Here is a 115,343-nt window from a genome sequence, read left to right as displayed (position 1 = left end):
CTTGGAAAGCCCGTAGGGGTCAGAGGGTGCAGGTAAATCGTCCGCGGAAAAAGGCCGACCTCCGTCAGTACACTCACCATTTACTTTGACAGAGCTGATAAATACAAAGCGCCTGACCCCCGCTTCGGCAGCTTGCCGAGCAAGCCGGATGGTACCCGCTACATTGACTTTCCTGAACTCAGCCAACGCATCCGAAGCTGTTTCGTTCATTACATGAACGCGAGCAGCAGCATGGATGACCAGGGCACACCCTTTTAAAGCACCGCTCCAGTCAGTCGTAGAGGATAAATCCGCAATATAAACAGTCGGTGCATTATGCATGGCGGCCCGTATCTTGGAGCGCATCACTGCAATGGGCAGGTAACGTAAGTCATCAGACAGGGACTTCACCAATGCCCCGCCTACAAAGCCCGTTGCTCCAGTAATCAGAACACGCTGAGGCACAGAGTTTGCTTCAATAGTCAATTAAAAAACCTCTTGTACTCTTCGATCAGCAACTCTGAATAGGCTTTCGACCCAAAATCGCGAATGGCACGATCTCGCGCAGCAACACCCATTGCGGAAAGTCGCTCGGGGTCGTCTAACACAGCAAGGATACTTGCCTTGAGTGATGCAGTGTCTCTCACAGGCACCAAGACACCTGTTTCACCATTCACAATTGCATCAGACAAACCATAAATATCGGTACCAATCGCAGGTGTTCCCATCGCAGCAGCCTCAATGACTACAGTACCGAACCCTTCGCGATAACTGGGCAGACAAAGCACATCTGCAAGGGCCATGTACTTTTCCGGTTCGCTTGAGAAACCAACCGTTTTAATTTTGCTGAGAACGCCGGGGCCGACCTGGTTGACAACAGACTCACCATCAGATTCAAAGGGACCAACCAGAACCAGAAACACTTCATCATTAGTTTTTACAATGTCACTGAATGCTGAAATCAGTTCACAGATACCCTTATCAGGTGTAATTCGACCCACAAACAAAAGTATTTTTGCGGTGCTGGGAATGTTCAAATCATGCCGCAATGCCTGTAGCTCACTGGCACTGTATCGGCGCGGATTGAAGCGCTCAAGATCAATACCTGCCAAGGAACCTGCACCGATGACTGATATTTTTTCAGCCTTGATTATCCCACTAGAAATCAAAAAATCTCTCTGACTCGCACTGTCCGCATAGCAATGTGTATTCAGCCGGGCAATCACTCTGTCGCAGAACATCAAGATAGAGCGCTTGATCCCTGTTGTTGTTACCCAGGTTTGGCCAGTAAAGGTGTGCAGTCTGACAGGCGTACCTGCGATAAAGCCGGCTATTGCACTGAGCAGCCCGGCCTTGGGCGTTGTAGAGTGAACAATATCAAATTTAAGCTTGTTGAAAGCTAAGCTCAATGCCACCAGGCTGAAGAAATCTCTTACCGGACTGATTGCTCGCTCAATATTAATCGGCAAAAAGGTGAAGATCGTTTCCGACGCCAATTTTTCGCTCATTTCATCATCACTGGTAATAACAGTCACTGACATACCAGACGAACTCAGCGCATTGATTTGTGCTTTCAACTGAGTCAACACAAAAAAAGGAACCGTCGAAATCCGAGCAACTTTCAACTTGTCGATCTGCAACCTGCATCTCCCTATATCAATTCAGCAACACTATATCCACATCAGCATCGGCCGCTAGGGTGTTACTTGCACGGACTGCTTATTCCTGTCAGAAGCATAAAAGCAGAGCACAAAGGCGAATATTGATATCACTTGCAAACCTTTAAAATTTACAATAATAAAAAGACAAGCAAGCGCAACAGCAAATGCCTTTGTATCGTAACTACCCGTACAAGTGCGCGCCCCTAAGACACTCACTAGGCCTGACACATTGAGCAGCACAAAAAGAAGTACCGAGCCCACGCCAGAGTAAAACAACACCCTCAAGTAACCGACATCAGTGCCCATATAAAATTTCAGTCCCGACGAATCAGAATCAAAATACTTGCCCACACCCAGCATATAGGTTTCAAGGTTATCAGGCAGCACATACATGTTCGCCAATGCGCTAACGCTATCACTGCGTAACTCCCCCTGATTCAGAAAATTCCTGAAAATTTCTGTTGCCTCATACAAAGGGCCCTGACTGACAATAAGAGAAAGCATAGTCATCATCAGAACCGCGGCACACAGACAGAGCTTGGCGATAATCCCGCGCCTCAGCATGCTAAAAATTACATATGCCACAATTGCACTTCGTGCTACAGCCATAGATATAGGCAGCATGACCACAAGCAACAGCGTTTTAGGCAGTGACGGTTTAGCGATGAGAAGATAGTAATACGTTGCGATCACAAGCGTCAGAGCACCATCGACATGGTACAGCCCAAAACCTAACGCTCTTAGCCCAAATATATGTTGAAAGACACTCGCTGAACGCGGCGATATAAAACCCAGAAGAAACTGATAAAATTCGTGACTCATCATTGAGACACATACAACTAACACCTGAATCAGCAACCATATAAGAAGCGCCGCATTATTCTCTTTTACTGTTGTGTAAATCACATAACCGAAAAAGACATTTAACCACAACTTGGAAGATACGATCAAATGAAAACTTATATCCATTGTCGTACCATCCCCCATCAGGAATGCCGCTACGCCTACAAGCAACCAACAAACAAACAACATTGAAAACATCAATAAAAAGTAGCAGTTTTTCGCTTGAAACCGAAGAAAACCCACAAAATAGAAAGGCACAAGCAGTAACGCCATAGGAAGTTCTGTCGCATAGATGCGTGGAAATCCTATAACAACAAGCAACACTAAAGCAGCCCATATTACTGTGCAATAATTTCTAGACCTATCGGAGGTCGCAGAATATACCTCAGCGCCATTTCCGTTCAATCTGATTACCTTATGCTTTCCTTAGGACCTACCTTCATTCTGACCTTAAAGGTCTCAATAAAAATCGACGGTCTAAAGTATTTAATATTTTTAAGAAAAAAGCCAACACCACTCATTGGAAACATGCGCACAGACTTGCACATTGCCAAGGCTGTAACTAAAAAATTGGCATACAAATCCAATCGCAAATTTTTGTGACTGCCGAAATATTCGTAAAGGTCAGCAAAATATAGATTATAGGCTTTAATTTTGCCATTTCTACTTGAGAGATACGATGAACTTGTCACATTGCATCTGTACTTGATATAGGCTCTATTTATAAAAGCCCCTTTACCACCATTGATCAGAGAGTCCATCGCGAAAAACCATTCCATAAACTCCCGATCAATAACTGCCGTACGAGAAGAACGTCGGTAGGCGTACGAACCATGAACTGCAATGGTTCCCCACCGTGCAAGTTCTGAGACACTAAAAAAAAACAACTCGCCTGCAGAATGATCGGGGAACTGTGTTTCTGAACAATATTGCCCGTCATCCGAAAAATAAATTGCCTTATGCATCACTATATTGACATCAGGATGCTCCATAAAAACATCAAATTGTTCCTGCAACTTACCAGGCAACATGACATCATCACCGTCAAAGTGAAAAACAAAGTCACCCCTGGCCATACCATGAAGGCCATGATAGTTAGCTGCAGCGCCGACATTCTTTTCTCGAAGCAAAAGATTAATTCTGGAATCATCGATAAGCCGATAATTCAACAGCACTTCTTGCGTTCCATCAGTCGAACAATCATCCGACACAATTAACTCATAAGGAAAACTCACATCTTGAGACAAGATACTGTCCAAACATGCTTCAATATAGCCCCTTTGGTTATAGCACGAGACAACCACACTCACTAACTGCACTTTTTACTCCCCGCATAAAATCTTAAATACACACAAAAACCTATCATGGACGCAACGAAATACACAACATTCATTATTATATTTGCGAACAGCACCCCCTTCAAAGACATTCCCTGACTTAAGAATAGGCAACTCAACCCCATAAACAGCAACCCCTGTGCAATCTCAGAACACAAATATATTTTCAGCGAGGATTTTGCAATAACAACAAACCCAACAACATAAGAAGAAACCCTGAAAAAATCGCTCACAAGCTGATATTGTATCAAGTCTTCTAGCGCCACAAAGCGAGGGGACAATAACAGAGGAATAAATGTTGCGCGAAAGACATAAAGGCATAAAGCCCCAGCCAAAAAAACCGCCATAACAAGCATCACAAATCGAATCACCGCAACCGATATTTCTTTTTTATCCTCCAGCCTAACTACCAACGGCATAAAATAGACAGCCAGAAATACTGTAAAAAATCCCATGTAAGCACTGGATAATTTAATAGACCCCTGCCAAAGCCCTGCTGCATCGAGCCCTGCGCTGTCTATCAACTGCGCCCTGACAACAATCTCAACCAAAGGAACACTGACAGCCCCAACACACGCCATTAGAGTATATACAGAAAGTCGGTTTGCATTATACCGTAGCGAACTGAGTATAAGCACTCTGTTAAAAAATGCGGATCGGCGGTAAAAATAATAAGCGGGCAACGAATAGGACAAATAAAATAATACAACTGATAAGGCGGCACCTACAAAATAGAAATTTGACACCAGCAGCCAGGCTATCGGAAGCACTAATAAATTCCCGATTATCTGTATACGTGCATACGTCCTGGTATCCATCAAACCATTAGAAACTCCCGTCACCAGATTTGTAAACCCAAATCCCATTTGAGCAAGAGACAACACAACAATCAACCAGTACCTGGACGAGTCTCCAAGGATATAAAGCGCTATCTTTTCCGATGAAAGACAACCTACAATCGCAATAACAAAACTGAAGACAAACGAATACACTTTAGCCGAGGACACAAACACAAGTAATGATTTCTTATCATCCTTAAACGCAGCAACATATTTTATAATACCATTTACAATTCCTCCCCCTGCCACCAAAGAAAGAATTGTAACCATACTCATGAAATTTCCGATCTGTCCCATTCCTTCAGGACCTAAATACACTGCAATCAATTTTAAAAGTAAAAAACCACCACCTATCTTCGATAACTGCGCAGCGGTTGTAAGTACCGCACCATGCAATATATTACGTCCAGAAACGCTAGCCACACGCTCAATCCTTTTTGCGAGGGGTTTCACTTATAGCTGCACGAACACAGTCTATAACACGCTGAACCTCATCTCTCGACATGCCAAACCAAATTGGAAGCCTAATCAATCGCTCACTGTCTGTCGTCGTAAATACATCTGCACCATTAAAGCGACCTAGATTTTTACCCGCTGGAGATGAATGCAAAGGAATATAGTGGAATACGGCGCCTACTTCAGCTGCACGAAGATAATCGAGCACCGTCGTTCGTACCTTTATATCGATCAACTTCAAGTAAAACATATGGACGTTACCGACACAACACTCCGGAACAAACGGAAGATCAATGAAACCCGGAGCAAGATCCTTGAGCGCTTCGTAATAGGCATTCCAAATTTCATTTCTCGCTACGTTAATATCATCTACTTTTTGAAGCTGTCCATATAAATAGGCCGCTTGAAGCTCACTCGGCAAATAGCTGCTGCCAATGTCGACCCACGTATACTTATCAATCATGCCGCGGAAAAATTGACTTCTATTAGTACCTTTTTCTCTGATAATTTCTGCCCGACTGACAAATTGCGGATCATTTATAATTAACAGCCCACCCTCGCCCCCACTTGTGTAGTTTTTGGTTTCATGGAAGCTATAGGCCGCCAGATGCCCTATAGAACCCAATGGCCGTCCTTTATAATACGACAACATACCTTGAGCGGCATCTTCGATGACGAAGATGTTTCTACGCTGCGCAATATCCATTATCGTGTCCATTTCGCAGGAAATACCTGCATAGTGAACCACCACAATAGCGACGGTCTTATCCGTTATTGCAGCCTCAATAAGCGCCTCATTTACGTTCATTGTATCGGGACGTATGTCGACAAAAACAATTTTCGCCCCTCTCAACACAAACGCATTAGCGGTGCTTACAAATGTAAAGCTGGGCATTATTACTTCATCACCCTCCTTCACATCTAAAAGAATCGCCGCCATCTCCAAAGCCTGCGTACACGAGGGTGTCAGCAATGCTTTCGCACATGAAAGCCTGCTCTCGAACCATGCCTGACACTTTAGTGTATACTCGCCATCGCCCGACATTTTATGGCTGCGCATAGCTGCCATGACGTATTGGTCTTCATTACCGGTATAAGGTGGTTTATTAAATGGAATGATCATTTTAGCTCACTTAAAAATTCTGCTTCCAATACCAGAAGATCTTTTTTCCTATCTTTAATACGCTTTGCAGGGACCCCTACATATATTCCCCACGGGTCTGTACTCGCCATAACCAGTGTCATGGCGCCAACCGAACAACCTTCTGAAACTGTCACGCCAGGAAAAATAACGGAGTTGGCGCCCACAATTACATGGCGTTCAAGACTGACAGCGGAAAATTTTTCTTTTTTGAATTTCTTGGGAACTAAAGAATTAGCTAATGTTTCGCCTGAATAATCATCTGATTGCGAAAACACCTTAACACCATAAGCAAGTGTACAAAAATCCCCAAAAACAATACCTGGCTGACCTCCTGCCACTAAACACATAGGGGTAATATGGTTGAACTTACCAAATACTACCTTCCCTGAAACAACACAAAAATCATCGATCCTAGAATAATCACCTATTTCAATTTTTGCAGCATCATATATGCTAGCCTTGTCACTAATTTTTACGCCTTTGCCAAGCTTTTTAAAACCCATACCCTGAAGCTCAGCATCTGTTAAATACGACATTATGACTCCACTAAAATAATAACATCCACTTTCGCAGGTTCCATCATCTTATATTCGCCATTCAGCCCCTAGAGAGCTTCGCCTATAGACTCAACACTGCTGACCACGAGCAACTTACACTGAGTTAAGCTTTGCAATTTACTGCATGCGTCACCGCAAGCTAGTCATCACTTAAACCATCTGAAAATCCTGGTGCAGTAAGATCTTTATCACTGATTAAGTACCCATCAATATGTGGCCACTCAACCCCAATTACCGGATCATTCCAAAGCAAACTACGCTCTGAATCCTTATTATAGTAACTCGTAGTTTTATAACTGAACAAGGTCATGTCTTCCAGCGCAAGGAAACCATGCGCAAAACCCGCTGGAATCCACAGCATTTTCTTATTGGCAGCGCTTAACTCGGTTCCGAACCACTTGCCAAATGTAGGCGAACCGGCACGAATATCGACCGCGACATCAAAAGCCGCGCCTTGAGCCACACTGACAAGCTTACCTTGTGCGAATGGATCCAGTTGATAGTGCAACCCGCGGAGTACTCCTTTTTTAGAGCACGAGTGGTTGTCTTGTACAAACAAGTCAGGAACGGGCTGCCCCAGGCTCAGCAAACCCTCTTCAAAGCGTCGCTGATTGAAGCTTTCCATAAACCAGCCGCGCTCATCTTTATGAACGTCTGGCTCAATAATTACGACATCTGGAAGCTCTGCAGAGGTAAATTTCATGGCCCGACTCGCTCAGACGACAATAATTTGGCCAAGTATTGCCCATACCCTGTCTTCTTGAGTTTTTCAGCTTGTACCGCCAAGATCTTGGTGGTGATCCAGCCATTATTGAAGGCAATTTCTTCCAGACAGGCCACTTTCAAACCTTGGCGTTGCTCAATGGTATGTACAAAGTGACTGGCTTCCAGCAACGACTCATGGGTGCCGGTGTCAAGCCAGGCAAAGCCGCGGCCGAGAATTTCAACAGTCAGACTTTTCTGCGCCAGGTAAGCACTGTTTACATCTGTAATTTCAAGCTCGCCTCGAGAGGATGGCTTGATTTTTTTTGCTATTTGCACAACCTCATTGTCGTAGAAGTACAGACCTGTGACTGCATAGTTGGATTTGGGCTTTACCGGTTTTTCTTCAATACTCAGCGCACGCCCAGTACCGTCGAATTCAACAACACCAAAACGCTCAGGGTCCGAAACGTGATAGCCGAATACCGTAGCACCCGTTGTTTGTGCCATGGCGGAGCGAAGATTGCCGGAAAAATTCTGACCGTAGAAAATATTGTCACCCAGGATCAGGCAGACTGGGTCCTGGCCAATAAACTCCTCGCCGATGATGAAGGCTTGCGCCAACCCATCAGGGCTAGGCTGTTCGGCGTAGCTTAGTTCAATGCCGTACTGGCTACCGTCGCCCAAAAGCTTCTTGAAGCACGGCAAGTCTTCTGGGGTGGAAATAATCAAGATTTCGCGCATGCCCGCCAGCATCAACACTGACAACGGGTAAAAGATCATGGGCTTGTCGTAGATCGGCAACATCTGCTTGGACACACCCAATGTCAGCGGATGCAAGCGCGTGCCCGAACCGCCGGCGAGGATAATGCCTTTACGTTTTACGGTGGTCATGTTTCAAGCACTTCCTTAACTATTCGGCGTAGCACCCGCCGTACAGGCAGGCGCTTACTAAACTCTTTTTTTGATAAAACACGCTACCGCCCCAGGATTCATCGTCAATTCCCTGAGAACGCGCTTTATGTTGATTGACTCGACAGCGTCAGCACTCTGATTAGCGGTTGGCAATACTCGCCAACGGTAAACTGATCTGTTGCTGGCGGTTCATTAAATTGATAAGCAAGATCACCCGTTCTTCGCCGTCCATCGCCATGAAAATGGACTCAATACCTGCAAAGCCTTGATCGAGGATGGTGACTTTGTCACCGGGGTTAAAAGTGGTGATGATGTGAGTCTCTGCACGACTCTGAAGCTGGAAAACCAGTTCGCTGCTGACGGCAAGGGGACGCCCGCCAAAGGCGACAATCCGCGCTACGCCACGTGTGGAGCGCAATGGAGCCCAATTGGCGCCTTGTGGCATATGGATAAACAGATAACCCGGGAACAAGGACTCTTGTACGTATTGCCGCTGACCGCGCAGCAGCCGCTCTCGGCGGCATGCCGGGCGTGAGCATTCATAGCCCTGGCGCTGGAGGTTTTCCTCGGCGCGCTCGTCTTGTCTAGGCTTGCACTGCACCAGATACCAATCACCAGTTCTGGATTCAGCGGCTTCCTGAGTAACGGTGTTACTTGTTATGCGCATGAGAAATTCATAAATAGGTTCTTCCGTGTTTTACCATTGTGCAGTGCATGTGCCAATGGCAAGCAGTTGTTTCTTGCCTGGCCGTGATATTTAAACGCACAACAGCATCCGTTCATAGGGGCCAGTACATCGCCAGCTTCATTATGTGATTGATGCAAGTCCAACCGCTTTTTTTGATACTTGCTTGCCATTATTTCGCCATACACCAAAGATAAAAGGTCATATCGGGACGGTCTACTCCAATTGAACCTGCATCTGCAGACAATTGAGGGCACGAACCCGAGGTACCATCAACAGAGCCGCAGTGCGTGGCGTGGTGCGCGGGCGGTACAACACCATGAAGAGCCATGCCCCTAAAGAAGGGCGGGAAACCACGCTCCCCATGGAGGGATCAGTGACAATCCTTTTCCAAGGCCTTTGCGCTGCCGACCAAGCCAGTCAATACTCCGTCGGCACTGGATCATGTGTTTGCGCTCGACGCAGCAGCACAAAGTGCCTCAGCAGAGCAATGAGTAAGCCTGCCAGACCACCGAGCAGTACACCCAACGCCACAATCAAAGTCTTCCTGGGCTTGACTTGGTCCAGAGGCTCCACGGCCTCACGATCAACAGAGACCAGCTTCAAATTACTGAAATCGAGATTACCAACACCACCCAAGCGTACTATTTCAGCACGCAAAGGCTCGACCCCACTCAAAAACAGGTCTTCATTCTGACGCTGCTCAAGCACTTCAACTTCACGGTTACTTTGCAGCAACTGTAATTCACGGGCAATTTGAGCAATGCGCTTTTCGCCAAAATCATCAGTTTTGCGCTGCTGCAAGGCTGCACGCTCGGCCTCAAGCGCTTCGACCCCGAGAAAGTACAAGGGGGTCTGCTGATTATTGATCTCGGTGCGCATGATATGAGCGTTACCAGCGCGCGCTGCATCCCCCAAAGCTGAAGGTGTTGTAGGCTTTTGAATACCTAAAGACCTGGCAATACCAATAGCCTCACTCAGTTGCGCCATGCGATCCAAACGCTCAGCCTTGAGTTGCTGGCGGAGTGCCTTGAGCTCGTCCTGCAATTGCGCGCGTTTGAGGTTATCAGCCTCGAGCAGCGTGGCTATACGCGCTTGTTTTTCGGTTTCAGAGTTGGAGCGTACTGCGTTGATCTTCCCTTTCAGCTCGGTCAGGCGGTTACTGATAATGGCCTTGAGATCTGCAGCAATTTTCTCACGCTCAGCCGTAATGGCGTAATCAACAAAGCCATTGAGTATGCGTACACCATCAACGCCCTTGGGATAGTTCAGCTCTAACCCAATGGAATCATTCAATGTAGCCGCTTTCTTGGGATCCGGAAGAATCAGCTTCAGAGAACTGCGATTGAAGTCCTCAAAGCTCTGCTCCAGGGTACGACCCGGGCGCTTGAATTGAGTGAACAGTTCCTGGTTGGCCCTGAAAAAACTCAGTCGCGTCTCATAAGACTCCAGCGACAAGCCCACTTTCAATAAAGCTTCACTGGGTGGCAGGGTATACACACCAGAGCGGTTCAGGGCATCCAGTTCATTGATTGCGGCGGGACGCAGCACGCTGCTCACCTGATACTCAGGTGTAGCGAAGTAGGCATAGCCCATTGCAGTCAGGCCGCACAGTACACTCACAGCCAGAATGATTCTTTTTTGCTGCCAAATAGCCTGAAACAAGGCAAATAAATCCGCCTCATTAGACACTGGCCCAATGGGAATAGATGAATTGCTACTCACAACCAAGGCCTGCCTTCAAGAAGAAACTGCGGGCTCGTTATGCAGCGATTTTTATATACATAATCGTGGCTTGATCATCAGGCTCAGCGTCACTGCACACCTGATGAAGCATAAAAATAGCTGTCAATCGAGAACAGCCCGCATTTTGCCAGCATTACACAACAATACAAGCCATGGCCTCGTAGGAATTATCTCAATTAAATCCCCACATATTGCTCACAGTGCCTCGGCCCAAGTTTCCTCAGGCTTGCGCCAGCAGCCGACGCTTTAGCCTGCCCGCCTTTCGCTTGTAAGCGATATAGCCCAGCAAGGGCCCTACCGCCATACCGACCAGCAGAGCACCTATAAAGAACAATGCCTGCGGCAGCTCAGGAGTGCGCCAACCCAAAAATATCAATGCGGTAGGTTGCTGATTTTCGAGGGTGAAAATCACGACCGCGAAAATGACGATCAGGGCAAACACCACTAGCACTGCACGTTTGACGTTACGCATCGGTAACTCCTGTTTCCCGAAGGATTAATTGTCGTCTTCCTCTTCCTCATTCACTCGATCCCGCAGCTCTTTGCCCGGCTTGAAATGAGGTACAAATTTTCCGTCCAGACTCACTGATTGTCCGGTCTTGGGATTACGACCCACCCGCGGCGCGCGGTAGTGCAGCGAGAAGCTGCCAAAACCACGGATCTCGATACGATCTCCAGTCGCCAGGCACTGGGACATTTGTTCAAGCATGGTCTTGATGGCCAGCTCTACATCCTTGGATGAGAGCAGCCCTTGATGGGTGACAATTCGTTCGATCAACTCCGACTTCGTCATATTTTTCCCTTCTTTTTCAAGCAGCTAGAGCAGCGCTTCAAAGGTTTTAGCATGATCGCAAGTATTTGAACAGCCCAGGGATTGACTTATCTTTGCAAATATTTATGTCATCCAAAATGCCATCAACCTCAGGCTAACCCTAGTCGATAACGAGCCGCTGCGAAGGTCGCCCTGAGCCCGCACAAGAGCAATTTGTACCTTTGGTGAACCAGCGGACGAATATGCCAGCACAGCCACCATAAGGGCCAGTGCACCGCACTCAAATCGCAGGCACAAAAAAGGGCGACCTAAGTCGCCCTTTTTCTATGGTCAATCAGAACTTAGTTCTGTTTTTCCATTTGTGCACGCAGCAGGTCGCCCAAAGTGGTCGGACCAGCAGCAATGTCAGAGGTAGCTGGCTTGTCGCGCAGGCTCTGGATTGCTTCTTTCTCTTCAGCATCATCTTTCGACTTGATGGAGAGTTGGATTACGCGGCTCTTGCGATCAACGCTGATGATCTTGGCTTCTACTTCTTCGCCTTCTTTCAGAACGTTGCGCGCGTCTTCAACGCGGTCACGGCTGATTTCGGAGGCTTTCAGAGTCGCTTCGATATCGTTGGCCAGAGTGATGATGGCGCCTTTAGCGTCAACTTCTTTCACGATGCCCTTAACGATTGCGCCTTTGTCGTTCTCTTGTACGTACTCGGAGAACGGATCGCTTTCCAGCTGCTTGATACCCAGGGAGATGCGCTCACGCTCTGGATCAACAGACAGGATAACGGTGTCAAGCTCGTCGCCCTTCTTGAAACGACGTACGGCTTCTTCGCCAACTTCGTTCCAGGAGATGTCGGACAGGTGAACCAGGCCGTCGATGCCGCCGTCCAGACCAATGAAGATACCGAAATCGGTGATCGACTTGATGGTGCCGGAGATTTTATCGCCCTTGTTGAACTGGCCAGAGAAATCTTCCCATGGGTTAGATTTGCACTGCTTGATGCCCAGGGAGATACGACGACGCTCTTCGTCGATGTCCAGAACCATAACTTCCACTTCGTCGCCGACTTGTACGACTTTCGAAGGGTGGATGTTCTTGTTGGTCCAGTCCATTTCCGAAACGTGTACCAGACCTTCAACGCCTTCTTCCAGCTCAGCGAAGCAGCCGTAGTCAGTCAGGTTGGTTACACGCGCGGTAACGCGAGTGCTTTCTGGGTAACGGGCTTTGATAGCAACCCATGGATCTTCACCCAGTTGCTTCAGGCCCAGGGAAACACGATTGCGTTCGCGATCGTACTTCAGAACCTTGACATCGATCTCGTCGCCAACGTTGACGATTTCGGAAGGATGCTTGATACGCTTCCAGGCCATGTCAGTGATGTGCAGCAGGCCATCAACGCCACCCAGATCGACGAATGCGCCGTAATCGGTGAGGTTTTTAACGATACCTTTAACTTGCTGACCTTCTTGCAGCGATTCCAGCAGAGCTTCACGCTCAGCGGAGTTTTCTGCTTCAAGCACGCTACGACGCGAAACAACAACGTTGTTGCGCTTCTGGTCCAGCTTGATGACCTTGAATTCCAGCTCTTTGCCTTCCAGGTGCGTAGTATCGCGCACTGGACGAACATCAACCAGAGAACCTGGCAGGAACGCACGGATGCCGTTAACGTCGACAGTGAAGCCGCCTTTAACCTTACCGTTGATAACGCCCTTGACCACTTCTTCTGCTGCGAAGGCTGCTTCCAGAACGATCCAGCATTCAGCGCGCTTGGCTTTTTCACGGGACAGCTTGGTTTCGCCAAAGCCGTCTTCGACCGCGTCCAGCGCAACGTGAACTTCATCACCGATGTTGATGTTCAGTTCGCCAGCGTCGTTGTGGAACTGCTCCAGCGGGATGAGGCCTTCCGACTTCAAACCAGCGTGAACGGTAACCCAACCAGCTTGGTAATCGATATCAACGATGATAGCGGTGATGATCGAGCCAGCCTGAAGATTCAGGGTTTTTAGGCTTTCTTCAAAGAGTTCTGCAAAGCTTTCGCTCATTTTAATTCCTGTTAATCAAGGGCGAAGGAATACGCCCATCTGCCACATTCCAGACAATGTGGGTTACGTTTATATAAAAGAAGGCATGCAGGACTATTTCTGGTCTCCTGCACGCTTTCTTGGTCATCAGGCGATATCGCGGAGTGCGATTTCGCTCATGATGCGTTCCAGCACCTGCTCGATGGATAACTCCGTAGAGTCCAGCTGTATGGCATCAGCCGCCGGTTTGAGCGGGGCTATTGCACGCTGCGTATCACGCTCGTCGCGGGCACGAATCTCATCTAGCAGACCCGAGAGACTAACATCATCGCCCTTGGCCTTCAACTGCAAGTAACGGCGGCGGGCCCGCTCCTCGGCGCTGGCGGTCAGAAAAACCTTCAACGGAGCGTCAGGAAAGACCACTGTCCCCATGTCCCGACCGTCAGCAACCAGGCCCGGAAACTCCAGAAATGCACGCTGGCGCTGCAGCAGTGCGTCGCGCACAGCCGGCAAAGCCGCGACTTTGGAGGCTCCGGCAGCAACCGTCTCACTGCGGATGGCGTGAGTCACCTCGTCGCCTTCCAGAATGATGCGAGCAGGTTTACCGTCTGTCGCGCCGATAAACTGGACATCAAGATGCGCAGCCAGTTTTTCCAGCAACGCCTCATTATCCAGCGCAACACCGTGATTGCCTGCCGCAAAAGCCAGCAAGCGGTACAAGGCACCGGAGTCGAGCAAGTTCCACCCAAGGCGCTTGGCCAGGATGCCAGCAACGGTGCCTTTGCCCGAACCGCTTGGGCCGTCGATGGTGATAACCGGTGCCGAAACCATCACGAATTCGCCTCTTCAGCGACACGCATGCCAACCTGCTTGCACAGAGCAAGGAAGTTAGGGAACGAAGTCGCCACGTTGGCACAATCATGGATGCGGATTGGAGCAGTCGCACGCAACGACGCAACGCTGAAGGCCATCGCGATACGGTGATCACCGTGACCATGAACCTCGCCACCACCGATGGTACCACCATCAATAATAATGCCGTCCGGTGTCGGCTCGCATTTCACGCCCAGCGCCAGCAAGCCGTCCGCCATCACCTGAATGCGGTCAGATTCCTTGACCCGCAGCTCTTCAGCGCCACGCAGGATGGTTCGACCCTCAGCCACGGCAGCCGCAACAAACAATACCGGGAATTCATCGATAGCCAGCGGCACCAGCTCTTCGGGAATCTCGATACCCTTGAGCCTGGCAGCTCGCACGCGCAAGTCAGCAACCGGCTCGCCACCCACTTCACGCTGGTTTTCGAGGGTGATATCAGCCCCCATCAGACGCAAGATGTCGATAACCCCGGTACGGGTCGGATTGATGCCCACATGCTCAAGTAACAGGTCCGAGCCTTCAGCGATAGAAGCGGCAACCAGGAAGAACGCCGACGAAGAAATATCGCCTGGCACTTCGATATGAGTTGCGGTCAGCTTGTGGCCCGACTCAACCGAAGCTGTAGGGCCATTAACCGTAACCGGGTAACCGAAGCCCTGCAGCATGCGCTCGGTATGGTCGCGGGTCGGTGCAGGTTCGGTTACCGAAGTCTTGCCTTCTGCATACAGGCCCGCCAGCAACAGACAGGATTTAACCTGGGCACTGGCCATCGGCAAGGTGTAGTCCATGCCTTTGAGTGCATGACCACCGCGAATGGTCATCGGTGGGCGGCCTTCAGCGGCGGTTTCAATCACTGCGCCCATTTCACGCAATGGATTGGCCACGCGATTCATCGGACGCTTGGTCAGGGAGGCATCGCCGGTCAGGGTGGTATCGAAGCTCTGCGCGGCCAGCAGGCCGGACAACAGGCGCATCGAGGTACCCGAGTTACCCAGGTAGATCGGACCAGGAGGCGCTTTCAAACCATGCAGGCCAACACCATGAATGGTCACGCGACCATGATGCGGACCTTCGATAACCACACCCATATCACGGAATGCTTGCAGGGTTGCCAGGGCATCTTCGCCCTCAAGGAAACCCTCAACTTCGGTCGTGCCTTCGGCCAGAGAGCCGAGCATAATCGAGCGGTGAGAAATGGATTTGTCGCCTGGTACGCGGATCCGGCCAGTTACTTGACCACCAGGATTTGCCAAAAAAATCAGATCGTTGGAATTCATAGCGTCCACATATGCCCGGCGGGCCAGGATTTTACTGAAATGCTCGCGGGCAACCCGGGCGCGAGTGAAAACGCCCAGCAATTGATGCCCATCCCCTGCATCGACCGCGTCGCGCAAGGCGTCGAGATCACTGCGAAATGTATCCAATGTGCGCAGCACCGCCTCGCGATTCGCAAGGAAGATGTCATGCCACATTACCGGGTCGCTGCCGGCGATTCTTGTGAAATCACGGAAGCCACCCGCTGCGTAACGGAAGATATCCAGATTCTCGTTGCGCTTGGCAAGAGAGTCCACCAACCCAAAGGCCAGCAAATGAGGCAAATGGCTGGTTGCAGCCAACACCTCGTCATGCCGCTCGACCTGCATATGCTCGACGTCAGCCCCCAGGGCGCGCCACATTGCGTCGACCAGGGCCAACGCGTCAGCGTCGGTTTGGGCCACAGGCGTCAAAATCACCTTGTGCCGCTCAAACAGACTGGCGTTCGAGGCTTCTACACCACTTTGCTCAGACCCGGCGATGGGATGACCGGGGACAAAACGCCCGGGCATGCTGCCAAAAGCCTGCGCCGCAGCGCGTACGACATTACCCTTGGCGCTGCCCACATCAGTGATCACTGCCCGCCCCAGATTCATGCGCGCCAACAGGCCGAGCATTTTTTCCATGGCCAGAATCGGCACCGCCAACTGAATGACATCTGCACCCACGCAGGCAGTGGCCAGATCTGCTTCACAGCGATCGACCACACCCAGATCAACGGCCAACACACAGGACTCGGGATCAAGATCAACACCGACTACTTCCGAGCACAGACCGCTTTCACGCATGCCCTTGGCGAAAGATCCGCCAATCAGGCCCAACCCGACAACGACCAAGCGCCCTATTACAGGCTTTACAGATTGCACAGACATTACATCAACCACGAGCAAGAACCTTGGCCAGCGCCTCAAGCAGACGGGTATTTTCCGCCGGCAAACCAATAGTGATACGCAAATGGTTCGGCATCCCGTAGTTGGCTACCGGGCGCACGATCACACCTTCACGCAACAACCCCTGATAAACCGGGGCTGCTACTTGACCGAGGTCCAGCGCAACAAAGTTGCCCTTCGATGGAATCCAGCCCAGACCCAACTCACGAAAGCCATCCTGCAACTGCTGCATGCCGGCTTCGTTGAGGCGACGACTCTGAGCCAGGTAATCGCTATCTTTCAGCGCCGCGCAAGCCGCAGCCAGGGCCAGGCTGTTGACGTTGAACGGTTGGCGAACGCGGTTCAGCACATCGGCAACCACTGCTGTCGACAGGCCATAACCCACGCGCAGGGCGGCCAGACCATAAGCCTTGGAGAAGGTACGGGAAACCAGCAGATTGGGATAAGCCGACAGAAACTCCAGACCATCAGGCAGATCACCGCCTTCTGCGTACTCGATATAGGCCTCGTCCAGAACCACGAGCACATGCTCCGGCACATCCTGCAAGAACTCGTTCAGCGCATCGACGCCAAACCAGGTGCCGGTCGGGTTGTTCGGGTTGGCAATAAAGACCACCCGCGTATCGCTGTCGATGGCGGCAAGCATGGCAGGCAGGTCATGCCCCCAGTCCTTGGCCGGGACGACCCGTGCCTGCGCACCCACTGCCTGGGTCACAATCGGATACACGGCAAATGCGTGCTCGCTGAACACGGCGTTCAGGCCTGGCGCCAGATAGGCACGGGCCACCAGCTCGAGGATATCGTTCGAGCCGTTACCCAGGGTGACCTGATCTAGCTGCACGCCACACTGCTCAGCCAGCAGGCTTTTAAGGGCAAAACCATTGCCATCGGGGTAGCGCGTCAATTCGGCCAGCTCGGCACGAATGGCTTCCAGCGCCTTGGGGCTCGCACCCAAAGGGTTTTCGTTGCTGGCCAGCTTGACGATGGTGGCCGGATCCAGATCCAGCTCACGCGCCAGCTCGTCCACAGGCTTGCCCGGGACGTAAGGCGAAAGTTGTTGCACGCCCGGCTGCGCCAGGGCGAGGAAATCACCGCTCATGTTTTATCGCCTCAGAGAACCGCTTTCGGGTAGGAACCCAATACTTTAAGTGCTACGGCTTCTTGACTGATTTGCTCCAGAACACTTTTGACCAACGGGTCGCGGTGATGGCCAGCAAAGTCGATGAAAAACACATAGGTCCACTTACCGCTACGCGAAGGGCGCGTCTCGATGCGTGTCAGGTCGATACCGTTTTCATGGAACGGCACCAGCAGCTCATGCAGAGCACCTGGACGGTTGCTCATCGACACAATGATCGAAGTCTTGTCATCGCCAGTAGGCGGTACTTCCTGACTGCCAATCATCAAGAACCGCGTGGAGTTGTCCGGGCGGTCTTCGATTTTTTCGGCCAGTCGGGTCAAGCCATACAGACCTGCCGCCATATCACCGGCAATCGCTGCCGAGTTCCACTCACCCTTGACCCGCTTGGCCGCCTCGGCATTGCTCGACACGGCAATACGCTCGACGTTCGGGTAATGCGCATCCAGCCACTTGCGGCACTGGGCCAGCGACTGTGCATGGGAATAGATACGGCTGATGCTGTCGGTCTTGGTGTTTTCACCCACCAGCAAGTGATGGTGGATACGCAGCTCAACTTCGCCACAGATCACCATGTCATGCTCAAGGAAGCTGTCGAGCGTGTGGTTGACGGCGCCTTCGGTGGAGTTTTCCACCGGTACCACGCCGAAATTCACCGCGCCCGCTGCCACTTCGCGGAACACTTCATCAATCGCAGCCATTGGCTTGCTGATAACCGCATGGCCAAAGTGTTTCATGGCTGCGGCCTGGGTAAAGGTGCCTTCAGGGCCAAGGTAAGCTACTTTCAGCGGCTGTTCCAGGGCCAGGCAGGAAGACATGATTTCGCGAAACAGTCGCGCCATCTCTTCGTTGCCCAACGGGCCTTTATTGCGTTCCATGACGCGCTTGAGCACCTGAGCCTCACGCTCAGGCCGGTAAAAGACCGGCACTTCACCTTCGGCCAGCGAAGCCATCTTGACTCGCGCCACTTCCTGGGCGCAGCGCGCCCGTTCGCTGATCAGTTCCAGGACTTTTTCGTCCAGGCTGTCGATACGCAGGCGCAGTGCCTTCAGTTCCTGTTCGGACATTAGCCGTGTTCCTTCTCGAACTCTGCCATGTAAGCCACCAACGCATTGACCGCATTGATATCCACAGCGTTATAGATCGAAGCCCGCATGCCGCCCACCGAACGATGCCCCTTGAGGTTCAGCAACCCGCGCGCTTCGGCGCCGGCCAGGAACGGCTTGTCGAGACGATCGTCCGCCAGACGGAAGGGTACGTTCATCCAGGAGCGGTCAGAAAGGTTGATCGGGTTGCTGTACAGGCCGCTGGCATCAATAAAGTCGTACAAGGTACGTTTTTTCACTTCATTGAGCTTGCCGATAGCCTCAACACCGCCCTGCTCTTTCAGCCATTCGAACACCAGACCGGACAGGTACCAGGCCAGTGTCGGCGGGGTGTTGTACATCGAGCCATTATCGGCCGCGACCTTGTAATCGAGCATGGTCGGGCAGATTGAGCGCGCACGACCCAGCAGGTCTTCACGAATGATATTGACCACGATGCCGCTCGGACCGATGTTTTTCTGCGCGCCGGCGTAGATCATGCCGAATCGGGACACATCAACCGGACGCGACAAAATGTCCGAAGACATGTCAGCAATCAGCGGCACATCGCCCGTTTGCGGAATCCAGTCGAACTCCAGACCACCGATAGTCTCGTTTGGCGCGTAATGAACGTAGGCCGCGTCTTTCGACAGGTTCCACTCATTCTGACCAGGAATCGCGAAGTAATCGTAAGGCTTGGCGGTAGCTGCCACGTTGACATGACCGAAACGCGAAGCTTCTTCAATGGCCTTCTGCGACCAGATACCGGTATCGATGTAATCCGCCTTGCCATTTTCAGGCAGCAGATTCAGCGGGATCTGGGCAAATTGCTGGCTTGCGCCGCCTTGCAGAAACAGGACTTTGTAGTTCGAGGGAATAGACAGCAGGTCACGCAGATCCTGCTCAGCCTTGGTCGCAATGGACACGAACTCATCGCTGCGATGGCTCATTTCCATGACCGAGAGGCCCTTGCCATGCCAGTCGAGCAACTCGGACTGGGCACGCAACAGGACAGCTTCAGGTAGCGCAGCAGGACCTGCGCAGAAGTTATAGGCTCGTTTGCTCACTTCCACTCTCACTCTGATTTGGTGGTCACGCAATAAATCAACTCTCGACACTTTGTTGCTTGTGGCAGCTGGCTCGCTCCCGCAGTGTCGCAAACTTTCATACCGGACATACAACAAGGGGGCGAATTCTCATCCGCCCCCTGTGTGTCCGCTTATTCCTGCGGTTCTTCGTCAGCGCCAGCCTCTAGCGGCTGCTCGTCGTCAACGCCATCGTGGATGACCTCACCGTCGAACTCTGCACCGCCTTCGCCCTCACCTTCAAGTTCTTCACCTTCGATTTCCGAAGGCTCCTGAACCCGCTCAAGCCCTACCAGCGTTTCGTCGCTGGCCAGCTTGATCAAGGTGACGCCCTGGGTATTACGACCCAGGCTCGACACTTCGTCGACACGGGTGCGCACCAGGGTGCCCTGATCGGAAATCAACATGATTTCTTCGCCGTCCTGCACCTGAACCGCACCGACCAGACGGCCGTTACGATCGTTGCTGACCATGGCGATAACGCCCTGACCGCCACGCTTGTACTCAGGGAACTCGCTGATTGCCGTGCGCTTGCCATAACCACGCGCCGAAGCGGTGAGAATCTGGCTGCCTTCCTCAGGAATCAGCATCGAAATCAGCTTCTGCCCTTCTGGCAAACGCATACCGCGAACACCGCGGGCCGTACGACCCATGGCACGGACATCGGACTCCTTGAAGCGAGTCACCTTGCCGCCATCGGAGAACAGCATGACTTCACGCTCGCCATCGGTGATCGCGGCGCTGATCAGTACGTCGCCTTCGTCCAGCTCCAGCGCGATCAGACCCACGCTGCGCTGACGGCTGAAGGATTCCAGCGGAGTCTTCTTCACGGTGCCGTTGGCGGTCGCCATAAAGATGAAGTGACCTTCGGTGTAATCCTCGACCGGCAGCATGGTGGTGATGTACTCACCCTCACCCAGCGGCAACAGGTTCACCAGCGGACGACCACGGGCCGCGCGGGACGCTTCAGGGATTTCATAGGTCTTGAGCCAGTACACCTTGCCTTTGCTGGAGAACAGCAGCAGCGTGGTGTGGCTGTTGGCAACCAGCAGGTGAGCGATGTAGTCCTCATCCTTGACGCCAGTAGCCGATTTACCTTTACCGCCACGACGCTGGGCCTGGTACGCAGCCAATGGCTGGGTCTTGGCATAGCCACCGTGGGAAATGGTTACAACGCGCTCTTCTTCCGGAATCATGTCGCCCAGGGTCAGGTCGAGACGGTGATCCAGGATCTCGGTACGGCGCACATCACCGTATTCGGCACGAATGACTTCCAGCTCCTCGCGGATCACTTCCATCAAGCGCTCGGCGCTGTTGAGGATGCGGATCAGCTCACCGATCTGGTTGAGGATTTCCTGGTACTCGGCCAGCAGCTTCTCGTGCTCAAGGCCGGTCAAGCGGTGCAGGCGCAATTCAAGAATGGCCTGGGCCTGTTCTGGCGACAGGAAGTACTTGCCGTCACGCAGACCGTATTGCGGATCAAGGTTTTCCGGGCGGCACGAGTCGGCACCGGCACGCTCAACCATGGCCACTACCGCAGTCGACTCCCAAGGCGTGCTGATCAGCGCTTCCTTGGCTTCGGACGGGGTTGGCGAGGCCTTGATCAGCGCGATAACCGGGTCGATGTTGGACAGGGCAACCGCCTGGCCTTCAAGGATATGGCCACGCTCACGGGCTTTGCGCAGCTCGAAAACGGTACGACGGGTCACCACTTCACGACGGTGACGAACGAAGGCTTCCAGCAGATCCTTGAGGTTGAGGATGCGTGGGCGACCGTCGATCAGGGCAACGATGTTGATACCGAACACCGCTTGCAACTGAGTCTGGGCATAAAGGTTATTAAGGATAACCTCTGGCACTTCACCACGACGCAGCTCGATCACAACGCGCATGCCGTCCTTGTCGGACTCGTCACGCAGCTCGGTGATGCCTTCAAGCTTCTTCTCTTTTACCAGCTCGGCGATCTTTTCGATCAAACGCGCCTTGTTCAGCTGGTACGGCAGCTCAGTGATCACGATCTGCTGACGACCACCGACCTTGTCGATGTCTTCGATCATCGAGCGGGCGCGCATATATATGCGGCCACGACCGGTACGGTAGGCTTCGATGATACCGGCACGGCCGTTGATGATTGCGGCGGTCGGGAAGTCCGGGCCCGGGATGAATTGCATCAGTTCATCGATGCTCAGCTCCGGGTTGTCGATCAGCGCCAGGCAGCCGTCGATGACTTCACCGAGGTTGTGTGGCGGGATATTGGTGGCCATGCCCACAGCGATACCGCTGGAACCGTTGACCAGCAAGTTGGGAATTCGTGTCGGCATGACGGCCGGGATCATTTCCGTGCCGTCGTAGTTCGGCACCCAGTCCACGGTCTCTTTGTGCAAGTCGGCCAGCAGCTCGTGGGCCAGCTTGGTCATGCGCACTTCGGTGTATCGCATCGCTGCGGCGTTGTCGCCGTCGACCGAACCGAAGTTGCCCTGACCGTCTACCAGCAGGTAGCGCAGAGAGAATGGCTGAGCCATTCGAACGATGGTGTCGTAAACAGCCGTATCACCGTGCGGGTGATACTTACCGATAACGTCACCGACCACACGGGCAGATTTCTTGTACGGCTTGTTCCAGTCGTTGTTCAGTTCGCTCATCGCAAACAGCACACGCCGGTGCACGGGCTTCAAGCCATCGCGTGCATCAGGCAGTGCCCGCCCGACAATTACGCTCATCGCGTAGTCGAGGTAGGACTGTTTCAGCTCGTCTTCGATATTGACCGGGAGGATTTCTTTGGCCAGTTCGCCCATGAGAAGCCTGATTCCTTTTTCGGGTGAAACTTCGCCACATCCATTCGGGACGAACGAAGCTCGCCGCCGCTGGCCACGTGCCACGCAACGACTTACGACAAATCAACAAGTTATGTCACGGATTTGCGCAGTAAGGGCAACCCTTGCGGGCGACCCTGGAAACCGCCGAATGTTATCACAATCGCCGCCACGCACCTATCCCCCAGATGCGCATGGAGCGTAGTAATTGCGACGTTTATCGGCGTGAAGGGCCTCAGAGGGACTCTGAAGGCGATTTGAAGGCTGCGCGACCCGATCCACAATGCCTCGTAGCAGTTGACGAGCAGTGCGAGGCTACGTCCGGCTGCGCAGCAGTCGTAAAGCCGAAAACTGCGGTGGATCAGGTAAAGCCGGGATTCAGGATTTGCGGTCGCTTCGCAACCGAACGCAGCCTCGTTCCTTCGGCAACTGCTACAGGTCCATATTTCAATGCAGCCGCTTGCGACACATTAATTGAGCCATTTTCGCCGCATCCGGACGCTCGATCACGCCTTTCTCAGTAACGATCACGTCAATCAGGTCAGCCGGAGTCACATCAAACACCGGGTTAAAGGCCTGTACATCGGCACCCACGCGCTTGCCGCCAACTTCCAGCAGTTCACTGCCGTCACGTTCTTCTATAGGAATGTCATCGCCCGAGGCCAGATCCATATCAATGGTCGAACTCGGTGCCACCACCATAAAGCGCACGCCGTGGTGCATGGCATTGACCGCCAGTTGGTAGGTGCCGATCTTGTTGGCCACATCACCATTGGCGGTTATCCGGTCAGCGCCCACGATCACCCAGGTAACGCCCTTGGTTTTCATGATATGCGCGGCGGCCGAGTCAACATTGAGCACCACCGGGATGCCTTCATTGGCCAGTTCCCACGCCGTCAAGCGCGAACCCTGCAGCCAGGGCCGGGTTTCATCGGCATAGACCTGTTCGATCATGCCTTCGAGCCAGGCAGCCCGAATCACCCCCAAGGCCGTGCCAAAGCCGCCTGTGGCCAGGGCTCCGGTGTTGCAGTGGGTCAGCACCGCCTGGGCATTGCCCTGATGGCGGCGAATGACGTCGACACCCAACTGCGCCATGGTCAGATTGGCCTCGCGGTCACTCTCATGGATGGCTACAGCCTCGGCCTCAAGCACCTGCAACACATCCGCGCGGTTCTGGCTTCGGGCCAGACGGTCGCGCATGCGGTTCAAGGCCCAGAACAGGTTCACCGCTGTTGGGCGCGAGTCCGCCAGCAGGGTGAAATCCTCTTCCAGCGCAGCCAGCCAGTCGCCACCAGCGGCCTTGCGCACGCGTGCAGCCAGCACCACGCCATAGGCGGCAGCGATACCGATCGCCGGGGCACCGCGCACAACCATGTCGCGAATCGCCTGGGCCACACCTTCTACACCGGTGTACGCCAACCAGTTCTCTTCAAAGGGCAGGATGCGTTGATCCAGCAAATACAGGGCGTCGTCCCGCCAATCGATGGCCTTAACCTTTTCCGCAGCCAACAGTCGATCGCGCATGCCTTCCCCCATCACCCAGTAACAAAGCCGCCGATTATAGCGAGCCCACCCTCAAGACGCTCGGGTATACTTCGCCTCCTTTTATAACGCACTGGAATCTGTTTTCGATGCCAACCCCGACCATGACCCTGGACTTACTGCTGCTGCCCACCTGGCTCGTGCCTGTTGAACCGGCCGGTGTCGTACTCAAGGATCACGGCGTTGGCATTCGCGACGGGCGCATTGTGTTTATTGGCCCACGCGAACAAGCTCTCAAGCACACCGCCACGCAAACCCGCGAACTGCCGGACATGCTGCTCAGCCCCGGGCTGATCAATGCCCACGGTCACGCGGCGATGACGTTGTTCCGCGGCATGGCCGATGACCTGCCCTTGATGACCTGGCTGGAGCAGCATATCTGGCCGGCCGAGGGCAAGTGGGTCGATGAGGAGTTCGTGCGCGACGGCACCAATCTCGCCATCGCCGAGCAACTCAAGGGCGGCATCACCTGCTTCAGTGATATGTATTTCTACCCCAAGGTCGCCAGTGAGTGCGTGCACAACAGCGGTATCCGGGCACAGATCGCCATCCCGATTCTCGACTTCCCGATTCCCGGCGCCAGCAGCGCTGACGAAGCTCTGCGTCAGGCCGTGGAAATGTTCGCCGACCTGAAGTTTCACCCGCGGATCAAGATTGCTTTCGGCCCCCACGCGCCTTACACAGTGGGCGACGAGAACCTGGAAAAGATCCGCGTCATCGCCGATGAACTGGACGCGGCCATTCATATGCACGTCCACGAAACCGCCTTTGAAGTGCACCAGGCCGTCGAGCAGCACGGCGAACGCCCCGTCGCCCGCCTCGCCCGCCTGGGTCTGCTGGGCCCGCGCTTCCAGGCCGTTCATATGACCCAGATCAGCGATGACGACCTGTCGATGCTGGTAGAAAGCAACTCCAGCGTGATTCACTGCCCGGAATCCAATCTGAAACTGGCCAGTGGCTTCTGCCCGGTGGAACGCTTGTGGCAAGCAGGCGTCAATGTGGCCGTCGGTACTGATGGTGCTGCGAGCAACAATGACCTCGACCTGCTCGGCGAAACCCGTACCGCCGCCTTGCTGGCCAAGGCCGTTGCGGGCTCGGCCACCGCACTGGACGCACATCGTGCACTGCGCATGGCCACGCTCAACGGCGCGCGCGCCCTGGGCATTGAAAGTGACACCGGCTCGATCGAAATCGGCAAGGCCGCCGATCTGGTTGCCTTCGACCTCAGCGGGCTGGCCCAGCAACCGGTCTACGACCCCGTGTCACAACTGATCTACGCCACTGGCCGCGATTGCGTGAAACACCTGTGGGTCGCAGGCAAGCAACTGCTGGATGATCGACGCCTGACGCGTCTGGACGAGCAACAACTTTGCGCAACAGCCAGAGCCTGGGGCGAGCGCATAAACAGCCATACTCATTGATTCAGTACCTTCGGGCCTGCGCCCGGAGCCTTACCAGATTATTCAGCTTTAGAGGATTTACCCATGAGCAACGTTGACCACGCCGAGATCGCCAAATTCGAAGCGCTAGCCCATCGCTGGTGGGACCGTGAAAGCGAGTTCAAGCCGCTGCACGACATCAACCCGCTGCGCGTCAACTGGATTGACGAGCGCGTGCAACTGGCCGGTAAAAAAATCCTCGACGTCGGTTGCGGCGGCGGCATTCTCAGCGAGTCCATGGCTCAGCGCGGCGCCACCGTGATGGGTATCGATATGGGTGAAGCTCCGCTGGCCGTGGCCCAACTGCATCAACTGGAATCCGGCGTGAGCGTTGAGTACCGCCAGATCACCGCCGAAGACCTGGCCGAAGAAATGCCCGGGCAGTTCGATGTGGTCACCTGCCTGGAAATGCTTGAGCACGTACCTGACCCGTCCTCGGTGATCCGCGCCTGCTACAAGATGGTCAAGCCCGGCGGCCAGGTGTTCTTCTCGACGATCAACCGCAACCCCAAGTCGTATCTGTTCGCGATTATCGGCGCCGAATACATCATGAAGCTGATCCCCCGCGGGACCCACGACTTCAAGAAGTTTATCCGCCCTTCCGAACTGGGCGCCTGGAGCCGTCAGGCCGGCCTGAGCGTCAAGGATATCGTCGGCATGACCTACAACCCGCTGACCAAGCACTACAAGCTGGGCAACGATGTTGACGTCAACTACATGATCCAGACCCTTCGCGAGGAGTAATACATGCGTTTAAGAGCAGTTCTTTTTGACATGGACGGCACCCTGCTCGACACCGCGCCGGATTTTATTGCCATCTGTCAGGCCATGCGCGCCGATCGCGATCTGCCGCCCGTCGCCGACAAACTGATCCGCGATGAAATTTCCGGCGGTGCCCGCGCCATGGTGGCCGCAACCTTTAGCATGGACCCGGACGCACCCGGCTTTGAAGAGCTGCGCCTGGAGTTCCTGGAGCGCTATCAGCGTGATTGCGCGGTACACACCAAGCTGTTTGACGGCATGGAAGAGTTGCTGGCCGATATCGAAAAAGCCCATCTGGTATGGGGCGTCGTCACCAACAAGCCGGTGCGCTTCGCACAGCCGATCATGGAGCGGCTGGGGCTGGCCGAACGTTCTGCGCTGCTGATTTGTCCTGACCATGTGACAAACAGCAAACCTGACCCCGAGCCGCTGATCCTGGCCTGCAAAATGCTCGACCTTGACCCGGCCAGCGTGCTGTTTGTCGGTGATGACCTGCGCGATATCGAGTCCGGGCGCGATGCCGGGACCAAAACCGCTGCCGTGCGCTTTGGCTATATCCACCCCGACGACAACCCGGATCACTGGGGTGCCGATGTGGTGGTCGACCACCCCGGCGAGTTGCGCAAGGTGCTGGATAACGCGATGTGCAGCTGCTAACGATGTTCGATTTTGTTGAGGTTTTCTATGTTTGATTATTCAGCCCGCCCCAACCTGCTCCAGGACCGGGTGATCCTGGTTACCGGCGCTGGCCGTGGCATCGGTGCAGCGGCGGCCAAAACTTATGCCGCACACGGCGCCACCGTGCTGCTGCTGGGCAAGACCGAGGCCAACCTGAGCCAGGTCTATGACGAGATCGAGGCCGCCGGTCATCCGCAACCGGTGGTCATTCCGTTCAATCTCGAAACCGCCCAGCCCCATCAATACGATGAACTGGCTGCCATGATCGAAACCGAGTTTGGCCACCTTGACGGGCTGCTGCACAACGCCTCGATCATTGGCCCGCGCACGCCTCTGGAGCAGCTTTCCGGCGAGAACTTCATGCGCGTGATGCATATCAACGTCAACGCCATGTTTATGCTCACCAGCACCCTGCTACCCCTGCTCAAGCTGTCGCAGGACGCCTCGGTGATCTTCACCTCCAGCAGTGTCGGGCGCAAAGGTCGCGCTTACTGGGGCGCCTATGGCGTCTCGAAGTTCGCCACAGAAGGCCTGATGCAAACCCTGGCCGACGAAGTCGAAAACGTCGCCCCGGTTCGCGCCAACAGCATCAACCCCGGCGCGACCCGCACCAGCATGCGCGCCCTGGCATACCCAGGGGAAAACCCGGAGAGCAACCCGGAGCCGCACGAAATCATGCCGGTTTACCTGTACCTGATGGGCCCGGACAGCACCGGGATCAACGGCCAGGCTTTCGACGCGCAGTAACACGGCCACAAACAAAAACCGCAGCCTGCATGTGAATGCAGCCTGCGGTTTTTTATGCGTTTAAATACCGGGCAACGCCCCTTCAGCTCTCAACCAACTCTCGCTGCTCACGTACAATGTGTGCCCTGTCGATTTGCAGGCAACTTTGCAAAAACAGATACATGTAGTCATAGCTTTTGCAGATTGCCTTGCGCAGTTCGCCAATCAGCTCCCGGGAGGGGTTCATTCCCGCCAGGGTGCAGACGATTTCCAGCGCCTCCCAAGGATGCTCGTCATCATACTGAGCGTGCATCTTCAGCCATTTCATTGCTCGCTTGCGCCCCTCCAGCGGGAACGACTCTTCATAGATGTCCCGCGAACATACCGTAGCAGCCCACTCACCCACCGCACCCTCGATGGCGTAGTTGGTCGCAGCCATGGACACGGCCAGTGAGTCAGCCGCGCAGGTATGCCAGCACCAGTCATTCAGCGCATTGAATTCGGCCGGAACATCCTGGGCGATCAACTCTTCAAGGCTTACGCCGTGGGCTTTGGCCCAGTTCACCCAGTAGTCGGCATGGTTGAGTTCGACGCGGATATTGCGAATCAGCCAGCGGCGCGCCATGTCTTCACCCGCATGCCGCCCATAACGGGTTTTGCCCAGGTTGCGCCCCATATACAACGAGAACTGCTCGACTACCGGCCAACCGCCAATTAGATAGGTGCGCATGGCCTTGGGGCTCAGGGTGTTATCGCGCATGCGCTTGTAGATCTCGTGCCCGACAACCCGGCGCTTGCTCTCACCACAGTCCCGAATCAACTGCTGGGCCCACTGAGGATAACTGGCTTCCTCCATAAGAGGCCCTGTTCGGTTGAATACTTCCATCACAATCCAAATCCTTTTTCAGAAGATACTCCAGAAAATGTAGAACAATTCAACGCAAAGTGCCCGGAGACTTTAACGTCACAGGTCTGGAACGCACAGGCCGCTGCAATAAACTGTCAAAGGTAAATGGCTGCGGGCGCTGAACAATATAGCCTTGCGCATAATCCACACCTATTTCCACCAGGGCCTGCTCTATTTGCGTACTTTCAACAAATTCGGCAATGGTGCGCTTACCCATGACATGGCCAATATGATTAATGACTTCAACCATGGCTCGATTGATCGGATCGTCCAGCATGTCCTTGACGAAACTGCCATCAATTTTCAAAAAGTCGACAGGCAGATGTTTCAAGTATGCAAATGAAGACATTCCGGCACAAAAGTCATCCAAAGAAAAGTGACAGCCCAAGGCCTTGAGATCATTAATAAACCGGATTGCATTACCCAAATTGGCAATCGCGCTGGTTTCGGTAATTTCAAAGCAGATAAGTTTTGGCGAAACACCATAACACTCGAATTGTTCATGCAGAAACGCCAGAAAATCATCATCGCCAATGGTAGAGCCGGACAAGTTGATAGCACACATGGCCATTGGCTTCCCAGCCGAATGAGTTGAGCATTCGGAAATGATCTTGAACACATTTTCCACCACCCAACGGTCTATCGAGCTCATTAAACCGTAGCGTTCAGCGGCCGGGATAAAGCTGTCAGGGAAAACAATGCGCCCGCCCTCATCTTGCAGTCGCAGTAAAATTTCGATATGCCCGGCGTTCTCCTGCGTACTCCCTAAGGGCGTGATTTCTTGTGCGTAAAGGCTGAAGCGGTTTTCTTCCAGCGCCACATGCAAACGCTGCACCCAGGCCATTTCACCAAAGCGCAATGACAGTTCCGTGTCATCTGCGTGATATACCTGCACCCGATTACGGCCCTTTTCCTTGGCCATATAGCAGGCCATGTCCGCAGCCCGCATCAATGACTCAAGGGTGGCAGGGGCGTGATGGATGTGCACCAGACCTATGCTGATGGTGCTCATAAATGGCCGCCCCTTCCAGGCGAAATGCAGGCTTTGCACTGCCTGGCGCAGGCCGCCGGCGATTTTTTCGGCCATTTCTACCGGGCAATTTTCGAGCAAGATGCCGAACTCGTCACCGCCCAGTCGCGCCAGCGTATCCCCTTCACGCAAGCCGGTTCGCAGCAATACACAGATATGGCGCAACAGCTCATCACCTGCGGCATGGCCACAGGTGTCATTGACCAGCTTGAACTGGTCCAGATCAAGAAACATCAGGGCATGCCGACCTTGTTGTCGACCCAGATTCTTCAGCACCAATTCCAGGCGGTATTCAAACTCCCGGCGATTGGCCAACCCGGTCAGTGCATCGTGGGTAGCCTGCCAGGACAGATTGGCAATGTACTGACGCTCCTGGGTCATATCATGCAGCACCAGCACCGCGCCGCTGACTTCCTCCCCGTGGAGGATCGGTGCCCCCACCAGGGTGACTGCAACCGTACTGCCATCCATGCGCTGAATCAGCCTGGAGTGCTCACGGCTATTCCCTAATTGACCACTGAGGATCCGGTCAATCAACGTGGAGCCATCTTCAAGATCATCATCGTCGAGCAACTTGAACAACGCCGCCAGGGTAACGCCTTGTGCTTGCTCGGACTTCCATTGGGTCAGTTGCTCGGCCGCCGGGTTCATGTAAGCAATTGAGCCATTTACGTCGGTCGTGATGACCCCGTCGCCAATGGACTCCAGGGTAATTTGCGCCCGCTCTTTTTCCAGTTGCAGCGCTTCGGCAAATACACGGCTCTGTGCCAAAACTTTATTGGTGCGCTTGAGCACAAGGAGAATAAGAGCCAGCGCAGTTGCTAGATTGATCACAACCAGCAAACGCCAGATAAAACGCGAGCCTTCGCCCAAGGCATCACTAAAAGCCTTGGCTGAAGGTGCGATACCTTCATTGATGGCAAAAATCCCGTCTTCCCAACGTTTGGAGTCGGCATCCGTACTTTGCCCGGCAAGCACTACCTGATGCATCTCTTTGGCCAGATCATCAAGTTGCACAAGGTAAGCATCGCCTATGGACCACTTCTCGATGGCCGTTTCCATATAGCTGACGTGACGAAAGTAGCGATAGAACCAGATGATGCTGGAGACATCTTGCGGGCTGTTGCCGCCCTGAAGAATACCTTCGCGGGCTGCGGCCTCATCAATGGGGGACTGATTCATCGCAAGCCGGAACTTGTGGTCGCCCTGAGGAACACTTATGGCCTGCTGGTATTTCTCGAAATAAATCGGCTGATGAGTATCGGAATACAGATAGAGGAAGTAGATGGCGTCTTTTTGGCCCTTGGACCACAAACTTTCACCGCCGACATAACTTCTTACCGCCGAGAGCATATACAGACTCACACACCCCAATAACGCCTGGAAAAGCACGACTGCAATAAAGGGCCAAACAATGCCCAACAAGCGTGGTGTCCCATGGGGGCGTTTTGATTTCATGAGTTCCCTTTGCTTCATGGAGTCATATGAAAACCAGAGAGAAAATCTCACTACAGCTCAGCCTAGGCCAAATTTCGAAAACTTGAACAGCAGGAGCCGATCTAAATCTTCAATAAGCCTGCCGCCGAGTCAATGCTGCTCACTTAGCCAAGCAATGCATCTGCGGGATGCGAACCGGCTCTCTAATAGAGCCCTTCGCGAGCAGGCTCGCTCCCACAGCCCTCAGATTTCACGTCTGCTGCAAGTGCCCATAGAGCTTGGCGTAGAGCCCGCCTTCTGCAATCAACTGCTGGTGATCGCCATCTTCAGCAATGCGCCCGCCATCAAATACCAGTACCCTGTCTGCCTGTTTTACCGCAGACAGGCGATGAGCAATGATTAATGTTGTGCGCCCGCTCAAGAATTTTCCCAAAGCGTGATGCAGGTTGTATTCCGTGGCGGCATCCAGGGCACTGGTAGCCTCGTCGAGGATCACCACCTTGGGCTCGGCCAGAACCATCCGCGCAATCGCCAGACGCTGACGCTGGCCACCCGACAGGCGCACGCCTGAACGCCCGACAATGCTGTCCAGGCCCTGGGGCAGCGCATGAATGGTGCCATCGAGCTGGGCGATCTCCAGGGCATGCCAGCACGCTTCGTCGGTGCGCTCACGACCCATGGTCAGGTTGGCACGCACAGTGTCGTTGAACAAGGCCGGGTGTTGCAGCACCACGGCAACATGCTCGCGAATGGTTTGCAGGCCGATCTCGGGCTGGCTCGCATCGGCAAAGTGGATACTGCCCGCCTGCGGTGTGTACAGCCCCAGCAACAGTTGCACCAGGGTGCTTTTGCCGCCGCCGCTGGTGCCGACGATGGCCACCTTTTCTCCCGGAGCAATAGTCAGGTTCAGATGATCGAGCACCTTCTCCTCACCGTAGCTGAAGCTCAGGTCACGCACTTCGATACCGACCGTTTGCCGCCCCACAAACGGGTTCGCACCGCCGGGGTACTGCGGCTCGTCACTGCGCGCCAGCAACTGGTTGATGCGGGTAACCGCGCCATCGGCCGCATAGTAGGCATATTGCAAGTTAAGCAATTGCTCGACAGGCCCGATCATAAACCACAGGTAACTGAACACCGCGAGCATCTGGCCGATCGACAGGTCCGAGAACAGCACGGTGAGCATTGCCGCTGCGCGAAAAATATCGATACCAAACTGGAACAACAAACCGCTGGCACGATTGGAAGCATCGCTCTTCCATTGCGAGGCCACGGCAAAGTCCCGGACTTCCCGCGCCCGCACCCCCAAGCGACCGAGGAAAAAGCCCTGGCGATTGCCAGCACGGACTTCCTGGATAGAATCCAGGGTCTCGGTCAGCGCCTGAGTGAAACGCGCCGTGCTGTCGTTTTCGAGTTTCTTCAGGTGCTTGACCCGTTTGCCCAGTTGCACCGTGGCGTAAATCACCAGCGGGTTGAACAGCAGGATCAGCAGCGCCAGCTGCCAGTGCATCCACAGCAGAATGGCCGAAGTGCCGACCAGGGTAAGCATCGCCACCAAGAACCGGCTCAGGGTTTCGCCAACGAATTTGTCCAGGGTATCGAGGTCGGTGACCAGATGCGTGGTCACCGTACCGCTGCCCAGGCTTTCGTACTCGGCCAGGGATATGCGCTTCAAGCGTTCAATCAGGCGCAGGCGGATACGAAACACGATGTCCTTGGCCAAACGCGAAAACAGTCGTGCCTGCAGCACGTTAAACAGCAACGCCCCACAACGCAGCACCAGGGTAATCACCAGCATCAGGCCTATATAGCCCGCAGCGCTCTGCCAGGCAGTCGGCAGCCAGTGATTCATGATTTTCAGTGCGCCATCACCATTGCCCAGCAGCACCTCGTCCACCAGCAAGGGCAGCAGCAAGGGGATGGGTACACTGCACAGCGTGGCAAGTACGGCCACGCCATTGGCAATCCACAGGGCTTTTTTATGCCGCAGTGCCAGGCGACGGATCTCGGCCCAGGTCAGGCGATCCGTCACCGGGGCTGAGTTCGGCACAGCCGCAGGATCAAACACGTGTGGCGCGTTCAAGCCAGCGTGCAAGCAAGTCTGACAAGGGTCCAAGCGGCTGATAGCCGTTGGTCAGCAGCGCCAGCTGGCCGTTGCGTTCGGCGAGCAAGGTCGGGAAACCGGCAATCCCCAAGTCTTGCACCCAGGTAAAGTCGGCAGCTGTTGCCGTGTGTTGCTCTGCAGAATCAAAGGCTGCGGCAAACTCGATACGCGGTACGCCTGCTGTTTCTGCCAGTTCAACCAGCACGCTGGCCTGGGTCACATCGCGACCTTGCACATAGAACGCCTGCTGAATCAGCTTGACCAGCTTCCAGGCGCAATCGGGCGCCAGGCTGCGTGCTGCGACCAGGGCACGGCAGGCGGGCTCGGTGTCATAGACAAAGCCGTCCGGTAAGGCACCCTCGAAGGCGAAGGGTTGCCCGGTGGCTTCTGTGACAGCCTGCCAATGCTCAAGAATATAGCGCCGCGTGGCAGGCTCAAGTGCCGAGCCACTGCCGGTGCGCAAACCGCCCACCACTAGATGCAACTCAACGCCTGCAGCCTGCGCCTGCTCAACCAGCGCCTCGGCGATGGGCGAGAAACCCCAGCACCAGGAGCACATCGGGTCCATCACATAGAGCAGGCGCGCTGTCATATCAGGCCTCGGCAGCTTTACGGTAGTTGTGGCCAATCGGGTGCGGCTGGTTACGCTCCTTGGCCAGGTCGATCTGCTTTTGCCGATCAATGGCGCTGCGACGGGTTTTTTCGCTCAGCGTGTCCCAGCAATGCGGGCAGCTGATGCCGGGCTGATAGTGCTCCGACTCACGATCCGCGATGCTGATCGGGGTGCGGCAGGCATGGCACTGGTCGTACTCACCGGCACTGAGGTCGTGACGCACAGTGACGCGGTTATCGAATACAAAGCAGTCGCCCTGCCATTTGGTCTCTTCCTGTGGCACCTCTTCGAGGTACTTGAGGATGCCGCCCTTGAGGTGATACACCTCGTCAAAACCCTGGCTGAGCATATAGCTCGAGGCCTTTTCACAACGAATGCCACCGGTGCAGAACATCGCGACTTTCTTGTGCTTGGTCGGGTCGAAATTGGCTTTGATGTAGTCAGGGAATTCGCGAAAGCTGGTGGTTTTCGGGTCAATGGCGCCCTCAAACGTACCGATCGAGACTTCGTAGTCGTTACGGGTGTCGATCAGCAACACCTCTGGATCGCTGATCAGCGCATTCCAGTTCTCGGGGTCGACATAGGTTCCGACTTTTTTGTTCGGATCTACGCCTTCTACGCCAAGGGTAACGATTTCTTTCTTGAGTTTGACCTTGGTCCGATAGAACGGCTGGTCTTCGCAGTAGGATTCTTTATGGTCGATATCAACCATGCGCGGATCGGTCTTGAGCCAGGCCATCAGCCCGTCAATACCCTCACGAGTACCGGATACGGTACCGTTTATGCCTTCTTCAGCGATCAGCAAGGTGCCCTTGATACCGTTGTCGACCATGGCCTTGAGCAGCGGCTCACGCAGTTCGACGTAATCTTCAAGGGTGACGAATTTGTACAGTGCAGCAACAACAATTGGCGCAGTCATCGTGTTTCTCCAGGTGGCTACCCTCGTAAAGGGTGAACCGGATGCAAAAAAAACGCGCCGACTAAGCGGCGCGTTGCGGATTCTAACAAAAAGCCGATGCTTTACACCAACTCAGTGCCCACCGCCAGCACAGGTCGGCGAAGCCGGAGCCGTGCCGATTTTCGCCCACTCTTCAGGCGTATAGGTGTGCAAGGCAAGCGCATGGAACTCGCCCATCAGGTCACCCAGGGTGGCGTAAACCTTCTGGTGCCGCTTGACGCTGTTGAGCCCGGCGAATTGCTCGCTGACTACCACAGCCTTGAAGTGGGTCTGCAACCCGCGACTGTGCATATGGCTTTCATCCAGCACGCTCAGGTGCTCGGGTTGCAACGCGCTCAGCGTCGATTCAATACGTTGTTGCATGTCCATTCAGGCTCCGCTTACTTCTTCTTGGCCGGGGCCGCTGCTGGCTCCAGCTCGGCAGTCATGTCGGCCAACAGTTTGTTGACGACCGGCACTGCGCTTTCCAGCTTGGCCTGGGTCATTTGTGCCGATTGCTGAGTCAGCTGCGGCATTTTTTCCAGGACTTTCTTGCCCAGTGGCGACTGGTAGAAGGCTACCAGATCCTTGAGCTCGGACTCAGTGAAGTTGGTGGTGTACAGCTTGACCATGTCCGGCTTGAGCTTGTTCCAGCCGATGGCCTGGTCCAGGGCAGTGTTGGCCTTGGCCTGGTAGGTTTCCAGCAGGGCTTTCTTCGAGGCTGGCGCTTTGGTTTGCTCAAAACGCTGGGCAAACATCTGCTGTACTTGCATATAAACCGGGGTGCCCAGCTTGTCGGCATGTGCCAGCTTGAGGAACGTTTCAGCACTGGCAGCGTGGCTGGCAGCATCAGCGAAAACCTGGCCGCTGGCGCAAACCAGAGCTACTGCTGTACAGATGGCGCGAAGACGGGTCATCGAGTTTCCTTTTCTAGCAAGCGAGGTTGAACCCCAAGGGCGGCCATTCTGCGCTTATTAAAGCGTGTCACTCAACCCCGGGGCTGATAGACGTTCTCATCATCTGACCAAAAGCATTAAAAAACATTGGATTGAACCCTGCACGCCAACCAGCGCCTAAGCTGTCTGTCAGACCTTAAGGAGAAAGAGCCGATGAGCCGTATCGAAACCGACAGCCTGGGTGAAGTCAGTGTGGCCGATGAGGCCTATTGGGGGGCGCAAACCCAACGATCCCTGATCAACTTCGCCATCGGCAACGAAAAGATGCCGCTGGCCGTGCTGCATGCCCTGGTACTGATCAAAAAGGCTGCGGCCCGGGTCAATGACCGCAATGGCGATCTGCCCGCCGATATCGCCCGCCTGATCGAACAGGCGGCCGATGAAGTGCTCGACGGCGAACACGATGACCAGTTCCCGCTGGTGGTGTGGCAAACCGGTAGTGGCACGCAAAGCAACATGAACGCCAACGAAGTCATCGCCGGTCGCGCCAACGAACTGGCTGGCAAAGGCCGCGGCGGCAAATCACCGGTTCACCCCAATGACCACGTCAACCGCTCGCAAAGCTCCAACGACTGCTTCCCCACGGCCATGCATATCGCTGCAGCCAAAGCGGTACATGAGCATTTGCTGCCAGCGATCAGTGAACTGTCAGGTGGCTTGGCCGAGTTGTCGGCCCGGCATATGAAACTGGTCAAGACCGGCCGCACCCATATGATGGACGCTACTCCCATTACCTTTGGCCAGGAGCTGTCGGCCTATATCGCCCAGCTTGATTACGCCGAAAAAGCCATCCGTTCTGCCATTCCGGCTGTGTGCGAACTGGCCCAGGGCGGCACTGCGGTGGGCACAGGTCTAAATGCCCCACACGGGTTTGCCGAAGCGATCGCGGCTGAAATTGCAGCGTTGTCGGGGTTGCCGTTTGTCACGGCGCCCAACAAATTTGCCGCATTGGCCGGGCACGAACCCCTGACCACCCTCTCGGGCGCGCTCAAGACCCTGGCCGTGACCCTGATGAAACTGGCCAACGACTTTCGTCTGCTGGGTTCCGGCCCCCGCGCCGGGCTGGCCGAAATCAAACTGCCAGCCAATGAGCCGGGCAGCTCGATCATGCCGGGCAAGGTTAACCCGACTCAATGCGAAGCCCTGTCCATGCTGGCCTGCCAGGTGATGGGCAATGATGTGGCCATCGGCTTTGCCGCCAGCCAGGGGCACCTGCAACTGAACGTTTATAAACCGGTGATCATTCACAACCTGCTGCAGTCAATCCAGTTGCTGGGTGACGGTTGCAGCAACTTCCAGAAGCACTGTGTGACCGGTCTTGAAGCCGACGCCGAAAAAATGGCTGAGCATCTGGAGCGCGGCCTGATGCTGGTGACGGCGCTCAACCCGCATATCGGTTATGACAAATCGGCTGAAATAGCCAAAAAGGCCTATGCCGAAGGCTTGACCTTGCGCGAGGCGGCGCTGGAGTTGGGCTATCTGACCGACGCCGAGTTTGATCAGTGGGTACGCCCGGAAAATATGCTGGGGCCCGGCAAGCATTAAGAGTCTCGCCATACCTGTGGGAGCGGGCTTGCTCGCGATGGCATCACTGCGGTTTGCCTGACAGACCGCAGCGCCGGCATCGTGAGCAAGCCCGCTCCCACAGGGGCATGGAAGCCTTTATTTCTTGTGCTTTTTGTCGCTTTTTTCGAAGGCGGCTTCCAGCGCTTCGTTGATGGTGCGCAGCACCTTGACCCGCGCCCAGCGCTTGTCATTGGCTTCTACCAGCGTCCAGGGGGAAATCTCGGTGCTGGTACGATCAACCATGTCGCACACGGCCTTGCGGTACAAATCCCATTTCTCGCGGTTGCGCCAGTCTTCTTCGGTGATTTTGAAACGCTTGAACGGGATCTCTTCGCGCTCATGGAATCGCTCAAGCTGCACATCCTTGTCAATCGCCAGCCAGAACTTGACGACAATCACCCCGGCATTACGCAATTGCTCCTCGAAGTCATTGATTTCACCATAGGCCCGCATCCAGTCGGCCGTAGTGCAAAAGCCTTCGATGCGCTCAACCAGCACCCGCCCGTACCATGAACGGTCAAAAATGGTGAATTTGCCGCGAGCCGGAATTTGCCGCCAAAAACGCCACAGATAAGGCTGCGCACGTTCATCCTCCGAAGGCGCAGCAATCGGCACGATGTTGTACTGGCGCGGATCGAGCGCCGCGGCCACACGCTTGATCGAACCACCCTTGCCTGCCGCATCATTGCCTTCAAATACTGCTACCAGGGCATGACGGCGCATGCGTTTGTCGCGCATCAGCCCCGACAGCCGCGCCTGCTCGGTAATCAGTTGCTCCTGATAATCGTCTTTATCCAGATGCTGGGTCATATCCAGGCAATCGAGCAGGCTCAGCCCGTCCTGGATTTCAGCCAGCGGCGCTACATGGGTGGCCTGCACCCTGGCCCTGGACTCACTCAATGCGGCTTGCAGGCCCTCGAGTAAAATCTTGCCCACGGTCAGGCTGCGGTAATAGGGGTCGACACCCTCCACGATATTCCACGGCGCGTAGTCACGGCTGGTACGACGTATCGCCCGCTCACCAAATCGAACAAAGCGATCATAAGTTTCGGACTGCTGCCAATCCAGGGGACTAATGCGCCAGCTGTGCAGCGGATCGTCCTTGAGGGCCTTGAGCCGGGCTTTCATTTGTTTCTTGGACAGGTGGAACCAGAACTTGAAAATCACCGCGCCTTCATTGCACAGCATCTTTTCCAGACGTTCGGCGCCATTGATCGCCTGATCGAGCACGGCGTCCTTGAAATGGCCGTGAACCCGGCCCTGGAGCATCTGGCTATACCAGTTACCGAAGAACACGCCCATGCGGCCCTTGGCCGGTAATTGCCGCCAGTAACGCCAGGCAGGAGGGTGTGCCAGTTCTTCATCGGTCTGGCTGTCAAAAGTACGCACCTCTATCAGTCGCGGGTCCATCCACTCGCTGAGCAGCTTGACCGTCTCGCCCTTGCCGGCGCCTTCAATGCCATTGATCAGCACGATAACGGCAGAACGCTTCTGCTGCTGCAGCTCGTATTGAGCCTCAAGCAAGGCTTCGCGCAGGGCGGGAACTTCCCGGTCGTAGGTTTCTTTATCGATGACATGACCGATTTCTGCGGATTCAAACATGGAAAGCTCCCTGGCAAGATGTCTCAAGCCTAGCGGAATGCGCCCAAAGGTGTAGCCACAACCCGCACAAAACTGTCATGGATCAAGCGTACGGCTACTGATCGGCTAGAATGGCCGCCTTGCCGTCGCCGAGCCGCACATGACTACTGAAATGCCCAATGCCCAGATTGACTGGGATGACCAAGGTCGCCCCCATTCGCGGGTGTTTGATGACGTGTATTTTTCGGACAAGTCAGGTCTCGAAGAAACCCGCTATGTCTTTATCGAACAGAACGCCCTCGCCGAGCGTTTCACCGCCCTGCCTGCCAATGGCCAACTGGTTATTGGCGAAACCGGGTTTGGTACCGGCCTGAACTTTCTCTGTGCCTGGCAGTTGCTCGAAGAGACGGCCCGGCCAGATGCGCGCCTGCACTTTATCAGCGTCGAAAAATACCCGCTGACCCGCGAAGACCTGCAACGCGCCCTGGCCCTGTGGCCTGAACTGGCCAGCTACAGCGAGCAACTGCTGGCAGCCTGGCATGCAATTCATCCGGGGTTCCAGACCCTGAGTCTGGCCAATGGCCGCGTAACCCTGACCCTGTTGATCGGAGACGCGCAGGAGCAACTAGCGCAGCTGGACGCGCAAATCGACGCCTGGTTTCTCGACGGCTTTGCCCCGGCGAAAAACCCGGACATGTGGACCCCTGAGTTGTTCGCGCAACTGGCACGACTGGCAGCGCCCGACGCCACCATCAGCACCTTCACCAGCACCGGCTGGGTGCGCCGGGCGTTGAATGACGCCGGCTTCAAGATGAAGCGCACACCGGGCATCGGTCACAAGTGGGAAATTTTACGCGGCGCCTTTATTGCCCTGCCTGAAAACGCCATCGCCAGCCCCGAGAGCAAACCCTGGTTTGCCCGCCCGCCCGTGCACAGCAGCGAGCGCAAGGCTATTGTGATTGGCGGCGGCCTCTCCGGTTGCGCCAGCGCCAACAGCCTGGCGCGCCGTGGCTGGCATGTGGTCTTGCTGGAGCGTCACGAAAAACTGGCCAAAGAAGCCTCCGGCAATCCGCAAGGCGTGCTGTACCTCAAACTGTCAGCCCACGGCACCACGTTGTCACAGTTGATCGTCAGCGGCTTCGGTTACACCCGTCGTCTACTGGAACAACTGCAACGAGGTCGCGACTGGGATGACTGCGGCGTCCTGCAATTGGGTTTCAACGCCAAGGAAACCGAGCGCCAGGCACAGCTTGCAGCGGCTTTCCCGCCGTCGCTGGTGCACCTGCTGGATCAACCTCAGGCCCAGAAGCTGGCCGGAATCGAACTGGCCCACGGCGGCCTGTTCTACCCCGAAGGCGGCTGGGTGCATCCGCCTGCGCTGTGCCATTACCAGGCCTTGCACGCCAATGTGCAGATCATGACTCATCATGATGTGCTGCAACTGAACCAGGTGGGCGAGCAATGGCAAGCCTGTCAGGACGATCAGCTGCTGGCCAGCGCCCCCGTGGTGATCCTCGCCGGTGCCGCCGAAGTCAAACGCTTCCCGGCCAGCAGCGGCTTGCCACTCAAGCGTATTCGCGGGCAAATCACCCAACTGGTCGAAACACCGGCCAGCTCAGTACTTAAAACCGTGGTCTGTGCCGAGGGCTACGTTGCACCCGGCCGACTGGGTGAACATACCCTGGGCGCCAGCTTCGACTTTCATAATGAAGATTTGACCACCACCCCTGAAGGGCATCAGGGCAACCTCGATTTGCTTGAGGAAATTTCCCCGGACTTTGCACAGCGCCTGGGCGATGAGCAACTCGATCCGCACTCCCTTCAAGGCTGGGCGGCATTCCGCTGCACCAGCCCGGATTACCTGCCGATTGTCGGGCCACTGTCAGACCCGGAGCAATTTGCTGACGCTTACGCGGTGCTGCGCAAGGACGCACGCCAGGTGCCGGACACCGAGTGCCCATGGCTTGATGGTTTGTACGTCAACAGCGGCCACGGTTCTCGTGGATTGATTACCGCACCTCTGTCGGGTGAGATTCTGGCCGCGTGGATAACCAACGAGCCATTACCTGTGCCCCGCTCCGTTGCCCAGGCTTGTCACCCTAACCGCTTCGGCTTGCGGGCACTGATCAAAGGGCTGTAGACCAGCCGCCGGGGCTTTGTTTCCCGATCAATGCCTGGGTTTTTCTCAAGCTCCAGGCATCCACGGCAGCATCCATCTTGTTGCGGACCTCAGAGACCTGACGCAAATAGCGCGCACTGTTCATTTCTGGCGACCTTCTCAACAAGTCATACAACAATTCGAAGTAAGGCTCTGTCAACGTGGCGTACTCCGTTTTGTGAGTATTGCTCAGATAGGCTTTCCAGAAATCCAGGGTGCTGATGTAGGTTGCCATTGCAGCGGTTTTCTCAGCGTTCTGCACCTCCACCCTGGCAATGTCCAGATCCTCCTGGGTGACTCCGGCCAAGCCTCTGAACGTCATGCTTGTAGGTTGACCGGGCAACTCAAGGGCCTGAGCCAGACCAATCCGGTACGCCAGATTCACCTCAAGTTCATCAACCCCTATCACGCCTCGCCTCAAGCGCTCTTCACAGTGCGCTGCGGCAAGGCTTGCCAGCTTGTCCAGGCGAAACAACCCCTTTGCCAGGCTCAGCATCTGCGTTTGCTGAAACAGGCTACTGCGTGAAACTTCGGCCAGCAGTACCTGGATTTCCATTGCGCTGAACGTGACCGCAACACTGTCACTGCAACTGCGCGGGGATGCGGCGAGATTCAGCAAGTCACTGCGTAATTGAGCATTTTCATTGGCCGCTTCAATCATTTCCCATACCCGCCGACTGAGATCCTGACGAACCGTATGGGCATCTGCCGTGCTGGTCAAACGGCTGATCACTGTAAAAAAGTCTTCAGATGCAGGGTTTGCCCGCAAGCTGTTCCACAACAACTCACGGCGGCTGAGCTCATTACTGGTGATGCCTGCTGACCAGAATTCGAATGCCAGCATCTCACTGAGCAACTCTTCACTGTTGATCCCCATACTGCTGCCGCCCTGCATCACATACCTGCCCAGCTGCAAACGGCTTGCGCTCGATAGCGGGTTATTGGACAAGGTGATATTGCGAATGATCTTGGGTGATGCCTGATACACCTGTTCAGGGATCTCGATAATCTGGTTTTCCCTCAGGTCGGCAGCTTCGAGCAGCGGTCTGGAAATCAACCCTTCAGGCCACACTTCGATCCAGGTACGACGTAAATACACGCGACGCAGATAAGCGTGATTATTAAAGCTCAGCAGCGGGCCAAGCAGGTTGTCATTGAGATTCAACACTTCCAGATTGCTCAGGGAGTTGAGCACCGAGGCGTTCTCGCGAGTCATGTACAGCAGGTTACGCGCCAGCGACAAACGCCGCAGTTCAGGCATGCGTCCAAGCTGCACAGGCAGACGAGCCATTTCATTGTTGTCCATTTCAAGTGAAGTCAGGCCGCTGAAATGCTCAAGAAATTCGCTAGCCATGTCCTTGCAATCCATATTGCTGAGCTTGAGCTCGCGCACATGGTTGAAGTCAGCTACAGCAGGCAGCTCGGGAAAATTACCGATACGTAATCCATCCAGGTTCAAGCTGTGTATTTCATCACTGCTGGCCCACGGAATATTATTGGGGCTTTTGCGCCAGATACGCTCGATCAAGCCCGCCGCCTGGTATCTGTTTTCAGGATAATCATGTATCCAGTCAGAAACATTCACCTCCGGCACGGCATCAATCCAGGCCTGCAAACTGGTGCGCAATGCTGTCCTTTCACGCTTGCGCTCGCGCAAAGCTTGCAAAGGCTCCTCCCCGCGCGCGATAAAACCGTCCAGATAATCCACAACCTGCTCCTGGTCGAACTCGGGGTAAAGCTCGCGCACCCGGCGCTGCAAGCCACTGGAATGCCTTCCAACCCTGAGACCGCACAAGGGATAGCCGATTCGACCATCTTCAAGCACAGCAGGTAACTTGTAGCCCGGTTTGATCGGTTGCAGGCCCAATACCCGAGCCGACTCGTCACGCGCCTGCCCCGCTTGCAGCCCCAGCGCAGCATTGAACTCAGAGGCCGTGCCAGGCACCTTGAAGCCCATTGCCAGGCGCTCGACCTCTGCCAGTGACTGGTAGAGAGCCGTGGCTAAGGGTGCTTCACCACCCGGCTGAAGGGCGAGCAATTGCCCCCGGGGCCTGTAGCACTGATAACCCTTGGCGGTTTTGACCAGCACCCGGGGCATGCTGGCTTGTTCCTGCCCCCAGCGCTTTGTCACGGGCCCCAGCAGTGAACCCTCACGGATTTGCAGCGGCGTATCCAACGCCCAGCCAGGCAACCGCTGAAAAAAATGCAGCGCCAATTTTTCAGTGTCCTCCCCCTGCCGGGACTTAAGGTAAAAACCCTCCAGTGCCCTGTTGATCCTGGCCTCACGCAACAGCAGGCGCACTTGCTCGGCGATCTCCAGCGGCACTTTGGAGGTGCGCAACAGTTCCTGCTGCCGAGGGCTGGCCGACTCGACAATGGCTTGACTCACCGTACGCGGCAATCCGGGAAATGCAGCTTCAATGGGCTTGGCTTGCGGCACGTTAGAGACATTGAAGGCCTCGTATAAATGCTCAAAAACCGTGCCTCTGTTTTCCTCCACATACACCGCCAGTTTGCGGGCAAGTGTTTGTGCGGGTGTAGCCGAAGAGCTCCGTTCAGCGCCCAACAGGGTCTTGCCCTCAACACCTGACAAGCCTGCCAGCACCGCATCCAACAGCCTGCCTTGCTCAATGACTGAAGAGGTCAGGTTGAGACTCGAAGTGCTGGGCCACTGGGTATTGCCATATCGCACCAGTGTCTGCCCAGTAGCGTCCACCACTGTCAGCCCCTTGCCCTCGGGCCAGTTCGGCAACATGGGTAATAGCTGCATTTGCAGATCAGCCCAGCGGGGGGCACGGTATTCATCGGCACCCATTTGCTCGATAAATTCGGTCAGTGCCTGATCAATTTCAAAGCGCTTGAGGCTGACTTTGAGCAACGGCGCAGGTGCCAGGTTTTCCAGATGCAGCCGACGCATCACCCCTTGCGGGGTATCGGTCAGTGCTCGCACTTGCTCCAGCCTTTGCTCACTCAGTGTTGCTGTCATCCCCCCCAAACGCCCCAGTAAGGTTTGGCTGCCCTGCCACTCCAGCGGCCGCTCATGCACATGCTGCCAGGCCCCTTCACGGTTATGCAGCAAGGCAGGCTGGTAGGCATTGGGCCGTGTCGGGTGGACAATCCGCCACTGCTTGAGCCTGCCATCCAGTTCGACCGAATAATGCCTGCTGTCCACTTCCACATGGGATTTGCCGTTATGGTTGATAAAGCCTTGTGCGTCAGCCCGGTGCCGGTGCTGCGCGATGCCCTCCAGCTCGTAATGCTCAAGATTTTTGTCCCAAAGCCTTACCGTGCCGTCATCGCGGCGGATGGGTTGCATGTCTGCAAAGTAAGACTTCGCGGCGTCGCTTAAACCCGTGGCCACCTTTTTTGCCGCTGCAGCTCCCACCACCACTGCCGCATTGATGGCGACATCCCTGGCGACATTCAGCAGATGCTCGCGGGCATGATCGACATCGCCCTGGTTCCAGTCTTCAACCCCTTCATACACTTCCTTCAACATATCGCCGATGGCAACGGCGAGCATCATGTAACCCAGGGCTGGCACAAAAAGAGCAGCGACATTCACCAGCAACAGCCCGACACCCTTGTATAGCTGCCAACGCTGCTCGCGTTCGCGCTCATCCAGCACTCCGGTCGGCACCGCCAGCATTTGCGCATCAGCAAACATGTTCCTGAGCTGTGCCGAACACAGGTAATGCGCCGCTGGCATATTCAGCAACTCTGCCGTCAAACCCAGGGCATCCGGCCTGGCACTGACCCGCTGGAGAAAAGCCGCCCTGGCACCCAACGCCACAAAGCCGGAGAAGAACTGCACATAGTCCGGGTCCAGCAGGCGCTGCTTCAACTCCTCGACAAACACCTGCAACGAACTGAATTCAAAAAAGGGCGATTTGGAGTCATTAGGGATATAGGCAATCAGGCGGTTGCCCGGGTGCAACAACAGCGTGTCCGCAGAAAACACCACAACGCCATCAATGACTGCATCGAGTATTGACAGTGAGCTCTGAACAACAGGCTTTGCGTCCAGCATCGGGGCAGCAGCATTTTCCAGCAGTGCAAGCAGGGCCTTGTAGGCAGTTTCGCTGATATTTTTTTTGAGAAATGCCACATGCGCGTCTACTTCCATGTCGTAGCGTTTTAGCAAGCGCAGGTCAGATTCTGTGGCCAGATGCGTTGCGTCAGCACTCTCGCTGCCATTGGCCTTGACCCCCAGAAAAGTCTCCAGATAGGTTTGATATTCAAGCCCCAGGTCCAGCCTGCGGCACAGCGCAGCAAACTGGTAAGGCTTGACCGGGCTGACCTGCTCAAGACGCCCATGATGAAGAATTCGACTTTGTGGGTTGAAGCCACCGGGGGTGGCTTCGTCCGCTGAAAAGTTCTGCAAAGCCGCCCACAACAGGCTTTTGGGTTCATCGTGCTCGATTTCATGGCGAATCGTCGCAAAGAGCGTGTCATCCGTTACCAGACGCACATGGATGACCAGCAGGTAATCGCGGTGAATGTCCAGCAGCGGTCCGAATTCTCGCTGCACCGCAGCGCTCAGCAATGCACCGCAATACGCTTCAACACTTTGCAGTTCGCCGAATTTTTTCCCGATTCGTCCGTGGAAGGAACGGCTTTGCGCCATCGACGCATTCAGCGCGTCAATCTGTGTGGGCGAAGCATCCAGCAACCACCTGGGCATATGGCTGTGTACCAGTTCCAGCGGTTCCAGGTCACTGAGCGTGCTCTGACGGGCATCCAGGCGTGGAAAATCGTGTGTAGGCGTCATGGGCGGCCTTCTTCAGTCAGTCTTTAGAACAGGCTGAGCAACCTAACGCCGCACCGGCATGGCAATGACATAGATAAATATTCAACGCGAAAAAAAGGGACCACCGGTAACTTTTATTGAACGATCCGGGCTTCAGTCACTCGATAAAAAACGGTCATTCATGGCGGCGCGACAGTTTTTCGACTCGCGCCGTACGGGCCGGCAAGGCCGTCAGATGCGGCTTTGCCTTTTAAAACCGGGCCCAAGCGCTACCCGGCGCACCGCAAATGCGCCGAGCCATACCGGTAGCAACACATGCAGAAATACCAAGGATTTACACACCATGTGCGGATTAGCTGGAGAGTTACGTTTTGATCATCAGGCTGCCGATCTGGCCGCCATCGAACGCATCACCCACCACCTTGCTCCACGTGGCCCCGATGCCTGGGGTTTCCACAGCCAGGGGCCCATTGCCCTCGGTCACCGGCGGCTGAAAATCATGGACCTGTCCGATGGCTCGGCCCAGCCAATGGTCGACGGCCAACTGGGCCTGTCACTGGCCTTTAATGGCGCCATCTACAACTTCCCCGAGTTGCGTACCGAACTGGAAGGTCTTGGCTACAGCTTTTACTCCGATGGCGACACCGAAGTGCTGCTCAAGGGCTACCATGCCTGGGGCGAAGCGCTGCTGCCCAAGCTCAACGGTATGTTTGCCTTTGCCATCTGGGAGCGCGATAGCCAACGCCTGTTTATCGCCCGCGACCGTCTGGGGGTGAAACCGCTGTACCTGTCCTGTACCGAAAAACGCCTGCGCTTTGCATCGACCTTGCCAGCCCTGCTCAAAGGCGGCGATATCAACCCGATGCTTGACCCGGTTGCACTCAACCACTATCTGAATTTCCATGCTGTGGTGCCTGCACCGCGAACCTTGATCGCCGGGATTGAAAAGCTGCCACCCGCCACCTGGATGCGCATTGACGCCGACGGTCACACCGAGCAGAAAACCTGGTGGACCCTGCCCTACGGCCCCCATGCCGACGAAGTCAACCTGACCCTCGAAGACTGGCGTGACCGTGTGCTCGACAGCACTCGCGAGGCCGTGGCCATTCGCCAGCGGGCGGCGGTGGATGTCGGCGTGTTGCTCTCGGGCGGCGTCGATTCCAGTTTGCTGGTAGGTTTGCTACGGGATGTTGGCGTACAGGATCTGTCGACCTTTTCCATCGGTTTTGAAGACGCGGGTGGTGAGCGCGGTGATGAATTCCAGTACTCGGACTTGATTGCCAAACACTACGGCACCCGTCATCACCAATTGCGCATTGGCGAACACGAAATCATCGAGCAACTGCCCGCCGCATTCCGCGCCATGAGCGAGCCGATGGTCAGCCATGACTGCATTGCGTTTTACTTGCTGTCACGGGAAGTGGCCAAGCATTGCAAGGTGGTGCAAAGCGGTCAGGGTGCCGACGAGCTGTTTGCCGGCTATCACTGGTATCCGCAGGTTGACGGCGCCAGCGACCCCTATGCCGCTTATCGCGAAGCGTTTTTTGACCGCAGTTACGAGGATTACACTGCCACTGTCCAACCCCAATGGCTTACGGCCAACGATGCCGCCGGGGACTTTGTGCGCCAGCATTTCGCTCAGCCAGGCGCTCAAGCCGGGGTGGACAAGGCCTTGCGCCTGGACAGCACGGTGATGCTGGTGGACGACCCGGTCAAGCGAGTCGACAACATGACCATGGCCTGGGGACTTGAAGCCCGTACGCCATTTCTCGATTACCGGCTGGCCGAACTCTCAGCGCGTATTCCAGCCCGTTTCAAGCTCCCCGACGGCGGCAAGCAAGTGCTCAAGGAAGCTGCGCGACTGGTGATACCCAGTGAAGTAATCGATCGCAAAAAAGGTTACTTCCCGGTGCCCGGTCTTAAGCATTTGCAAGGCGATACGCTGGGCTGGGTGCGCGAACTGCTGCTCGACCCGAGTCAGGATCGCGGCCTGTTCCAACCCGCCATGCTCGATCGCCTGCTGACCAACCCCGAAAGCCAACTGACGCCACTCAACGGCTCGAAACTATGGCAACTGGCTGCTCTCAATCTCTGGCTGAGCGAACAAGGAATCTGACCCATGAAACCTCTCGCCACAGCCTATAACCAACGCTTGTTACGGGGGCAAAGTCCGTCCTATGAGCGATTACTGGCGCGTTTCGCCGAAGACGGCAGTTCACTGGATGCCCAGCCTGTAGCCGTACATTGCGGCTGGGGCCGATTGCTGATCGGCCATACGTTCCCCGACCCGGCCAGCCTGGCCAGTGAACTGCTCAACGAACAAACCGGCGAGCGCGACATTGCACTGTACGTCGCCGCCCCCCAACAGGTTCTGGCGCAATCGCCGCAGCAACTGTTTCTCGATCCGTCGGACACCTTGCGCCTGTGGTTTACCGATTACCGCCAGGCCACCCGGGTGTTTCGCGGCTTCCGTATCCGCCGGGCACAAAGCGAGGCGGACTGGCACGCGATCAACACCCTGTATCAAGCACGCTCCATGCTGCCCATCGACCCGACATTGCTCACATCACGTGTTCAGGGCGGGCCGGTGTACTGGATGGCCGAAGACGAGGACAGTGGCGCGGTGATTGGCAGCGTAATGGGCTTGAATCACCACACTGCATTCCAGGATCCCGAAAACGGCAGCAGCCTATGGTGCCTGGCGGTAGACCCGCAGTGTTCGCGGCCAGGGGTCGGTGAAGTGCTGGTACGGCATCTGATCGAGCACTTTATGAGCCGCGGCCTGAGCTATCTGGATCTGTCAGTACTGCACGATAATGCTTCGGCCAAAAACCTCTATGCCAAGCTGGGTTTTCGCACCCTGTCGACCTTTGCCATCAAACGCAAGAACGGCATCAACCAGCCCCTGTTTCTCGGCCCCGGCCCTGAAGCCGGGCTCAATTCCTATGCGCGAATTCTGGTCGAAGAGGCTTACCGACGCGGCATTGATGTGCATATTGACGACGCAATTGCGGGGCTGTTTACCCTGAATCACGGCGGCCGGCGGATACGTTGCCGCGAGTCGCTGACTGATCTGACCAGCGCCATCAGCATGAGCCTGTGCCAGGACAAATGCCTGACCCACAAGGTGTTGAGCCAGGCAGGCCTGAACGTGCCCAGCCAGCAACTGGCCGGTAATGCCGATGACAACCTGGGTTTTCTTGAGCTGCATTCGCGGGTGGTGGTCAAACCCGTGGATGGCGAGCAAGGTAATGGCGTGGCGGTGGATCTGACCAGCATCGAGCAGGTACAACAGGCCATTGAGGCTGCGCGCAAATTCGATAGCCGGGTATTGCTGGAAAGCTTCCATGAAGGGCTGGACCTGCGAATTGTGGTGATCGGCTTTGAGGTAGTAGCGGCAGCCATCCGTCGCCCCGCGCAAGTGATGGGTGATGGCCTGCACAGCGTCCAGCGCCTGATCGAAGCCCAAAGCCGCCGCCGTCAGGCTGCCACCGAAGGTGAAAGCCGTATCCCGCTGGACGCAGAAACCCTGCGCGCCGTGCAGGCCGCAGGTTATGAGTACGACAGTATCCTGCCTGCCGGGCAGGTTCTCGCTGTGCGCCGTACCGCCAACCTGCATACCGGCGGGTGCCTGGAGGATGTCACCGAGGTGCTGCACCCGGTATTGGCCGACGCCGCCATCCGCGCAGCCCGGGTCCTGGATATCCCGGTGGTCGGGCTTGACCTGATGGTCCCCGCGGCCGATCAGCCCGAGTATGTCTTTATCGAAGCCAACGAACGCGCAGGCCTGGCCAACCATGAGCCGCAGCCAACCGCCGAACGTTTTATCGATCTGCTCTTCCCCCACAGTCAGCCTGCTCTGTAGCTGACCGTCCCTCAGGAGTTTTTATGAATCGCAACCTCCCTGAACCCGATCTCGACTACCTGCAACGGGTATTGCTGGAAATGCTCGCCATTCCCAGCCCCACCGGTTTTACCGACACCATCGTGCGTTATGTGGCAGAACGCCTGGACGAGTTGGGCATTCCCTTTGAACTGACCCGACGCGGCACCTTGCGCGCCACCCTCAAAGGTCAGCAGAGCAGCCCGGACCGCGCTGTTTCGGCACACTTGGACACTATTGGCGCCAGCGTGCGGGCGATCAAGGACAATGGTCGGCTGGTGTTGGCGCCCGTCGGCTGCTGGTCAAGTCGTTTTGCCGAAGGCAGCCGTGTCAGCCTGTTTACCGACAATGGCGTGATTCGCGGCAGTGTGTTGCCATTGATGGCGTCAGGTCATGCATTCAATACCGCCGTGGATGAGCTGCCAGTCAGTTGGGATCACATCGAGTTACGACTGGATGCCTACTGCGCTACCCGGGCCGACTGCGACTCGCTGGGGATCAATATCGGCGATTTCGTGGCGTTTGACCCGCTGCCGGAATTCACTGAAAGCGGGCATATCAGTGCCCGGCATCTGGACGACAAGGCCGGGGTAGCGGCCCTGCTCGCAGCCTTGAAAGCCATTGTGGAAAGTGGCGAACAACCGCTGATCGACTGTCATCCACTGTTTACCATCACCGAAGAAATCGGCAATGGCGCTGCAGCCGCCCTGCCATGGGATGTCAGTGAGTTTGTGGGGATCGATATTGCTCCGGTTGCACCGGGCCAGCATTCCAGCGAGCACGCGGTGAGCGTGGCGATGCAGGATTCGGGCGGGCCGTATGACTATCATCTGTCGCGGCATCTGCTACGTCTGGCCAGTGACAATGAACTGCCGGTGCGGCGGGACATGTTCAGGTATTACTTCAGCGATGCTCATTCGGCGGTGACGGCAGGGCACGATATTCGTTGCGCCTTGCTGGCATTCGGTTGTGATGCGACCCACGGTTATGAACGTACCCATATCGACAGCCTGGCAGCCTTGAGCCGTTTGCTGGGTGCCTACATGCTTAGCCCGCCAGTATTTGCCAGCGATGCGCAGCCAGCGCAGGGATCACTGGACAGGTTCAGCCATCAGCTGGAGCACGATGCGCAGATGGAGAGTGACACTCGGGTGCCGTCGGTTGAGAGTCTGGTGGGGGATAATCGGGGCTAAAAGCACCCTGAGGAGTCTGTGGGAGCGGGCTTGCTCGCGATGGCATCTACGCGGTCCGTCTGATAGACCGCATTGTTTGCATCGCGAGCAAGCCCGCTCCCACAAGAGTGGCTCTCGAGGCTAGACCTGCGACTGAGCGCCTTCAAACCACTTCAGCTTCTCACGCAGCAATACCACTTCACCCACGATCACCAATGTCGGCGCATGAACCTCATGCTCCGCCACCAACGTCGGCAAATCCTTCAAGGTGCCGGTAAAGACACGCTGATTGGACGTCGTACCTTGCTGGATCAACGCCGCTGGGGTATCAGCCGAACGACCGTGCTTGATCAGTTGCTCACAGATAATTGGCAAGCCAACCAGGCCCATATAGAAGACCAGTGTCTGAGCCGGAGCCACCAGATCATTCCAGGGCAGGTTGCTGGTGCCGTCTTTCAAATGGCCCGTCACAAAACGCACAGATTGTGCGTAGTCACGATGGGTCAACGGGATACCGGCATAAGCCGCGCAACCACTGGCCGCGGTGATGCCCGGCACCACCTGGAACGGAATCCCGTGGGCAGCCAGCTCTTCGATCTCTTCGCCACCACGGCCAAAGATAAACGGATCACCGCCCTTGAGCCGCACCACGCGCTTGCCCTGCTTGGCCAGGTCCACCAGTTGCTGGTTGATCTGCTCTTGCGGCACCGCATGATCGGCACGACGCTTGCCCACATAAACACGCTCGGCATCGCGACGGCACAGCTCAAGAATCGCCGGAGCCACCAAACGGTCGTAGAGCACCACGTCTGCCTGTTGCATCAGGCGTAGCGCACGGAAGGTCAGCAAGTCCGGATCACCCGGCCCGGCACCGACCAGATAAACCTCACCAGTGGTCTGGGCAGCTTCACCCTTGATCTTGGCCAGCAGCAAACGCTCGGCTTCAGCACCCTGCCCGGCTAGCTGGCGATCGGCAATCGGGCCCTGGAACACATCTTCCCAAAAACCGCGACGCTGTTGCACGTCCGGGAACAAGCCTTTGACCTGGCTACGAAAACGCGCAGCAAGCCCCGCCAGTTGACCGTAGGTCGAAGGAATCCAGGTTTCGATCTTGGCGCGGATCAACCGCGCCAGCACCGGTGCATCACCGCCACTGGATACGGCAATAATCAACGGCGAACGGTCGACAATCGCGGGGAAGATTACGCTGCATAAGGCAGGCGCATCCACCACATTGACCGGCACACAGCGACGATGGGCATCGGCGGAGACCTGGGCGTTGAGTGGCTCATCGTCGGTGGCGGCGATAATCAGCACACAACCTTCAAGGTCGCTCTCAACATATCCGCGCAGCACCTGTTCGCCACCGCTGCTGTTTATCAACTCGCACAACTGGGGCTCTATGGCGGGTGCGACCACCCGCAGCACCGCACCGGCATCGGCCAGCAGCCGGGATTTGCGCAAGGCAATCTCGCCACCGCCGACCACCAGTACACGGCTGCCACGCAGGTTATGAAACAGCGGCAGAAACTCCATTTAGCCGATGACCTCAACGCCGCCCATGTAAGGCTTGAGTACGTCAGGCACGCGAACCGAGCCGTCTGCCTGCTGGTAGTTTTCCAACACGGCTACCAAAGTGCGGCCTACAGCCAGACCGGAACCGTTCAGGGTGTGAACCAGTTCAGGCTTGCCGGTTTCCGGATTACGGAAACGTGCCTGCATACGACGGGCCTGGAAATCACCGCAGTTGGAGCACGACGAAATTTCGCGGTACTTGTCCTGGCTCGGGATCCACACTTCCAGATCGTAGGTCTTGACCGCGCTAAAGCCCATGTCACCAGTGCACAGCGCCAGGGTGCGGTATGGCAGCTCCAGCAGTTGCAGGACTTTCTCGGCATTGCCGACCAGACCTTCCAGCGCATCCATCGAAGTGGACGGCTCAACGATCTGGACCATTTCAACCTTGTCGAACTGGTGCTGGCGGATCATGCCGCGGGTATCGCGACCCGATGCACCTGCCTCGCTGCGGAAGCACGGCGTGTGCGCCACAAACTTGATCGGCAGGGCTTTGTGCTCGACGATCTCGCCTGCAACGATATTGGTCAGCGTCACTTCGGCGGTAGGAATCAGGTAGAAGTCAGCTTCGCCTTCGCGGCTGATCTTGAACAGCTCTTCTTCGAACTTCGGCAACTGGCCAGTGCCCTGCAATGCAGGTGCCTGCACCAGATAAGGCGTGTAGGCCTCTTCGTAGCCGTGCTCGCCGGTGTGCAGGTTGATCATGAACTGCGCCAGAGCGCGATGCAGGCGGGCAATCGGGCCGCGCAGCAAGGCAAAGCGGGCACCGGACAGCTTGGCGGCGGTTTCAAAGTCCAGCCAGCCGTGTTGCTCGCCCAGGGCGACGTGATCCTTGATCTCAAAGTCGAAGGCAGTCGGCGTGCCCCAGCGACGGATTTCGACGTTGTCGTCTTCGTCAGCACCCACTGGCACGGAAGCATCCGGCAGGTTAGGCAGGCCCAGCAGGATCGAATCAAGTTCGCTCTGGATCGCTTCCAGCTCAACCTTGCCATTGGCCAGATCGCTGCCCATGGTTTCAACGCTGGCCATCAGTGGCGCGATATCTTCACCGCGAGCCTTGGCCTGGCCAATGCTTTTGGAGATGGCATTGCGCTCGGCCTGCAGCTTCTCGGTCAGGGTCTGGACTTCTTTACGCTTGGCTTCCAGCGCGTCAATGCGCGCCACGTCCAGCTTGAAGCCACGGGATGCCAGGCGATCCGCTACGTCCTGCAGGTTGCTACGTAACAGTTTGGAATCAAGCATGTCGGTTTCTCGTTTATCAAAGTTTGGTCAGGGACAGGCCAGCCCAGGTCGCGAGCAGCCCGCCGAATACGCTGAGGGCCGCGTAGCCCAGTGCCAGTGGCACTTGCCCGCTTTCAAGCAGGCGCACCGTATCCAGTGAAAAGGATGAAAAAGTGGTCAAACCACCCAGGAAACCGACCATCAGCCCGGCACGGACTTCAATCGGTACTTCCGGGCGTATCAGAAAAAGTCCGTAAAGGATGCCAATCAGCAGGCAGCCCACGATATTAACGGCCAATGTCGCGGTATAAAAGTGCCGCGGCCAATTGGCGTTGATCCAGTTTCCCGTGGCAAAGCGCAACAAGGTACCAGCAATGCCGCCCACCGAGACGGCTACAACCAATGGAATCACGGTTTTCTCCGCTGAATGGGGCTGGCCCGATCGAGGGCGGCAAGGTGTTTGAGCTTCTCGCCGATTTTCAGCTCCAGCCCCCGCGGTACGGGCTGATACAGCTGCAATGGCTCCAGCTCGTCGGGGTAGTAGTCCTCGCCGGCAGCATAAGCGTCGGGCTCGTCATGGGCGTAGCGGTATTCGTCGCCGTAGCCCAGTTGCTTCATCAGCTTGGTCGGCGCGTTGCGCAAATGCAGCGGCACTTCGAGCGAACCGTATTCGGCGGCGCTGCGCAGTGCAGCCTTGAAGCCCATATACACTGCATTGCTTTTTGGCGCGCAGGCCAGATAGGTAATGGCCTGGGCCACCGCCAGCTCGCCTTCAGGGCTGCCAAGGCGCTCTTGCACGTCCCAGGCCGACAGGCACAGGCTCAGGGCGCGGGGATCGGCGTTGCCGATATCCTCGCTGGCCATGCGCACCACACGCCGGGCGATATACAGCGGGTCGCAGCCGCCGTCGATCATCCGTGCAAACCAGTACAGGGCACCATCCGGGTTGGAACCGCGTACCGACTTGTGCAAGGCCGAGATCTGGTCGTAAAAGGCTTCGCCGCCCTTGTCGAAACGCCGCTGGGTATCGCCCAGCAGGTTGTGCAACAGGTCGGTGCCTATCTCGCTGTGGTCTTCGGCCAGATCCGAGGCGTTCTCCAGCAGGTTGAGCATGCGCCGGCCATCACCGTCAGTGGCCCGCAGCAAAATCTGGAAGCCCTCTTCGCTCAGGGTCAGGCCGCGCTTGCCCAGGCCCTTGTCTTCCGTCAACGCACGTTGCACCAGCTTGAGCAGGGCCGCTTCGTCGAGGCTTTTGAGCACATACACCCGCGCCCGCGAGAGCAGTGCGTTGTTCAGCTCAAAAGAAGGGTTTTCCGTGGTGGCACCGATAAAAATCAGGGTGCCATCTTCGACATAGGGCAAGAACGCATCTTGCTGCGACTTGTTGAAGCGATGCACTTCGTCGACAAACAGGATGGTCCGGCGGCCATACTGGCCTGCCTGCTGCTTGGCAATTTCAACGGCCTGGCGGATCTCCTTGACCCCGGCCAGTACCGCCGAAACGGTTTCGAAATGCGCATCCGAGACTTCCGCCAGCAGCCGTGCCAGGGTGGTTTTACCCACACCCGGCGGGCCCCAGAAGATCATCGAATGCAGTGCGCCCTGCTCCAGTGCTTCACGCAGGGGCTTGCCGCGAGCGAGCAGGTGCTGCTGACCGACATATTCGTCCAGGTTGGCCGCACGCAGACGGGCAGCCAGGGGCTGAGCAATCGGAGCACTTCGAAACAGATCCATGAGTACTTACAAAACCTCTGGTTGCAAATGACTGTGGAGCTGGCTTGCCTGCGATGCAGTCGACGCGGTTTACCCGGATAATGGGTTGATGCAATCGCAGGCAAGCCAGCCACAGATCTTGCGGCTTATTCCTGGATCACGTCGGCACCCTTCGGGATATCGAACTTGAACTTGGACGCAGGAATCGGCTCGTTGACCTTGACCCCGGTGAACAGGATGTTGGTGCGCTGGCCCACGCTGTCGATCAACTGCATGTCGTTGATCTTGCCGCCGCGAAACGACAGGCGCAGGGAGTCGAACAGGGTGTCCTTGGTCTTGGGCTTGAGGGTGAAGTCCATCACGTCACCCGCCTGCTTGGAGGTGATATCGAAGCTTTCGCTGATTTTCGATACATCACCCGACAGCAACAGGGCCGGAGTCTGGGTCAGGCGCTGATCAAGCTTTTTGATCGTAACCTGCTCCAGGTCCGGATCCCACAGGGAAACTTTCTGGCCATCGGAAACCATCAATTGTTCTTGTGGCGCATCGGTGTGCCAGTAGAACAGCCCCGGACGCTTTACCGACATTTCACCGGCAGTTTCCTGCAACTGGGTACCGCTGCCATCAAGCGTCAGCTGTGAAAAGCGCGCAGTGATGGTATCGGAACCCAGCAATTGACCCAGGCGTTTCACACTTTCGGCATCGGCATGGGCCGACAGCGAGGTAAAAGCCAGTACCGGTAGCAACAGCATGCTGACAAAACGCATGGAAATCCTCATTGATTTAGTTGGAGCCCGCTCATTGAAACCCTGGCGTGCAGATCACTCGCGCATCGGGGCTGGCGCCAGTACTTCACGCGAGCCATTGGTGTTCATAGAGGTTACGACCCCGGCCATCTCCATGGATTCAATCATTCGTGCCGCCCGGTTGTAGCCGATCTTCAACTTGCGCTGAACCGCAGAGATCGAGGCGCGACGGCTTTCCAGCACGAACTGTACGGCTTCGTCATACAGCGCATCGGTTTCAGCATCATCACCGCCATCGCCGCTGCCGCCATCAAAGCCGCTGCCAGGTTCTTCAACACCGGCAAGAATGTCTTCGTTGTAGTCCGGCGAACCGCGCAGCTTCCAGGCCTCAACCACGCGGTGGACTTCGTCGTCGGAGACAAACGCGCCGTGAACCCGGATTGGCAGGCTGGTACCCGGCGGCATATAGAGCATGTCACCATGGCCCAGCAATTGCTCGGCGCCACCCTGGTCGATGATGGTGCGCGAGTCGATCTTGCTCGACACCTGGAACGCCATACGGGTCGGGATGTTGGCCTTGATCAGGCCGGTGATCACGTCCACCGACGGGCGCTGGGTGGCGAGGATCAAGTGAATACCCGCAGCACGCGCCTTTTGCGCAATACGGGCGATCAGCTCTTCAACTTTCTTGCCGACGATCATCATCATGTCGGCAAATTCGTCGACCACCACCACGATGGTCGGCAATTTCACCAGCAACGGCGCTTCGTCGTGAATACTTTCGCGCTTGTACAGCGGGTCGACCAGCGGCTCGCCAGCGTCCTGGGCGTCCTTGACCTTCTGGTTGAAGCCGGCCAGGTTACGCACGCCCATCTTGGCCATCAACTTGTAGCGGCGCTCCATCTCGGCAACGCTCCAGCGCAGGGCGTTGGCGGCGTCCTTCATGTCGGTGACCACCGGGCACAGCAGATGCGGGATGCCTTCATAGATCGACAGCTCAAGCATCTTCGGGTCGATCATGATCAATTTGGCGTCTTCGGGGCCAGACTTGAACAGGATCGACAGGATCATGGCGTTCACGCCCACGGACTTGCCGGAACCGGTGGTACCGGCCACCAGCAAGTGCGGCATTTTTGCCAGGTCGGTAATCACCGGCCGCCCGCCAATATCATGGCCCAGGGCCAATGCTACCGGGGACTTGGCATTGTCGTACTCGGGAGTCGACAGTACTTCGGAGAACCGCACGATCTGGCGGTCTTCGTTGGGGATCTCGATACCGACCGTGGTCTTGCCCGGAATCACTTCAACCACCCGCACACTGGTCACGGCCAGCGAACGCGCCAGGTCTTTGGCCAGGTTGGAAATACGGCTGACCTTGACTCCGGCTGCAGGCTGGATTTCGTAACGGGTAATCACGGGACCTGGGTGAATCGAGTCCACCGTGACCTCTACACCAAATTCCTTGAGCTTGATTTCAAGCAGATGGCCTACGGCTGCCAACGATTCTGGCGAGTAATTGAGCTGTTTTTTCTCGGCCGGATCAAGAATCGAGATCGGCGGCAATGTGCCTTCAACCGCGCTGTCGACAAACAGCGGCGCCTGTTTTTCTTTCTGCACGCGCTTGCTCGGCTCAGGGGCCTTGGGCGGTGCCGGGGCGATCACCGCCGGTACGTGTTTTTCACGCTCGGACATATGCTTGGTCAGCGCCTGCTCGCGTTCGATCAGGCGTTCCTTGGCCTTGGCCTGCTCGCGCTTGTCGGAAACGCTGGGCGCTACCACTTCACTGACCCGGTTATCCACTTCGCGCAATTGCGCCACCAGTTGCTTGCGCTCGTTGCGCTCGGCCCACCAGCGATTGGCTGCGCCCTGGATCAGCTCGAACAGGTCCAGGGTGATCTTGCCCGTCACATCCATGACCTTGAACCATGACAGGTCAGTGAACACCGTCAGGCCAAACAGGAACAACGCGATCAGCAACAGCGTACTGCCCTGGATATTCAGCGCATTCCTGGCCAGGTCGCCCAGGCTTTCACCCAGCGCACCGCCAGCACCCGCAGGCAGGCCCGACGCAGAGTGAAAATGGATATGGGCCAGGGCAGCGCCCGAGATCACCAGGAAGATCAGGCCAACCAGCCGCCACGAGAACAGCCAGCCGCTCCACTGCCAGGGCTGATGCCGCTCGCGGAATATCTGGTACGCCTTGACCGCCAGCAGCAGCGGGAAAATATAGGCAAAGTAACCCAGCACCATAAACAGGATGTCGGCACTGTAGGAACCGGCAGGCCCACCGAAGTTCTGCACATCCACGACACGGCTGTTATGACTCCAGCCGGGGTCGTCCTTGCCATAGGTCAGCAGGGCCATCATCAGGAACAGGCACAGGGCGCCGATAGCGATCAATGCACCCTCCTTTAGCCGGTAGTGCAATTGCTGACGCCAGAGAGGGACTACTTTTGGTGCTGCTGTGGATTTCTTCAAAACGGGTCTTTTCCTGCGCCTGTGGCGCGCCCAACTATTAATTGACTAATGTGACTGCAAAATACTGTTCATCTCGAACAGGCGACACGCTCAACCCTAAAATGAAACCGGCCTTGTATTATGACCTGCCGTTGCGTGCAGCAACCTGGAGCAGTTTAGATCAGCTCAAACAGGCAGGCCATTGTACGGGTTTGCGCCGTTGATGCCATGCTGGCCGTAACTGGCCGGGAAGCGCCAATTTGAGCATGTATTACCTTTTGTGACAAAGACTTATACCACCGCCAAAACACAGCTTGTATTTCACTGGCAGATCGACTGAGACCGCACTTGCGTGACAGAGTTGCAGCCGCCCTCCCCTTCTTGTGCAAGACTCAATGCCATGCTGACCTGGTTAAAACGCGACACCCTGATATTTCCGCCACTGAGTAAAGCCATGCGCGAGCCCAACGGCCTGCTGGCCGCCGGTGGTGACCTGTCCGCTGACCGGCTGATCCAGGCCTATCGGCATGGCTGCTTCCCGTGGTTCAGCGAAGGCCAGCCAATCCTCTGGTGGTCGCCGGATCCGCGCACAGTGCTCTTCCCTGAAGAGCTTCACGTGTCCCGCAGCCTGGGCAAGCTGTTGCGCCAACAGCGTTATCAAGTCAGCTTTGACCGTGATTTTGCCGCCGTAATCCAGGCCTGTGCAGCACCCCGTGACTACGCGGACGGCACCTGGATTACCGACGATATGCAAAACGCCTATATCGAGCTTCACGCCCGCGGCCATGCCCATTCGGTTGAAGTCTGGGACAAGGGCGAGCTGGTAGGCGGATTGTATGGCCTGGCAATGGGCCAGCTGTTTTTTGGCGAGTCCATGTTCAGCCGCGCCGACAATGCTTCAAAGTTCGGTTTTGTTACATTGGTCAGGCAACTGCAGGCATGGGGGTTTGTGCTGATTGACTGCCAGATGCCTACAGACCACCTCGAAAGCCTCGGCGCCCGCTCGATCCCGCGTGAGCAATTTGCCGAGTATTTGCAAAAACACCTGGATCAGCCCACACCAGCCAAATGGGTTTTATAGGCGACTTTTTGTACGCTGGCTTACACTTAATTCAAAGATTTCCCGAGGGCTTATCATGACCGAGTTGGCGCGCTTGAAGTTTTATGCCACTCAACCTCACGCATGCAGCTACTTGCCTGACGAGCAGGCCACTACGCTGTTCCTCGACCCCAGTCAGCCGATGGATGTGCAGGTTTATGCCGATTTGTCCGAGATGGGTTTTCGGCGCAGTGGCGACCATCTCTATCGCCCGCATTGCCTCAAGTGCGATGCCTGCACCCCGGCGCGCATCCCGGTTGCGCGCTTTATGCCCAATCGTCAGCAAAAGCGCATTTTCAAGCGCAACGCCGATTTACAGGTACAGCCGGTAAAGCCGGCGTTCAGCGAAGAGAATTTCGACCTGTATCAGCGCTATATCGAACAACGGCATGCCGATGGCGATATGTACCCACCCAGCCGCGATCAATTCTCGACCTTTCTGGTACGTGATCTGGCGTTTTCTAAATTCTACGAGTTCCGCCTCGACGGGCGTCTGCTGGCGGTCGCTGTCACTGATGTGCTGCCCAATGGCCTGTCTGCCGTGTACACCTTCTACGATCCCGACGAAGAGCGTCGCAGCCTGGGCCGCTACGGGATCCTCTGGCAAATCGCCGAAGCGCGCCGTCTGGGGCTTGACGCGCTGTACCTGGGGTACTGGATCAAGAACTGCAAAAAGATGAATTACAAGACCGAATATCGGCCCATTGAGCTTCTGATTAATCAGAGATGGAGCTCTCTTGATTGAACCCTTGGCTTAAACCCCATTTTTCGGGCACAATGCACGCCGCTTTTGCCTGGCGCAGTTGCACCGGGCCATTCATTGGACACCGAGGGCTTTACTGCATGTCGAAAGAAGACAGCTTCGAAATGGAAGGCACTGTCGTCGACACCCTGCCCAACACCATGTTTCGTGTGGAGTTGGAAAATGGGCACGTCGTAACCGCGCATATCTCCGGCAAGATGCGCAAGAACTACATTCGTATTCTTACCGGTGACAAAGTGCGCGTCGAGCTGACGCCCTATGACTTGAGCAAAGGGCGCATCACTTACCGCGCTCGCTAAGCAAGTCAATACAAAACGCCCGGTTCTGCCGGGCGTTTTTGTGTGCGCGCAATTTGACCGCCGCTCACAGAGCCCACGGGAATACCTGTGGGAGCGGGCTTGCTCGCGATAGCATCACTGCGGCTTGCCTGACACAGCGAGTCGCTGGCATCGCGAGCAGGCTCGCTCCACAGACTTGGCGTCATAATAGAGACTTCGTGCCACTGTAACTTTTCTGTCTCATTTAATTTATATCCAATACAACACTGACAACTTCCAAACTTCCTGAACCGCTCCTGTACCGAAGACACTTGCCGGGTTTAAACATTGACTTGCACCGGCGCCCTGAGTAGATTGCACGGGTCGGTCATTCAGGCCGCCTATAAACTTCACAAAAGAAGCCAATGGACACAGTATCTAGTCGCTGTCCGGTCACCGTAAATGCGGAGCACCGGGCACCAAACCCAGACATTGACGGGACTCGCCTGCACGGCGAGGTCAACTGCGCTAGAGCCTGACGCTCCAACGTAACGACCTCACCGGCAGCAGTCCGGTCACGAGGTGTGTTATGACCTACAAAACCCATGTACTACCCGGCGTTCGCGCCTTTGCCTCCAGCATGCGCGTAAAACTGTCACGCGAGCCCACCCTTGCCCGCTCGACCAGATCGCCCTTTTCCACACCCGCTCCCACCGCAAAACCTGCGCACCGCCAGGTGCATTGGCGCGTCAGCCCTGCCACAGGCCAGCTGGAGCAGCGCTGGAGCCTGAGCGACTCTCAGGACCCGCAGAGTCGTTTCTGGCGCTGAACAACTGCTAACCAACAATAACTTTCAGTTCACTGGAGTTCCTTATGGAAGTCGCCAGTAGTTACCCGTTGCGCGCGCTTTAAAACGTTCGCAGCGGAACTTTAAAACACACTTAACACTTCATTTAAACCGATTGCGAAGTTTGCGACTCGGCATACATTGGCTCGCCTTTTAAAAGGTAAGCCAACGTATGTTTGGTCAAGAGTTGGCGACAGGAGTTCTCATCATGAGCGCCGTAAAAGACACTGAAGTTCGAGACAAGAAGAGCACCGCTGACAGCCACAAACTGTCCATGCGTGCCGCCCGGGAAGCCCAAAACGGCCTTTCGGCCACCCTGGCCAACGTACGCGCCACAACCGCCGGTCTGACCGAGCAGGACGCCGCCGAGCGCCTGCAGAGCGATGGCTACAACGAAGTGGCCCATGACAAGCCACCTCACGCCCTCGTGCAATTACTGATGGCCCTGCACAACCCCTTTATCTATGTACTGCTGACCCTGGGCGTGATCAGCTTTTTCACCGACTACTGGCTACCGGAACGCGATGGCGAAGAAGGCGACCTGACCAAAGTCATCATCATTGGCCTGATGGTTGGCCTGAGCAGCCTGTTGCGGTTCTGGCAGGAACATCGCTCGGCCAAGTCCGCCGAAGCCCTCAAGGCCATGGTCCGCACCACCGCTACCGTTGTGCGGCGCGACAAAACCGGCGGCAAGACCTCGATACACGAAGTGCCGATGCGCGAACTGGTGGCCGGTGACATCGTGCAACTGTCCGCGGGCGACATGATTCCGGCGGATATTCGCCTGATCGAATCCCGGGATTTGTTTATCAGCCAGGCCGTGCTCACCGGCGAAGCCTTGCCGGTGGAGAAATACGACACCCTGGGAGATGTGACGCAAAAGTCGGCATCCAGCAGCGCAGCCGATCAAAGCAACCTGCTGGACCTGCCCAATATCTGCTTTATGGGCACCAACGTGGTCAGCGGCACCGCCAGGGCCGTGGTGGTCGCCACCGGCCCGCGCACCTACTTCGGCTCGCTGGCCAAGGCAATCGTCGGCTCACGCACACAAACCGCCTTCGACCGCGGGGTCAACAGCGTCAGCTGGCTGCTGATCCGCTTTATGCTGGTCATGGTGCCCATCGTGTTTTTCCTCAATGGCTTCTCCAAGGGCGATTGGGGCGATGCGTTCCTGTTTGCCCTGGCGGTGGCGGTCGGCCTGACCCCGGAAATGCTACCCATGATTGTCAGTGCCAACCTGGCCAAGGGCGCCACGGCCATGGCCAAGCGCAAGGTGGTGGTCAAACGCCTGAACGCGATCCAGAACCTCGGCTCGATGGACGTGTTGTGTACCGACAAGACCGGCACCCTGACCCAGGACCACATCATCCTTGAGCATCATGTCGACGCCAGCGGCAAGCGCGACGAATCGGTACTGGCCCTGGCCTGGCTCAACAGCCATCACCAAAGCGGCATCCGCAACCTGATGGATCAGGCGGTGGTGCAGTTCTCGCAACAGGATCCACAGTTCAACGCCCCGCTCAACTACAGCAAGGTCGATGAACTGCCTTTCGACTTCGTGCGTCGGCGCCTGTCGATCATCGTCAAGGACACCCAGGGCGACCACCTGCTGGTGTGCAAGGGCGCCGTGGAAGAAATGCTCGGCATCGCCACCCATGTGATGGAAGGCGATGCCTGCGTTGCGCTGGACCCGGCCCGCCGCGAGCAATTGCTGGCACTGGCCACCGAATACAACGAAGACGGTTTCCGCGTATTGCTGGTCGCTACCCGCGAAATCCCCAAGGCGCAGGCTTGCAAGCAATACAACACCGCCGACGAGCGGGACCTGGTGATCCGCGGCATGCTCACCTTCCTTGATCCGCCAAAGGAAACCGCTGGCCCGGCGATTGCCGCGCTGCGCGATATCGGCGTCACGGTCAAGGTACTGACCGGCGACAACGCCGTGGTCACCAGCAAGATCTGCCGCCAGGTCGGCCTGGAACCCGGCACCCCGCTGCTGGGCCCACAGATCGAGAGCATGGACGACGCCACCCTGCAACTGGAAGTCGAACAACGCACCGTCTTTGCCAAACTCACGCCGCTGCAGAAGTCCCGGGTACTGAAAGCGTTGCAAGCCAATGGCCACACCGTCGGCTTCCTTGGTGACGGCATCAATGACGCCCCAGCCTTGCGCGATGCCGATGTGGGCATCTCGGTGGACAGCGGCACGGATATCGCCAAGGAATCAGCTGACATCATTCTTCTGGAAAAGAGCCTGATGGTGCTGGAAGAAGGCGTGCTCAAGGGTCGCGAGACCTTCGGCAACATCATGAAGTACCTGAACATGACCGCCAGTTCCAACTTCGGCAACGTGTTCTCGGTCCTGGTGGCCAGCGCCTTTATCCCTTTTCTGCCGATGCTGTCGATTCACCTGCTGCTGCAAAACCTGATGTATGACATCTCCCAGCTGGCACTGCCGTGGGACAAGATGGACAAGGAATACCTGCAAAAACCACGCAAGTGGGACGCCAAAAATATCGGCCGCTTTATGATCTGGATCGGGCCAACGTCGTCGATCTTCGATATCACCACCTTTGCCCTGATGTGGTACGTGTTCTCGGCCAACAGTGTGGAAATGCAGACCCTGTTCCAGTCCGGCTGGTTTATCGAGGGGCTGCTGTCGCAAACCCTGGTGGTGCATATGCTGCGAACCCGCAAGATCCCGTTTATCCAGAGCACCGCCGCATGGCCGGTGACCATGATGACCATCATCGTGATTGTGCTGGGGATCTACGTACCGTTCTCGCCACTGGGCACACTGGTAGGCCTGGAACCGCTGCCGCTGTCGTACTTCCCATGGCTGGTAGCCACCCTGTTCAGCTACTGCTGCGTCGCACAGCTGATGAAGACCCTCTACATCCGCCGCTTCAAGCAGTGGTACTGACTTGAATCACCACGGGCTGACGCCATAGCGCGCCAGCCCGTGCCTTTGTATTACGACCTCGTAACACATGAATGCTTGTTTTGTGGAGATTCCTTATGACGGGAACCACTCTGTTGCTCAACCTCGCAGGGGCCATCGCACTGTTGCTGTGGGGCACCCATATGATTTCCACGGCCCTGCTGCGCGGGTTTGGCACCCAACTGCGCAACTGGATGGGGCGCAACCTGAATAACCGCTGGATGGCGCTGATTTCCGGAATCGGTATAACCGGCGTACTGCAGAGCAGTACTGCGGTCAGCCTGATGGCCACTTCGTTTACTGCTGCTGGCACCCTGAGCCTGGCGCCCGCCCTGGCGGTGATGCTGGGGGCCAATATCGGCTCGACCCTGGTCGTGCAACTGCTGAGCTTCGACACCTCGCTAGCGATGCCGGTCATCCTGCTGGTGGGTTTTATCGTGTTTCGCCTGCGCGATGATTCGCGCCATGAGAGCGTCGGCTGCGCGCTGATCGGCCTGGGCCTGATGCTGCTGGCACTGGGCTTGCTCAGCGCCACACTAGGGCATATGGAGGCGACTTCAGTGTTTCGCGCCATTATGCAAAGCCTGGAAGGCGATGTAATCATCGCAGTAATCGCCGCCGTACTGCTGACCTGGATCTGCCACTCAAGCGTCGCGGTGGTACTGCTGATCGCCTCTTTGGCGGGAGTCGGCATGATGACACCCATAACCGCCATCGCCCTGATGCTCGGCGCCAATATCGGCGGCGCCCTGCCCTCCGTATTCAGCGCCAGCTCACCCGTGGCACGCCGCCTGCCGGTGGGCAACCTGCTAATCCGCTTGCTCGGCACCCTGGCCTTGCTACCGTGGCTGGGTTTTATCGCCAGTTCTCTGGCCCGCACTGATATCGGCCCTGCACACATGGTGGTGTACCTGCATACCGCGTTCAATCTGGCACTGGCACTGGTGTTTATCGGCCTGACCGAGCCCTGCGCACGCCTGCTGACTCGCCTGTTTCCCCAGCAAGAACCACCAGCGGACCCGGGTATGCCGCAGTATCTGGACGAAGCCGGGCTGGAAGTGGCCAATATCGGTCTATCCAATGCCGTGCGCGAAGCCTTGCGCCTGGCGGACATGACCTCGCTGATGCTCAATCAGGTACTGCAATTGTTCGAGAAGCCAGACCAGCAGACGGTGAACAAGGTACGGCAACTGGATCACTCCATTGATCTGCTAAGTGCGGCGATCCGCGCCTACCTTGCTGATATTGGCCAGGACGGTATCAGCGATGAAGATGCCGATCGTGCCCAGGAAATTCTGATGTTCGTGATCAACCTGGAACATGCCGGTGACATCCTCAACAACCTGGCGCAACTGGCGGTTCGCCGGACTCGCCGGGGTGAACGTTTTTCCTCCTTCGAACTGGTGCATATCCAGGCCATGCACCTGGCCCTGCTGGACAGCCTGAATCTGGCCATCACCGCTTTTTTGCGCGAAGACGTCAGCGCAGCCGAGGACTTGATCAACCACAAAGAGAGCGTACGCAAACTGGAAGCCGGCGCCAGCCGCGAGCACTTTCGCAAATTGCAGAACGACAAGACCACATGGGCCGAATCCGGGGATATTTTCCAGCGGGTGCTGCGCGACTATCGACGCGTGCATCACCATATTGCCGCACTGGGCTACCCGGTGCTGGAGCGCAATACCGCGCTGATCCAGACCACCTGATTGCAGACAGCAAAAAGGCGCCCCAAGACTAATACCAGTCAGTTAAGGAGAACCGTGGGGAACCTGTGGGAGCGGGCTTGCTCGCGATTGGAGCGACGCGGTTTAACTGTCAAACCGCGTTGCACCAATCGCGAGCAAGCCCGCTCCCACCGAGACTCCCCACAGGGATTTAGCATCCCACTTAACTGATCGGCATTAGCCCGAAGGCGCCTTTCATTACTGCAGAGTTACATCAAGCCATTTCGACTGCGGTTTCAAACTCGAAGGTCAGCTCACCGTTTTCCAGGTCGATATGTACCACACCGCCATGATCGGCCAGCTCACCAAAGAGAATCTCCTCAGCCAGCGGACGCTTGATCTTGTCCTGGATCAAACGTGCCATCGGCCGTGCGCCCATCAGAGCATCATAGCCACCTGCAGCCAACCAGCCACGCGCCGCATCCGACACTTCAAGCTGCACATGCTTGTCTTCCAGCTGCGCCTGCAGTTCGGTAAGGAACTTGTCCACCACGTGCTTGATAACCTCGTGACTGAGGCGACCAAACTGGATGATGGTGTCCAGGCGGTTGCGGAACTCGGGGGTAAAGCTCTTCTTGATCGCTTCCATGGCATCGGAAGCATGATCCTGATGAGTAAAGCCCATCGAGGCCCGGGAAGCTGTTTCAGCACCGGCGTTGGTGGTCATGATCACGATCACGTTGCGGAAATCCGCCTTGCGCCCGTTGTTATCGGTCAGGGTGCCGTGATCCATGACCTGCAGCAGCAGGTTGAAGACTTCCGGGTGGGCCTTCTCGATCTCATCGAGCAGCAACACACAATGTGGCTGCTTGGTGATTGCTTCGGTCAACAGACCGCCCTGATCGAAACCGACATAGCCCGGAGGCGCACCGATCAGACGCGATACGGTGTGGCGCTCCATGTACTCGGACATGTCGAAGCGGATCAGCTCGATCCCCAGGGCCTTGGCCAACTGGCGTGCCGCCTCGGTTTTGCCGACACCGGTAGGCCCGGCGAACAGGAACGAACCCACCGGCTTGTCTGGTGACTTGAGCCCGGCACGGGACAACTTGATCGCAGTGGACAGCGAATCGATCGCCGCATCCTGACCGAATACAGTCAGGCGCAGGTCGCGCTCAAGGTTGCGCAACAGCTCCTTGTCCGAGACCGAAACGTGTTTAGGCGGAATACGGGCGATTTTCGCCACGATATCTTCAACCTGTGCCACCTCGATACGCTTGACCCGGCTTTCGACCGGCTGCAGACGCTGATAAGCACCCGCTTCGTCGATCACATCAATGGCCTTGTCCGGCATATGCCGGTCATTGATATAGCGCGAGGCCAGCTCAGCCGCTGCACGCAGGGCCTCATCGCTGTACTCGATGCCGTGATGCTGTTCGAAGCGGCCTTTGAGGCCACGCAGAATACCGATGGTGTCTTCAACCGAAGGCTCGGACACGTCGACTTTCTGGAAACGTCGCGCCAGGGCACGGTCTTTCTCGAAAATTCCGCGGAATTCCTGGAACGTGGTCGAGCCGATGCAACGAATGTCGCCCGAAGACAACAGCGGCTTGAGCAGGTTCGAAGCATCCATCACCCCGCCGGAAGCGGCACCGGCACCGATAATGGTGTGGATTTCGTCGATAAACAGAATCGCCTGCGGGCGTTTTTTCAGCTCACCGAGCAGCGCCTTGAAGCGCTTCTCGAAATCACCACGGTACTTGGTGCCCGCCAGCAAGGCGCCGAGATCCAGGGAGTAGACAATGCTGTTAGCCAGCAGGTCCGGCACCTGATTGTCGACAATGCGCTTGGCCAGGCCTTCGGCAATGGCGGTTTTACCCACACCGGCCTCACCCACCAGCAACGGGTTGTTTTTGCGACGACGCGCCAGGATCTGGGCAACGCGCTCAACTTCCATTTCACGACCCACCAGCGGATCAATCCGGCCCTGACGGGCCAGTTCGTTCAGGTTGCTGGCATAAGCGTCCAGAGGATTGCTCGAAGACGACGACTCGCCGCCCTCTTCATCCTGCATTTCATGGTCGCTGTCGGTGTGATCGCCATGCCCCGGCACCTTGGAGATGCCATGGGCAATAAAGTTGACCACATCAATGCGCGCAACGCTCTGCTGCTTGAGCAGAAACACCGCCTGGCTTTCCTGCTCGCTGAAAATCGCGACCAGCACATTGGCGCCCGTCACTTCACGCTTGCCGGAGCTTTGTACGTGGAAAACGGCACGCTGCAAGACACGCTGAAAGCCCAGGGTTGGCTGGGTTTCACGATCTTCGTCGTGGATGGGAATCAGGGGGGTGGTGGAGTCAATAAACTCTTGCAGGTCATGCTTGAGTTTGTCGAGGTTTGCGCCACAGGCGCGTAGAACGGTTGCGGCCGCCTCATTATCCAGGAGCGCTAAAAGGAGATGTTCAACCGTCATGAATTCATGACGTTTGGAACGGGCTTCCTTGAAGGCAAGATTGAGGGTGACTTCGAGCTCGCGATTTAACATGGCTTCACCTCATACCCAAGTGGTCGGCGTTAACCGTCCTTCTCGATTTCACAGAGTAGCGGATGCTGGCTTTCGCGTGCGTACTGATTTACCTGCGCTGCCTTGGTCTCGGCGATGTCGCGGGTATAGATGCCGCACACAGCCCGTCCTTCTGTATGGACGGCCAGCATGACCTTGGTCGCCAATTCGCGATTCAAGTTAAAAAACACCTCTAGAATTTCGACAACGAAATCCATTGGCGTGTAGTCATCATTGAACAAAACCACCTTGTACATCGGCGGCGCCTGAAGCGCAGGCTTAGCCTCTTGCACAGCCAAGCCAGCGGAATCTTCGTCATCAAAATCGGGTTGATCTTGATTGAATGTTAGTCGAGTCTGGCTGATTGCATGCATGGAAAAAAAGGTTCGTCGTTGATGGTGCAATTACAGTGATGGAGGCAAACGTGTCAAATTTCAACACCGCCGCCGCGTGACCTTGACTATCGGTAAAACGGTGTTACAACCATATAGTACCCACAGTGGGAAAAATGGTCCGCACAGTCAACCATATTTACTGGTTTCTGTGCGAGTTGACTGGATAATACTCCAGTGATGGAGTTGTTTGCAGCAGAGGGATATGAGTATGCAAGGCAAGGTCAAGTGGTTCAACAACGCCAAGGGCTTCGGCTTTATTAATACGCAGGCCAAGGAAGGCATCGATGAACACGGAAACCCGATCGACTTTTTTGCACATTTTTCAGCAATCCAGATGGACGGTTACAAGACGCTCAAGGCTGGCCAGCCTGTGAGCTTCGAAATAATCCAGGGCCCCAAGGGCCTGCATGCTGTTGCCATCACCAATGCTCAAGTCCCTGCCAGCACTTCGGTGGCTGCGCAAGAGGTAACCAGCCTCCCGGTCTGACCCGCCGCAAAAAAAACCGACCGATTCAATCACTCGAATCGGCCGGTTTTTTTATGCCTGCTCAGTTCACATATGTGCAATCAGCGCATCGCCGAAGCCCGACGACGAAACCAGCGTGGCACCGTCCATCAACCGCTCGAAGTCGTAGGTCACGGTTTTGGCCGAAATCGCGCCATTGGTGCCCTTGATGATCAGGTCGGCAGCCTCTACCCAGCCCATATGCCGCAGCATCATTTCCGCTGACAGGATCAAGGAACCCGGGTTGACCTGATCCTTGCCCGCATACTTGGGCGCCGTACCATGGGTAGCTTCGAACATGGCAATGGTGTCGGACAGGTTGGCCCCTGGCGCAATGCCGATGCCGCCCACTTCAGCAGCCAGGGCATCGGACAGGTAGTCACCGTTGAGATTGAGCGTGGCGATCACGTCATATTCGGCAGGCCGCAGCAGGATCTGCTGGAGCATGGCATCGGCGATCGCGTCCTTGACGATCACATTGCGCCCGGTTTTCGGGTTTTTGAACTGCATCCACGGGCCGCCGTCGAGCAAGGTCGCACCGAACTCTTCAGCCGCCACCTCATAGGCCCACTCCTTGAAGGCACCCTCGGTGAACTTCATGATGTTGCCTTTATGCACGATGGTCAGGGATTCGCGGTCGTTATCCACCACGTATTGCAGGGCCTTGCGCGCCAGGCGTTTGGTGCCCTCTTTTGACACGGGCTTGACCCCGATCCCGCAGTCCTGGTCGAAACGGATCTTGGTCACACCCATTTCTTCTTTCAGGAACTTGATCACCTTGATCGCTTCAGGCGAGCCGGCCTTCCATTCAATCCCGGCATAGATGTCTTCGGAGTTTTCGCGAAAGATCGTCATATCGACGTCGCCGGGCTTTTTCACCGGGCTGGGCACACCTTCAAACCAGCGCACCGGACGCAGGCATACATACAGATCAAGCTGTTGGCGCAGGGCAACGTTCAGGGAGCGAATACCGCCACCCACCGGAGTTGTCAGCGGACCTTTGATCGACACCACATAATCCTTTACCGCATCCAGGGTTTCCTGAGGCAGCCAGGTGTCCTGGTCATAGACCTGGGTGGCTTTCTCCCCTGCATAAACTTCCATCCAGGAAATCTTGCGCTTGCCGGCGTAGGCCTTGTTCACCGCCGCATCCACAACCTTGATCATCACCGGACTGATATCGACACCGATGCCATCCCCCTCAATGTAAGGAATGATGGGGTTGTCGGGAACATTGAGCGAGTGGTCGGCGTTGACGGTGATTTTCTCACCTGCGGCTGGAACCTTGATCTTGTTGTATCCCATGCTGAACTCCATTTGTGGGTGGAACATCATGCCGATCCCGAGCGTACCCCAGTTAAATTGACACGCAAACTTAATGTTCCGCACACACAGCACCAACCTCCGCAAATTGCCCCGAAACCCCAGTAAACAGGGGTTAAAACGCCAAAAACAAGGGCATTTTGCCGCAGGGACTTAGACCAATGGATGATTCGTGATAGGCCGCACCCCTCGCAGGAACATTAGTGACCTATGTATACTGCGCCGGTGACCACGGAGTCACAGTGAAACACCTACTGGAATGAGTCTTTCAGGCCTAGAAAGGCTGAGCCGTTACCCCGGCTCGACCGCTTGACGCTCTACTGATGCATTCACATCACCGCGAAGAACCTCGACTTTCGGCTCATTGTTCACTGTGAACGAAAGCGCCTACCCTGCGCATCTCGAGAATCTGAGCACGCTCAGCAAAGAAGAGAGTTAATCCGAAATGCCCAACCGTTCGAAGATCATCTACACCTTCACCGACGAAGCTCCGGCGCTCGCCACCTATTCACTGCTGCCTATCATCGAAGCCTTCACTGCGCCCGCTGATATTGCCGTTGAGACGCGTGACATCTCTCTCGCAGGCCGGATCCTTTCCAGCTTCCCCGAGCAATTGGGTGCCAAGGCCGTAGCGGACCACCTCGCCGAACTGGGCGCTCTGGCCGTAACCCCTGAAGCCAATATCATCAAGCTGCCGAACATCAGCGCCTCGGTCCCGCAATTGCAGGCCGCCATCAAGGAACTGCAAGCACAGGGCTTTGATATCCCGGACTACCCGGAAACCGTGACCACCGACGCCGACAAAGAAGTCAAGGCGCGTTACAGCAAGGTCATGGGCAGCGCCGTAAACCCGGTACTGCGCGAAGGCAACTCCGACCGCCGCGCCCCGCTGTCGGTCAAGAACTACGCGCGCAAGCACCCGCACAAAATGGGTGCATGGACTGCAGACTCCAAGTCCCACGTGGCTCACATGAGCGAAGGCGACTTCTACGGCAGCGAAAAAGCTGCCCTGATCGAAGCCCCGGGCAGCGTTAAAATCGAATTGATCGCTCAAGACGGCACCACCACCGTCCTGAAAGAAAAAACCGCCGTTCAGGCCGGTGAGATCATCGACTGCTCCGTGATGAGCAAAACAGCCCTGCGCCAGTTCGTAGCGGCCGAAATCGAAGACGCCAAGAAAAAAGGCGTACTGTTCTCGGTTCACCTCAAAGCCACCATGATGAAGGTTTCCGACCCGATCATGTTTGGTCAGATCGTGGCCGAGTTCTACAAGGGTGCGCTGGAAAAACACGCAGACGTCCTGAAAGAAATCGGTTTCAACCTGAACAACGGTATCGGCGACCTGTACGCCCGCATCAAGGCACTGCCAGCCGAGAAGCAGGCCGAGATCGAAGCCGATATCCAGGCCGTGTACGCTGATCGCCCTGCACTGGCGATGGTGAATTCGGACAAAGGCATCACCAACCTGCACGTGCCAAGCGACGTGATCGTCGACGCCTCGATGCCTGCCATGATTCGTGATTCCGGCAAAATGTGGAACACCGAAGGCAAGCTGCAGGACACCAAGGCCGTGATCCCGGATCGCTGCTACGCCACCATCTACCAGGCGACCATCGAAGACTGCCAGAAACACGGCGCTTTCGATCCGACCACCATGGGCAGCGTGCCAAACGTTGGCCTGATGGCGCAAAAAGCCGAAGAGTACGGCTCCCACGACAAGACATTCCAGATCAAGACCCCGGGTGTTGTTCGGGTAACCGACAGCAACGGCAACGTGCTGATGGAACAGAACGTCGAAGAAGGCGATATCTGGCGCATGTGCCAGGCCAAAGACGCGCCGATCCGCGACTGGGTAAAACTGGCCGTCAACCGTGCCCGTGCCAGCAACACCCCGGCCGTGTTCTGGCTGGACCCAAAGCGCAGCCACGACGCTGAAATGATCAAAAAGGTAGAAACCTACCTGAAGGATCACGACACCAGCGGCCTGGACATTCGCATCATGGCGCCGGTCGATGCCATGAAGTTCACCCTGGAACGCACCCGTGCCGGCCAGGACACCATCTCGGTGACCGGCAACGTACTGCGCGACTACCTGACTGACCTGTTCCCGATCATGGAACTGGGCACCAGCGCCAAAATGCTGTCGATCGTTCCGCTGATGAATGGCGGCGGTCTGTTTGAAACCGGCGCAGGCGGTTCGGCACCCAAGCACGTACAACAACTGCTGGAAGAAAACTTCCTGCGCTGGGACTCGCTGGGTGAATTCCTGGCCCTGGCCGCTTCCCTGGAGCACCTGGGCACAACCTACAACAACCCGAAAGCGTTGGTGTTGGCCAAGACCCTGGACCAGGCTACCGGCCAGTTCCTCGACAACAACAAATCGCCATCGCGCAAAGTCGGCAACATCGACAACCGCGGTAGCCACTTCTACCTGGCGCTGTACTGGGCTCAGGCCCTGGCTGCCCAGACTGAAGACAAAGAGCTGCAAGCCCTGTTTGCTCCAGTAGCAAAAGCCATGGCCGAGAACGAGGCAAAAATCGTTGCCGAACTCAACGCCGTGCAGGGCAAGCCGGTCGACATCGGTGGTTACTACCACGCCGACGCCGACAAGGTGAGCAAGGTAATGCGCCCTAGCGCCACGCTGAACGCGATCATCGCTTCGCTGGTGTAAGAGCAACGAGCAACACCACAGACCCCGGCCCACGACGCCGGGGTTTGTGTTTTTACAGCCCATACAAACCCTGTGGGAGCGGGCTTGCTCGCGATAGCATCAGCGCGTAAAAAGCACAGACCGATGCGCCTGCATCGCGAGCAAGCCCGCTCCCACAGGGGATATGCATCCACCAATAAATCGAGACCCACCCCATGGAATGGAAACCCCATATCACCGTCGCCACTGTCGTTGAAGACAACGGCCGTTTTCTGATGGTCGAAGAGCTAAAGCGCGACCGCCCTGTGCTCAATCAACCCGCCGGGCACCTGGACCCGAATGAGAGCCTGATCGACGCCGCCATCCGCGAAACCCTCGAAGAAACCGGCTATGACGTCGAACTGACCGGCGTCATCGGCATTTATCTGTACACCGCCCCCAGCAATGGTGTGACCTACCAGCGCGTATGCTTTGCCGGCAAGGCCGTCAAGCACCACCCCGAATACTCGCTGGACACCGGCATCATTGGCCCGCTGTGGCTGACCCGAGACGAGTTGCTGGAGCAACGCGAACGCTGGCGCAGCGAGCTGACCCTGCAGTGCATCGACGATTATCTGGGCGGCAAACTGTTCGACCTGTCGTTAATCCGCCCTTCGGTTTAGCCTTGAGCGCTCGGGCCTGCTAGAATCGCGTCCTTTTTCAAGACACTCATTGAATCCTTATGCGTGATCCAGCCCTAGTCGCCCCCGAAAAGCAGCGCGTCATTGTCGGCATGTCCGGCGGTGTCGATTCTTCCGTTTCCGCCGTTCTGCTCATGGAGCAGGGCTACCAGGTGGAAGGCCTGTTCATGAAGAACTGGGAGGAAGACGACGGAACGGATTACTGCACTGCCATGGACGATCTGGCAGACGCCCAGGCCGTGTGCGACAAAATTGGCATCAAGCTGCACACCGCCAATTTTGCCGCCGAGTACTGGGACAACGTGTTCGAACACTTCCTGGCCGAATACAAGGCCGGTCGCACGCCGAACCCGGACATCCTGTGCAACCGCGAAATCAAGTTCAAGGCCTTCCTGGACTACGCCCTGATGCTCGGCGCCGACCTGATTGCCACCGGCCACTATGTGCGCCGTCGTGACATTGACGGCCGTACCGAGCTGCTCAAGGGCCTGGACCCGAACAAGGACCAGAGCTACTTCCTCCACGCTGTCGGCGGCGAGCAGATCGCCAAGACCCTGTTCCCGGTCGGCGAGCTGGAAAAACCCGAAGTGCGCCGCATCGCCGAGAAACACGACCTGGCCACCGCGAAGAAAAAAGACTCCACCGGAATCTGCTTTATCGGCGAACGCCGCTTCAGCGACTTCCTCAAGCAATACCTGCCGGCACAACCGGGCGAGATCAAAACCACTGAAGGTGAAGTGATCGGCCGCCATCACGGCCTGATGTACCACACCATCGGCCAGCGCCAGGGCCTGGGCATTGGCGGCCTGAAAGACGCCAGTGACGAGCCGTGGTACGTGCTGGTCAAGGATCTGGAGCACAACGAGCTGATTGTCGGCCAGGGCAACGACCACCCATGGCTGTTCTCCGGCGCCCTGCTGGCTTCCGAGATCTATTGGGTCAATCCGATCGACCTGAGCACCCCTCTGCGCCTGACCGCCAAGGTGCGTTATCGCCAGAGTGACCAGCCCTGCACCCTGGAAAAAACCGCTACCGGCTACCGCGCCACCTTCGATGACCCGCAACGCGCGGTCACCCCCGGTCAATCCGTGGTGTTCTACGATGGCGAAGTCTGCCTCGGTGGTGGCGTGATCGAAGTGGCCGAGCCCTGGTCGAGCAAGGGCAAGCGCCCATGAACCCGACTCAGGAGCAACTGATAGCCCTGGGCGGCGTGTTTCTGGCCGCTGTACTGGTGGACAAGATCGCCAAGACCGGCCAGGTCAGCGAGGCCGACCTGGCCTGCATGCTCGGCACTTTGCTGGTGCGCGACCCCAAGGACACCCTGGAAGTCTTTGGCGGCGACGACATCAACCTGCGCGAAGGCTATCGCGCCCTGATCGGCGCCCTTGAGCGCGACCCCAACACCCTGCAGCGCGAGCCTTTGCGCTACGCACTGTCGATGCTCGGCCTGGAGCGTCAACTGGCCAAGCGTGACGACATGCTGGAAATGATCGGCAAGCGCTTGCCGCAGATCCAGTCCCAGGTCGAGCACTTCGGCCCGGCCCACGAAAACGTGGTCGCCGCCTGTGGCGCGCTGTACCAGGACACCCTGAGCACTTTGCGCCAGCGCATTCAGGTACACGGCGACATGCGCAACCTGCAACAGCCGAACAATGCTGCAAAAATTCGCGCCCTGCTGCTGGCCGGTATCCGCTCGGCGCGGCTCTGGCGCCAGCTGGGTGGCCATCGCTGGCAGCTGGTGTTCAGCCGCCGCAAGCTGCTCAAAGAGCTTTATCCGATGTTGCGCGGCAACTAAAAGCCGCCAGCAGGCACAGATTTAAAAATCGATACGCGTATGACGCCGGTCACTTGGCAACGGACCGGCCGTTTTTTCATGTATGATACGCGCCCCATTTCGTTGCCCGACTGTCCGAGAACACCCCATGAAGCTCTCTTCGCTCACTGCGGTTTCCCCTGTTGACGGCCGCTACGCCGGCAAAACCCAGGCCCTGCGCCCAATTTTCAGCGAGTACGGCCTGATCCGTGCCCGCGTTCTGGTTGAAGTCCGCTGGCTCCAGCGCCTGGCTGCTCACGCTGCCATCCCTGAAGTCCCGGCTTTCTCAGCCGAAGCCAACGCCGTTCTCAATGAACTGGCCGAAAACTTCTCTCTGGAGCACGCCGAGCGTGTCAAAGAGATCGAGCGCACCACCAACCACGACGTAAAAGCCATTGAGTACCTGCTCAAGGAACAGGCTGCCAAGCTGCCTGAACTGGCCAATGTCAGCGAATTCATCCACTTTGCCTGCACCAGCGAGGACATCAACAACCTGTCCCACGCCCTGATGCTGCGCGAAGGCCGTGATGAGGTGATGCTGCCGCTGATGCGTCAAACCGCACAAGCCATCCGCGAACTGGCCATCAAGTTCGCTGACGTGCCAATGCTGTCGCGCACCCATGGCCAACCGGCTTCGCCCACCACCCTGGGCAAAGAACTGGCCAACGTGGTTTACCGTCTTGAGCGTCAAATCGCGCAAGTGGCTGCTGTACCGCTGCTGGGCAAAATCAACGGCGCCGTGGGCAACTACAACGCCCACCTGTCGGCCTACCCGCAGATCGACTGGGAAGAAAACGCCCGCGCCTTTATCGAAGACGAGCTGGGCCTGGGCTTCAACCCCTACACCACGCAGATCGAACCGCACGACTACATTGCCGAGCTGTTCGACGCCATCGCGCGCTTCAACACCATCCTGATCGACTTCGATCGCGATATCTGGGGCTATATCTCCCTGGGCTACTTCAAGCAGCGCACCATCGCTGGCGAGATCGGCTCGTCGACCATGCCGCACAAGGTCAACCCGATCGACTTCGAGAACTCCGAAGGCAACCTGGGGATCGCCAACGCCCTGTTCCAGCATTTGGCCAGCAAGTTGCCAATCTCCCGCTGGCAGCGCGACCTGACCGACTCCACCGTACTGCGCAACCTCGGTGTGGGCTTTGCTCACAGTGTGATCGCGTACGAAGCCAGCCTCAAAGGCATCAGCAAGCTTGAGCTTAACGCTCAGAAAATCGCTGCTGATCTGGACGCTTGCTGGGAAGTGCTGGCCGAGCCGATTCAGACCGTAATGCGCCGCTACAACATCGAAAACCCGTACGAGAAGCTCAAAGAGCTGACCCGCGGCAAGGGCATCAGCCCTGAAGCACTGCAAACTTTCATCGACGGCCTTGAAATGCCGGAAGCGGCCAAAGCCGAGCTGAAACTGCTGACCCCTGCCAACTACATTGGCAACGCGGTCGAGCAAGCCAAGCGTATCTGATCGCTGCAACGACCTATTAACGCCCGGCCGTGCCGGGCGTTTTTATTCCCGATTACAAAGTGCAATTTTTCAATAGGTTACACATGAATCCTGATATTCCTCTTCAACTTCTGGGCGGCATCACTGCGCGCGAGTTCATGCGCGACTACTGGCAGAAAAAACCGCTGCTGGTGCGCCAGGCGATTCCTGACTTCGAAAGCCCGATCGACGCCGACGAGCTGGCCGGCCTGGCCCTTGAAGAAGAAGTCGAATCGCGCCTGATCATCGAACACGGCGAGCGCCCATGGGAACTGCGCCGCGGCCCGTTCGCCGAAGACGAATTCGGCAAATTGCCAGAGCGCGAGTGGACCCTGCTGGTGCAAGCGGTCGATCAGTTCGTGCCTGAAGTCAACGAACTGCTGGAAAACTTCCGCTTCCTGCCAAGCTGGCGCATCGACGACGTGATGATCAGCTACGCCGCCCCCGGTGGCAGCGTCGGCCCGCACTTCGACAACTACGATGTGTTCCTGCTGCAAGGTCACGGCCAGCGTCACTGGCAGATCGGCCAGATGTGCGACACCGACAGCAAAATGCTCGAACATGCCGACCTGCGCATCCTCGCCGACTTCCAGGCCACCGACGAGTGGACCCTGGAGCCCGGCGACATGCTCTACCTGCCACCGCGCCTGGCCCACTGCGGCGTCGCCGTGGACGACTGCCTGACCTACTCGGTAGGCTTCCGCGCACCGAGCGCCGCTGAAGTGCTGACCCACTTCACCGACTTCCTCAGCCAGTACCTGTCGGACGAAGAGCGCTACACCGACGCCGATGCACAACCGGTAAGCGATCCGCACCAGATCCAGCGCGACGCACTCGACCGCCTCAAAGGCTTGCTGGCTGAGCACATGAGCGACGAGCGCATGCTGCTGACCTGGTTCGGCCAGTTCATGACCGAGCCACGCTACCCGGAACTCGTGGTCGGCCCTGAACTCGAAGAAGAAGACCTGCTGGGCAGCCTGGAACAGGGCGCCATCCTGATCCGCAACCCAAGCGCCCGCCTGGCCTGGTCCGAAGTGGATGACGACCTGCTGCTGTTCGCCAGCGGTCAAAGCCGCCTGCTGCCGGGCAAGCTGCGCGAACTGCTGAAACTGGTCTGCGCCGCCGACGCACTGCACAGTGACAACCTCGGCACATGGCTGGCCGATGAAGATGGACGCAACCTGCTCTGTGAGCTGGTTAAACAAGGAAGCCTGGGGTTCGCTGATGAATAGCATTCACGTACGTGTCGCCGACTGGCAAAAGGACAACGCCGAACTTCGACGCATTCGTGAGGCGGTGTTTATTGCCGAACAATCTGTACCTCCAGAACTGGAGTGGGATGCAGACGATGCCGATGCTGTGCATTTTCTGGCCTATGAAGGCGATTTTCCGATTGGTACCGCCCGGCTGCTGCCGGACGGCCATATCGGCCGCGTATCGGTCCTGAAAGACTGGCGCGGCCTGAAAGTCGGCGACGCACTGATGCAAGCCACGATTCTTGAAGCCGAGAAACGCGGGCTGAAGCAACAAATGCTCAGCGCCCAGGTGCATGCCACGCCGTTCTACGAGCGCCTGGGTTTCAAGATCGTCAGTGATGAATTCCTCGAAGCCGGGATTCCCCACGTCGATATGGTGCGTGTGAGCTAAGTTTCACGACTGGCACTTTTCCCTGTGGGAGCGGGCTTGCTCGCGATGCAGGCGACGCGGTGAGTCAGCAATAATGAGTCGCAGCCATCGCGGGCAAGCCAGCCCCACAGCAGTGCATTGCCATAGCCCCCACAAAACGCCCTGCCATCCACGGATCGCAGGGCGTTTTGCTATCTGGCACACTCACACCCAGTACTTTCAAGCATTGCGGAGATAACGGACATGTCCCTACGCGCCATCATTGCCAGCCTCTTGCTGCTAACCAGCCTCAGCGCCCTGGCCGAAACACAGGTGATCACCCTGCAAAACCGTACCAGCGCCGATCTGCTGCCCATTGCGCAGAACTTTATCGGCAAAAACGGCAAAGTCAGCGCCTATGGCAATCAACTGATCGTCGAAGCAGCGCCCTCCAAAATCAAAAACCTCGAAGACCTCCTCGCACAACTCGACCAGCCCGCCAAACGCCTGCTGATCAGCGTCGACACCAGCGACAGCAACCTTGCAAATACCGACCCGAACACCCGGATAATCAGCACCGCCAGCCGCGACGGCGGCACCCAGCAAATCCAGACCAGCGAAGGCACCCCGGCCTTTATCCAGACTGGTCAAAGCGTGCCCCTGACCAGCGCCCAGACAGACGCCTACGGCCGCGTACTGACCCAGACTGATTATCGCAACGTCACCCGGGGTTTTTACGTCACGGCCAGCGTTACAGGTGAAACGGTACACCTGGCGATCAGTACCACTCGTGACCGCATGAGCCAGGAACAGCCGGATGTAGTGAACATGCAAAGTACCGACACACAGGTCAGCGGCCCTCTTGGGCAGTGGATCACCCTGGCGGGCAGCAATGGCCGCAACCAGGCCGATAACCCGGCGCAAACCCGCAGCTACTCTACGCAGAGCCGGGATGACTTGACCGTACGGGTCAAAGTCGAGGTACTCGACCAAAAGGGCCAAAACTGACTGACAAGTCGTATTTGCACAGTTATGTAGTGTTATAAAAAAAGCACTACAAAACATTTGACGCCTTAAAAATGCAAGGGCATGATGGCCCCGCTCCCGCTGATCAGAGGCCCCGCAAAGGCTCTGGGGCCTGTACCGCCTGTAGCGAGCAGCCATTCACGCACGTATACGAACAACAGTGTTGTGTGCCTGGTGGAGCGACCATTTTTTCAATCCAGACCTATGCAACGAGGTTTATCACCATGGCACTGACACGCGAACAGCAAATTGCAGCCCTTGAGAAAGACTGGGCCGAAAACCCACGCTGGAAAGGCGTGACTCGCGATTACTCCGCTGCTGACGTGGTCCGCCTGCGCGGCTCGGTACAACCCGAGCACACCTTTGCAAAAATGGGTGCCGACAAGCTGTGGAAACTGGTGACACAGGGCGCACACCCGTCCTTCCGTCCTGAAAAAGATTTCGTCAACTGCATGGGCGCCCTGACCGGGGGCCAAGCGGTACAACAGGTTAAAGCCGGTATCCAGGCTATCTACCTGTCGGGTTGGCAAGTGGCGGCAGACAACAACTCTGCCGAATCCATGTACCCGGATCAGTCGCTGTACCCGGTGGACTCCGTACCTACCGTGGTCAAGCGCATCAACAACTCGTTCCGTCGTGCTGACCAGATCCAGTGGAAAGCCGGTAAAAACCCGGGTGACCAGGGCTATATCGACTACTTCGCACCGATCGTGGCCGATGCTGAAGCCGGTTTCGGCGGCGTACTCAACGCCTACGAGTTGATGAAAAGCATGATCGAAGCAGGCGCCGCCGGCGTTCACTTCGAAGACCAACTTGCATCAGTGAAAAAATGCGGCCACATGGGCGGCAAGGTACTGGTACCGACCCAGGAAGCCGTACAGAAACTGACCGCTGCCCGTCTGGCCGCTGACGTGGCTGGCACGCCGACCATTATCCTGGCCCGCACCGACGCCAACGCGGCTGACCTGCTGACCTCCGATTGCGACCCGTACGATCAGCCGTTCGTGACCGGCGAGCGCACCAAGGAAGGCTTCTACAAAGTACGCGCTGGCCTGGACCAGGCTATCGCTCGCGGTCTGGCCTACGCTCCTTATGCCGACCTGATCTGGTGCGAAACCGCCAAGCCGGACCTGGACGAAGCCCGTCGCTTTGCCGAAGCGATCAAAAAGGAATACCCGGACCAACTGTTGTCGTACAACTGCTCGCCTTCCTTCAACTGGAAGAAAAACCTGGACGACGCGACCATCGCCAAGTTCCAGCGCGAACTGTCGGCAATGGGCTACAAGCACCAGTTCATCACCCTGGCTGGCATCCACAACATGTGGCACAGCATGTTCAACCTGGCGCACGACTACGCCCGCAATGACATGACTGCCTACGTGAAACTGCAAGAGCAGGAATTCGCTGACGCCAGCAAGGGCTACACCTTTGTGGCGCACCAGCAGGAAGTGGGCACCGGCTACTTCGACGACATGACCACCGTGATCCAGGGTGGCTCGTCTTCGGTAACCGCCCTGACCGGCTCGACTGAAGAAGAACAGTTCCACTGATAGTGGAACCAAGGACATTGCCCGGCCGGTAAAGCAACAACGCAATGCCATGCACATGACGCCCCGACTGGTTCGGGGCGTTTTTTTTGCCCCGAACATTTGCATCCCCTCCCACAAGAAACCAACGCGACCTAGCGACAAAACCCTGACCCAGATCCATACCGCAAAACAAAAACCGGGTTAAAAAGCCAAGTTCCAAACTTGCCAACCAGGCCTATATAAGCCAAGTTCAACCGGAACAAAGCACAGCGCCGCACTTAAACAATATTGATTATCATTTAGAGTTGCTATTGTTGATTACCGGCGCTGTAAAACATAAACAACAAATCAGGCTGTAACGCCCACAGCACATGGCGTACAGCACATTCGAGGAAGGCCATACCACTAAAGGACTGAATTAATTCATCTTAGAAAATTTACTTGCTGGGTGTTTAGCCATAAAATCCCCGCAATCAATAGCACTGCGACATAACGTCACTGCTTTATTACCTTTTCAAGCTCAGAGACCTTTGCTCTCTGTTAAGGATTCCAGCATGCCCGAAGCGACAGGACTCATAGCCCACAACTGGGGCTTTGCCATTTTCCTTCTCGGTGTTGTCGGCCTTTGTGCCTTCATGCTCGGTGTTTCCAGCCTTCTCGGGTCAAAAGCCTGGGGACGCAGCAAAAACGAACCGTTCGAGTCCGGCATGCTACCTACCGGTGGCGCCCGCTTGCGGCTCTCAGCCAAATTCTATCTGGTCGCGATGCTGTTCGTGATCTTCGATATCGAAGCCCTCTATCTCTTTGCATGGTCTGTGTCTGTTCGCGAAAGCGGCTGGACCGGATTCGTCGAAGCTCTCGTTTTCATAGCAATTCTGTTGGCAGGCCTTGTCTACCTATTTCGGGTGGGTGCTCTTGATTGGGCACCGGAAGCTCGTCGTAAGCGGCAGGCCAAGCTGAAACAATGAGGCTTTGGCAATGCAATACGAACTTACCAGGATCGACCCGGACGCTCCTAACGAGCAATACCCGATCGGCACACGGGAAACCGTTGCCGATCCGTTAGAAGATCAAGTCCACAAAAACATCTTCATGGGCAAGCTGGAAGACGTGCTGAACGGCACGGTCAACTGGGGGCGTAAAAACTCCCTGTGGCCGTACAACTTCGGCCTGTCGTGCTGCTACGTGGAAATGACCACCGCCTTCACGGCGCCCCACGACATCGCGCGCTTTGGCGCCGAAGTTATCCGGGCATCGCCGCGTCAGGCGGATTTTATGGTTATCGCCGGTACCTGCTTCATCAAGATGGCGCCGATCATCCAGCGTCTCTATGAGCAAATGCTTGAGCCTAAATGGGTTATCTCCATGGGTTCTTGCGCCAACTCCGGTGGCATGTACGACATCTACTCCGTGGTTCAAGGGGTCGACAAGTTCCTGCCCGTGGACGTTTACGTGCCAGGCTGCCCACCCCGCCCTGAGGCTTTCCTGCAAGGCTTGATGCTCTTGCAGGAGTCGATTGGCCAGGAGCGTCGCCCACTTTCCTGGGTTGTCGGCGAACAAGGCGTTTACCGCGCCGAGATGCCGTCGCAAAAGGAACAGCGCCGTGAACAGCGTATTCAGGTAACCAACCTGCGCAGCCCCGACGAAGTCTGATCCAGCGCCGTTTCTACTCAATAGAACGAAACCCTGGCTTCATTCTTTACGTTGACCGAAAGCGATAAAAAACCATGACTACAGGCTCCGCTCTGTACATCCCGCCTTACAAGGCTGACGACCAAGATGTGGTTGTCGAACTCAATACCCGTTTTGGCCCTGAGGCGTTCACCGCCCAGGCCACGCGCACCGGCATGCCGGTGCTTTGGGTTAGCCGCGCAAAACTGGTTGAAGTCCTGACCTTCCTGCGCAACCTGCCAAAACCCTACGTCATGCTCTATGACTTGCACGGTGTGGACGAACGTCTGCGTACCAAGCGTCAGGGCCTGCCATCGGGTGCAGACTTCACCGTCTTCTATCACCTGATGTCGCTTGAGCGTAATAGTGACGTAATGATCAAGGTCGCCTTGTCCGAGAGCGACCTCAGCGTACCGACCGTGACCGGTATCTGGCCGAACGCCAACTGGTACGAGCGTGAAGTCTGGGACATGTTCGGCATCGACTTCAAAGGCCACCCGCACCTGTCGCGCATCATGATGCCGCCGACCTGGGAAGGTCACCCTCTGCGCAAGGACTTCCCGGCCCGCGCCACCGAGTTCGACCCGTACAGCCTGACCCTGGCAAAGGTACAGCTGGAAGAAGAAGCCGCCCGCTTCCGCCCGGAAGACTGGGGCATGAAGCGTTCCGGCGAAAACGAGGACTACATGTTCCTCAACCTGGGTCCGAACCACCCTTCGGCTCACGGCGCCTTCCGTATCATCCTGCAGCTGGACGGTGAAGAAATCGTCGACTGCGTGCCTGACGTCGGCTACCACCACCGTGGTGCCGAAAAAATGGCCGAACGCCAGTCCTGGCACAGCTTCATCCCGTACACCGACCGTATCGACTACCTCGGCGGCGTGATGAACAACCTGCCGTACGTGCTCTCGGTCGAGAAGCTCGCCGGGATCAAGGTGCCGGACCGGGTCGACACCATCCGCATCATGATGGCCGAGTTCTTCCGTATCACCAGCCACCTGCTGTTCCTGGGGACTTACATCCAGGACGTGGGCGCCATGACTCCGGTGTTCTTCACGTTCACCGACCGTCAGCGCGCTTACAAGGTGATCGAAGCCATTACCGGTTTCCGTCTGCACCCGGCCTGGTACCGTATCGGCGGCGTTGCCCACGACCTGCCAAATGGCTGGGATCGCCTGGTCAAGGAATTCATCGACTGGATGCCAAAGCGTCTGGACGAGTACCAGAAAGCAGCCCTGGACAACAGCATCCTGCGCGGTCGTACCATCGGCGTTGCCGCCTACAACACCAAAGAGGCCCTGGAATGGGGCGTTACCGGTGCTGGCCTGCGTTCGACCGGCTGCGATTTCGATATCCGTAAAGCGCGCCCGTACTCCGGCTACGAGAACTTCGAGTTCGAAGTCCCGCTGGCGGCCAACGGCGACGCCTACGATCGTTGCATCGTGCGTGTCGAAGAAATGCGCCAGAGCCTGAAAATCATCGAGCAGTGCATGCGCAACATGCCGGCCGGCCCGTACAAGGCGGATCACCCGCTGACCACGCCGCCACCTAAAGAGCGCACGTTGCAGCATATCGAGACCTTGATCACGCACTTCCTGCAAGTTTCGTGGGGCCCGGTGATGCCGGCCAACGAATCTTTCCAGATGATTGAAGCGACCAAGGGCATCAACAGTTATTACCTGACGAGCGATGGCGGCACCATGAGCTACCGCACCCGGATTCGCACCCCAAGCTTCCCGCACCTGCAGCAGATCCCTTCGGTGATCAAAGGTGAAATGGTCGCGGACTTGATTGCGTACCTGGGTAGTATCGATTTCGTTATGGCCGACGTGGACCGCTAAGCATGAACAGCACGCTTATCCAGACAGACCGTTTCGCCCTGAGCGAAACCGAGCGCTCGGCCATCGAGCACGAGATGCATCACTACGAAGACCCGCGCGCGGCGTCGATCGAAGCCCTGAAGATCGTTCAGAAGGAACGCGGCTGGGTGCCGGACGGCGCCATTTACGCCATCGGCGAGCTGCTGGGCATCCCTGCCAGCGACGTTGAAGGCGTGGCCACGTTCTACAGCCAGATCTTCCGCCAGCCGGTGGGCCGCCACATTATCCGTGTGTGCGACAGCATGGTCTGCTATATCGGCGGCCACGAATCGGTAGTCGGCGAGATCCAGAACAAACTGGGCATCGGCCTCGGCCAGACCACTCCCGACGGCCGCTTCACGCTGCTGCCAGTGTGCTGCCTGGGCAACTGCGACAAGGCGCCGGCGTTGATGATCGACGACGACACATTCGGTGACGTGCAGCCTGCTGGCGTCGCCACGTTGCTGGAGGGCTACCCATGAGCCTGACTTCTTTCGGCCCTGCCAACCTGATCAAGCGTTCGGCAGAAACCCACCCCCTGACCTGGCGTCTGCGTGACGACGGCGAAGCCGTCTGGCTCGACGAATACCAGGCCAAGGACGGTTACACAGCCGCCCGCAAAGCCTTCGCTGACATGTCTCAGGACGATATCGTCCAGACCGTGAAAGACGGGGGCCTCAAGGGTCGCGGCGGTGCCGGCTTCCCCACGGGCGTGAAGTGGGGGCTGATGCCTAAAGACGAATCCATCAACATCCGTTACCTGCTGTGTAACGCCGATGAAATGGAACCCAACACCTGGAAAGACCGCATGCTGATGGAGCAACTGCCCCATCTGCTGATCGAAGGTATGCTGATCAGCGCCCGTGCACTGAAAACCTACCGCGGCTATATCTTCCTGCGTGGCGAATACACCACCGCTGCCGTGCACCTGCGTCGTGCGGTGGAAGAAGCCAAGGCCGCGGGCCTGTTGGGCAAGAATATCCTCGGTTCGGGCTTTGACTTCGAACTGATCGTGCACACCGGCGCCGGGCGTTACATCTGCGGTGAAGAAACCGCACTGATCAACTCCCTCGAAGGCCGTCGCGCCAACCCGCGTTCCAAGCCGCCGTTTCCGGCAGCCGTGGGCGTTTGGGGCAAGCCGACCTGCGTAAACAACGTCGAGACCCTGTGCAACGTACCGGCCATCATCGGCAACGGCGTTGACTGGTACAAATCCCTGGCCCGTGAAGGCAGCGAAGACCACGGCACCAAGCTGATGGGCTTCTCCGGCAAAGTGAAGAACCCTGGCCTGTGGGAACTGCCCTTCGGCGTGACCGCACGCGAGCTGTTCGAAGACTACGCCGGTGGCATGCGCGACGGCTTCAAGCTCAAGTGCTGGCAGCCAGGCGGCGCCGGTACCGGTTTCCTGTTGCCCGAGCACCTGGACGCACAAATGTACGCCGGTGGCATAGCCAAGGTCGGCACCCGTATGGGTACCGGTCTGGCCATGGCCGTGGACGACAGCGTCAACATGGTCTCGCTGCTGCGCAACATGGAGCAGTTCTTTGCTCGCGAATCGTGCGGTTTCTGCACCCCTTGCCGTGATGGTCTGCCATGGAGCGTCAAGCTCTTGATGGCACTCGAACATGGCGAGGGTCAGCCCGGCGATATCGAGACCCTGTTGGGTCTGGTCGGTTTCCTCGGCCCTGGCAAGACGTTCTGTGCTCACGCACCGGGTGCCGTGGAGCCATTGGGCAGCGCGATCAAGTACTTCCGTCCAGAGTTCGAAGCCGGTATTGCCCAGGCAAAACCCGGTGTACCGCCTCTGGCACGCCCGATTGTTATCGGTGCGTAACGCTCTGAAGGCGAGCGGCCCGTGCCGCTCCCTGATCGTTCGATAACGCCGTAAGGCTGAGTTGTTTCGAACGCATAACAAGATTCCATTAGCCACGCCCGCTGACACCGGGCCAACGAAGACCTTTGAACCATGGCCACTATCCACGTAGACGGCAAAGATCTCGAAGTCGATGGGGCAGACAACCTGTTACAGGCGTGTCTGTCGCTGGGCCTCGATATCCCGTATTTCTGCTGGCACCCTGCCTTGGGCAGCGTTGGCGCTTGCCGCCAATGCGCCGTCAAGCAGTACACCGACGAGAACGACAAGCGTGGTCGTATCGTCATGTCGTGCATGACCCCGGCCACCGACGGTAGCTGGATCTCCATCGACGACGAAGAAGCGAAAGTATTTCGCGCCAGCGTTGTTGAATGGCTGATGACCAACCACCCGCACGACTGCCCTGTGTGCGAAGAAGGCGGTCACTGCCATCTGCAAGACATGACGGTGATGACCGGCCACAACGAGCGCCGTTATCGCTTCACCAAGCGTACCCACCAGAACCAGCAACTGGGCCCGTTCATTTCCCACGAAATGAACCGCTGCATCGCCTGCTATCGCTGCGTACGCTTCTATAAAGACTACGCCGGTGGCACTGACCTCGGTGTATTCGGCGCCCACGACAACGTGTACTTCGGTCGCGTTGAAGACGGCGTGCTCGAAAGCGAGTTTTCGGGCAACCTCACCGAAGTCTGCCCGACCGGCGTGTTCACTGACAAAACCCACTCCGAGCGCTACAACCGCAAGTGGGACATGCAGTTTGCACCAAGCATCTGCCACGGTTGCTCCAGCGGCTGCAACATCAGCCCGGGCGAGCGTTATGGCGAGCTGCGCCGTATCGAAAACCGCTTCAACGGTTCGGTCAACCAGTACTTCCTGTGTGACCGTGGCCGTTTCGGCTATGGCTATGTCAACCGCAGCGACCGCCCTCGTCAGCCGCTGCTGGCCGACGGCACCAAACTGAGCCTCGACGCTGCACTGGACAAAGCCGCTGACCTGCTGCGCGGTCGCAATATCGTCGGTATCGGTTCGCCACGGGCCAGCCTCGAAAGCAACTACGCGTTGCGCGAGCTGGTCGGCGCCGAGCACTTCTACTCCGGCATCGAAGCCGGTGAGCTGGAGCGCATCCGTCTGGTGCTGCAAGTCCTGAAAGACAGCCCGCTGCCCGTGCCGAACATGCGCGAGATCGAAGATCACGACGCCATTTTCGTCCTCGGCGAAGACCTGACCCAGACCGCCGCCCGTATGGCGCTGTCGCTGCGTCAATCGGTCAAGGGCAAGGCTGAAGACATGGCCGACGCCATGCGCGTTCAACCGTGGCTCGACGCTGCGGTGAAAAACATCGGCCAGCACGCGCTGAACCCGCTGTTTATCGCCAGCCTGGCTGAAACCAAGCTCGACGACGTTGCAGAAGAATGCGTACACGCAGCCCCGGATGATCTGGCTCGTATCGGTTTCGCCGTGGCTCACGCCATCGATGCCAGCGCACCTGCCGTGACCGGTCTGGACGCTGAAGCACTGGAGCTGGCCAAGCGCATCGCTGACGCCCTGCTCGCCGCCAAGCGCCCACTGATCATTGCCGGTACTTCCCTGGGCTCCAAGGCCCTGATCGAAGCAGCAGGCAATATTGCCAAGGCCCTGCACCTGCGCGAAAAAGCCGGCTCCATCAGCCTGGTCGTGCCGGAAGCCAACAGCCTCGGCCTGGCCATGCTCGGCGGCGAATCGGTAGACGCCGCCCTGCAAGCGGTGATCGACGGCAACGCCGACGCCATCGTGGTGCTGGAAAACGATCTGTTCACCCGCGTTGACGCGGTGAAGGTCAATGCTGCCCTGGACGCTGCCAAAGTCGTCATCGTTGCCGACCATCAGAAGACGGCCACCACCGACCGTGCCGACCTGGTACTGCCGGCTGCCAGCTTCGCTGAAGGCGACGGCACCCTGGTCAGCCAGGAAGGCCGCGCCCAGCGCTTCTTCCAGGTGTTCGACCCGACGTACCTGGACGCCAACATCCTGGTTCACGAAGGCTGGCGCTGGTTGCATGCCCTGCGCAGCACCCTGCTGAACAAGCCGGTTGACTGGACCCTGCTCGACCACGTTACTCAAGCCACGGCTGCAAGCACACCAGAACTGGCCCGCATCGTTGATGCCGCGCCGTCTGCTGCGTTCCGCATCAAGGGCATGAAACTGGCCCGCGAACCGCTGCGTTACAGTGGCCGTACCGCGATGCGCGCCAATATCAGCGTGCACGAGCCGCGTACCCCACAAGATCCGGACACCGCGTTCGCCTTCTCCATGGAAGGTTACTCGGGTTCCGTCGAACCGCGCCAGCAAGTGCCATTTGCCTGGTCGCCGGGCTGGAACTCGCCGCAAGCGTGGAACAAGTTCCAGGACGAAGTGGGTGGTCATATCCGTGCTGGTGACCCGGGCACTCGCCTGATCGAAAGCAAGGGCGATTCGCTGAACTGGTCCGCCAATATTCCGGGCGCTTTCAACCCGGCACGTGGCACCTGGCAAGTAGTACCGTTCTTCCACCTGCTGGGCAGCGAAGAGAACTCTTCGAAAGCCGCGCCGGTTCAGGAACGCATTCCGGCCGCTTATATCGCACTGGCCAAGTCCGAAGCCGATCGCCTGGGTGTCAACGATGGCGCCCTGCTGAGCCTGAACGTTGCCGGTGTGACCCTGCGTCTGCCACTGCGTATCAATGAAGAGCTGGGTGCTGGTCTGGTGGCACTGCCTGCAGGGCTTGCCGGTATCCCGCCTGCGATCTTTGGCCTTACCGTTGACGGTTTGCAGGAGGCAGCCCAATGACCTGGTTTACGCCTGAAGTGATCGACGTGATTATCTCGGTGGTCAAAGCCGTGGTAATCCTGCTCGCCGTAGTGGTTTGCGGCGCGTTGCTGAGCTGGGTTGAACGTCGCCTGCTGGCCCTGTGGCAGGACCGTTACGGTCCGAACCGCGTGGGTCCGTTCGGCGCGTTTCAGATCGCCGCCGACATGATCAAGATGTTCTTCAAGGAAGACTGGACGCCACCGTTCGCCGACAAGGCGATCTTCACCCTGGCACCGGTTGTGGCCATGAGCGCCCTGCTGATAGCTTTCGCGATTATCCCGATCACCCCGACCTGGGGCGTGGCGGATCTGAACGTCGGTATCCTGTTCTTCTTCGCCATGGCCGGTCTGTCGGTCTATGCGGTGCTGTTCGCAGGCTGGTCGAGCAACAACAAGTTCGCCCTGCTGGGTGCCTTGCGTGCCTCGGCGCAAACCGTTTCCTACGAAGTGTTCATGGGCCTGGCGCTGATGGGCATCGTGGTCCAGGTTGGCTCGTTCAACATGCGCGATATCGTTGAATACCAGGCGCAGAACCTGTGGTTCATCATCCCGCAGATCTTCGGTTTCCTGACCTTCTTTATCGCTGGTGTGGCCGTGACTCACCGTCACCCCTTCGACCAGCCGGAAGCAGAGCAGGAACTGGCCGACGGTTACCACATTGAATACGCCGGCATGAAATGGGGCATGTTCTTCGTTGGTGAATACATCGGGATCGTGTTGATCTCGGCGTTGCTGGTGACTTTGTTCTTCGGTGGCTGGCACGGACCGTTCGGTCTGCTGCCGCAGATTCCGTTTATCTGGTTCGCCCTGAAGACCGCGTTTTTCATCATGATCTTCATCCTGCTGCGCGCCTCCATTCCGCGCCCACGGTATGACCAAGTGATGGACTTCAGCTGGAAGTTCTGCCTGCCGCTGACCCTGATCAATCTGCTGGTGACCGCCGCAGTCGTGTTGTTGAACACGCCTGCCGGCGCGGTTCAGTGAGGATAGAGACCCATGTTCAAGTATCTGTTTGACATCGTGCATGGCACCTACACCCAGCTTCGCAGCCTGGTGATGGTGTTCGGCCATGCCTTCCGCAAGCGTGACACGCTGCAATACCCGGAAGAACCGGTCTACCTGCCACCGCGCTACCGTGGCCGGATTGTCCTGACCCGCGACCCGGACGGCGAAGAGCGTTGTGTAGCCTGTAACCTGTGCGCCGTAGCGTGCCCGGTAGGCTGCATCTCGCTGCAAAAAGCTGAAACCGAAGATGGCCGCTGGTACCCGGAGTTCTTCCGCATCAACTTCTCACGCTGCATTTTTTGCGGCCTGTGTGAGGAAGCCTGCCCGACCACCGCGATCCAGCTGACCCCGGATTTCGAGATGGCCGAGTTCAAACGTCAGGATCTGGTGTACGAGAAAGAAGATCTGCTGATCTCCGGTCCCGGTAAGAACCCTGATTACAACTTCTATCGTGTTGCTGGTATGGCCGTTGAAGGCAAGCCGAAAGGCGCTGCCCAGAACGAAGCCGAGCCGATCAACGTGAAGAGCTTGCTGCCTTAAGGAAGAACGATGGAATTCGCTTTCTATTTCGCATCGGGTGTCGCTGTCGTGTCCACGCTACGCGTGATCACCAACACCAACCCTGTGCACGCCCTGCTCTACCTGATTATTTCGCTGATTGCCGTGGCGATGACGTTCTTTAGCCTGGGTGCACCCTTTGCCGGTGTGCTCGAAGTGATCGCCTACGCCGGTGCCATCATGGTGCTGTTTGTGTTCGTGGTGATGATGCTCAACCAGGGCCCTGCCTCGGTGACGCAAGAACGCCACTGGCTCAAACCGGGGATCTGGATCGGCCCGAGCATTCTGTCCGCCCTGCTGATGGCCGAACTGCTGTACGTGCTGTTCGCTCACCAGAGCGGTGTGGCAATCGGTCAAACCACCATTGATGCAAAAGCCGTGGGCATCAGCCTGTTCGGCCCGTATCTGCTGGTGGTCGAACTCGCCTCGATGCTGCTGCTTGCTGCAGCCGTGACGGCGTTCCACTTGGGCCGTACTGAGGCGAAGGAGCAATAACATGCCAGGAATACCTCTCGAACATGGCCTCGCGGTAGCGGGCATCCTGTTCTGCCTCGGTCTGGTTGGCCTGATGGTACGTCGCAACATTCTCTTCGTATTGATGAGTCTGGAAATCATGATGAACGCCGCTGCACTGGCCTTCATCGTTGCCGGTGCACGCTGGGCGCAACCGGATGGGCAAGTGATGTTCATCCTGGTGATCACCCTGGCAGCCGCTGAGGCCAGTATTGGCCTGGCGATCCTGCTGCAGCTGTATCGCCGCTTCCATACGCTTGATATCGATGCTGCCAGTGAGATGCGCGGATGAACCTTCTCTTTCTGACTTTCGTATTCCCCCTGATCGGCTTTTTGCTGCTGTCGTTCTCCCGTGGACGCTTCAGCGAAAACCTCTCGGCCGTGATCGGCGTCGGCTCCATTGGCCTCTCGGCCATCGTCGCCGCGTTTGTGATCTGGCAATTCAATGTGGCGCCACCTGAAGGCGGTCAGTTCACCCAAGTGCTGTGGCAGTGGATGTCGGTGGGTGATTTCAAACCCAACTTCGCCCTGCATCTGGATGGCCTGTCCGTGACCATGCTCGGCGTCGTCGTTGGTGTGGGCTTCCTGATCCACGTGTTTGCCTCGTGGTACATGCGCGGTGAGGACGGCTACTCGCGTTTCTTTGCCTACACCAACCTGTTTATCGCCAGCATGCTGTTCCTGATCCTGGCCGATAACCTGCTGTTCGTGTACTTCGGCTGGGAAGGCGTGGGCCTGTGCTCGTACCTGTTGATCGGTTTCTACTACAGCAACCGCAACAACGGTAACGCCGCACTTAAAGCCTTTATCGTGACCCGCGTCGGTGACGTTTTCCTGGCCATCGGCCTGTTTATCCTGTTCCAGCAACTGGGCACCCTGAACATTCAGGAACTGCTGGTTCTGGCGCCACAGAAGTTCCAGGCCGGTGATTTCTGGATCGTGCTGGCGACCCTGATGCTGCTGGGCGGCGCTGTCGGTAAATCCGCGCAACTGCCTCTGCAAACCTGGTTGGCGGACGCGATGGCTGGCCCAACGCCGGTTTCGGCACTGATCCACGCCGCAACCATGGTAACCGCCGGTGTCTACCTGATTGCCCGTACCCACGGCCTGTTCACCCTGGCACCTGACGTGCTGCACCTGGTGGGCATTGTCGGCGGTGTGACCCTGGTACTGGCCGGTTTTGCCGCACTGGTACAAACCGACATCAAACGTATCCTTGCCTACTCGACCATGAGCCAGATCGGCTACATGTTCCTGGCATTGGGCGTCGGTGCCTGGGACGGCGCGATCTTCCACCTGATGACCCACGCCTTCTTCAAGGCGCTGTTGTTCCTTGCCTCCGGTGCGGTCATCGTTGCCTGCCATCACGAGCAGAACATCTTCAAGATGGGCGGCCTGTGGAAAAAACTGCCATTGGCCTACGCCAGCTTTATCGTCGGTGGCGCGGCGCTGTCTGCCTTGCCATTGCTGACGGCCGGTTTCTACTCCAAGGACGAAATTCTTTGGGAAGCCTTCGCCAGCGGTAACAATGAACTGTTGTATGCCGGCCTGCTCGGTGCGTTCATGACCTCGCTGTATACCTTCCGCCTGATCTTCATCACCTTCCACGGTGAAGCCAAGACTGAAGCCCATGCAGGCCACGGCGTGACCTACTGGCTGCCACTGAGCGTACTGATCATCCTGTCGACCTTTATCGGCGCCATGATTACACCGCCTCTGGCTGGTGTTCTGCCACAAAGCGTTGGCCATGCTGGCGGTGAAGCCAAGCACAGCCTGGAAATCGCCTCGGGTGCCATCGCCCTGGCCGGTATCCTGCTGGCTGCCCTGCTGTACCTGGGCAAGCGGCGCTTTGTAACCGCAGTTGCCAACAGCGGCATCGGGCGCTTCCTGTCGGCCTGGTGGTTCGCTGCCTGGGGCTTCGACTGGCTGTACGACAAACTGTTCGTCAAACCGTACCTGTTGATCTGCCGCCTGCTGGCCAAAGATCCTCTGGACCAGACCATTGGTTTGATCCCGAAGATGGCCAAGGCCGGGCATAACGCCCTGAGCCGCAGCGAAACCGGTCAACTGCGTTGGTACGCTGCTTCCATGGCCGCCGGTGCTGTACTGGTCATGGGCGCCATCGTACTGGTAGCGGTCTGATATGAACCTTCGACATTGCGAAAGGAATTGAGCCCGTCATGATTCTGCCTTGGCTAATCCTGATCCCCTTTATCGGCGGCCTCCTGTGCTGGCTGGGTGAGCGTTTCGGCTCCACCCTGCCCCGCTGGATTGCATTGCTGACCATGTCCCTTGAGCTTGCCCTCGGCCTTTGGCTGTGGTCCCAGGGGAACTACTCATTTGCACCGGCGCCGGGCGCCGATCCGACCTGGGCCCTTGAGTTCCAGCACACCTGGATCGCCCGCTTCGGTATCAGCGTGCACCTGGCGCTGGACGGCCTGTCGCTGCTGATGATCCTGCTCACCGGTTTGCTCGGTGTGCTCTCGGTACTGTGTTCCTGGAAAGAGATTCAGCGTCACGTGGGCTTCTTCCACCTGAACCTGATGTGGATCCTGGGCGGTGTGGTGGGCGTGTTCCTCGCCATCGACCTGTTCATGTTCTTCTTCTTCTGGGAAATGATGCTGGTGCCGATGTACTTCCTCATCGCGCTCTGGGGTCACAGTTCGTCCGACGGCAAGAAAACCCGTATCTACGCCGCGACCAAGTTCTTCATCTTCACTCAGGCTTCCGGCCTGATCATGCTGGTGGCGATCCTGGGTCTGGTGCTGGTCAACTTCAACAGCACCGGTGTGATTACCTTCAGCTACGCCGAGTTGCTGAAAACCAAGATGTCGCTCACCACCGAGTACATCCTGATGCTGGGCTTCTTCATTGCCTTTGCCGTGAAGCTGCCGGTGGTACCGTTCCACTCCTGGTTGCCGGATGCTCACGCCCAGGCGCCGACCGCAGGTTCTGTTGACCTGGCCGGTATCCTGTTGAAGACCGCGGCTTATGGTCTGCTGCGTTTCGCCCTGCCGCTGTTCCCGAATGCGTCGGCCGAGTTTGCGCCGATCGCCATGACTCTGGGTCTGATCGGGATCTTCTATGGCGCGTTCCTGGCCTTCGCCCAAACCGATATCAAGCGTCTGATCGCGTTCTCCAGCGTTTCCCATATGGGCTTCGTCCTGATCGGTATCTACTCCGGTAGCCAACTGGCCCTGCAAGGCGCAGTGATGCAGATGCTGGCGCACGGTGTTTCGGCTGCGGCGCTGTTTATCCTCAGCGGCCAGCTGTACGAACGTCTGCATACCCGTGACATGCGTGAAATGGGTGGCTTGTGGTCGAAGATCGCTTACCTGCCGGCCATCAGCCTGTTCTTTGCCGCCGCCTCGCTGGGCTTGCCGGGCACCGGTAACTTTGTCGGCGAGTTCCTGATCCTGATGGGCTCGTTTGCCAGCTTCCCTTGGGTCACGGCCATTGCCACAACCGGTCTGGTGTTTGGTTCGGTCTACTCGCTGATCATGATTCACCGTGCCTATTTCGGCCCGTCCAAGTCCGACGCTGTACTGGCCGGCATGGATGCACGTGAACTGATCATGGTGCTCGGTCTGGCGGTACTGCTGGTATTTATCGGCGTGTACCCGCAACCGTTCCTCGATACCTCGGCTGCCACCATGCATGGCGTGCAGCAATGGCTCGGCACCGCCTTCACTCAACTCGCTTCGGCCCGGTAAGAGCGCTATGGAATTCACGATCCAACACTTTATCGCGCTTGCTCCACTGCTGATTACCAGCCTCACCGTTGTTGTGGTGATGCTGGCAATCGCGTGGCGCCGCAACCACTCACAGACCTTCCTGCTTTCGGTGGCGGGTCTTAACCTGGCTTTGCTGTCGATCTTCCCGGCGTTGAAAGTTGCTCCACTGGCTGTCACCCCGCTGTTGATGATGGACAACTTTGCCTATCTGTATATCGGCCTGATCCTGGCCGCGACCCTGGCCTGCGTCACCCTGGCTCACGCCTACCTGGGTGAAGGCGGCACGGGCTACCCGGGCAACCGTGAAGAGCTGTACCTGCTGATGCTGCTGGCTGCCACCGGCGGTATCGTGCTGGTCAGCGCACAGCACCTGGCCGGTTTGTTTATCGGTCTGGAACTGCTTTCGGTCCCGGTTTACGGCCTGGTGGCCTACGCCTTCTTCAACAAGCGCTCCCTGGAAGCCGGCATCAAGTACATGGTGCTGTCGGCTGCCGGTTCTGCGTTCCTGTTGTTCGGTATGGCCTTGTTGTACGCCGAAGCCGGCAGCCTGAGCTTCAGCGGTATCGGTCAGGCCCTGGCAGCCACTGGCGTACCTGCGCCGCTGGCCCAGCTGGGCCTGGGCATGATGCTGGTGGGTCTGGCGTTCAAACTCTCCTTGGTGCCTTTCCACCTCTGGACCCCAGACGTGTACGAAGGTGCTCCGGCTCCGGTTGCCGCGTTCCTGGCTACCGCGTCGAAAGTGGCTGTGTTTGCGGTGATGGTGCGTTTGTTCCAGATCACCCCGTCAGCGACGACTGGCGTGATGAGCGACGTACTGAGCGTGATCGCGATTGCCTCGATCCTGTTCGGTAACTTGCTGGCCCTGACCCAGAACAACCTCAAGCGTCTGCTGGGTTACTCGTCGATCGCCCACTTCGGCTACCTGCTGATCGCCCTGGTGGCGAGCAAAGGCATGGCCATGGAAGCCATCGGCGTGTACCTGATCACCTACGTGCTGACCAGCCTGGGTGCATTCGGTGTAATCACCCTGATGTCCTCGCCATACAAAGGCCGCGACGCAGACGCCCTGTACGAGTACCGCGGCCTGTTCTGGCGTCGTCCGTACCTGACGGCAGTGATGACCGTGATGATGCTGTCGCTGGCGGGCATCCCGCTGACCGCCGGCTTTATCGGCAAGTTCTACATCATCGCCACCGGTGTTGAAGCGCACCAATGGTGGCTGCTCGGTTCGCTGATCCTGGGTAGCGCCATTGGCGTGTTCTACTACCTGCGTGTGATGGTGACCCTGTACCTGGTCGAGCCAAAACTGCATCGTCACGATGCTCCGCTAAACTGGGAACAGAAAGCGGGCGGCGTTATGCTGCTGGCGGTTTCGGTACTGGTGTTCTTCCTCGGTATCTACCCGCAGCCAATGCTGGAACTGGTGCAACACGCAGCGCTGGGCCTTGCTGGCTAAGCGTTAAGCGTTACACCCCAAACCCCGTAAAGGCCTGGCCTTTGCGGGGTTTTTTGTTGCACGACGGATCATGTGATAGCTGTAAATAACGCAAAACCTGTGGGAGCAGGCTTGCCTGCGATGGCATCACCGCGGTTTGCCTGGCAGACCGTGCCGCCTGCATCGCGGGCAAGCCCGCTCCCACAATGATCCCTGCAAAGTTAGAATTTTGTGGGCGCCTAAAACCTGTAGTCGCTGACGAGGAACGAAGGCTGCGTTCCTCGTCAGCGACTACAGGAGATTGCGCAGTGCATACTCACGCTAAACAGGGAGGCCGTACGATGGGGCGAGGACCTTTTGGGTTCTTCCAAAAGGTCCTCGCTGTAAAAGCGAAACCATAGTTTCAGTTAGATACAAATGCCGGATAGGTACACCACATATCTGTTAAACAGACCAGATCAAGCAGGCTGCAACCGCCAGCCCAGCACATCCATCAAATCGCACCCATCACGCAGCAATTGCGCCGAAACAGTAGCCATATGTTTGAGATCAACAAAGTCGGCCTGCTGCACTTCGCGACTGGAGAACATTTCCATCAGTTGGGTTACAGCCAGAACGCGAGCGGCGGCGTTGGCATGAAGAACATCGAGTGGTGCGTTACGATCGATCAATAAAGCGGGGATGGTGCAGTCGATGGCGGTAAGGGGTATAAGCGTTGAATCAGTCATAAGTAAACCTCTTGTGCTTTAAGGGTTATAGCCATCTGTTTTCGTCGCCAAACAAAAACAGGTGGCCGCTGTACGCGGGTTGGCGAACCGGTTAAAGCTCAAGGAAACCCGGCAGACCCGAAGATCTCCCACGTACAGCTGCCATAAAACACAGCGAGCAAAATACACGCTCCGATATTTATAGCAATTACGTATTTTCCTTAAGCAGTTCCCGGATCGCCAAATCCGGACGCCTTATCGGCGAGCACCGACTATAGGCCCCGCATAGCGACCTCGGCAATTGCCAAACCTGTGCGAAAAATCCCGAAAAAACGTGAGTTTGGAGCAACTCTGCCCGTGTGGATAATTGCAGCTTCACAAGCTGCACCGGTTTCTCAACTTACACCGCCTCTTATTTAAAGCTGAAGCTTGTATTATTTAAATACAAACGAAACAGAACAAAGTTAGAAATATCCTACATAAATTTACTACTTGCCTTCCAACTCAACACAAACAGCTCATAGCTATCCACTGCTCGCCCGGCCCTGCGCCATTAAGCGCCGACCCGCCGGGCACCGGCGCTGCAGCCCAACACGCGACAACCTGGAGCCTCCCCCAGTGACCTGCCGCGACAACCTTTTTTTAAACAAACCAACCAACTAAATGCTTACCCACTCCTGCGACGACTAAACCTTCCGTGGATTGACTGTTTACAAAGCATTTCCCTACATTAAATCCGTAGATCCAATTCGCACACTTACTTTTTAATGGAGGTTATCCCCATGGGTTATTACATGGCGTTGAATGCACATAAAATTGTTGACCCGCAAGTGCTGGAATCAGAAACAAACAGCGAAGAGGCACACACTGAAAGCCTGCAACTCACCGAGACTGAAATTGCCGAGCTCAACGCAGCGTAAAAAACCGGGGAAGTGGCTCACTTCCCCGTTTTTCAGGACGGACCCATGAACCTGTTAACTCCACCTGAGGAGCGTGAACTCCCGCTGCCCTGGGCCTACGCTCGCATCCAGCAGGAACTGTCCCGGTTGGGCCTGGTCAGCAAGGTGCAAACTCTGGGGCAGAGGATTGTCAATACACGGGTCATGCTCACATGTTCCGTTACCCGCCGCCATGCTGGCGGCTCGGGCAAGGGTTACAAGGACAGTGCTCTGACCGGTGCCTGTTTCGAGGCCCTTGAACATTACCTCACCGACTTTCATGCCCTTGACGCACCGCTTGAGCTTCAGCCCACGGGATATTTTACCCGTAGCGGCTACTTGCAGGACGACAGCCTGCTGGATGTTGTTGTGCAAGACAGCCAGGCCCATATTGCCTGCCGGCGTTACCACAGCCCTCTGGACAACCAGAGCTTTAGCTACCCGATTGCCTTGAGTCTGCCTGCCTATGCACAGGCACCGATTCCGGGGGATACGTTTGACTATGCCAGCCTCAAGCGTTACTGCTGCAATAGTGGCATTGCCATTGGCGCCACCTGGAACGAGGCAGTACTGCACGCCACCAACGAATGCCTCGAGCGCGATGCGCTGTCACTGTTTTTACTCCGGCACTTTTACTACCAGCATGACCAGCCGCTGCTAACGCTGAAGCGCCCATTGCAGGGCGAACCGCTTGCACAACTTTGGCAGGATGCCGAGGCAGAGTTGGGTACTACCGTGGTGGTGGTGGATATCAGCAGCGAATTTTGCGCCAGGACATATCTGGCGTTTACTTCACCCGCAACCCGCCCAGTGGGCCTGTTCGGTTCCGGCACCTCGCTGAGTGCCGAACATGCCGTACGACGTGCCCTGACCGAGCTGGTACAGCTCAAGCTGAGCGCCCGGCTGCCAGAAGTTGCGCAGCACATTGAGCTGCAAAAGCGTCATCTGGCGCGCTTTCCCCGCTTGCAACGCTGCCTGTTGCTGGACACTGACCAGTTGCTCGCCCGTGTACGCCAGCAAACCGTGAGCTTGCCGCCCCCAGGCCCGGAGCAGCGGCTCACTGATCAAATCCAGCTGCTTGCGCGCAATATTCGATACCACCAAAGAGAACTGGGGGTAAGCGTGATGTACCAGAGCGGATCAGGCACCACATTGGCCAATGTGGTCGTGCCTGGCCTTGAGCGTTTTTATATCGTCAGCAGCGGCAATGTCGTGATCCCGCAGGCCCGCGGCCAGGCGCTGGATGCGCGCAACGGAGGCGATCATGCCTGATGCGCTGCTTGCCCGTGAAAAGTACGTTATCCGGCAATTGCACCAGAACTATCGAGTCCCCGATCAACCGGCCAGTTTCACCGAGCCGGTGGGGCCCGGTCTCAATAGCCTGTTTGTGCTGACCGTCGACGGCGTCCAATGGATCGGACGCAAACTGCCAACCCAAAGCCCTGATCGCATGTGGCACCTGTCGAGCATCATTCAGCCCGCCATGCTACTGGGCCCCTTGACCCACGTACGCTATGGCGATAGTGGCGTCACACTGCATTTCATCACCACGGCGAAACACGAAAAAAGCATCATCTTCAAAAGAGCCCTGCAACGCCCCGAAAGCACGTTGTATTTCCCGTATCCAGCACTGGACAGCACAGGGCAGGAATTGGTCATTCATGATCAGGACTGGATATTCACCGAATCCTTTGCCAAGACCCTGGATGCCGATGAACGTCACTTTCGCGACTATTGCACCGCTCTGCTACAGCACTCACTCAGGCCCGGTGCGGTACTGCTCGATCCTGCCTGTTCAACCGGGACGTTTATCGCGTCTTTGGCCCGGTCCCTGCCCCACACCTGCTGCATCGGCGCCGACCGTTCACTGAGCATGATCGAGCAGGCACGGGCACGTCACCCGGATGTGCAGTTTTACCACCGCACGGCGCAAGAAACGCCCTACGCGGTCGCCGATTGCGATGTGCTGTTGCTGCGTTTTCTCAATGCCGAAGTCCTGACCCGGGACGAAGCCCACGCATTGCTCCGGCTTTTGCTGACGCATCTCAAACCCGGTGCCACCGCGATTGTATTCGGTCATACCCCGGTGCTGCCCAACGTCGGGTATTTGGCCGACACACTCGGCCTCTCACTCAAATCATCATTGGCCTCTCGCCCCGGGCATATCGAACTGTTCGAATTTTATGTGCTGCAATTGCGGGGCGGATAACACGCCAAGGCGGTTGCGAGTCATTCTTGCCTTGTATAGGCTGGCGCGCCGCCCGCCCATCGTCCTGGAATCCCCGTTAATGCGATCCGTGTTCTCCTCGCTTTTACCCTTGGCACTGCTCAGTGCCACCCCCGCCTACGGCAGTGCCCTGGAACTGGGTGAGGTGCAGGTACGCAGCGAAGAAAGCAGCGAACTGGAAGCGGCTCAGAGCGCGCTCAATGAAATCCCCGGCGCCAGCAACCTGATCGATATGACCCGCATCGAAAACGGCCGCGCTGCCAGCAATGCCGATATTCTGGCTTACCAGCCGGGGGTCTACGCACAAACGGCGGGCAATGACGGGGCCAAGGTCTCGGTGCGCGGCTCGGGCATCAACCGCGCGCCCAGCGCCCACGGCTCCGGCCTGTATGTGATGTTCGACGGTCTGCCGCTCACCGGCCCCGGCGGCACCCCCTACGAACTGTTCGAACCCTTGTGGCTGAGCCGCGCCGAGGTACTGCGCGGCGCCAACGGCTTTGAAACCGGCTCGCTGGCCCTGGGCGGGTCAATCAACTACGTCACTCACACCGGCTACGACGCTGCACCGCTGCAAGTGCGTTATGAAGCAGGCAGTTACGGCTATCAAAAGCGTCAGATCAGTTCGGGGCAAGTGCTGGGCGACCTCGACTACTACGTGGCGTTGACCGACTCTGACACCGATGGCTATCAAGACCACACCCGCGGCAGCAGCAAGGGCATCGCCGCCAACGTTGGCTATCGCTTCAGCCCGCAACTGGAAACCCGCTTTTACCTGCGCTATCGCGAAACCGATAACCAGCTGGCCGGGCGCGTGACCAAAGAACAGATCAAGCATCACCCTCGCGCAGCCAACCCGGCCTATGTCAGCGGCGACTACAGCCGCCCGCAGCCCGGCAGTACCTGGCTGGGCAACAAAACCACCATGTACCTGGATGACGATTCGCAGCTGGAAGTGGGCCTGGTCTACCACGACTACCCGATGGACCTGCGCGAAGGCCCCAACCGCCTCAAGGTGGCTTACACCGATATCAGCGGTACATTGAACTACAAGCGCCGCGACACCCTGTTCGGCCTGGAAAGCAAGACCACTGTGGGGCTGCGCAATACCAAGCACTTGCCCAACAGTGGCGCTTCGGAATACGTACGCATACCACGGGGTAACACCGCCGCTTATGCACCCGGCACCAAGATGCGCGATTTCAGCTACCAGGGTTCGGATACCGTGCTGCACGCCAGCAATGATCTGGAACTGATCCCCGACCTGTGGCTGACCACCGGCATGGCGTTGATCTACACCCGCCGCGAAAGCGATGTGAGTTACCCCGAGAGCGGTGGCAAGGTCAGCCAGCATGACTGGGACTACGCACCCCGTGTGGGCCTGCGCTACGAGTTCAACCCGAACCTGCAGGTGTACGGCAACCTGAGCCGCTCGGTTGAGCCACCGCACCCTTGGTCGATGATCTGGAGTTCGCCTTATGTGTTCCCGGTCGGCAGCGGCGCGGCAACCGGTCGTCAAAGTGCGCCGATAGCCTTGAACAATCAGACCGCTACCACCCTGGAACTCGGCACCCGTGGCGATTCATGGATTGGCCAATGGGATCTGGCCTGGTATTACTCGGCCGTGCGCCATGAGCTGCTGACCGTTGAACTGCAAGCCGCTACACAGAATCTGGGCCCTATCGTCGGCGAGTCAAACGCCAGCCCAACCGTACACCAGGGTTTCGAAGCCGGCCTGAACAGCCTGCTATGGCAGCGAGATGCAATCGGCAAAGTCTCCCTGCGCCAGGCCTACACCTTCAGCGACTTCCGTTACCGCGATGACGCCCGCTTTGGTGACAACAAACTGCCGGGCATCCCGCAGCACTACTATCAGGCCGAAGTCCGCTACGACCATCCGCAAGGCTTTTATGCCGGGGTAAACACCCAGGTGGCCTCGCGCATGGCGGTGGATTACGCCAACTCGTACTACGCCTCGTCCTACATGCTGTTTGGCGCAACCCTGGGCTACAACTCACCCAAGCAGGACTGGCAAACCTGGCTCGACCTGCACAATCTCACCAACCAGCATTACGCCGCCACGGTAACCCCAGGTTATGACGATGCAGGCAAAGATGCAGCGCGCTCCACCCCCGGCGAAGGCATGGGGGCCTATGTCGGGGTTTCCTACAGTTTCCGTTAATCCTCGGGCTGGATATCGGCCGGCAGCCGCACCTTGCGCCGGGTGCCGCTGAACAGCCCCCAACTGGACAGGAACAGGGCGGCGATCAAAGGCCCGATCACAAAGCCATTAAGGCCGAAGATCGCCATGCCGCCCAGGGTCGAGATCAGGATCAGGAAATCCGGCATTTTCGTGTCCTTGCCCACCAGAATCGGGCGCAGCACGTTATCCACCATACCGATCACAAACACCCCGTACAGCGCCAGCACCACCCCTTCCCAGATTGCACCGGTCACCACAAAGTACACCGCGACCGGCGCCCAGACGATCCCGGCGCCTACCGCTGGCAGCAGTGACAAGAACATCATCAGCACCGCCCAGAACAAGGCGCTGTGAATCCCCAGCACCCAGAAAATCACCCCGCCCAGCGCCCCCTGGGTAATGGCCACGGCCAGGTTGCCCTTGACCGAAGCCCGCACCACCCGGCGCAGCTTGAGTTGCAACAGGCGTTTTTGCTGTTCTGCCAGTGGCACCGCGTTGCGAATGGTGCGCACCATTTGCTGGCCATCGCGGATAAAGAAATACAGCAGGTACAGCATGATGAAAAAGCTCACCACCAGATCAAAGGTGCTCTGGCCGAAGCTGAATACCTGGGTAGCAAAAAACTGGCTGCCTTCGAGGGCGCCCTTGGAGATTTTTTCACTTAGCCCGTCGATATTGCCCAGGCCAAAGCGGTCGAGCCAGTCCTGGGCGGTGGGCGGCAAAATATCCTTGAACTGCATGACGTAGCTGCCGACGTTGATCTTGCCGCTTTCAACGTCCTTGTAGAGCGTTGCCACCTCCTGCACCAGCAAGGTGGTGGTAATGATCACCGGGATGATCGCAATTACCGTACAGGCACCCAGGGTGGCAAATGTCGCCAGGTTGCGCCGCCCCTTGAGCTTGAGCAGCAGCTTGCGCTGCAAGGGGGCGAACAGGATGCCGAGGGCTACCGCCCAGAAAATCGCACCGTAAAACGGCAGCAAGATCCAAATAAAGGCAATGGTGACCAGGGCCAGCAACAGGAGCAGGGTTTTGCGTTGAAGACTTGTCTCGTTCATGTGCCGTCCATGTCTGTAAGCCGCGAAGGCTTGAAGTAGACGCAGTGTAGCCGCCTACGTCAGCGCCTAGCAAAATCGCCGTGTCGGCAGCATTGACAACCCCGTACACACTCTGTAAAAAAACGCTCTAGTTGTACGATGACAGATAACAAAAATAATAATGTTCAAGGAGCTCTACGGATGATCACACCTACCTGTGCCCACTCGCTTTCCACACGTTCACTGGTATTGCTCGGTCTTGGCAGCATGGGCCTGGCCTTGCCGCTAACGGCTGTGGCCGAAGGCTTTGTGGAGGACACCAAGGCCACGCTGACCCTGCGCAATGCCTACATCAACCGCAACTTCACCAACCCGGATCATCCGCAAAGCAAGGCTGAGGAGTGGACGCAAAACTTTATTCTCGACGTCAAATCCGGGTTTACCCAGGGCACCGTCGGATTCGGGGTGGATGTACTGGGCCTGTACTCACAGAAACTCGACGGCGGCAAAGGCACCGCAGGTACCCAGTTGTTGCCGACCCATGACGGTGGCGAGCCGGCTGACAACTTTGGCCGCCTGGGTGTGGCGGCCAAAGCAAAAATCTCCAACACCGAACTGAAAATCGGCGAGTGGATGCCGGTATTGCCGATCTTGCGTTCCGATGATGGCCGTTCCCTGCCGCAAACCTTCCGTGGCGGCCAGATCACCTCAAAGGAGATCGCCGGGCTGAACCTCTACGGTGGCCAGTTCCGCGCCAACAGTCCGCGTAACGATGCGAGCATGGAAGACATGTCGCTCAACGGCAAAGGCGCGTTTACCTCCGACCGTTTCAACTTTGCCGGGGGTGACTACAGTTTCAATGAAAAGCGTACCCAGGTCGGTGTGTGGTATGCCCAACTGGAAGATATCTACCAGCAGCAGTTCCTCAATGTGCTGCATACCCAGCCGATCGGTGACGTTACCCTGGGTGCCAACCTCGGCTATTTCTGGGGCAAGGAAGACGGCAATAAACTGGCGGGTGATCTGGACAACAAAACCGCCTACGCCCTGCTGTCGGCCAAATACAAGGGCAACACCTTGTATGTCGGCCTGCAGAAAATCAGCGGTGACGATGGCTGGTTCCGTGTCAACGGCACCAGCGGCGGTACCCTGGCCAACGACAGCTACAACTCCAGTTATGACAACGCCAAGGAGCGTTCCTGGCAGTTGCGCCACGACCTGGATTTCGCCGTGCTGGGCGTACCCGGCCTGACCATGATGAACCGCTATATCAGCGGCGATAACATCCACACCGGGGCCATCACCGACGGCAAGGAGTGGGGTCGCGAGTCGGAGCTGGCCTACACCGTACAGGCTGGCACGCTCAAGGATCTGACTGTGCGCTGGCGTAATGCGAGCATCCGTCGCGACTACAGCACCAATGAGTTCGATGAGAACCGCATTTTTATTAGTTATCCGTTGTCGCTGTTGTAAGGGGCATTCCTTCACCATCGGAGTGAGACTCAGCCCCCCAACCCTCTCTCCCAAAGGGAGAGGGAGCAGATTTGTGGTGTTGCGCAGAACTGCTTTTGCCTTTAGTCCCCTCTCCCTCCGGGAGAGAGGGCTAGGGTGAGGGGCTTTTGCTTTTGATTCACAAGATCAAGCACATCCGCATTGACAAGCACCGCATTGACTGTGAATAATTCAAGCCAAGTCATACGACAACAGATGACACTAATAAAAACGACAGGGACCTCTGATGACAACCACTCACACTGTCCAAACTCCCTTCAATCGCCTTCTTCTCACCGGTGCTGCTGGCGGTCTGGGGAAGGTGTTGCGCGAAAGCCTCAAGCCCTATGCCAAGGTGTTGCGGCTCTCTGATATCGCACCAATGGCACCTGCTGCCGGCAGCCATGAAGAAGTCCTCCTGTGCGATCTTGCCGATAAACACGCCGTTCACCAACTGGTTGAAGGGGTAGACGCCATCCTGCACTTCGGCGGTGTCTCGGTAGAGCGCCCGTTCGAAGAAATCCTCGGGCCCAATATCAGCGGCATTTTCCATATCTACGAAGCTGCCCGCCGGCATGGCGTCAAGCGGGTGATCTTCGCCAGCTCCAACCACGTAATCGGCTTCTACAAGCAGGACCAGACTCTGGATGCCCGCTCCCCCCGACGCCCTGATGGCTATTACGGGTTGTCCAAGTCCTATGGCGAAGACATGGCCACTTTCTACTTCGATCGCTATGGCATCGAAACCGTCAGCATCCGCATCGGCTCCTCGTTTCCCGAACCGCAGAACCGCCGGATGATGAGTACCTGGCTAAGCTTTGCCGACCTCACGCAACTGCTCGAACGCTCGCTGTACACCCCCGATGTCGGCCACACCGTGGTCTATGGCGCGTCAAACAACCTCAAGGTGTGGTGGGACAACCGTTACGCGGCGCACCTGGGCTTTTCGCCAAAGGACACCTCAGAAGTGTTCCGCGACAAGGTTGAAGCCCAACCCATGCCTGCGGCCAATGACCCAAGCATGGTTTACCAGGGCGGAGCCTTCGTGACAGCCGGGCCGTTTGGCGACGAGTAAAAGCCCCTCCCCCATAAGAACACGATCAACAGAGGTCAAGGCGTCATGACAGCTGAACTGATTCTCGATGCGCGCAACGCCACGGGCGAAAGCCCGGTCTGGAGCACCACCGAGCAGGCTCTGTACTGGGTTGATATTCCGGCCAAGCGCCTGCATCGCTGGGCCCTGGGCGATGCCAGTTCGCAAAGCTGGGCTGCACCGCAAATGCTCGCCTGCATCGCCAGAGGCCGCGATGGCAGCTGGATTGCCGGGATGGAAGACGGCCTGTTCAGTCTTACGCCGCACAACGATGGCAGCCTCGGCGCCAGCCTGCTGGCCGCTGTTACTCACGCACAGTCGGGCATGCGCTTCAACGATGGCCGTTGCGACCGTCAGGGCCGCTTCTGGGCGGGCACCATGTTGATGCATATGTCGGCAGGCGCACAGGTGGGGGCCATGTATCGCTACAGCGCAGGCCAGGCCGAGCCGCTCAAGGCGCAACTGGATGGATTTATCGTGCCCAACGGCCTGGCGTTCAGCCCTGACGGGCAAACCCTGTACCTCTCGGACTCACACCCTGATGTGCAAAAAATCTGGGCCTACGACTACGACACCGACACAGGTACCCCACACAACCGCCGCCTGTTTGTGGACATGGGCGAACACCCTGGCCGCCCCGATGGCGCAGCTGTGGATGCCGATGGCTGCTACTGGATTTGCGGCAACGATGCCGGGTTGATCCATCGTTTTACCCCAGAGGGCAAGCTCGACCGCTCCCTGACCGTACCGGTAAAAAAACCTGCGATGTGCGCCTTTGGCGGCGCAGATCTGGGCACCCTGTTTGTGACTTCAATCCGTCCTGCGGGCGATATCAGCGACCAGCCGCTGGCGGGGGGCGTGTTTGCCCTCAGGCCAGGGGTCAAGGGACTGCCGGAGCCCATGTTCAACAACTGACTGCTGATCCAACACCTTGAAATAACAAAAACAATATTTGGAGTGACCCATGGATTTCAAACGCACCCTGCTCGCTGCTGCACTCCCGTTGGCTTTCTGCCTGTCCGGCATGGCCCAGGCCGAGATCAAAATCAAATTCGCCGAAGTCCATCCCGCAGGCTATCCACCCGTGGTGGCAGAACAAGAGATGGGCAAGAAACTCCAGGCCCAGAGCAACGGCGATATTTCCTTCAAGATGTTTGCCGGTGGCGTATTGGGCTCAGAGAAAGAAGTGGTTGAGCAACTGCAGTCCGGTGCCGTGCAGATGACCCGCGTCAGCCTCGGCATCCTCGGGCCGGTGGTGCCGGAAACCAATGCCTTCAACCTGCCGTTCGTGTTCCGCGACCAGGCCCATATGCGCAAGATCATCGACGGTGAAATCGGCCAGGAGATGCTCGACAAGATCACCAACTCCGATTTCAACATGGTCGCTTTGGCCTGGATGGATGGCGGCACCCGCAACCTGTACACGAAAAAACCCGTGCGTGAGATGGCCGACCTCAAGGGCATGAAAATCCGCGTACAGGGCAACCCGGTGTTTATCGACACCATCAACGATATGGGCGGCAACGGCATTGCCATGGCCACCGGCGAGATCTTCAGCGCCCTGCAGACCGGCGTGATCGACGGCGCTGAAAACAACCCGCCGACCTTCCTTGAGCACAACCACTACCAGAACGCCAAATACTTCACCTGGACCGATCACCTGATCCTGCCGGAACCGATCGTGATCGCCAAGACCACCTGGACCAAGCTCAGCCCGGACCAGCAGGCCCTGGTGCAAAAACTGGCCCGTGAAGCGCAGATGGAAGAGCGGGTGATCTGGGATAAAAAGTCCGCCGACAGCGAAACCAGACTCAAGGCTTCGGGCGTGGAGTTCATCACCCTCACCCCCGAGCAGAAAAAAGCCTTCTATGACGCCACTCAGCCGGTTCGCGACAAGTACGGTGCCAACTACAAAGACCTGATCTCGCGCATCGAAGCTGTCCAATAAGCCAGTCCGATAACGCCGCGGTGGCGGGCGCCAGCCCGTTCGCCGCGCAGTGGTGAGCCCCATGAAAAATACCGTACTGCGCTTTAACGACATGCTGTACAGGGTCTGTATCGGGATCGCCGGTTTGTCGGTGCTGACCATGACCCTGATCATTCCCTGGGGCATTTTTGCCCGCTATGTGCTGGGCAGCGGCTCCAGTTGGCCCGAGCCCACCGCCATTCTGCTGATGGTGGTGTTTACCTTCTTTGGCGCAGCCGCGAGCTATCGCGCCGGCGCCCATATGGCCGTGTCCATGGCCGTCGAACGCATGCCTGTGCATGTGCGCAAAGCGGCCGCGATAGTGGTGCAAATCCTGATGGTGATCGTCTGCCTGTTTATGACCGTCAAGGGCTTCAAACTGTGCGCGACCACCTGGAACCAGTTTCTTGGCGAGATGCCAAGCCTGCGCGTCGGCATCTCGTATCTGCCGATCCCGCTGGGCGGCATCGTGACCCTGATCTTCGTCCTGGAAAAACTCTTCCTGGGTGACCAAAGCCACCGCCGTGCCGTGCGGTTCGACATCGTAGAAGCCAGCGAAGAGGCCGTATAAATGGACGCTTTCGTACTGTTGGGCAGCTTTATCGCCCTGATCCTTATCGGCATGCCGGTCGCTTATGCGCTGGGTCTGTCGGCATTGATCGGGGCCTGGTGGATCGAGATTCCGTTCGATGCCCTGATGATTCAGGTCGCGGGCGGCGTCAATAAATTTTCCCTGCTGGCGATTCCGTTTTTCGTACTGGCAGGTGCGATCATGGCCGAGGGCGGCATGTCACGCAGGCTGGTGGCCTTTGCCGGGGTGCTGGTGGGCTTTGTTCGCGGAGGCCTGTCGCTGGTCAATATTGTGGCCTCGACCTTCTTTGGCGCGATCTCGGGCTCCTCCGTGGCTGATACCGCGTCGGTCGGTTCGGTATTGATCCCGGAAATGGAGCGCGCGGGCTATCCCCGTGAGTTCTCCACCGCAGTAACGGTCAGCGGCTCGGTGCAAGCCTTGCTTACACCTCCCAGCCACAACTCGGTGCTGTACTCGCTGGCAGCGGGGGGCACGGTGTCGATTGCTTCGCTGTTTATGGCCGGGATCATGCCGGGGCTGCTGCTCAGCGCAGTGATGATGGGCCTGTGCATGATCTTTGCGCGCAGACGCAACTACCCAAAAGGCGAGGTCATCCCGCTGCGCCAGGCGCTGAAAATCGCCGGTGAAGCCATGTGGGGCCTGATGGCCATGGTCATCATCCTCGGCGGCATTCTGTCGGGCATTTTCACGGCCACCGAGTCGGCAGCCGTGGCAGTGGTGTGGTCGTTCTTTGTCACCATGTTTATCTACCGCGACTACAAATGGCGTGACCTGCCCAAACTGATGCACCGGGCGGTGCGAACCATTTCCATCGTTATGATCCTGATCGGTTTTGCCGCCAGCTTCGGTTACATCCTGACGCTGATGGAAATCCCGATGAAGATCACCACGGCGTTCCTGACGCTTTCGGATAACCGTTATGTGATCCTGATGTGCATCAACGTGATGTTGCTGCTGCTGGGCACCGTGATGGACATGGCGCCGCTGATTCTGATCCTGACCCCGATCCTGCTGCCGGTGATTATTGGTATCGGTGTTGATCCGGTGCATTTCGGCATGATCATGCTGGTCAACCTGGGCATCGGCTTGATTACGCCGCCGGTGGGTGCGGTGCTGTTTGTAGGGGCTGCCGTGGGCAAGGTGACTATCGAGAACACCGTGAAAGCCCTGCTGCCGTTTTACCTGGCGTTGTTTATGGTGCTGATGCTGGTGACTTACGTTCCGGCCATCTCCCTGTGGCTGCCAAGCCTGGTGCTGTAACCCGCAGCTTCACCCCTTCCCCCCTGTGGGAGCAAGTTCGCTCCCACAGGGGTTACCCAAGAGGCTTTATTTCCAGCCAAGGAGGCTGGTTACTTATGTCTGCTCCTGCTTTGTTCCCCCGCCATATTGCAGTATTGATTCTGGTACTGCTGGCCTGCGCTTTTGCAGGCAATCATATTGCCGCGCGGATAGCCTTCGACCACGACACCGGCCTGCTGCTGGCGATTCTATGTCGTGCTGGCGTGACCTTGCTGGTGCTAACTGGCCTGGTGCTGTGGCAACGCGAACGGCCACGGTTAACCGCCGCCAACTGGCGCTGGCAATTGCTGCTGGGGCTGCTGATTGCGGCGCAAAGCTTCTTTATCTATTCGGCTGTGGCGCGGATTCCCGTGGCACTGGCGCTGTTGATTGCCAATGTGGCGCCGATCCTGCTGGTGCTGCTGACCTGGGCTTTGGGCGGCGCAGCGCCGACCCGCCGGGCGGCCCTGCTGATGGGCCTGATCATGTGCGGGCTGGTATTTGCCCTGGACGTGCCCGAACGTTTGTCCAACCAGCACAGCACAGAGGCGCAATGGCTTGAAGGCATTCTCTTCGGCTTTGCCGCCGCTTCCGTATTCGCCTGTGCGCTATGGATCACCGATCACAAGCTGTCGAGCCTGCGCGGCACGGTGCGCAGCATGCTGACCATGTTGATTGTATTTTGCGCGGCAGCCCTGGCCGGGGTCAGCGGCGTGCTGCCGGGCGGCGTTTCGCTACCCTCCTCGTCCACCGGCTGGACTGCCCTGGCCTTTCTGGTTGCGCTTTATGGCCTGGGGTTCTGCCTGTTGTTTATATGCATGACGCGGCTGAACATGGCCCGCAACGCACCGGTGATGAACGTCGAGCCGGTGGCAAGCCTGCTGTTTGGCTGGCTGATCCTCGACCAGTTGCTTAGCCGCGGGCAGATCATCGGCGGTCTGATTGTGGTCGCGGGCATTGTGATGCTGACCTGGCCGCGCAAAGCATAGATCCAGATCAATGGCAGAGCGCAAGGGCTCGACTACCATCGCGGCTTTTTTGCGAACGAACTGACTATGCGCCTTGCCCCGCCCGAACTCCTCGCCCCAGCTGGCACCCTGAAAAACATGCGCTATGCCTTTGCCTATGGCGCCGACGCGGTGTACGCAGGCCAACCACGCTATAGCTTGCGGGTGCGCAATAACGAATTCGACCATGCCAACCTGGCCATTGGCATTGCCGAAGCCCAGGCGCAGGGCAAGCGTTTTTACGTGGTGGTCAATATCGCCCCGCACAATGCCAAGCTGCGCACCTTTCTCAAGGATCTGGAGCCGGTGATTGCCATGGCCCCGGATGCACTGATCATGTCTGATCCGGGGCTGATCATGCTGGTGCGCAAACATTTCCCGCATGTGCCGATCCATCTGTCAGTGCAGGCCAATACGGTGAACTGGGCCAGTGTCGAATTCTGGCGTCAGCAGGGTTTGAGCCGGATCATCCTGTCCCGTGAACTGTCGCTGGAAGAGATTGAAGAGATTCGCCAACAAGTGCCGGATATGGAACTGGAAATTTTCGTCCATGGTGCACTGTGCATGGCCTACTCCGGGCGCTGCCTGTTGTCCGGCTACATGAACAAGCGCGATGCCAACCAGGGCAGCTGTACCAATGCCTGCCGCTGGAAGTACGACGCCAAACCGGGCACGGAAAACGAGCTGGGCAATATCGTCAATGTGGTCGAACCGACCCTGGGCATGGGTGCGCCCACAGATGAAGTATTCGTGATGCACGAATCCCAGCGTCCGGATGAGCCGATGACCGCGTTTGAAGATGAGCACGGCACTTACATCATGAACTCCAAGGATCTGCGCGCCGTCCAGCATGTGGCACGACTGACCGAGATGGGCGTGCATTCGCTGAAAATCGAAGGCCGGACCAAGTCGCACTTCTACTGTGCGCGGGCCACTCAGGTGTATCGCAAGGCGATTGATGATGCCGTGGCGGGTCGTGAGTTTGACCGCAGCTTGATGACAGATCTGGAGTCACTGGCTCAGCGTGGTTATACCGAGGGCTTTTTGCGCCGCCATGTTCACGATGAATATCAGAACTACCTGCATGGCAGTTCGTTGTCGCACCGCCAGCAGTTTGTCGGGGAGTTGACCGGTGAGCGGCGCAATGGCCTGGCCGAGGTCAAGGTGAAAAACCGCTTTGCCCTGGGTGATCATCTGGAGCTGATGACCCCTAATGGCAACTACCATTTTGATCTGAACCAGTTACATAACAGCGCAGGCCTGCCGACCCAGGTGGCACCGGGAGATGGCCATACGGTGTACCTGCCGATTCCCGAGCAGGTAGGCTTGAAGTATGGGTTGCTGATGCGCGATTTGACGGTGAGCGAAACCATAGAGCGTTCAGCGTGAGCTAGGTGGGAGCGGGCTTGCTCGCGATAGCATCACCCGGTTTTGCCTGACAGACAGTGCCGTCTGTATCAGGCTACCCCCACATTGCAATCAATCGCGAAACACTTCATCCAGCAAGTTATGCATGGCAGTGAACGCCCGACCGGCCGTTTTGGCGTCGTACATCATCTTGCCCGGCACATTGGCATGGGGATCAGTAAAGGAATGCACCGCGCCGCCATAGCTGGTCAACTGCCAATCCACACCCGCCGCATTCATCTCGTCTGCAAACGCCGGTAGCTGCTCGTTCGGCACCAATGGATCTGAGGCCCCATGCAATACCAGCACCGAACCCTTGATGCTCTGCGCATCAATCGGATTAGGCGTGTCCAGGCTGCCATGGAAAGACACCGCCGCCTGCAACGGCGCACCACTACGCGCCAGCTCCAGCGCGCAGCAACCACCAAAGCAGAAGCCAAAGGTCGCCAGCTTGCTGCTATCGACCTGGGCCAGGCCCTGGTTTTTCAGCATGTCATACGCAGCCCACATACGCTTGCGCAGCAGGGCACGGTCATTCTTGAGCGGCATCATCGCCGCGCCCGCCTCGTCACCATTGCTCGGCCGCGTTGCCTGGCCGTACAAATCGGCGATCAAGACCACATAACCCTGCTCTGCAACAGACTTGGCAATTTCTTCGGCGCCCGCGCTGATCCCCATCCAGTTGGGTGCCATCAGCAATCCCGGCAATGGATCTTCACGGCTCGGGTCAAAGGCCAGGCGGCCTTCGTAGGGTTGGCCGTCAATTTGATAGGCCACAGAGCTGACCGAAATGGATTTCATCAAAAACTCCTGAATTCAAGACAAAAAAAACCCGCCGAAGCGGGTTTTTATAGCGCGGTTAGACCGACAACTCTACTAACAATTTGTTTAGTCGACGGACATAAGCCGCAGGGTCTTTCAAACTGTCACCGGCCGCCAAAGCTGCCTGATCGAAGAGGATGTGCGACAGGTCGCCAAAACGCTCTTCGCTCTGCTCTGCATCGAGTTTTTCGATCAGCGGGTGAGCCGGGTTGAATTCGAAGATCGGCTTGGATTCAGGCACTTTCTGACCGCTGGCTTCCAGGATCTGACGCATTTGCATGCCCAGGTCCTGCTCGCCAATGGCCAGAATCGCCGGAGAGTCGGTCAGACGGTGCGATACCCGCACTTCGCTGACGCTTTCACCCAGAGCGGCCTTGATACGCTCAACCAGACCTTCTTTAGCCTTGGCCACTTCTTCTGCGGCTTTCTTGTCCTCTTCCGAGTCCAGGTTACCCAGGTCGAGATCACCGCGGGCCACGTCGACAAAGCTCTTGCCGTCGAAGTCGCTGAGGTAGCTCATCAGCCACTCGTCGATACGGTCGGTCAGCAGCAGCACTTCGATGCCTTTCTTGCGGAAGACTTCAAGGTGCGGGCTGTTCTTGACCTGTGCGTAAGTCTCGCCGGTCAGGTAGTAGATCTTGTCCTGACCTTCCTTGGCGCGGGCCAGGTAGTCGGTAAGCGAAACATTCTGCTCACCGTCGTCACCGTGGGTCGAAGCAAAACGCAGCAGACCGGCGATTTTTTCCTTGTTGGCGAAATCTTCAGCCGGGCCTTCTTTCATCACCTGGCCGAAGTTTTTCCAGAAGCCCTGGTATTTCTCAGGCTCGTTCTTCGCCAGTTTTTCCAGCATGTCGAGCACACGCTTGGTCAGCGCCGACTTCATCGAGTCGATGATCGGGTCTTTTTGCAGGATTTCCCGCGACACGTTCAACGACAGGTCATTGGAGTCGATCACGCCCTTGATAAAGCGCAGGTAAAGCGGCAGGAACGACTCGGCCTGGTCCATGACGAATACACGCTGCACGTACAGCTTCAGGCCTTTAGGCGCTTCACGCTGGTACAGGTCGAACGGTGCACGGGCCGGTACGTAGAGCAGAGAGCTGTATTCCAGCTTGCCTTCAACCTTGTTATGGCTCCAG

The 115,343-nt window shown here is 57.1% G+C and carries 93 protein-coding genes (2 of these 93 only partly in view); 50 read left to right on the top strand and 43 right to left on the bottom strand.

Features of this window, described 5'->3' with window-relative positions:
- The 21 genes from ACZRMH_RS03205 to mtnA form a co-directional block, all read right to left on the bottom strand.
- On the bottom strand, nt 1–465 hold the 5' portion of the coding sequence (locus tag ACZRMH_RS03205; RefSeq protein WP_464012117.1) for a UDP-glucose 4-epimerase family protein. Its footprint begins 519 nt before the window's first position; only the first 465 of its 984 coding nucleotides appear in the window; its start codon is at nt 463–465; its stop codon lies beyond the left edge, outside the window.
- The gene (locus tag ACZRMH_RS03200) at nt 462–1,619 is read right to left on the bottom strand and encodes a glycosyltransferase family 4 protein (protein WP_464012116.1); all 1,158 of its coding nucleotides are present in this window, start codon (nt 1,617–1,619) and stop codon (nt 462–464) included. The genes ACZRMH_RS03205 and ACZRMH_RS03200 overlap by 4 nt, the downstream gene beginning before the upstream one ends.
- 54 nt (nt 1,620–1,673) lie before the next feature.
- The gene (locus ACZRMH_RS03195) at nt 1,674–2,756 is read right to left on the bottom strand and encodes a hypothetical protein (RefSeq protein WP_464012115.1); all 1,083 of its coding nucleotides are present in this window, start codon (nt 2,754–2,756) and stop codon (nt 1,674–1,676) included.
- Between the two features lie 137 nt (nt 2,757–2,893).
- Nucleotides 2,894–3,787 (bottom strand): glycosyltransferase, encoded by an 894-nt coding sequence (locus tag ACZRMH_RS03190; RefSeq protein WP_464012191.1) that lies wholly within the window; start codon nt 3,785–3,787, stop codon nt 2,894–2,896.
- Nucleotides 3,788–3,792: 5 nt separating this feature from the next.
- Complete coding sequence (locus ACZRMH_RS03185) at nt 3,793–5,082, bottom strand: O-antigen translocase (RefSeq protein ID WP_464012114.1); 1,290 nt, start codon at nt 5,080–5,082, stop codon at nt 3,793–3,795.
- 4 nt (nt 5,083–5,086) lie between these two features.
- Nucleotides 5,087–6,238, bottom strand: a complete 1,152-nt coding sequence (gene rffA / locus ACZRMH_RS03180) for a dTDP-4-amino-4,6-dideoxygalactose transaminase (RefSeq protein WP_464012113.1) — start codon at nt 6,236–6,238, stop codon at nt 5,087–5,089.
- Nucleotides 6,235–6,795: an acyltransferase gene (locus ACZRMH_RS03175; RefSeq protein ID WP_464012112.1), complete on the bottom strand. Its 561-nt coding sequence runs from the start codon at nt 6,793–6,795 to the stop codon at nt 6,235–6,237. The genes rffA and ACZRMH_RS03175 overlap by 4 nt, the downstream gene beginning before the upstream one ends.
- A 160-nt stretch (nt 6,796–6,955) precedes the next feature.
- On the bottom strand, nt 6,956–7,519 hold the full coding sequence (rfbC, locus tag ACZRMH_RS03170) for a dTDP-4-dehydrorhamnose 3,5-epimerase (protein ID WP_464012111.1): 564 nt from the start codon (nt 7,517–7,519) through the stop codon (nt 6,956–6,958).
- Nucleotides 7,516–8,412 carry a glucose-1-phosphate thymidylyltransferase RfbA gene (rfbA, locus tag ACZRMH_RS03165; protein WP_464012110.1) on the bottom strand — a complete coding sequence of 299 codons (897 nt, stop codon included), beginning with the start codon at nt 8,410–8,412 and terminating at the stop codon, nt 7,516–7,518. Before rfbA ends, rfbC begins: the two co-directional genes overlap by 4 nt.
- 160 nt (nt 8,413–8,572) lie before the next feature.
- On the bottom strand, nt 8,573–9,100 hold the full coding sequence (gene rfaH / locus ACZRMH_RS03160) for a transcription/translation regulatory transformer protein RfaH (protein WP_464012109.1): 528 nt from the start codon (nt 9,098–9,100) through the stop codon (nt 8,573–8,575).
- A 438-nt stretch (nt 9,101–9,538) separates the two neighbouring features.
- Nucleotides 9,539–10,843, bottom strand: a complete 1,305-nt coding sequence (locus tag ACZRMH_RS03155) for a Wzz/FepE/Etk N-terminal domain-containing protein (RefSeq protein WP_464012108.1) — start codon at nt 10,841–10,843, stop codon at nt 9,539–9,541.
- Between the two features lie 241 nt (nt 10,844–11,084).
- Nucleotides 11,085–11,336, bottom strand: a complete 252-nt coding sequence (locus ACZRMH_RS03150) for a lipopolysaccharide assembly protein LapA domain-containing protein (protein ID WP_464012107.1) — start codon at nt 11,334–11,336, stop codon at nt 11,085–11,087.
- A gap of 24 nt (nt 11,337–11,360) precedes the next feature.
- Nucleotides 11,361–11,657, bottom strand: coding sequence for an integration host factor subunit beta (gene ihfB / locus ACZRMH_RS03145; RefSeq protein WP_464012106.1), 297 nt, complete (start codon nt 11,655–11,657; stop codon nt 11,361–11,363).
- Between the two features lie 320 nt (nt 11,658–11,977).
- The gene (gene rpsA / locus ACZRMH_RS03140) at nt 11,978–13,672 is read right to left on the bottom strand and encodes a 30S ribosomal protein S1 (RefSeq protein ID WP_016780248.1); all 1,695 of its coding nucleotides are present in this window, start codon (nt 13,670–13,672) and stop codon (nt 11,978–11,980) included.
- Between the two features lie 126 nt (nt 13,673–13,798).
- Entirely contained in the window at nt 13,799–14,482 is a 684-nt protein-coding gene (gene cmk, locus ACZRMH_RS03135; RefSeq protein WP_464012190.1) for a (d)CMP kinase, read from the bottom strand.
- Nucleotides 14,482–16,713: a bifunctional prephenate dehydrogenase/3-phosphoshikimate 1-carboxyvinyltransferase gene (locus ACZRMH_RS03130; protein WP_464012105.1), complete on the bottom strand. Its 2,232-nt coding sequence runs from the start codon at nt 16,711–16,713 to the stop codon at nt 14,482–14,484. The genes cmk and ACZRMH_RS03130 overlap by 1 nt, the downstream gene beginning before the upstream one ends.
- 4 nt (nt 16,714–16,717) lie before the next feature.
- On the bottom strand, nt 16,718–17,830 hold the full coding sequence (hisC, locus tag ACZRMH_RS03125; protein ID WP_464012104.1) for a histidinol-phosphate transaminase: 1,113 nt from the start codon (nt 17,828–17,830) through the stop codon (nt 16,718–16,720).
- Nucleotides 17,831–17,841: 11 nt separating this feature from the next.
- Nucleotides 17,842–18,936 carry a prephenate dehydratase gene (pheA, locus tag ACZRMH_RS03120; RefSeq protein ID WP_016780245.1) on the bottom strand — a complete coding sequence of 365 codons (1,095 nt, stop codon included), beginning with the start codon at nt 18,934–18,936 and terminating at the stop codon, nt 17,842–17,844.
- Nucleotides 18,936–20,021: a 3-phosphoserine/phosphohydroxythreonine transaminase gene (serC, locus tag ACZRMH_RS03115; RefSeq protein WP_464012103.1), complete on the bottom strand. Its 1,086-nt coding sequence runs from the start codon at nt 20,019–20,021 to the stop codon at nt 18,936–18,938. Before serC ends, pheA begins: the two co-directional genes overlap by 1 nt.
- 152 nt (nt 20,022–20,173) lie before the next feature.
- On the bottom strand, nt 20,174–22,834 hold the full coding sequence (gyrA, locus tag ACZRMH_RS03110; RefSeq protein WP_464012102.1) for a DNA gyrase subunit A: 2,661 nt from the start codon (nt 22,832–22,834) through the stop codon (nt 20,174–20,176).
- 465 nt (nt 22,835–23,299) lie between these two features.
- Nucleotides 23,300–24,376: an S-methyl-5-thioribose-1-phosphate isomerase gene (gene mtnA, locus ACZRMH_RS03105; RefSeq protein ID WP_464012101.1), complete on the bottom strand. Its 1,077-nt coding sequence runs from the start codon at nt 24,374–24,376 to the stop codon at nt 23,300–23,302.
- A gap of 107 nt (nt 24,377–24,483) precedes the next feature.
- On the opposite strand from mtnA, the gene ACZRMH_RS03100 reads away from it, so the two are divergent.
- The 4 genes from ACZRMH_RS03100 (at nt 24,484) to ACZRMH_RS03085 (ending at nt 28,020) form a co-directional block, all read left to right on the top strand.
- Nucleotides 24,484–25,815, top strand: a complete 1,332-nt coding sequence (locus tag ACZRMH_RS03100) for a TRZ/ATZ family hydrolase (protein ID WP_464012100.1) — start codon at nt 24,484–24,486, stop codon at nt 25,813–25,815.
- 63 nt (nt 25,816–25,878) lie between these two features.
- Nucleotides 25,879–26,577, top strand: a complete 699-nt coding sequence (gene ubiG, locus ACZRMH_RS03095) for a bifunctional 2-polyprenyl-6-hydroxyphenol methylase/3-demethylubiquinol 3-O-methyltransferase UbiG (RefSeq protein ID WP_464012099.1) — start codon at nt 25,879–25,881, stop codon at nt 26,575–26,577.
- Between the two features lie 3 nt (nt 26,578–26,580).
- Nucleotides 26,581–27,252 (top strand): N-acetylmuramic acid 6-phosphate phosphatase MupP, encoded by a 672-nt coding sequence (mupP, locus tag ACZRMH_RS03090; protein ID WP_464012098.1) that lies wholly within the window; start codon nt 26,581–26,583, stop codon nt 27,250–27,252.
- A gap of 27 nt (nt 27,253–27,279) precedes the next feature.
- The gene (locus ACZRMH_RS03085; RefSeq protein WP_464012097.1) at nt 27,280–28,020 is read left to right on the top strand and encodes a YciK family oxidoreductase; all 741 of its coding nucleotides are present in this window, start codon (nt 27,280–27,282) and stop codon (nt 28,018–28,020) included.
- Between the two features lie 82 nt (nt 28,021–28,102).
- On the opposite strand, the gene ACZRMH_RS03080 is transcribed toward ACZRMH_RS03085, so the two are convergent.
- From ACZRMH_RS03080 to ACZRMH_RS03050, 7 genes are all read right to left on the bottom strand, one after another.
- Nucleotides 28,103–28,888: a TenA family transcriptional regulator gene (locus ACZRMH_RS03080; RefSeq protein ID WP_464012096.1), complete on the bottom strand. Its 786-nt coding sequence runs from the start codon at nt 28,886–28,888 to the stop codon at nt 28,103–28,105.
- A gap of 46 nt (nt 28,889–28,934) precedes the next feature.
- Nucleotides 28,935–31,394, bottom strand: a complete 2,460-nt coding sequence (locus ACZRMH_RS03075; protein WP_464012095.1) for an EAL domain-containing protein — start codon at nt 31,392–31,394, stop codon at nt 28,935–28,937.
- 229 nt (nt 31,395–31,623) lie between these two features.
- On the bottom strand, nt 31,624–33,405 hold the full coding sequence (locus ACZRMH_RS03070) for an ABC transporter ATP-binding protein (RefSeq protein WP_464012189.1): 1,782 nt from the start codon (nt 33,403–33,405) through the stop codon (nt 31,624–31,626).
- A gap of 28 nt (nt 33,406–33,433) precedes the next feature.
- Nucleotides 33,434–34,036: a DsbA family protein gene (locus ACZRMH_RS03065; protein ID WP_464012188.1), complete on the bottom strand. Its 603-nt coding sequence runs from the start codon at nt 34,034–34,036 to the stop codon at nt 33,434–33,436.
- Between the two features lie 34 nt (nt 34,037–34,070).
- Nucleotides 34,071–35,009 (bottom strand): oxygen-dependent tRNA uridine(34) hydroxylase TrhO, encoded by a 939-nt coding sequence (gene trhO / locus ACZRMH_RS03060; RefSeq protein ID WP_464012094.1) that lies wholly within the window; start codon nt 35,007–35,009, stop codon nt 34,071–34,073.
- A 111-nt stretch (nt 35,010–35,120) separates the two neighbouring features.
- Nucleotides 35,121–35,417, bottom strand: a complete 297-nt coding sequence (locus ACZRMH_RS03055) for a BolA family protein (RefSeq protein ID WP_019826801.1) — start codon at nt 35,415–35,417, stop codon at nt 35,121–35,123.
- Nucleotides 35,418–35,428: 11 nt separating this feature from the next.
- Nucleotides 35,429–35,944: a DUF2059 domain-containing protein gene (locus ACZRMH_RS03050; RefSeq protein WP_095036428.1), complete on the bottom strand. Its 516-nt coding sequence runs from the start codon at nt 35,942–35,944 to the stop codon at nt 35,429–35,431.
- 192 nt (nt 35,945–36,136) lie between these two features.
- On the opposite strand from ACZRMH_RS03050, the gene ACZRMH_RS03045 reads away from it, so the two are divergent.
- The gene (locus tag ACZRMH_RS03045) at nt 36,137–37,528 is read left to right on the top strand and encodes a class II fumarate hydratase (protein ID WP_464012093.1); all 1,392 of its coding nucleotides are present in this window, start codon (nt 36,137–36,139) and stop codon (nt 37,526–37,528) included.
- 117 nt (nt 37,529–37,645) lie between these two features.
- Here ACZRMH_RS03045 and pap read toward each other — a convergent pair whose 3' ends face one another.
- On the bottom strand, nt 37,646–39,151 hold the full coding sequence (gene pap / locus ACZRMH_RS03040) for a polyphosphate:AMP phosphotransferase (protein WP_464012092.1): 1,506 nt from the start codon (nt 39,149–39,151) through the stop codon (nt 37,646–37,648).
- A gap of 139 nt (nt 39,152–39,290) precedes the next feature.
- Here pap and mnmC point away from each other — a divergent pair, with 139 nt between their 5' ends.
- Nucleotides 39,291–41,270, top strand: a complete 1,980-nt coding sequence (mnmC, locus tag ACZRMH_RS03035; protein WP_464012091.1) for a bifunctional tRNA (5-methylaminomethyl-2-thiouridine)(34)-methyltransferase MnmC2/FAD-dependent 5-carboxymethylaminomethyl-2-thiouridine(34) oxidoreductase MnmC1 — start codon at nt 39,291–39,293, stop codon at nt 41,268–41,270.
- Here the strand turns inward: mnmC and ACZRMH_RS03030 are convergent.
- Nucleotides 41,257–46,059, bottom strand: a complete 4,803-nt coding sequence (locus ACZRMH_RS03030) for an NEL-type E3 ubiquitin ligase domain-containing protein (protein WP_464012090.1) — start codon at nt 46,057–46,059, stop codon at nt 41,257–41,259. The two genes, mnmC and ACZRMH_RS03030, sit on opposite strands and share 14 nt — an antisense overlap.
- Before the next feature lie 322 nt (nt 46,060–46,381).
- On the opposite strand from ACZRMH_RS03030, the gene ACZRMH_RS03025 reads away from it, so the two are divergent.
- From ACZRMH_RS03025 to ACZRMH_RS03015, 3 genes are read left to right on the top strand one after another with little or no spacing between them, the layout of a single operon-like run.
- Entirely contained in the window at nt 46,382–48,154 is a 1,773-nt protein-coding gene (locus tag ACZRMH_RS03025) for an N-acetylglutaminylglutamine amidotransferase (protein WP_464012089.1), read from the top strand.
- A gap of 3 nt (nt 48,155–48,157) precedes the next feature.
- Complete coding sequence (gene ngg, locus ACZRMH_RS03020; RefSeq protein WP_464012088.1) at nt 48,158–49,903, top strand: N-acetylglutaminylglutamine synthetase; 1,746 nt, start codon at nt 48,158–48,160, stop codon at nt 49,901–49,903.
- 23 nt (nt 49,904–49,926) lie between these two features.
- The gene (locus ACZRMH_RS03015) at nt 49,927–51,114 is read left to right on the top strand and encodes an osmoprotectant NAGGN system M42 family peptidase (protein ID WP_464012087.1); all 1,188 of its coding nucleotides are present in this window, start codon (nt 49,927–49,929) and stop codon (nt 51,112–51,114) included.
- 120 nt (nt 51,115–51,234) lie between these two features.
- On the opposite strand, the gene cysG is transcribed toward ACZRMH_RS03015, so the two are convergent.
- From cysG to ftsK, 6 genes are all read right to left on the bottom strand, one after another.
- On the bottom strand, nt 51,235–52,629 hold the full coding sequence (gene cysG / locus ACZRMH_RS03010; protein ID WP_464012086.1) for a siroheme synthase CysG: 1,395 nt from the start codon (nt 52,627–52,629) through the stop codon (nt 51,235–51,237).
- Nucleotides 52,630–53,910: a serine--tRNA ligase gene (gene serS, locus ACZRMH_RS03005; RefSeq protein ID WP_464012085.1), complete on the bottom strand. Its 1,281-nt coding sequence runs from the start codon at nt 53,908–53,910 to the stop codon at nt 52,630–52,632.
- Between the two features lie 16 nt (nt 53,911–53,926).
- Nucleotides 53,927–54,301 carry a fluoride efflux transporter CrcB gene (gene crcB / locus ACZRMH_RS03000; RefSeq protein WP_464012084.1) on the bottom strand — a complete coding sequence of 125 codons (375 nt, stop codon included), beginning with the start codon at nt 54,299–54,301 and terminating at the stop codon, nt 53,927–53,929.
- Complete coding sequence (locus ACZRMH_RS02995; protein ID WP_464012083.1) at nt 54,298–55,623, bottom strand: replication-associated recombination protein A; 1,326 nt, start codon at nt 55,621–55,623, stop codon at nt 54,298–54,300. The genes crcB and ACZRMH_RS02995 overlap by 4 nt, the downstream gene beginning before the upstream one ends.
- Nucleotides 55,624–55,748: 125 nt before the next feature.
- A complete protein-coding gene (gene lolA / locus ACZRMH_RS02990) occupies nt 55,749–56,369 on the bottom strand; it encodes an outer membrane lipoprotein periplasmic chaperone LolA (RefSeq protein WP_464012082.1) in 621 nt (206 codons plus the stop codon).
- A gap of 54 nt (nt 56,370–56,423) precedes the next feature.
- Nucleotides 56,424–58,868 (bottom strand): DNA translocase FtsK, encoded by a 2,445-nt coding sequence (gene ftsK, locus ACZRMH_RS02985; protein ID WP_464012187.1) that lies wholly within the window; start codon nt 58,866–58,868, stop codon nt 56,424–56,426.
- Nucleotides 58,869–59,205: 337 nt separating this feature from the next.
- Between ftsK and aat the strand changes: the two genes are divergently transcribed.
- The 6 genes from aat to ACZRMH_RS02955 all read left to right on the top strand — a co-directional run bounded on the left by aat (nt 59,206) and on the right by ACZRMH_RS02955 (nt 66,418).
- A complete protein-coding gene (gene aat, locus ACZRMH_RS02980; protein ID WP_464012081.1) occupies nt 59,206–59,886 on the top strand; it encodes a leucyl/phenylalanyl-tRNA--protein transferase in 681 nt (226 codons plus the stop codon).
- 55 nt (nt 59,887–59,941) lie between these two features.
- Nucleotides 59,942–60,649 (top strand): arginyltransferase, encoded by a 708-nt coding sequence (locus tag ACZRMH_RS02975; RefSeq protein WP_464012080.1) that lies wholly within the window; start codon nt 59,942–59,944, stop codon nt 60,647–60,649.
- A gap of 98 nt (nt 60,650–60,747) precedes the next feature.
- Nucleotides 60,748–60,966 carry a translation initiation factor IF-1 gene (gene infA, locus ACZRMH_RS02970; protein ID WP_002553999.1) on the top strand — a complete coding sequence of 73 codons (219 nt, stop codon included), beginning with the start codon at nt 60,748–60,750 and terminating at the stop codon, nt 60,964–60,966.
- A gap of 547 nt (nt 60,967–61,513) precedes the next feature.
- Nucleotides 61,514–61,753, top strand: coding sequence for a hypothetical protein (locus tag ACZRMH_RS02965; protein WP_464012079.1), 240 nt, complete (start codon nt 61,514–61,516; stop codon nt 61,751–61,753).
- 226 nt (nt 61,754–61,979) lie between these two features.
- Entirely contained in the window at nt 61,980–64,694 is a 2,715-nt protein-coding gene (gene mgtA, locus ACZRMH_RS02960; RefSeq protein WP_464012078.1) for a magnesium-translocating P-type ATPase, read from the top strand.
- A gap of 95 nt (nt 64,695–64,789) precedes the next feature.
- A complete protein-coding gene (locus ACZRMH_RS02955; RefSeq protein WP_464012077.1) occupies nt 64,790–66,418 on the top strand; it encodes a Na/Pi cotransporter family protein in 1,629 nt (542 codons plus the stop codon).
- Nucleotides 66,419–66,650: 232 nt separating this feature from the next.
- Here ACZRMH_RS02955 and clpA read toward each other — a convergent pair whose 3' ends face one another.
- Together clpA and clpS are read right to left on the bottom strand one after the other, a co-directional pair.
- Nucleotides 66,651–68,921, bottom strand: coding sequence for an ATP-dependent Clp protease ATP-binding subunit ClpA (gene clpA, locus ACZRMH_RS02950; RefSeq protein WP_464012076.1), 2,271 nt, complete (start codon nt 68,919–68,921; stop codon nt 66,651–66,653).
- A gap of 29 nt (nt 68,922–68,950) precedes the next feature.
- Nucleotides 68,951–69,313 carry an ATP-dependent Clp protease adapter ClpS gene (gene clpS / locus ACZRMH_RS02945; protein WP_464012075.1) on the bottom strand — a complete coding sequence of 121 codons (363 nt, stop codon included), beginning with the start codon at nt 69,311–69,313 and terminating at the stop codon, nt 68,951–68,953.
- A gap of 229 nt (nt 69,314–69,542) precedes the next feature.
- Here clpS and ACZRMH_RS02940 point away from each other — a divergent pair, with 229 nt between their 5' ends.
- A complete protein-coding gene (locus tag ACZRMH_RS02940; protein WP_464012186.1) occupies nt 69,543–69,821 on the top strand; it encodes a cold shock domain-containing protein in 279 nt (92 codons plus the stop codon).
- A 66-nt stretch (nt 69,822–69,887) separates the two neighbouring features.
- On the opposite strand, the gene icd is transcribed toward ACZRMH_RS02940, so the two are convergent.
- Nucleotides 69,888–71,144 (bottom strand): NADP-dependent isocitrate dehydrogenase, encoded by a 1,257-nt coding sequence (gene icd, locus ACZRMH_RS02935; protein WP_464012074.1) that lies wholly within the window; start codon nt 71,142–71,144, stop codon nt 69,888–69,890.
- 463 nt (nt 71,145–71,607) lie between these two features.
- Between icd and ACZRMH_RS02930 the strand changes: the two genes are divergently transcribed.
- The 22 genes from ACZRMH_RS02930 (at nt 71,608) to nuoN (ending at nt 97,460) form a co-directional block, all read left to right on the top strand.
- A complete protein-coding gene (locus ACZRMH_RS02930) occupies nt 71,608–73,833 on the top strand; it encodes an NADP-dependent isocitrate dehydrogenase (protein WP_464012073.1) in 2,226 nt (741 codons plus the stop codon).
- Between the two features lie 194 nt (nt 73,834–74,027).
- The gene (locus ACZRMH_RS02925) at nt 74,028–74,474 is read left to right on the top strand and encodes an NUDIX hydrolase (RefSeq protein ID WP_464012072.1); all 447 of its coding nucleotides are present in this window, start codon (nt 74,028–74,030) and stop codon (nt 74,472–74,474) included.
- 59 nt (nt 74,475–74,533) lie between these two features.
- On the top strand, nt 74,534–75,667 hold the full coding sequence (gene mnmA / locus ACZRMH_RS02920) for a tRNA 2-thiouridine(34) synthase MnmA (RefSeq protein WP_464012071.1): 1,134 nt from the start codon (nt 74,534–74,536) through the stop codon (nt 75,665–75,667).
- On the top strand, nt 75,664–76,287 hold the full coding sequence (hflD, locus tag ACZRMH_RS02915; protein WP_464012070.1) for a high frequency lysogenization protein HflD: 624 nt from the start codon (nt 75,664–75,666) through the stop codon (nt 76,285–76,287). The genes mnmA and hflD overlap by 4 nt, the downstream gene beginning before the upstream one ends.
- 127 nt (nt 76,288–76,414) lie before the next feature.
- Nucleotides 76,415–77,785 (top strand): adenylosuccinate lyase, encoded by a 1,371-nt coding sequence (purB, locus tag ACZRMH_RS02910; protein ID WP_464012069.1) that lies wholly within the window; start codon nt 76,415–76,417, stop codon nt 77,783–77,785.
- 83 nt (nt 77,786–77,868) lie between these two features.
- On the top strand, nt 77,869–79,035 hold the full coding sequence (locus ACZRMH_RS02905) for a ribosomal protein uL16 3-hydroxylase (protein WP_464012068.1): 1,167 nt from the start codon (nt 77,869–77,871) through the stop codon (nt 79,033–79,035).
- Nucleotides 79,028–79,450 carry a GNAT family N-acetyltransferase gene (locus ACZRMH_RS02900; protein ID WP_095003299.1) on the top strand — a complete coding sequence of 141 codons (423 nt, stop codon included), beginning with the start codon at nt 79,028–79,030 and terminating at the stop codon, nt 79,448–79,450. The genes ACZRMH_RS02905 and ACZRMH_RS02900 overlap by 8 nt, the downstream gene beginning before the upstream one ends.
- A gap of 222 nt (nt 79,451–79,672) precedes the next feature.
- Complete coding sequence (locus ACZRMH_RS02895; protein WP_464012067.1) at nt 79,673–80,416, top strand: secretin N-terminal domain-containing protein; 744 nt, start codon at nt 79,673–79,675, stop codon at nt 80,414–80,416.
- 242 nt (nt 80,417–80,658) lie between these two features.
- A complete protein-coding gene (gene aceA, locus ACZRMH_RS02890; RefSeq protein ID WP_235571037.1) occupies nt 80,659–81,984 on the top strand; it encodes an isocitrate lyase in 1,326 nt (441 codons plus the stop codon).
- Between the two features lie 533 nt (nt 81,985–82,517).
- The gene (locus ACZRMH_RS02885; RefSeq protein WP_048358577.1) at nt 82,518–82,931 is read left to right on the top strand and encodes an NADH-quinone oxidoreductase subunit A; all 414 of its coding nucleotides are present in this window, start codon (nt 82,518–82,520) and stop codon (nt 82,929–82,931) included.
- 10 nt (nt 82,932–82,941) lie between these two features.
- Nucleotides 82,942–83,616, top strand: a complete 675-nt coding sequence (locus tag ACZRMH_RS02880; RefSeq protein WP_016780200.1) for a NuoB/complex I 20 kDa subunit family protein — start codon at nt 82,942–82,944, stop codon at nt 83,614–83,616.
- A gap of 74 nt (nt 83,617–83,690) precedes the next feature.
- On the top strand, nt 83,691–85,475 hold the full coding sequence (gene nuoC / locus ACZRMH_RS02875; protein ID WP_464012066.1) for an NADH-quinone oxidoreductase subunit C/D: 1,785 nt from the start codon (nt 83,691–83,693) through the stop codon (nt 85,473–85,475).
- Between the two features lie 2 nt (nt 85,476–85,477).
- Nucleotides 85,478–85,975: an NADH-quinone oxidoreductase subunit NuoE gene (gene nuoE / locus ACZRMH_RS02870; protein WP_464012065.1), complete on the top strand. Its 498-nt coding sequence runs from the start codon at nt 85,478–85,480 to the stop codon at nt 85,973–85,975.
- Complete coding sequence (nuoF, locus tag ACZRMH_RS02865; RefSeq protein WP_464012064.1) at nt 85,972–87,327, top strand: NADH-quinone oxidoreductase subunit NuoF; 1,356 nt, start codon at nt 85,972–85,974, stop codon at nt 87,325–87,327. The genes nuoE and nuoF overlap by 4 nt, the downstream gene beginning before the upstream one ends.
- A gap of 132 nt (nt 87,328–87,459) precedes the next feature.
- The gene (gene nuoG, locus ACZRMH_RS02860) at nt 87,460–90,174 is read left to right on the top strand and encodes an NADH-quinone oxidoreductase subunit NuoG (RefSeq protein ID WP_464012063.1); all 2,715 of its coding nucleotides are present in this window, start codon (nt 87,460–87,462) and stop codon (nt 90,172–90,174) included.
- Nucleotides 90,171–91,178 (top strand): NADH-quinone oxidoreductase subunit NuoH, encoded by a 1,008-nt coding sequence (nuoH, locus tag ACZRMH_RS02855; protein WP_016780195.1) that lies wholly within the window; start codon nt 90,171–90,173, stop codon nt 91,176–91,178. The genes nuoG and nuoH overlap by 4 nt, the downstream gene beginning before the upstream one ends.
- A gap of 12 nt (nt 91,179–91,190) precedes the next feature.
- Nucleotides 91,191–91,739: an NADH-quinone oxidoreductase subunit NuoI gene (gene nuoI, locus ACZRMH_RS02850; protein ID WP_016780194.1), complete on the top strand. Its 549-nt coding sequence runs from the start codon at nt 91,191–91,193 to the stop codon at nt 91,737–91,739.
- Nucleotides 91,740–91,748: 9 nt separating this feature from the next.
- Nucleotides 91,749–92,252, top strand: coding sequence for an NADH-quinone oxidoreductase subunit J (gene nuoJ / locus ACZRMH_RS02845; protein ID WP_464012062.1), 504 nt, complete (start codon nt 91,749–91,751; stop codon nt 92,250–92,252).
- A 1-nt stretch (nt 92,253) separates the two neighbouring features.
- Nucleotides 92,254–92,562 carry an NADH-quinone oxidoreductase subunit NuoK gene (gene nuoK, locus ACZRMH_RS02840; RefSeq protein ID WP_019412103.1) on the top strand — a complete coding sequence of 103 codons (309 nt, stop codon included), beginning with the start codon at nt 92,254–92,256 and terminating at the stop codon, nt 92,560–92,562.
- Entirely contained in the window at nt 92,559–94,412 is a 1,854-nt protein-coding gene (gene nuoL, locus ACZRMH_RS02835) for an NADH-quinone oxidoreductase subunit L (protein WP_464012061.1), read from the top strand. Before nuoK ends, nuoL begins: the two co-directional genes overlap by 4 nt.
- Before the next feature lie 38 nt (nt 94,413–94,450).
- Nucleotides 94,451–95,983: an NADH-quinone oxidoreductase subunit M gene (gene nuoM / locus ACZRMH_RS02830; protein ID WP_464012060.1), complete on the top strand. Its 1,533-nt coding sequence runs from the start codon at nt 94,451–94,453 to the stop codon at nt 95,981–95,983.
- A gap of 7 nt (nt 95,984–95,990) precedes the next feature.
- Nucleotides 95,991–97,460, top strand: a complete 1,470-nt coding sequence (nuoN, locus tag ACZRMH_RS02825; RefSeq protein ID WP_464012059.1) for an NADH-quinone oxidoreductase subunit NuoN — start codon at nt 95,991–95,993, stop codon at nt 97,458–97,460.
- A 437-nt stretch (nt 97,461–97,897) separates the two neighbouring features.
- Here the strand turns inward: nuoN and ACZRMH_RS02820 are convergent, their stop codons facing one another.
- Nucleotides 97,898–98,167 carry a short-chain dehydrogenase gene (locus tag ACZRMH_RS02820; protein ID WP_464012058.1) on the bottom strand — a complete coding sequence of 90 codons (270 nt, stop codon included), beginning with the start codon at nt 98,165–98,167 and terminating at the stop codon, nt 97,898–97,900.
- A 761-nt stretch (nt 98,168–98,928) separates the two neighbouring features.
- Here ACZRMH_RS02820 and ACZRMH_RS02815 point away from each other — a divergent pair.
- The 4 genes from ACZRMH_RS02815 (at nt 98,929) to ACZRMH_RS02800 (ending at nt 103,490) form a co-directional block, all read left to right on the top strand.
- Complete coding sequence (locus ACZRMH_RS02815) at nt 98,929–99,066, top strand: hypothetical protein (protein WP_464012057.1); 138 nt, start codon at nt 98,929–98,931, stop codon at nt 99,064–99,066.
- Between the two features lie 45 nt (nt 99,067–99,111).
- Nucleotides 99,112–100,356 (top strand): YcaO-like family protein, encoded by a 1,245-nt coding sequence (locus ACZRMH_RS02810; RefSeq protein WP_464012056.1) that lies wholly within the window; start codon nt 99,112–99,114, stop codon nt 100,354–100,356.
- Nucleotides 100,349–101,293, top strand: coding sequence for a class I SAM-dependent methyltransferase (locus ACZRMH_RS02805; protein WP_464012055.1), 945 nt, complete (start codon nt 100,349–100,351; stop codon nt 101,291–101,293). Before ACZRMH_RS02810 ends, ACZRMH_RS02805 begins: the two co-directional genes overlap by 8 nt.
- Nucleotides 101,294–101,372: 79 nt before the next feature.
- Entirely contained in the window at nt 101,373–103,490 is a 2,118-nt protein-coding gene (locus ACZRMH_RS02800; protein WP_464012054.1) for a TonB-dependent receptor family protein, read from the top strand.
- Here ACZRMH_RS02800 and ACZRMH_RS02795 read toward each other — a convergent pair.
- Nucleotides 103,487–104,569, bottom strand: coding sequence for an AI-2E family transporter (locus ACZRMH_RS02795; RefSeq protein ID WP_464012053.1), 1,083 nt, complete (start codon nt 104,567–104,569; stop codon nt 103,487–103,489). The genes ACZRMH_RS02800 and ACZRMH_RS02795 overlap by 4 nt on opposite strands.
- A 180-nt stretch (nt 104,570–104,749) precedes the next feature.
- Between ACZRMH_RS02795 and ACZRMH_RS02790 the strand changes: the two genes are divergently transcribed.
- The 8 genes from ACZRMH_RS02790 (at nt 104,750) to trhP (ending at nt 113,364) form a co-directional block, all read left to right on the top strand.
- Nucleotides 104,750–106,021: an OprD family porin gene (locus ACZRMH_RS02790; protein WP_464012052.1), complete on the top strand. Its 1,272-nt coding sequence runs from the start codon at nt 104,750–104,752 to the stop codon at nt 106,019–106,021.
- Between the two features lie 265 nt (nt 106,022–106,286).
- On the top strand, nt 106,287–107,114 hold the full coding sequence (locus ACZRMH_RS02785; protein ID WP_464012051.1) for an NAD-dependent epimerase/dehydratase family protein: 828 nt from the start codon (nt 106,287–106,289) through the stop codon (nt 107,112–107,114).
- A gap of 45 nt (nt 107,115–107,159) precedes the next feature.
- Nucleotides 107,160–108,047, top strand: coding sequence for a glucurono-1,5-lactonase (locus ACZRMH_RS02780; RefSeq protein ID WP_464012050.1), 888 nt, complete (start codon nt 107,160–107,162; stop codon nt 108,045–108,047).
- A gap of 49 nt (nt 108,048–108,096) precedes the next feature.
- Entirely contained in the window at nt 108,097–109,080 is a 984-nt protein-coding gene (locus ACZRMH_RS02775; RefSeq protein WP_464012049.1) for a TRAP transporter substrate-binding protein, read from the top strand.
- Nucleotides 109,081–109,141: 61 nt separating this feature from the next.
- Entirely contained in the window at nt 109,142–109,669 is a 528-nt protein-coding gene (locus ACZRMH_RS02770) for a TRAP transporter small permease (protein ID WP_464012048.1), read from the top strand.
- Nucleotides 109,670–110,950 (top strand): TRAP transporter large permease, encoded by a 1,281-nt coding sequence (locus tag ACZRMH_RS02765; protein WP_464012047.1) that lies wholly within the window; start codon nt 109,670–109,672, stop codon nt 110,948–110,950.
- A gap of 95 nt (nt 110,951–111,045) precedes the next feature.
- On the top strand, nt 111,046–111,957 hold the full coding sequence (locus ACZRMH_RS02760) for an EamA family transporter (protein WP_464012046.1): 912 nt from the start codon (nt 111,046–111,048) through the stop codon (nt 111,955–111,957).
- Nucleotides 111,958–112,017: 60 nt separating this feature from the next.
- On the top strand, nt 112,018–113,364 hold the full coding sequence (gene trhP / locus ACZRMH_RS02755; protein ID WP_464012185.1) for a prephenate-dependent tRNA uridine(34) hydroxylase TrhP: 1,347 nt from the start codon (nt 112,018–112,020) through the stop codon (nt 113,362–113,364).
- Between the two features lie 90 nt (nt 113,365–113,454).
- Here the strand turns inward: trhP and ACZRMH_RS02750 are convergent, their stop codons facing one another.
- Both ACZRMH_RS02750 and htpG read right to left on the bottom strand, forming a co-directional pair.
- The gene (locus tag ACZRMH_RS02750) at nt 113,455–114,183 is read right to left on the bottom strand and encodes a dienelactone hydrolase family protein (RefSeq protein ID WP_464012045.1); all 729 of its coding nucleotides are present in this window, start codon (nt 114,181–114,183) and stop codon (nt 113,455–113,457) included.
- Between the two features lie 58 nt (nt 114,184–114,241).
- Nucleotides 114,242–115,343, bottom strand: the 3' portion of a protein-coding gene (htpG, locus tag ACZRMH_RS02745) for a molecular chaperone HtpG (protein WP_464012044.1). Its footprint extends 803 nt past the window's final position; the window shows 1,102 of its 1,905 coding nt (coding positions 804–1,905); its start codon lies off the right edge, out of view — the gene reads right to left on this strand; it ends in the stop codon at nt 114,242–114,244.

It is taken from the genome of Pseudomonas sp. B414, from assembly GCF_055408445.1.
This window is presented reverse-complemented; position numbering and strand designations above follow the sequence as displayed.

Coding starts and splice junctions, on each gene's coding strand:
- ACZRMH_RS03195 (WP_464012115.1), bottom strand. CDS start 2,756: ATGGCGTTACTGCTTGTGCCTTTCTATTTTGTGGGTTTTCTTCGGTTT.
- rffA (WP_464012113.1), bottom strand. CDS start 6,238: ATGATCATTCCATTTAATAAACCACCTTATACCGGTAATGAAGACCAA.
- ACZRMH_RS03175 (WP_464012112.1), bottom strand. CDS start 6,795: ATGTCGTATTTAACAGATGCTGAGCTTCAGGGTATGGGTTTTAAAAAG.
- rfbC (WP_464012111.1), bottom strand. CDS start 7,519: ATGAAATTTACCTCTGCAGAGCTTCCAGATGTCGTAATTATTGAGCCA.
- rfbA (WP_464012110.1), bottom strand. CDS start 8,412: ATGACCACCGTAAAACGTAAAGGCATTATCCTCGCCGGCGGTTCGGGC.
- rfaH (WP_464012109.1), bottom strand. CDS start 9,100: ATGCGCATAACAAGTAACACCGTTACTCAGGAAGCCGCTGAATCCAGA.
- ACZRMH_RS03150 (WP_464012107.1), bottom strand. CDS start 11,336: ATGCGTAACGTCAAACGTGCAGTGCTAGTGGTGTTTGCCCTGATCGTC.
- ihfB (WP_464012106.1), bottom strand. CDS start 11,657: ATGACGAAGTCGGAGTTGATCGAACGAATTGTCACCCATCAAGGGCTG.
- rpsA (WP_016780248.1), bottom strand. CDS start 13,672: ATGAGCGAAAGCTTTGCAGAACTCTTTGAAGAAAGCCTAAAAACCCTG.
- cmk (WP_464012190.1), bottom strand. CDS start 14,482: ATGGTTTCGGCACCGGTTATCACCATCGACGGCCCAAGCGGTTCGGGC.
- ACZRMH_RS03130 (WP_464012105.1), bottom strand. CDS start 16,713: ATGTCTGTGCAATCTGTAAAGCCTGTAATAGGGCGCTTGGTCGTTGTC.
- hisC (WP_464012104.1), bottom strand. CDS start 17,830: ATGAGCGGTGATTTCCTCGCCCTGGCGCAGCCGGGCGTGCAACAACTT.
- pheA (WP_016780245.1), bottom strand. CDS start 18,936: ATGTCCGAACAGGAACTGAAGGCACTGCGCCTGCGTATCGACAGCCTG.
- gyrA (WP_464012102.1), bottom strand. CDS start 22,834: ATGGGCGAACTGGCCAAAGAAATCCTCCCGGTCAATATCGAAGACGAG.
- mtnA (WP_464012101.1), bottom strand. CDS start 24,376: ATGCGCGATCGACTGTTGGCTGCGGAAAAGGTTAAGGCCATCGATTGG.
- ACZRMH_RS03100 (WP_464012100.1), top strand. CDS start 24,484: ATGCCAACCCCGACCATGACCCTGGACTTACTGCTGCTGCCCACCTGG.
- ubiG (WP_464012099.1), top strand. CDS start 25,879: ATGAGCAACGTTGACCACGCCGAGATCGCCAAATTCGAAGCGCTAGCC.
- mupP (WP_464012098.1), top strand. CDS start 26,581: ATGCGTTTAAGAGCAGTTCTTTTTGACATGGACGGCACCCTGCTCGAC.
- ACZRMH_RS03085 (WP_464012097.1), top strand. CDS start 27,280: ATGTTTGATTATTCAGCCCGCCCCAACCTGCTCCAGGACCGGGTGATC.
- ACZRMH_RS03075 (WP_464012095.1), bottom strand. CDS start 31,394: ATGAAATCAAAACGCCCCCATGGGACACCACGCTTGTTGGGCATTGTT.
- ACZRMH_RS03065 (WP_464012188.1), bottom strand. CDS start 34,036: ATGTGCTCCTGGTGCTGGGGTTTCTCGCCCATCGCCGAGGCGCTGGTT.
- trhO (WP_464012094.1), bottom strand. CDS start 35,009: ATGACTGCGCCAATTGTTGTTGCTGCACTGTACAAATTCGTCACCCTT.
- ACZRMH_RS03055 (WP_019826801.1), bottom strand. CDS start 35,417: ATGGACATGCAACAACGTATTGAATCGACGCTGAGCGCGTTGCAACCC.
- ACZRMH_RS03050 (WP_095036428.1), bottom strand. CDS start 35,944: ATGACCCGTCTTCGCGCCATCTGTACAGCAGTAGCTCTGGTTTGCGCC.
- ACZRMH_RS03045 (WP_464012093.1), top strand. CDS start 36,137: ATGAGCCGTATCGAAACCGACAGCCTGGGTGAAGTCAGTGTGGCCGAT.
- pap (WP_464012092.1), bottom strand. CDS start 39,151: ATGTTTGAATCCGCAGAAATCGGTCATGTCATCGATAAAGAAACCTAC.
- mnmC (WP_464012091.1), top strand. CDS start 39,291: ATGACTACTGAAATGCCCAATGCCCAGATTGACTGGGATGACCAAGGT.
- ACZRMH_RS03030 (WP_464012090.1), bottom strand. CDS start 46,059: ATGACGCCTACACACGATTTTCCACGCCTGGATGCCCGTCAGAGCACG.
- ACZRMH_RS03025 (WP_464012089.1), top strand. CDS start 46,382: ATGTGCGGATTAGCTGGAGAGTTACGTTTTGATCATCAGGCTGCCGAT.
- ngg (WP_464012088.1), top strand. CDS start 48,158: ATGAAACCTCTCGCCACAGCCTATAACCAACGCTTGTTACGGGGGCAA.
- ACZRMH_RS03015 (WP_464012087.1), top strand. CDS start 49,927: ATGAATCGCAACCTCCCTGAACCCGATCTCGACTACCTGCAACGGGTA.
- cysG (WP_464012086.1), bottom strand. CDS start 52,629: ATGGAGTTTCTGCCGCTGTTTCATAACCTGCGTGGCAGCCGTGTACTG.
- serS (WP_464012085.1), bottom strand. CDS start 53,910: ATGCTTGATTCCAAACTGTTACGTAGCAACCTGCAGGACGTAGCGGAT.
- ACZRMH_RS02995 (WP_464012083.1), bottom strand. CDS start 55,623: ATGGATCTGTTTCGAAGTGCTCCGATTGCTCAGCCCCTGGCTGCCCGT.
- lolA (WP_464012082.1), bottom strand. CDS start 56,369: ATGCGTTTTGTCAGCATGCTGTTGCTACCGGTACTGGCTTTTACCTCG.
- aat (WP_464012081.1), top strand. CDS start 59,206: ATGCTGACCTGGTTAAAACGCGACACCCTGATATTTCCGCCACTGAGT.
- ACZRMH_RS02975 (WP_464012080.1), top strand. CDS start 59,942: ATGACCGAGTTGGCGCGCTTGAAGTTTTATGCCACTCAACCTCACGCA.
- infA (WP_002553999.1), top strand. CDS start 60,748: ATGTCGAAAGAAGACAGCTTCGAAATGGAAGGCACTGTCGTCGACACC.
- ACZRMH_RS02965 (WP_464012079.1), top strand. CDS start 61,514: ATGACCTACAAAACCCATGTACTACCCGGCGTTCGCGCCTTTGCCTCC.
- mgtA (WP_464012078.1), top strand. CDS start 61,980: ATGAGCGCCGTAAAAGACACTGAAGTTCGAGACAAGAAGAGCACCGCT.
- ACZRMH_RS02955 (WP_464012077.1), top strand. CDS start 64,790: ATGACGGGAACCACTCTGTTGCTCAACCTCGCAGGGGCCATCGCACTG.
- clpA (WP_464012076.1), bottom strand. CDS start 68,921: ATGTTAAATCGCGAGCTCGAAGTCACCCTCAATCTTGCCTTCAAGGAA.
- clpS (WP_464012075.1), bottom strand. CDS start 69,313: ATGCATGCAATCAGCCAGACTCGACTAACATTCAATCAAGATCAACCC.
- ACZRMH_RS02940 (WP_464012186.1), top strand. CDS start 69,543: ATGCAAGGCAAGGTCAAGTGGTTCAACAACGCCAAGGGCTTCGGCTTT.
- icd (WP_464012074.1), bottom strand. CDS start 71,144: ATGGGATACAACAAGATCAAGGTTCCAGCCGCAGGTGAGAAAATCACC.
- ACZRMH_RS02930 (WP_464012073.1), top strand. CDS start 71,608: ATGCCCAACCGTTCGAAGATCATCTACACCTTCACCGACGAAGCTCCG.
- ACZRMH_RS02925 (WP_464012072.1), top strand. CDS start 74,028: ATGGAATGGAAACCCCATATCACCGTCGCCACTGTCGTTGAAGACAAC.
- mnmA (WP_464012071.1), top strand. CDS start 74,534: ATGCGTGATCCAGCCCTAGTCGCCCCCGAAAAGCAGCGCGTCATTGTC.
- hflD (WP_464012070.1), top strand. CDS start 75,664: ATGAACCCGACTCAGGAGCAACTGATAGCCCTGGGCGGCGTGTTTCTG.
- purB (WP_464012069.1), top strand. CDS start 76,415: ATGAAGCTCTCTTCGCTCACTGCGGTTTCCCCTGTTGACGGCCGCTAC.
- ACZRMH_RS02905 (WP_464012068.1), top strand. CDS start 77,869: ATGAATCCTGATATTCCTCTTCAACTTCTGGGCGGCATCACTGCGCGC.
- ACZRMH_RS02900 (WP_095003299.1), top strand. CDS start 79,028: ATGAATAGCATTCACGTACGTGTCGCCGACTGGCAAAAGGACAACGCC.
- ACZRMH_RS02895 (WP_464012067.1), top strand. CDS start 79,673: ATGTCCCTACGCGCCATCATTGCCAGCCTCTTGCTGCTAACCAGCCTC.
- aceA (WP_235571037.1), top strand. CDS start 80,659: ATGGCACTGACACGCGAACAGCAAATTGCAGCCCTTGAGAAAGACTGG.
- ACZRMH_RS02885 (WP_048358577.1), top strand. CDS start 82,518: ATGCCCGAAGCGACAGGACTCATAGCCCACAACTGGGGCTTTGCCATT.
- ACZRMH_RS02880 (WP_016780200.1), top strand. CDS start 82,942: ATGCAATACGAACTTACCAGGATCGACCCGGACGCTCCTAACGAGCAA.
- nuoC (WP_464012066.1), top strand. CDS start 83,691: ATGACTACAGGCTCCGCTCTGTACATCCCGCCTTACAAGGCTGACGAC.
- nuoE (WP_464012065.1), top strand. CDS start 85,478: ATGAACAGCACGCTTATCCAGACAGACCGTTTCGCCCTGAGCGAAACC.
- nuoF (WP_464012064.1), top strand. CDS start 85,972: ATGAGCCTGACTTCTTTCGGCCCTGCCAACCTGATCAAGCGTTCGGCA.
- nuoG (WP_464012063.1), top strand. CDS start 87,460: ATGGCCACTATCCACGTAGACGGCAAAGATCTCGAAGTCGATGGGGCA.
- nuoH (WP_016780195.1), top strand. CDS start 90,171: ATGACCTGGTTTACGCCTGAAGTGATCGACGTGATTATCTCGGTGGTC.
- nuoI (WP_016780194.1), top strand. CDS start 91,191: ATGTTCAAGTATCTGTTTGACATCGTGCATGGCACCTACACCCAGCTT.
- nuoJ (WP_464012062.1), top strand. CDS start 91,749: ATGGAATTCGCTTTCTATTTCGCATCGGGTGTCGCTGTCGTGTCCACG.
- nuoK (WP_019412103.1), top strand. CDS start 92,254: ATGCCAGGAATACCTCTCGAACATGGCCTCGCGGTAGCGGGCATCCTG.
- nuoL (WP_464012061.1), top strand. CDS start 92,559: ATGAACCTTCTCTTTCTGACTTTCGTATTCCCCCTGATCGGCTTTTTG.
- nuoM (WP_464012060.1), top strand. CDS start 94,451: ATGATTCTGCCTTGGCTAATCCTGATCCCCTTTATCGGCGGCCTCCTG.
- nuoN (WP_464012059.1), top strand. CDS start 95,991: ATGGAATTCACGATCCAACACTTTATCGCGCTTGCTCCACTGCTGATT.
- ACZRMH_RS02820 (WP_464012058.1), bottom strand. CDS start 98,167: ATGACTGATTCAACGCTTATACCCCTTACCGCCATCGACTGCACCATC.
- ACZRMH_RS02815 (WP_464012057.1), top strand. CDS start 98,929: ATGGGTTATTACATGGCGTTGAATGCACATAAAATTGTTGACCCGCAA.
- ACZRMH_RS02810 (WP_464012056.1), top strand. CDS start 99,112: ATGAACCTGTTAACTCCACCTGAGGAGCGTGAACTCCCGCTGCCCTGG.
- ACZRMH_RS02805 (WP_464012055.1), top strand. CDS start 100,349: ATGCCTGATGCGCTGCTTGCCCGTGAAAAGTACGTTATCCGGCAATTG.
- ACZRMH_RS02800 (WP_464012054.1), top strand. CDS start 101,373: ATGCGATCCGTGTTCTCCTCGCTTTTACCCTTGGCACTGCTCAGTGCC.
- ACZRMH_RS02795 (WP_464012053.1), bottom strand. CDS start 104,569: ATGAACGAGACAAGTCTTCAACGCAAAACCCTGCTCCTGTTGCTGGCC.
- ACZRMH_RS02790 (WP_464012052.1), top strand. CDS start 104,750: ATGATCACACCTACCTGTGCCCACTCGCTTTCCACACGTTCACTGGTA.
- ACZRMH_RS02785 (WP_464012051.1), top strand. CDS start 106,287: ATGACAACCACTCACACTGTCCAAACTCCCTTCAATCGCCTTCTTCTC.
- ACZRMH_RS02780 (WP_464012050.1), top strand. CDS start 107,160: ATGACAGCTGAACTGATTCTCGATGCGCGCAACGCCACGGGCGAAAGC.
- ACZRMH_RS02775 (WP_464012049.1), top strand. CDS start 108,097: ATGGATTTCAAACGCACCCTGCTCGCTGCTGCACTCCCGTTGGCTTTC.
- ACZRMH_RS02770 (WP_464012048.1), top strand. CDS start 109,142: ATGAAAAATACCGTACTGCGCTTTAACGACATGCTGTACAGGGTCTGT.
- ACZRMH_RS02765 (WP_464012047.1), top strand. CDS start 109,670: ATGGACGCTTTCGTACTGTTGGGCAGCTTTATCGCCCTGATCCTTATC.
- ACZRMH_RS02760 (WP_464012046.1), top strand. CDS start 111,046: ATGTCTGCTCCTGCTTTGTTCCCCCGCCATATTGCAGTATTGATTCTG.
- ACZRMH_RS02750 (WP_464012045.1), bottom strand. CDS start 114,183: ATGAAATCCATTTCGGTCAGCTCTGTGGCCTATCAAATTGACGGCCAA.